At 69.8% G+C, this 114,049-nt stretch carries 103 protein-coding genes (1 of these 103 cut by a window edge); 29 read left to right on the forward strand and 74 right to left on the reverse strand.

The window, feature by feature from the left end; genetic code table 11:
• Positions 1–395 precede the first annotated feature (395 nt).
• The gene (tyrS, locus tag ABD164_RS03260) at positions 396–1,697 is read right to left on the reverse strand and encodes a tyrosine--tRNA ligase (RefSeq protein ID WP_344293404.1); all 1,302 of its coding nucleotides are present in this window, start codon (positions 1,695–1,697) and stop codon (positions 396–398) included.
• Positions 1,698–1,846: 149 nt separating this feature from the next.
• On the opposite strand from tyrS, the gene ABD164_RS03265 reads away from it, so the two are divergent.
• Both ABD164_RS03265 and ABD164_RS03270 read left to right on the forward strand, forming a co-directional pair.
• Positions 1,847–2,470, forward strand: coding sequence for a DNA-binding protein (locus ABD164_RS03265; protein ID WP_344293406.1), 624 nt, complete (start codon positions 1,847–1,849; stop codon positions 2,468–2,470).
• Between the two features lie 61 nt (positions 2,471–2,531).
• Complete coding sequence (locus ABD164_RS03270; protein ID WP_344293408.1) at positions 2,532–3,134, forward strand: hypothetical protein; 603 nt, start codon at positions 2,532–2,534, stop codon at positions 3,132–3,134.
• A gap of 52 nt (positions 3,135–3,186) precedes the next feature.
• On the opposite strand, the gene ABD164_RS03275 is transcribed toward ABD164_RS03270, so the two are convergent.
• The 9 genes from ABD164_RS03275 to ABD164_RS03315 all read right to left on the reverse strand — a co-directional run bounded on the left by ABD164_RS03275 (position 3,187) and on the right by ABD164_RS03315 (position 12,650).
• Entirely contained in the window at positions 3,187–3,756 is a 570-nt protein-coding gene (locus ABD164_RS03275) for a DNA-3-methyladenine glycosylase (protein WP_425545897.1), read from the reverse strand.
• Between the two features lie 44 nt (positions 3,757–3,800).
• On the reverse strand, positions 3,801–5,234 hold the full coding sequence (gene argH / locus ABD164_RS03280) for an argininosuccinate lyase (RefSeq protein WP_425545898.1): 1,434 nt from the start codon (positions 5,232–5,234) through the stop codon (positions 3,801–3,803).
• Entirely contained in the window at positions 5,231–6,160 is a 930-nt protein-coding gene (argF, locus tag ABD164_RS03285) for an ornithine carbamoyltransferase (protein WP_344293410.1), read from the reverse strand. Before argF ends, argH begins: the two co-directional genes overlap by 4 nt.
• A gap of 30 nt (positions 6,161–6,190) precedes the next feature.
• Positions 6,191–7,342, reverse strand: a complete 1,152-nt coding sequence (locus tag ABD164_RS03290) for an acetylornithine transaminase (RefSeq protein ID WP_344294086.1) — start codon at positions 7,340–7,342, stop codon at positions 6,191–6,193.
• Between the two features lie 32 nt (positions 7,343–7,374).
• Positions 7,375–8,322, reverse strand: coding sequence for an acetylglutamate kinase (argB, locus tag ABD164_RS03295; protein ID WP_344293411.1), 948 nt, complete (start codon positions 8,320–8,322; stop codon positions 7,375–7,377).
• Positions 8,323–8,324: 2 nt separating this feature from the next.
• Complete coding sequence (argJ, locus tag ABD164_RS03300; protein ID WP_344293413.1) at positions 8,325–9,482, reverse strand: bifunctional glutamate N-acetyltransferase/amino-acid acetyltransferase ArgJ; 1,158 nt, start codon at positions 9,480–9,482, stop codon at positions 8,325–8,327.
• Entirely contained in the window at positions 9,479–10,522 is a 1,044-nt protein-coding gene (gene argC, locus ABD164_RS03305) for an N-acetyl-gamma-glutamyl-phosphate reductase (protein WP_344293415.1), read from the reverse strand. Before argC ends, argJ begins: the two co-directional genes overlap by 4 nt.
• Before the next feature lie 236 nt (positions 10,523–10,758).
• Positions 10,759–11,424: a response regulator gene (locus ABD164_RS03310; protein WP_344293417.1), complete on the reverse strand. Its 666-nt coding sequence runs from the start codon at positions 11,422–11,424 to the stop codon at positions 10,759–10,761.
• The gene (locus tag ABD164_RS03315) at positions 11,421–12,650 is read right to left on the reverse strand and encodes a sensor histidine kinase (RefSeq protein WP_344293419.1); all 1,230 of its coding nucleotides are present in this window, start codon (positions 12,648–12,650) and stop codon (positions 11,421–11,423) included. The genes ABD164_RS03310 and ABD164_RS03315 overlap by 4 nt, the downstream gene beginning before the upstream one ends.
• Before the next feature lie 152 nt (positions 12,651–12,802).
• Between ABD164_RS03315 and ABD164_RS03320 the strand changes: the two genes are divergently transcribed.
• Positions 12,803–13,423: a hypothetical protein gene (locus ABD164_RS03320; protein ID WP_344293421.1), complete on the forward strand. Its 621-nt coding sequence runs from the start codon at positions 12,803–12,805 to the stop codon at positions 13,421–13,423.
• A 35-nt stretch (positions 13,424–13,458) separates the two neighbouring features.
• Here the strand turns inward: ABD164_RS03320 and pheT are convergent, their stop codons facing one another.
• From pheT to infC, 10 genes are all read right to left on the reverse strand, one after another.
• Positions 13,459–15,984, reverse strand: coding sequence for a phenylalanine--tRNA ligase subunit beta (gene pheT / locus ABD164_RS03325; protein WP_344293423.1), 2,526 nt, complete (start codon positions 15,982–15,984; stop codon positions 13,459–13,461).
• A gap of 3 nt (positions 15,985–15,987) precedes the next feature.
• Positions 15,988–17,028 (reverse strand): phenylalanine--tRNA ligase subunit alpha, encoded by a 1,041-nt coding sequence (pheS, locus tag ABD164_RS03330; RefSeq protein ID WP_344293425.1) that lies wholly within the window; start codon positions 17,026–17,028, stop codon positions 15,988–15,990.
• 59 nt (positions 17,029–17,087) lie between these two features.
• Positions 17,088–18,002, reverse strand: coding sequence for an amino acid ABC transporter permease (locus ABD164_RS03335; protein WP_344293427.1), 915 nt, complete (start codon positions 18,000–18,002; stop codon positions 17,088–17,090).
• Positions 17,999–18,646 (reverse strand): amino acid ABC transporter permease, encoded by a 648-nt coding sequence (locus ABD164_RS03340; RefSeq protein ID WP_344293429.1) that lies wholly within the window; start codon positions 18,644–18,646, stop codon positions 17,999–18,001. The genes ABD164_RS03335 and ABD164_RS03340 overlap by 4 nt, the downstream gene beginning before the upstream one ends.
• Positions 18,647–18,719: 73 nt before the next feature.
• Entirely contained in the window at positions 18,720–19,586 is an 867-nt protein-coding gene (locus tag ABD164_RS03345) for a glutamate ABC transporter substrate-binding protein (RefSeq protein ID WP_344293431.1), read from the reverse strand.
• 53 nt (positions 19,587–19,639) lie between these two features.
• Positions 19,640–20,428, reverse strand: a complete 789-nt coding sequence (locus ABD164_RS03350; protein ID WP_344293433.1) for an amino acid ABC transporter ATP-binding protein — start codon at positions 20,426–20,428, stop codon at positions 19,640–19,642.
• A gap of 56 nt (positions 20,429–20,484) precedes the next feature.
• Positions 20,485–21,297, reverse strand: a complete 813-nt coding sequence (locus ABD164_RS03355) for a TrmH family RNA methyltransferase (protein ID WP_344293435.1) — start codon at positions 21,295–21,297, stop codon at positions 20,485–20,487.
• Positions 21,298–21,536: 239 nt separating this feature from the next.
• Positions 21,537–21,923, reverse strand: a complete 387-nt coding sequence (gene rplT, locus ABD164_RS03360) for a 50S ribosomal protein L20 (RefSeq protein ID WP_344293437.1) — start codon at positions 21,921–21,923, stop codon at positions 21,537–21,539.
• A gap of 29 nt (positions 21,924–21,952) precedes the next feature.
• Positions 21,953–22,147 carry a 50S ribosomal protein L35 gene (gene rpmI / locus ABD164_RS03365; protein ID WP_231048220.1) on the reverse strand — a complete coding sequence of 65 codons (195 nt, stop codon included), beginning with the start codon at positions 22,145–22,147 and terminating at the stop codon, positions 21,953–21,955.
• A gap of 55 nt (positions 22,148–22,202) precedes the next feature.
• Positions 22,203–22,823, reverse strand: coding sequence for a translation initiation factor IF-3 (gene infC, locus ABD164_RS03370; protein ID WP_344294088.1), 621 nt, complete (start codon positions 22,821–22,823; stop codon positions 22,203–22,205).
• Between the two features lie 346 nt (positions 22,824–23,169).
• On the opposite strand from infC, the gene ABD164_RS03375 reads away from it, so the two are divergent.
• From ABD164_RS03375 to ABD164_RS03390, 4 genes are all read left to right on the forward strand, one after another.
• Positions 23,170–23,472 (forward strand): DUF1844 domain-containing protein, encoded by a 303-nt coding sequence (locus tag ABD164_RS03375; protein ID WP_344294090.1) that lies wholly within the window; start codon positions 23,170–23,172, stop codon positions 23,470–23,472.
• A 118-nt stretch (positions 23,473–23,590) separates the two neighbouring features.
• Complete coding sequence (locus ABD164_RS03380; protein ID WP_344293440.1) at positions 23,591–27,169, forward strand: ATP-binding protein; 3,579 nt, start codon at positions 23,591–23,593, stop codon at positions 27,167–27,169.
• Positions 27,159–28,550: an FAD-binding oxidoreductase gene (locus tag ABD164_RS03385; protein ID WP_344293441.1), complete on the forward strand. Its 1,392-nt coding sequence runs from the start codon at positions 27,159–27,161 to the stop codon at positions 28,548–28,550. The genes ABD164_RS03380 and ABD164_RS03385 overlap by 11 nt, the downstream gene beginning before the upstream one ends.
• A 105-nt stretch (positions 28,551–28,655) precedes the next feature.
• A complete protein-coding gene (locus ABD164_RS03390; protein ID WP_344293443.1) occupies positions 28,656–30,035 on the forward strand; it encodes an FAD-binding oxidoreductase in 1,380 nt (459 codons plus the stop codon).
• Between the two features lie 74 nt (positions 30,036–30,109).
• Here the strand turns inward: ABD164_RS03390 and ABD164_RS03395 are convergent, their stop codons facing one another.
• The 3 genes from ABD164_RS03395 to ABD164_RS03405 are packed head-to-tail and all read right to left on the reverse strand — an operon-like array spanning position 30,110 to position 36,882.
• On the reverse strand, positions 30,110–30,886 hold the full coding sequence (locus ABD164_RS03395) for a DNA-formamidopyrimidine glycosylase family protein (protein WP_344293445.1): 777 nt from the start codon (positions 30,884–30,886) through the stop codon (positions 30,110–30,112).
• The gene (locus ABD164_RS03400) at positions 30,873–35,444 is read right to left on the reverse strand and encodes an ATP-dependent helicase (protein WP_344293448.1); all 4,572 of its coding nucleotides are present in this window, start codon (positions 35,442–35,444) and stop codon (positions 30,873–30,875) included. Before ABD164_RS03400 ends, ABD164_RS03395 begins: the two co-directional genes overlap by 14 nt.
• A gap of 28 nt (positions 35,445–35,472) precedes the next feature.
• Positions 35,473–36,882 (reverse strand): pyridoxal phosphate-dependent decarboxylase family protein, encoded by a 1,410-nt coding sequence (locus tag ABD164_RS03405; RefSeq protein WP_344293450.1) that lies wholly within the window; start codon positions 36,880–36,882, stop codon positions 35,473–35,475.
• Between the two features lie 221 nt (positions 36,883–37,103).
• On the opposite strand from ABD164_RS03405, the gene ABD164_RS03410 reads away from it, so the two are divergent.
• The 4 genes from ABD164_RS03410 (at position 37,104) to ABD164_RS03425 (ending at position 43,033) form a co-directional block, all read left to right on the forward strand.
• On the forward strand, positions 37,104–38,960 hold the full coding sequence (locus tag ABD164_RS03410; RefSeq protein WP_344293451.1) for an Hsp70 family protein: 1,857 nt from the start codon (positions 37,104–37,106) through the stop codon (positions 38,958–38,960).
• Between the two features lie 75 nt (positions 38,961–39,035).
• Positions 39,036–41,558 (forward strand): LuxR C-terminal-related transcriptional regulator, encoded by a 2,523-nt coding sequence (locus ABD164_RS03415; protein WP_344293453.1) that lies wholly within the window; start codon positions 39,036–39,038, stop codon positions 41,556–41,558.
• Between the two features lie 118 nt (positions 41,559–41,676).
• Positions 41,677–42,441 carry an IniB N-terminal domain-containing protein gene (locus ABD164_RS03420; RefSeq protein WP_344293455.1) on the forward strand — a complete coding sequence of 255 codons (765 nt, stop codon included), beginning with the start codon at positions 41,677–41,679 and terminating at the stop codon, positions 42,439–42,441.
• Between the two features lie 10 nt (positions 42,442–42,451).
• Positions 42,452–43,033, forward strand: a complete 582-nt coding sequence (locus ABD164_RS03425; protein ID WP_344293457.1) for a hypothetical protein — start codon at positions 42,452–42,454, stop codon at positions 43,031–43,033.
• On the opposite strand, the gene ABD164_RS03430 is transcribed toward ABD164_RS03425, so the two are convergent.
• From ABD164_RS03430 to ABD164_RS03485, 12 genes are all read right to left on the reverse strand, one after another.
• Entirely contained in the window at positions 42,920–44,485 is a 1,566-nt protein-coding gene (locus tag ABD164_RS03430; RefSeq protein WP_344293458.1) for a dynamin family protein, read from the reverse strand. The two genes, ABD164_RS03425 and ABD164_RS03430, sit on opposite strands and share 114 nt — an antisense overlap.
• Positions 44,482–46,293 (reverse strand): dynamin family protein, encoded by a 1,812-nt coding sequence (locus ABD164_RS03435; RefSeq protein WP_344293460.1) that lies wholly within the window; start codon positions 46,291–46,293, stop codon positions 44,482–44,484. The genes ABD164_RS03430 and ABD164_RS03435 overlap by 4 nt, the downstream gene beginning before the upstream one ends.
• Before the next feature lie 177 nt (positions 46,294–46,470).
• Entirely contained in the window at positions 46,471–46,773 is a 303-nt protein-coding gene (locus ABD164_RS03440; RefSeq protein ID WP_344293463.1) for a hypothetical protein, read from the reverse strand.
• 113 nt (positions 46,774–46,886) lie between these two features.
• Complete coding sequence (locus ABD164_RS03445; protein ID WP_344293465.1) at positions 46,887–48,110, reverse strand: hypothetical protein; 1,224 nt, start codon at positions 48,108–48,110, stop codon at positions 46,887–46,889.
• Between the two features lie 100 nt (positions 48,111–48,210).
• Positions 48,211–49,461: a hypothetical protein gene (locus ABD164_RS03450; protein WP_344293467.1), complete on the reverse strand. Its 1,251-nt coding sequence runs from the start codon at positions 49,459–49,461 to the stop codon at positions 48,211–48,213.
• A 267-nt stretch (positions 49,462–49,728) separates the two neighbouring features.
• On the reverse strand, positions 49,729–50,724 hold the full coding sequence (locus ABD164_RS03455) for a winged helix DNA-binding domain-containing protein (protein ID WP_344293469.1): 996 nt from the start codon (positions 50,722–50,724) through the stop codon (positions 49,729–49,731).
• 111 nt (positions 50,725–50,835) lie between these two features.
• Positions 50,836–51,666: an SseB family protein gene (locus ABD164_RS03460; RefSeq protein ID WP_344293471.1), complete on the reverse strand. Its 831-nt coding sequence runs from the start codon at positions 51,664–51,666 to the stop codon at positions 50,836–50,838.
• On the reverse strand, positions 51,650–52,396 hold the full coding sequence (gene priA, locus ABD164_RS03465) for a bifunctional 1-(5-phosphoribosyl)-5-((5-phosphoribosylamino)methylideneamino)imidazole-4-carboxamide isomerase/phosphoribosylanthranilate isomerase PriA (protein ID WP_344293473.1): 747 nt from the start codon (positions 52,394–52,396) through the stop codon (positions 51,650–51,652). Before priA ends, ABD164_RS03460 begins: the two co-directional genes overlap by 17 nt.
• A 108-nt stretch (positions 52,397–52,504) precedes the next feature.
• Positions 52,505–53,143 carry an imidazole glycerol phosphate synthase subunit HisH gene (hisH, locus tag ABD164_RS03470; protein ID WP_344293475.1) on the reverse strand — a complete coding sequence of 213 codons (639 nt, stop codon included), beginning with the start codon at positions 53,141–53,143 and terminating at the stop codon, positions 52,505–52,507.
• Positions 53,140–53,754 (reverse strand): imidazoleglycerol-phosphate dehydratase HisB, encoded by a 615-nt coding sequence (gene hisB, locus ABD164_RS03475; protein ID WP_344293477.1) that lies wholly within the window; start codon positions 53,752–53,754, stop codon positions 53,140–53,142. The genes hisH and hisB overlap by 4 nt, the downstream gene beginning before the upstream one ends.
• Positions 53,751–54,851 carry a histidinol-phosphate transaminase gene (locus ABD164_RS03480; RefSeq protein WP_344293479.1) on the reverse strand — a complete coding sequence of 367 codons (1,101 nt, stop codon included), beginning with the start codon at positions 54,849–54,851 and terminating at the stop codon, positions 53,751–53,753. The genes hisB and ABD164_RS03480 overlap by 4 nt, the downstream gene beginning before the upstream one ends.
• Positions 54,852–54,897: 46 nt before the next feature.
• A complete protein-coding gene (locus ABD164_RS03485) occupies positions 54,898–55,293 on the reverse strand; it encodes a LysM peptidoglycan-binding domain-containing protein (RefSeq protein ID WP_344293481.1) in 396 nt (131 codons plus the stop codon).
• Positions 55,294–55,525: 232 nt separating this feature from the next.
• Between ABD164_RS03485 and lexA the strand changes: the two genes are divergently transcribed.
• The gene (gene lexA / locus ABD164_RS03490; protein ID WP_344293483.1) at positions 55,526–56,239 is read left to right on the forward strand and encodes a transcriptional repressor LexA; all 714 of its coding nucleotides are present in this window, start codon (positions 55,526–55,528) and stop codon (positions 56,237–56,239) included.
• Positions 56,240–56,287: 48 nt separating this feature from the next.
• Here lexA and ABD164_RS03495 read toward each other — a convergent pair whose 3' ends face one another.
• From ABD164_RS03495 to hflX, 5 genes are all read right to left on the reverse strand, one after another.
• Positions 56,288–57,139: an alpha/beta fold hydrolase gene (locus ABD164_RS03495; protein WP_344293485.1), complete on the reverse strand. Its 852-nt coding sequence runs from the start codon at positions 57,137–57,139 to the stop codon at positions 56,288–56,290.
• On the reverse strand, positions 57,136–58,257 hold the full coding sequence (locus ABD164_RS03500; protein ID WP_344293487.1) for a Kelch repeat-containing protein: 1,122 nt from the start codon (positions 58,255–58,257) through the stop codon (positions 57,136–57,138). The genes ABD164_RS03495 and ABD164_RS03500 overlap by 4 nt, the downstream gene beginning before the upstream one ends.
• A gap of 124 nt (positions 58,258–58,381) precedes the next feature.
• Positions 58,382–60,727, reverse strand: coding sequence for a 5-methyltetrahydropteroyltriglutamate--homocysteine S-methyltransferase (gene metE, locus ABD164_RS03505; RefSeq protein WP_344293489.1), 2,346 nt, complete (start codon positions 60,725–60,727; stop codon positions 58,382–58,384).
• Complete coding sequence (locus ABD164_RS03510) at positions 60,724–61,716, reverse strand: methylenetetrahydrofolate reductase (RefSeq protein ID WP_344293491.1); 993 nt, start codon at positions 61,714–61,716, stop codon at positions 60,724–60,726. Before ABD164_RS03510 ends, metE begins: the two co-directional genes overlap by 4 nt.
• Before the next feature lie 280 nt (positions 61,717–61,996).
• Positions 61,997–63,520: a GTPase HflX gene (gene hflX / locus ABD164_RS03515; RefSeq protein ID WP_344293493.1), complete on the reverse strand. Its 1,524-nt coding sequence runs from the start codon at positions 63,518–63,520 to the stop codon at positions 61,997–61,999.
• A gap of 43 nt (positions 63,521–63,563) precedes the next feature.
• Here hflX and ABD164_RS03520 point away from each other — a divergent pair, with 43 nt between their 5' ends.
• On the forward strand, positions 63,564–64,163 hold the full coding sequence (locus ABD164_RS03520) for a class I SAM-dependent methyltransferase (protein ID WP_344293495.1): 600 nt from the start codon (positions 63,564–63,566) through the stop codon (positions 64,161–64,163).
• A gap of 48 nt (positions 64,164–64,211) precedes the next feature.
• Here the strand turns inward: ABD164_RS03520 and dapF are convergent, their stop codons facing one another.
• The 10 genes from dapF to ABD164_RS03570 all read right to left on the reverse strand — a co-directional run bounded on the left by dapF (position 64,212) and on the right by ABD164_RS03570 (position 73,728).
• Complete coding sequence (dapF, locus tag ABD164_RS03525) at positions 64,212–65,093, reverse strand: diaminopimelate epimerase (protein WP_344293497.1); 882 nt, start codon at positions 65,091–65,093, stop codon at positions 64,212–64,214.
• 4 nt (positions 65,094–65,097) lie between these two features.
• On the reverse strand, positions 65,098–66,018 hold the full coding sequence (gene miaA, locus ABD164_RS03530; protein WP_344293499.1) for a tRNA (adenosine(37)-N6)-dimethylallyltransferase MiaA: 921 nt from the start codon (positions 66,016–66,018) through the stop codon (positions 65,098–65,100).
• A 1-nt stretch (position 66,019) separates the two neighbouring features.
• Positions 66,020–67,615, reverse strand: a complete 1,596-nt coding sequence (gene miaB, locus ABD164_RS03535; RefSeq protein WP_344293501.1) for a tRNA (N6-isopentenyl adenosine(37)-C2)-methylthiotransferase MiaB — start codon at positions 67,613–67,615, stop codon at positions 66,020–66,022.
• 12 nt (positions 67,616–67,627) lie between these two features.
• On the reverse strand, positions 67,628–68,377 hold the full coding sequence (locus ABD164_RS03540; protein ID WP_344293503.1) for a regulatory protein RecX: 750 nt from the start codon (positions 68,375–68,377) through the stop codon (positions 67,628–67,630).
• A gap of 34 nt (positions 68,378–68,411) precedes the next feature.
• A complete protein-coding gene (gene recA, locus ABD164_RS03545; protein WP_344293506.1) occupies positions 68,412–69,476 on the reverse strand; it encodes a recombinase RecA in 1,065 nt (354 codons plus the stop codon).
• A 287-nt stretch (positions 69,477–69,763) separates the two neighbouring features.
• On the reverse strand, positions 69,764–70,006 hold the full coding sequence (locus ABD164_RS03550; protein ID WP_344293508.1) for a DUF3046 domain-containing protein: 243 nt from the start codon (positions 70,004–70,006) through the stop codon (positions 69,764–69,766).
• Between the two features lie 79 nt (positions 70,007–70,085).
• Positions 70,086–70,394: a helix-turn-helix domain-containing protein gene (locus tag ABD164_RS03555; protein ID WP_344293510.1), complete on the reverse strand. Its 309-nt coding sequence runs from the start codon at positions 70,392–70,394 to the stop codon at positions 70,086–70,088.
• Between the two features lie 154 nt (positions 70,395–70,548).
• Complete coding sequence (locus tag ABD164_RS03560; protein ID WP_344293512.1) at positions 70,549–72,108, reverse strand: tripartite tricarboxylate transporter permease; 1,560 nt, start codon at positions 72,106–72,108, stop codon at positions 70,549–70,551.
• A complete protein-coding gene (locus ABD164_RS03565) occupies positions 72,101–72,667 on the reverse strand; it encodes a tripartite tricarboxylate transporter TctB family protein (protein ID WP_344293514.1) in 567 nt (188 codons plus the stop codon). Before ABD164_RS03565 ends, ABD164_RS03560 begins: the two co-directional genes overlap by 8 nt.
• Entirely contained in the window at positions 72,664–73,728 is a 1,065-nt protein-coding gene (locus ABD164_RS03570) for a Bug family tripartite tricarboxylate transporter substrate binding protein (RefSeq protein ID WP_344293516.1), read from the reverse strand. The genes ABD164_RS03565 and ABD164_RS03570 overlap by 4 nt, the downstream gene beginning before the upstream one ends.
• A gap of 186 nt (positions 73,729–73,914) precedes the next feature.
• Between ABD164_RS03570 and ABD164_RS03575 the strand changes: the two genes are divergently transcribed.
• Genes ABD164_RS03575 through ABD164_RS03585 form a run of 3 tightly spaced genes read left to right on the forward strand, consistent with a single transcriptional unit; the run spans position 73,915 to position 76,240 of the window.
• Positions 73,915–75,177 (forward strand): Spo0B domain-containing protein, encoded by a 1,263-nt coding sequence (locus tag ABD164_RS03575; protein ID WP_344293518.1) that lies wholly within the window; start codon positions 73,915–73,917, stop codon positions 75,175–75,177.
• Positions 75,174–75,551 (forward strand): ATP-binding protein, encoded by a 378-nt coding sequence (locus ABD164_RS03580; protein ID WP_344293520.1) that lies wholly within the window; start codon positions 75,174–75,176, stop codon positions 75,549–75,551. The genes ABD164_RS03575 and ABD164_RS03580 overlap by 4 nt, the downstream gene beginning before the upstream one ends.
• Positions 75,548–76,240: a response regulator gene (locus ABD164_RS03585; RefSeq protein WP_344293522.1), complete on the forward strand. Its 693-nt coding sequence runs from the start codon at positions 75,548–75,550 to the stop codon at positions 76,238–76,240. The genes ABD164_RS03580 and ABD164_RS03585 overlap by 4 nt, the downstream gene beginning before the upstream one ends.
• Before the next feature lie 43 nt (positions 76,241–76,283).
• Here ABD164_RS03585 and ABD164_RS03590 read toward each other — a convergent pair whose 3' ends face one another.
• The 7 genes from ABD164_RS03590 to ABD164_RS03620 all read right to left on the reverse strand — a co-directional run bounded on the left by ABD164_RS03590 (position 76,284) and on the right by ABD164_RS03620 (position 85,601).
• Entirely contained in the window at positions 76,284–76,859 is a 576-nt protein-coding gene (locus ABD164_RS03590; RefSeq protein ID WP_344293524.1) for a CinA family protein, read from the reverse strand.
• Positions 76,860–76,872: 13 nt separating this feature from the next.
• Entirely contained in the window at positions 76,873–77,475 is a 603-nt protein-coding gene (gene pgsA / locus ABD164_RS03595; protein WP_344293526.1) for a CDP-diacylglycerol--glycerol-3-phosphate 3-phosphatidyltransferase, read from the reverse strand.
• A 55-nt stretch (positions 77,476–77,530) separates the two neighbouring features.
• Positions 77,531–80,470 (reverse strand): FtsK/SpoIIIE family DNA translocase, encoded by a 2,940-nt coding sequence (locus ABD164_RS03600; RefSeq protein WP_344293528.1) that lies wholly within the window; start codon positions 80,468–80,470, stop codon positions 77,531–77,533.
• A 115-nt stretch (positions 80,471–80,585) separates the two neighbouring features.
• Entirely contained in the window at positions 80,586–82,262 is a 1,677-nt protein-coding gene (locus tag ABD164_RS03605; protein ID WP_344293530.1) for a ribonuclease J, read from the reverse strand.
• Between the two features lie 98 nt (positions 82,263–82,360).
• Positions 82,361–83,335 carry a 4-hydroxy-tetrahydrodipicolinate synthase gene (gene dapA / locus ABD164_RS03610; RefSeq protein ID WP_344293532.1) on the reverse strand — a complete coding sequence of 325 codons (975 nt, stop codon included), beginning with the start codon at positions 83,333–83,335 and terminating at the stop codon, positions 82,361–82,363.
• Between the two features lie 944 nt (positions 83,336–84,279).
• Positions 84,280–84,795 (reverse strand): dihydrofolate reductase, encoded by a 516-nt coding sequence (locus ABD164_RS03615; RefSeq protein WP_344293534.1) that lies wholly within the window; start codon positions 84,793–84,795, stop codon positions 84,280–84,282.
• Entirely contained in the window at positions 84,792–85,601 is an 810-nt protein-coding gene (locus ABD164_RS03620; RefSeq protein ID WP_344293536.1) for a thymidylate synthase, read from the reverse strand. The genes ABD164_RS03615 and ABD164_RS03620 overlap by 4 nt, the downstream gene beginning before the upstream one ends.
• A gap of 103 nt (positions 85,602–85,704) precedes the next feature.
• Here ABD164_RS03620 and ABD164_RS03625 point away from each other — a divergent pair, with 103 nt between their 5' ends.
• The 4 genes from ABD164_RS03625 to ABD164_RS03640 are packed head-to-tail and all read left to right on the forward strand — an operon-like array spanning position 85,705 to position 88,006.
• A complete protein-coding gene (locus ABD164_RS03625) occupies positions 85,705–86,148 on the forward strand; it encodes a TlpA family protein disulfide reductase (RefSeq protein WP_344293538.1) in 444 nt (147 codons plus the stop codon).
• A complete protein-coding gene (locus ABD164_RS03630; RefSeq protein WP_344293540.1) occupies positions 86,129–86,617 on the forward strand; it encodes a DUF4395 domain-containing protein in 489 nt (162 codons plus the stop codon). Before ABD164_RS03625 ends, ABD164_RS03630 begins: the two co-directional genes overlap by 20 nt.
• A 55-nt stretch (positions 86,618–86,672) precedes the next feature.
• Complete coding sequence (locus tag ABD164_RS03635; protein WP_344293542.1) at positions 86,673–87,095, forward strand: OsmC family peroxiredoxin; 423 nt, start codon at positions 86,673–86,675, stop codon at positions 87,093–87,095.
• A gap of 2 nt (positions 87,096–87,097) precedes the next feature.
• The gene (locus tag ABD164_RS03640) at positions 87,098–88,006 is read left to right on the forward strand and encodes a TIGR01777 family oxidoreductase (protein WP_344293544.1); all 909 of its coding nucleotides are present in this window, start codon (positions 87,098–87,100) and stop codon (positions 88,004–88,006) included.
• A 98-nt stretch (positions 88,007–88,104) separates the two neighbouring features.
• Here ABD164_RS03640 and ABD164_RS03645 read toward each other — a convergent pair whose 3' ends face one another.
• Together ABD164_RS03645 and dapB are read right to left on the reverse strand one after the other, a co-directional pair.
• A complete protein-coding gene (locus ABD164_RS03645) occupies positions 88,105–88,545 on the reverse strand; it encodes a hypothetical protein (protein WP_344293546.1) in 441 nt (146 codons plus the stop codon).
• A complete protein-coding gene (gene dapB / locus ABD164_RS03650) occupies positions 88,542–89,294 on the reverse strand; it encodes a 4-hydroxy-tetrahydrodipicolinate reductase (protein ID WP_344293548.1) in 753 nt (250 codons plus the stop codon). Before dapB ends, ABD164_RS03645 begins: the two co-directional genes overlap by 4 nt.
• Positions 89,295–89,370: 76 nt before the next feature.
• Here dapB and ABD164_RS03655 point away from each other — a divergent pair, with 76 nt between their 5' ends.
• Positions 89,371–89,868, forward strand: coding sequence for a GNAT family N-acetyltransferase (locus tag ABD164_RS03655; protein ID WP_344293550.1), 498 nt, complete (start codon positions 89,371–89,373; stop codon positions 89,866–89,868).
• Here ABD164_RS03655 and ABD164_RS03660 read toward each other — a convergent pair.
• From ABD164_RS03660 to ABD164_RS03695, 8 genes are all read right to left on the reverse strand, one after another.
• Entirely contained in the window at positions 89,856–90,458 is a 603-nt protein-coding gene (locus ABD164_RS03660; RefSeq protein WP_344293552.1) for a histidine phosphatase family protein, read from the reverse strand. The genes ABD164_RS03655 and ABD164_RS03660 overlap by 13 nt on opposite strands.
• A 36-nt stretch (positions 90,459–90,494) precedes the next feature.
• On the reverse strand, positions 90,495–91,880 hold the full coding sequence (locus tag ABD164_RS03665; RefSeq protein WP_344293554.1) for a M16 family metallopeptidase: 1,386 nt from the start codon (positions 91,878–91,880) through the stop codon (positions 90,495–90,497).
• Positions 91,881–91,974: 94 nt separating this feature from the next.
• On the reverse strand, positions 91,975–93,072 hold the full coding sequence (locus tag ABD164_RS03670) for an aldo/keto reductase (RefSeq protein ID WP_344293556.1): 1,098 nt from the start codon (positions 93,070–93,072) through the stop codon (positions 91,975–91,977).
• A 162-nt stretch (positions 93,073–93,234) separates the two neighbouring features.
• Positions 93,235–94,050, reverse strand: coding sequence for an HpcH/HpaI aldolase/citrate lyase family protein (locus tag ABD164_RS03675; RefSeq protein WP_344293557.1), 816 nt, complete (start codon positions 94,048–94,050; stop codon positions 93,235–93,237).
• A complete protein-coding gene (locus ABD164_RS03680) occupies positions 94,047–94,601 on the reverse strand; it encodes a MaoC family dehydratase (RefSeq protein WP_344293559.1) in 555 nt (184 codons plus the stop codon). Before ABD164_RS03680 ends, ABD164_RS03675 begins: the two co-directional genes overlap by 4 nt.
• Positions 94,602–94,614: 13 nt before the next feature.
• On the reverse strand, positions 94,615–95,775 hold the full coding sequence (locus ABD164_RS03685) for an acyl-CoA dehydrogenase family protein (protein ID WP_344293561.1): 1,161 nt from the start codon (positions 95,773–95,775) through the stop codon (positions 94,615–94,617).
• 9 nt (positions 95,776–95,784) lie between these two features.
• On the reverse strand, positions 95,785–97,860 hold the full coding sequence (locus tag ABD164_RS03690) for an ATP-binding protein (RefSeq protein WP_344293563.1): 2,076 nt from the start codon (positions 97,858–97,860) through the stop codon (positions 95,785–95,787).
• Positions 97,861–98,056: 196 nt separating this feature from the next.
• Positions 98,057–98,632, reverse strand: coding sequence for a TetR/AcrR family transcriptional regulator (locus ABD164_RS03695; protein WP_344293565.1), 576 nt, complete (start codon positions 98,630–98,632; stop codon positions 98,057–98,059).
• A 100-nt stretch (positions 98,633–98,732) separates the two neighbouring features.
• Between ABD164_RS03695 and ABD164_RS03700 the strand changes: the two genes are divergently transcribed.
• Positions 98,733–99,458 carry an MBL fold metallo-hydrolase gene (locus tag ABD164_RS03700; protein WP_344293566.1) on the forward strand — a complete coding sequence of 242 codons (726 nt, stop codon included), beginning with the start codon at positions 98,733–98,735 and terminating at the stop codon, positions 99,456–99,458.
• Positions 99,459–99,607: 149 nt separating this feature from the next.
• Here the strand turns inward: ABD164_RS03700 and ABD164_RS03705 are convergent, their stop codons facing one another.
• A complete protein-coding gene (locus ABD164_RS03705) occupies positions 99,608–101,215 on the reverse strand; it encodes a carboxyl transferase domain-containing protein (RefSeq protein WP_344293568.1) in 1,608 nt (535 codons plus the stop codon).
• Positions 101,216–101,320: 105 nt separating this feature from the next.
• On the opposite strand from ABD164_RS03705, the gene ABD164_RS03710 reads away from it, so the two are divergent.
• Positions 101,321–101,950, forward strand: a complete 630-nt coding sequence (locus tag ABD164_RS03710) for a TetR/AcrR family transcriptional regulator (RefSeq protein WP_344293569.1) — start codon at positions 101,321–101,323, stop codon at positions 101,948–101,950.
• Complete coding sequence (locus ABD164_RS03715) at positions 101,929–102,411, forward strand: GNAT family N-acetyltransferase (RefSeq protein ID WP_344293571.1); 483 nt, start codon at positions 101,929–101,931, stop codon at positions 102,409–102,411. The genes ABD164_RS03710 and ABD164_RS03715 overlap by 22 nt, the downstream gene beginning before the upstream one ends.
• Positions 102,412–102,431: 20 nt before the next feature.
• On the opposite strand, the gene ABD164_RS03720 is transcribed toward ABD164_RS03715, so the two are convergent.
• The 4 genes from ABD164_RS03720 to pdhA all read right to left on the reverse strand — a co-directional run bounded on the left by ABD164_RS03720 (position 102,432) and on the right by pdhA (position 106,623).
• Positions 102,432–102,746 (reverse strand): 4a-hydroxytetrahydrobiopterin dehydratase, encoded by a 315-nt coding sequence (locus ABD164_RS03720; protein WP_344293573.1) that lies wholly within the window; start codon positions 102,744–102,746, stop codon positions 102,432–102,434.
• 246 nt (positions 102,747–102,992) lie between these two features.
• Positions 102,993–104,459, reverse strand: a complete 1,467-nt coding sequence (locus ABD164_RS03725) for a dihydrolipoamide acetyltransferase family protein (protein WP_425545906.1) — start codon at positions 104,457–104,459, stop codon at positions 102,993–102,995.
• A 5-nt stretch (positions 104,460–104,464) separates the two neighbouring features.
• Positions 104,465–105,475, reverse strand: coding sequence for an alpha-ketoacid dehydrogenase subunit beta (locus ABD164_RS03730; protein ID WP_344293577.1), 1,011 nt, complete (start codon positions 105,473–105,475; stop codon positions 104,465–104,467).
• Positions 105,472–106,623, reverse strand: a complete 1,152-nt coding sequence (gene pdhA, locus ABD164_RS03735; RefSeq protein ID WP_344293579.1) for a pyruvate dehydrogenase (acetyl-transferring) E1 component subunit alpha — start codon at positions 106,621–106,623, stop codon at positions 105,472–105,474. The genes ABD164_RS03730 and pdhA overlap by 4 nt, the downstream gene beginning before the upstream one ends.
• Positions 106,624–106,788: 165 nt before the next feature.
• On the opposite strand from pdhA, the gene ABD164_RS03740 reads away from it, so the two are divergent.
• Together ABD164_RS03740 and ABD164_RS03745 are read left to right on the forward strand one after the other, a co-directional pair.
• Positions 106,789–107,253, forward strand: a complete 465-nt coding sequence (locus ABD164_RS03740; RefSeq protein ID WP_344293581.1) for an Lrp/AsnC family transcriptional regulator — start codon at positions 106,789–106,791, stop codon at positions 107,251–107,253.
• Positions 107,254–107,338: 85 nt separating this feature from the next.
• The gene (locus ABD164_RS03745) at positions 107,339–109,936 is read left to right on the forward strand and encodes an ATP-binding protein (protein ID WP_344293583.1); all 2,598 of its coding nucleotides are present in this window, start codon (positions 107,339–107,341) and stop codon (positions 109,934–109,936) included.
• Between the two features lie 25 nt (positions 109,937–109,961).
• Here ABD164_RS03745 and ABD164_RS03750 read toward each other — a convergent pair whose 3' ends face one another.
• On the reverse strand, positions 109,962–110,795 hold the full coding sequence (locus ABD164_RS03750) for a methyltransferase domain-containing protein (protein WP_344293585.1): 834 nt from the start codon (positions 110,793–110,795) through the stop codon (positions 109,962–109,964).
• A gap of 266 nt (positions 110,796–111,061) precedes the next feature.
• On the opposite strand from ABD164_RS03750, the gene ABD164_RS03755 reads away from it, so the two are divergent.
• The 3 genes from ABD164_RS03755 (at position 111,062) to ABD164_RS03765 (ending at position 112,588) form a co-directional block, all read left to right on the forward strand.
• Positions 111,062–111,625, forward strand: coding sequence for an OsmC family protein (locus tag ABD164_RS03755; protein ID WP_344293587.1), 564 nt, complete (start codon positions 111,062–111,064; stop codon positions 111,623–111,625).
• 91 nt (positions 111,626–111,716) lie between these two features.
• The gene (locus tag ABD164_RS03760; RefSeq protein WP_344293590.1) at positions 111,717–112,379 is read left to right on the forward strand and encodes an ArsR/SmtB family transcription factor; all 663 of its coding nucleotides are present in this window, start codon (positions 111,717–111,719) and stop codon (positions 112,377–112,379) included.
• On the forward strand, positions 112,376–112,588 hold the full coding sequence (locus ABD164_RS03765; RefSeq protein WP_344293592.1) for a hypothetical protein: 213 nt from the start codon (positions 112,376–112,378) through the stop codon (positions 112,586–112,588). The genes ABD164_RS03760 and ABD164_RS03765 overlap by 4 nt, the downstream gene beginning before the upstream one ends.
• Before the next feature lie 98 nt (positions 112,589–112,686).
• Here ABD164_RS03765 and ABD164_RS03770 read toward each other — a convergent pair whose 3' ends face one another.
• Positions 112,687–114,049, reverse strand: the 3' portion of a protein-coding gene (locus ABD164_RS03770) for a polyribonucleotide nucleotidyltransferase (protein ID WP_344293594.1). Its footprint extends 926 nt past the window's final position; the window shows 1,363 of its 2,289 coding nt (coding positions 927–2,289); its start codon lies off the right edge, out of view — the gene reads right to left on this strand; its stop codon occupies positions 112,687–112,689.

Raw genomic sequence — 114,049 nt, forward strand, 5'->3', positions numbered from 1 at the left:
CAGGGTTCAAAAAATTGGCATTGAACATAGTGCACGCTGTTGAGTTCTCAAGGAACGGACGCACCCGGCTCACGATCTGCGAAGACCGATCAACCGGAGCTGTTTCGTTCTCACCCGGGCATCCCATGAGGACGGGTCCGAATGCTTCAAGCGCAGCGAAAGACGAATCTCTTCGAGGCTTGGGATATTCGTGCCGCTTGAGGGCGAGAGCTGGGTTCAGATGAACTCTCTGCTCTTTCGCTCCTGTGGGGCAACGAGTGATTACATTACGTTGATTGCGGCGGCCGTGCAACTCAGCGCTGCATCCCGGGCGTGTCGCGCAGAGACGCCCGGAAACACACGGGCCCCGGCCGCCCACGAGCGCGGGTGACCGGGGCCGATGACGGGATCGCCGACTACTGCACGAAGACTCCGGCGAGTGTCTTCTTGCCGCGACGCAGCACGGCCATGCTCCCCGGCGGGACGAAGCCGGCGAGGGTCGCCGCCTCGTCGTCGATGCGCACGTTATTGAGCGCGACACCGCCCTGCTTGATGGCACGGCGCCCCTCACTCTGGCTCGCGACGAGCCCGGTGTCGACGAGCAACTGCGCGATCGGGGCATCCGGTGACGTCGTCGTGTTCGGCAGTTCGCGCAATGCCGACTCGAGGGTGTCGTCGTCGAGCGCGGCCAGGTCGCCTTGCCCGAACAGGGCCTGCGATGCCGCGATCACGGCGGCAGTGGCATCGGCACCGTGCACGAGAGTCGTGACCTCGTAGGCGAGCACCCGCTGCGCCTCGCGCCGGAACGGCTCGCTCTCGACGAGCGCCTCGAGCTCTTCGATGCGTTCGCGGCTGAGGAAGGTGAAGACCTTCAGTCGCGACACGACATCGGCGTCGTCGGTGTTGAGCCAGAACTGGTAGAAGCGGTAGGGGCTGCACATCGCGGGATCGAGCCAGATGGCGTTGCCCTCGCTCTTTCCGAACTTCGTGCCGTCGGAGTTCGTGATGAGCGGCGTGCCGATCGCGTGCACGTGCCTGCCCTCGACCTTGTGGATGAGGTCGGTGCCGCTCGTGAGGTTGCCCCACTGGTCGCTGCCGCCGGTCTGCAGCACGCAGCCATACTGGCGGTAGAGCTCGAGGAAGTCGAAGCCCTGCAGGATCTGGTAGCTGAACTCGGTGTAGCTGATGCCCGCGTCGGAGTTCAGCCGCGAGGCGACCGCGTCTTTCTTGAGCATCGTGCCCACGCGGTAGTGCTTGCCGACATCGCGCAAGAAGTCGATCGCGCTGAGCCCGGCAGTCCAGTCGAGGTTGTTGACGAGACGAACGGCGTTCGCACCCTCACCCGAGAGGAACCGCGACATCTGCATCGCGAGGTAGCCCACCCACTCGACGACGGTCTCCTTCGTGTTGAGCGTGCGCTCGGCAGTCGGCCTGGGGTCGCCGATCAGCCCGGTCGATCCGCCGACGAGGGCGAGCGGATGGTGGCCGGCCAGCTGGATGCGACGCAGGGTGAGCAACTGCACGAGGTTGCCGAGGTGCAGGCTCGGTGCCGTCGGGTCGAATCCGCAGTAATACGTGATGGGCTCGCCCGCGAGCAGCTCTTTCAACGCAGCCTGGTCGGTCGACACGTGTACGAGGCCACGCCACACGAGCTCCTCCCAGACATCGTCGAATGAGGCGTCGTTGTGCTGGGTCGAGAGGATCACTGGGTCTGACACCCCGTCAGAGTATCAAGCACGATACTTGCGAGCGGCTCAAGCCTTGAGGGTTGATTCGAAGGAATCAATTCTGTACACTTGATTTGATCGGATGTCGCAGCTGCAGCATTCATCTCGAGCAATCAATGATCCAGCATTCAAGGGGACTCATGTTCGTGATCACCGCCGATCAGGTCGCGAGCCGGCGCGAGGCCGACCGGGCAGGTGCGCTCATCGCGCGCCTGTCAGAGCGACATGGCGATCAGCTGTTGCTGCCCATCGACCAGACGGCCGGCGATGAGGTGCAGCTCGTCACGGCCTCGGCCGACGCGGCGCTGGCCATCGTGCTCGATGCCACGCGCACAGGGCGCTGGAGTGTCGGGATGGGCGTCGGCGACATCCGCTCTCCCCTCCCCGACGCGACACGCAAGGCGACAGGCACGGCGTTCATCGCGGCACGCGAGGCCGTCGGCGCGGCGAAGCGTGCCGACGGTCGCTTCGCCCTGCGCGCCGCGCCCATCGCGAGTGGTGTCACGGTCGCCGACGTCGAGCCGCTCGTGCGCCTGCTCGTGCTGTTGCGCGAGCGACGCACCGATCCCGGCTGGGAGGTCGTCGACCTCATGCACGACGGGCGCCTGCAGAAAGAGGCGGCAGCGATCCTCGACGTCAGCGCAGCCGCCGTCAGCGCACGCCTCGGCACCGCCCTCTGGCGAGCCGAAGAAGAGGCGCGGCCCGCCCTCGTTCGGCTGCTGCGCGAACTCGACGCCGAAGCCACCCACGCTGCTGCCGAGTGACGCCCGTGGTCGCTATGCTGCTCCAAGACCAGGCCCCGAACGCCCGGTCGAAAGGAATCCGGTGAGCCTCTTCTTCATCGCCGATGCCATCACCTGGTCGGCCCTCGTGCTCTCGCTCGTCTCCGCGGCAGTGCTCTCGGTGCTCGCCTACGTGCGACCACGACGCGCCTATGTCTGGTTCGCCGCAGGCACACTCGCCATCGCGATCCTCGCCGCCGCCTCGGCGAGCTCACCCGCCCAATTCGGTCTCGCCCCACTCGTGGTGCTCCTCGGCCTCACCACAGCCGTGTTCGGCGGCAGCGCCGCAGCGGCGACGGCGCTCAACCTCGCGATGGGCGGCACGGTCGCCCCCGGCCTGCACGGCGGCATCATCGTGACCGAGCGGCTGTCGGCCGAGGAGAAGCGGCAGGGCATCGTGGCCGGCGCTCGGCGCGAGGTGCTGCGCGGGGGCCTGACGATCGGCGTGCTCGAACGGGTCGCGACCGCGGGCACGATCATCGCCGGGTTCCCCGAGGGCCTTGCCATCATCGTGGCCGTGAAGGGTGTCGGCCGGTTCACCGAGCTCGAGGCGCCCGAGGCCCGCGAGCGCTTCATCATCGGCACCTTCGCGAGCCTCATCTGGGCCTGCGCCGCCGCGCTCGTCGTGCACCTCGCCATCCGCTGACGCCGGCCACCGGCACCAGGCGGCGAGGCGCGCACTGCGCGGCGTGGTCGTTTCACTCGGCGGCGAGCTTGTGGCGCCGGTACGGCGAGACGCCCTCGTCGCCCGGAAGCCAGAACCGCCACGGATATGCGCCGCCGCCTCCCTCGCCGCTGACACCCGTGCGAGGACCGCTCGCCGAATGCAGTGGTGACTCGGGCACGCGCAACTCGAACGGCGCCTCGAGCAGGTCGCTGCCGCCCGCCTCGAGCGGCACGCCGAGCGCACGCGAGAGCCGCCCCGGGCCACGGGCGAGATCGCGGTCGCTGACATCGGGCCGTCGCCGCCGTGCGACTTCGATGCCCTCGACCACCGTCGCGCCGCGCATGAGCACGCCCGACGAGACGCCGGCGGGCCGAGCGACGATGTTCAGGCACACGTGCATGCCGTAGCTGAAGTACGCGTACAGGTGCGCAGGCGCTCCGAACATGACGGCATTGCGGGCGGTGCGCCCGCGGAACGCGTGAGACCCGGGATCCTCGCCGACGCCGCGATATGCCTCGAGTTCGGAGAGCCGGATCGACACCCGCCCGTCGGGGGCGTCGTGGCTGAGCACCGCGCCGAGCAGGAGCGGTGCGAGTCGCACCGGATCCTGCTCGAAGAATGCGCGTTCAGGCGCGATGAGTCCGCTCAGTGCGGCGCCTCGGGGAGCCCTGCGACGAGGTGGCGAACACGATCGGCGAGACGGGCGAACTGCTCGTCGACGCGTGCGGGCGCCGTGCCGCCGATGCCGTCACGGCTCGCGACCGAGCCCTCGACCGTGAGCACTTCGCGCACCTCGGGGGTGAGGTGCGGCGAGATCGCCACGAGTGCGGCATCGTCGACGGCGTCGAGTTCGAGCCCGTGCCGTTCTGCGTACCGCACGAGCGCACCCGTGACCTCGTGCGCGTCGCGGAACGGAACGTGGCGCTTCACGAGCCACTCGGCGACATCGGTTGCGAGCGAGAAACCGGCCGGCGCGAGTTCGGCCATGCGCTCGGTGTGGAAGGTGAGCGTGGCGATCATACCGGTGAAGGCCGGCAGCAGCACCTCGAGGGTTTCGGTGGAGTCGAAGACCGGCTCTTTGTCTTCCTGCAGGTCGCGGTTGTACGCGAGCGGCAGCGCCTTCAGGGTGGCGAGCAGCCCGCTGAGATTGCCGATGAGCCGCCCGGACTTGCCACGGGCGAGCTCGGCGATGTCGGGGTTCTTCTTCTGCGGCATGATCGACGACCCCGTGGAATAGCCGTCGTCGAGGGTGACGAACCCGAACTCGCGCGTGTTCCAGAGGATGACATCTTCGGCAAGGCGCGACAGGTCGATGCCGATCATCGCGGCGATGAACGCGAACTCCGCAACGACATCGCGGCTCGCGGTGCCGTCGAGCGAGTTTTCGGCCGGGCCGGCGAGTCCGAGATCTCGGGCGACGGATGCCGCGTCGAGCCCGAGCGTCGACCCGGCGAGGGCGCCGCCGCCGTACGGCGAGACATCCGCTCGCTTCGTCCAGTCGACGATGCGCTCGAGGTCGCGCGAGAATGCCCAGCCGTAAGCGAGCAGGTGGTGCGCGAGCAGCACCGGCTGGGCGTGCTGCAGGTGCGTGCGGCCCGGCATGATCGCCCCGCGGTGGGCGTCGGCCTGGGCGGCGAGCGCATCGATGAGGTGCACCAGCTGCTGGCCGATGGTCGCAGCGTGGTGCTTGAGGTAGAGGCGCACGAGCGTCGCGATCTGGTCATTGCGGCTGCGGCCCGCGCGCAGCTTGCCGCCGAGCTCTGCACCGACGATGCCGATGAGCGCGGCCTCGAGGGCGCCGTGGACGTCTTCATCGCGGTCGGCGGCGACGATCTCGCCCGCCACGACCCGCGCTTCGAGGGTTTCGAGGCCCGCGAGCATCGCCGCGAGCTCGTCGGCATCGAGGTACCCGGCGGCCCCGAGCGCACGGGCGTGCGCTCGCGAGCCGGCGAGGTCGTAGCTCGCGAGCTGCCAGTCGAAGTGCGTCGACTTCGACAGCCGCGCCAGCTCGGGTGACGGGCCCGTCGCGAACCTCGCGCCCCACAGCGATCCTTCGTTGGTGCCGTGCTCGGCCATCATGCGTCCTTCCGCTCGAGCAGCCACACGAGCAATGCCTTCTGGGCGTGCAGGCGGTTCTCGGCCTCGTCCCAGATGATCGACTGCTCGCCGTCGATGACGTCGGCGGTTACCTCGTACCCGCGGTCGGCCGGCAGGCAGTGCATGAAGACCGCGTCGGATGCCGCGAGCGACATGAGCTCGCGATCCACCCGGTAGCCGCCGAAGGTGGCGACACGGTGGGCCTTCTCAGCCTCCTTGCCCATCGAGACCCAGGTGTCGGTCACGACGACGTCGGCGCCGGCGACGGCCTCGGCCGCGTCGGTGTAGAGCGTGATCGAGCCGCCGGTCGCGGCGGCGATTCGGTCGCCGTCGGCCACCACGGCGGCCGAGGGGGCGTACTCGTCGGGCGACGCGACGCGCACGTGCATGCCCGCCGTCGCGCCGGCCAGCAGGTACGACTGGGCCATGTTCGATGCTCCGTCGCCCAGGAAGGTGACGGTCAGCCCCGCGAGATCGCCCTTGTGCTCGCGGATCGTGAGCAGGTCGGCCAGCAGCTGGCACGGGTGGAAGTCGTCGGAGAGGGCGTTGACGACAGGCACGGTCGTGTCGGCGGCCATCTCTTCGAGGCCGGCCTGGCCGTACGTGCGCCAGACGATGGCCGAGACCATGCGCTCGAGCACCCGCGCCGTGTCTGACGGGGTCTCCTTTCCGCCGAGCTGGCTGCTCGCGGTCGAGATGATCAGCGGCGACCCGCCGAGGTCGGCGATGCCGACCGCGAACGAGACGCGCGTGCGCGTCGAGGACTTGTCGAAGATGACGGCGACCGTCTGCGGCCCCTCGAGCGGGGTTCGGCTCCAGCGATCGGCCTTCAGCGCCGCGGCGAGGTCGAGGATCTCGGTCTGCTCAGCGGGAGTGATGTCGTCGTCGCGAAGGAAATGGCGGGTCATGAGACTCCGTTCGATGGGTCGGTCGTGCGGTCAGTGGGCGGCCGCGGCGTCGAGTGCGCTCGCGAACCTGGTGATGAACTCTTCGACCTCGTCGTCACCGATGATGAGCGGCGGCGCGAGGCGGATGGTGGAGTCGTTGGCGGCGTTCACGATCAGGCCGCCGCGCATGGCCTCGGCGACCACGCGACCTGCGATCGGCTCGGAGAGGCCGACGCCGATGAGCAGGCCCTTGCCGCGCACGGCATGCACCAGCGGGGATCCGATGCCGAGGATGCGCTCCCGCAGCTGATCGCCGCGAAGTGCCGCGTTGTCGACGAGACCGGCTCGCTCGATCTCGCCGAGCACCGCGTTCGCCACGGCTGTGGCGAGCGGATTTCCGCCGAAGGTCGAGCCGTGCTGGCCCTTCGTGAACAGCGACGAGGTCTGGCCGTAGGTGATCAGCCCGCCGATGGGAAACCCGCCGCCAATGCCTTTGGCCACCGTGATCGCATCGGGCGTGATGCCCGCGTGCTGGAAGCCGAACCACGCTCCCGTGCGTCCGGCGCCGGTCTGGATCTCGTCGACGATGAGCAGCGCGCCGTGTCGTCGCGTGAGTTCGCGGGCAGCCTCGAGGAATCCATCGGGCAGTTCGACGACCCCGGCCTCACCCTGGATCGGCTCGACGATGAGCGCAGCGACCGCATCATCGATCGACGCCTCGAGCGCCTCGGTGGTCGCGGGAATATGCTCGACACCGCCGGGCAGCGGCTCGAATGGGTCGCGCATGTGCGGCTTGCCTGTGAGTGCGAGCGAGCCCATGGTGCGACCGTGGAACGCGTCGACCAGGGCGAGCACGCGGGTGCGCGCCCCGCCCGAGTTGTTGAGGCGCGCGAGCTTGAACGCCGCCTCGTTGGCCTCGGCGCCCGAGTTGCCGAACCACGCGCGCCCGTGATCGCCCGCTGCCGCGAGCCGCGTGAGCCGCTCGGCGAGCTCGAGCGCCGGCTCGGTCGCGAAGTAATTCGACACATGCGCGAGCGTCGCGGCCTGCGACGCAACCGTGTCGACGAACACGGGGTGCGCATGACCCAGCGAGTTCACCGCGATGCCCGCGAGGAAGTCGAGGTACTCGTTGCCCGCGTCATCCCACACGCGAACGCCCTCGCCGCGCACGAGCTTGGCGAGCGGCATGCCGATCGATCGCATGATGCGCTCGTCGAAGCGCTGCTGCCACGCGGTCACGCGACGCTCCCCTCGATGGCGATGCCGGCGCCGCCCGGCACCACCTCGGTGCCGATGCCCGACTGCGTGAACACCTCGAGCAGTATGGAGTGCGGAACCCGGCCGTCGATGATCGCCGCCTTCGCGACCCCGCCCTCGACCGCCTCGAGGCACGCTCGCATCTTCGGGACCATGCCCGACTCGAGCGACGGCAGCAGCGAGATGAGGTCGGGCACGTCGATGACCGACACGAGTGAGTCGCGGTTCGGCCAGTCGCGATACAGGCCCGCGACGTCGGTGAGGATCACGAGCTTCGCGGCGCCGAGCGCGACCGCGAGCGATGCGGCCGCCGAGTCGGCGTTGACATTCAACGACTGGCCGGGGGTGTCGCCGTCGGGGGCGATCGACGAGACCACCGGGATGCGACCGGCGTCGAGCTGCGCGTGCACCGCGGCCGGGTCGACCGCGACGACATCGCCGACGAGTCCGAGGTCGACCTCGACACCGTCGACGACCGCACCGCGCCGCCGGCCCCTGAACAACCCCGCGTCTTCACCCGACAGCCCCGCGGCGAGCGGCCCGTGCCCATTGATGAGCGATACGAGTTCGCGGTTGACCTGCCCCGACAGCACCATGCGCACGACATCCATGGCCTCGGGCGTGGTGACACGGTAGCCGCCGCGGAACTCGCTCTCGATTCCGAGGCGATCGAGCATCGACGAGATCTGGGGGCCACCGCCGTGCACAATGACCGGCTTGATGCCCGCATAGCGCAGGTACACCATGTCTTCAGCGAAGGCGCGCTGCAGATCGGGGCTCACCATGGCGTTGCCGCCGTACTTCACGACGATGGTCTCGCCGTGGAATCGCTTGAGCCACGGCAGCGAGTCGATGAGCACCTGAGCCTTGTCGGCCGCGGTCGCCGATTGCATGCCGGTCGGGGAATCTGTTTCGAAATCACCCATGTTCAGCTCGCGTACGCGCTGTTCTCGTGCACGTAATCGTGGGTGAGATCGTTCGTGAAGATCGAAGCGGATGCCTCGCCCGCATGCAGTTCGATGAGCACGTGCGTTGCCCGGGGCGTGAGATCGACATCGTCGCGCGGGGCGTCTGGCCGACCCGCATGACAGACGCGCACGCCGTTCATCGAGACGTCGACGAGATACGGGTCGAACGGGGCCTGCGTCGTGCCGATCGCGGCGAGCACCCGTCCCCAGTTGGGGTCATTGCCGAAGATCGCGGCTTTGAACAGGTTGTTGCGGGCGACCGACCGGCCGACCTCGACCGCGTCGTCTTCGCTGGCCGCACCTCGGACCTCGATCGTGATGTCGTGGCTGGCCCCCTCGGCGTCGCCCTGCAGCTGCAGCGCGAGATTGCGGCAGGCCTCGGTGAGCGCCTCGGTGAACACGTCGACTGCCGGGACAGCCCCTGACGCACCGCTCGCGAGCAGCGTGACCTGGTCGTTCGTGGACATGCAGCCGTCGGAGTCGAGCCGGTCGAACGTGACGCGGGTCGCGGCCCGCAGCGCGGTGTCGAGGTCGGCGGCGGGCAGGTCTGCGTCGGTGGTGAGCACGACGAGCATCGTGGCCAGCCCGGGGGCGAGCATGCCAGCCCCCTTGGCCATGCCGCCGATGCGCCAGCCGCCGCCCTCGATCACCACGGTCTTGGGCTTCGTGTCGGTCGTCATGATCGCACGAGCCGCGTCGTCACCGGCGACAGCGTCTGATGCGAGCCGGTTGACCGCCGAGAGCACGCCCTCTTCGAGCACCTCGCCGTCGAGCTGGTCGCCGATGAGCCCGGTCGAACACACGAGTACGTCACCGGCCGAGACCGACAGTGCCGATGCCGTCGCCTCGGCGGTGCGGTGCGTGACCTGGAACCCCTCTGGGCCCGTGAAGCAGTTGGCTCCGCCCGAGTTCAGCACGATGGCCGAGACCGTGCCATCGACGATGACCTGTTCGGACCAGAGGATCGGATTGGCCTTCGCGCGATTGGATGTGAACACCGCGGCCGCGGCCTGCGACGGCCCACGGTTGACCACGACCGCGAGATCGAGTGCCCCGCTGCGCTTGATGCCCGCCGCGATGCCCGCGGCCTCGAATCCGGCGGCGGCGGTGACGGTCACGGTGCGACTCCGTTCACGGGAAGGCCTGTCGACTCGGTGAGACCGAGTGCGAGGTTGGCCGACTGGATGGCGGCACCCGCGGTGCCCTTGACGAGGTTGTCGACGGCCGTGACCACGACCACGCGCCCGGACCGCTCGTCGACCGTGAGGCCCATGAGCGCGGTGTTCGCGCCGAGCACGTCGGCGGTGCGCGGGAACTGGCCCTCGGGCAGCAACTGCACGAACCGTTCACCGGCGTAGGCGTCCTCCCACGCCGCGCGCACGGTCGCGGGATCGGTGCCTGGCATGATTCGCGCCGTCGACGTCGCGAGGATGCCGCGCGACATGGGCACGATCACCGGCGTGAACGACAGGGTCGGCGTCGCCGCACCCGCCCACCGCAGCGCCTGCAGCACCTCAGGAATGTGGCGGTGCACACCGCCCACCGAGTACGGGTTCGCCGAGCCGAGGATCTCGGAGCCGAGCAGGTGCGCCTTGAGGCTCTTACCTGCGCCCGACGGGCCGACGGCCAGCACCGACACGAGGTCGCGATCCTCGATGACACCTGCGCGGATGCCCGGAGCGAGCGAGAGCGCAACCGTGGAGGCATTGCAGCCGGGAGCCGCGATCCGCTTGGTCTTCGCGAGCCGGTCGCGCTGCGTGCCCGTCAGGCGCGGCAGCTCGGGAACGCCGTACGTCCACGCGGGGTGGAAGTCTCCGCCATAGAACTCCGCCCAGTCGTCTGTACTCTCGAGCCGGTGGTCGGCGCCGCAGTCGACCACGAGGGTGTCGTCGGGCAGTTGCGCCGCGATGGCACCCGACGCGCCGTGGGGCAAGGCGAGGAAGACGACGTCGTGACCGGCGAGGGTCTGGGCGGTCGTCTCTTTCAGGGTGAGGTGCGTGTAGGTGCGCAGGTGCGGCTGCACGGCGACGAGCGGCTGCCCGGCGTTGGCGTGCGCCGTGACGGTGCGCACCTCGAATTCAGGATGATCGGCCAGCAGGCGCAGGATCTCTCCCCCGGCATAGCCGGACGCGCCGGAAACGGCGACGGAGTACGTCATGGAATCCACCTTAGGGTCTGTGCGGTCGGGGCGCTGATGCGGCGACGCCCCGCGACAGCCCGTTCAGGCCGCGGCAGAGGTCGCCGAGATTCGGCGCGCACCACGACGTCGGTTGCGCAGCTCGACGACACGCGGGTGGCGTGCGGAGGCGGCGAACCGATCGGCGGACATGGGATCGACCCTATCTGCGCCACCGGCACCGTCGCAAACCGGAGCCGCAATGACCACGCCATGTTTCACGAGCGCTCGGCCTCGTACCGGGCGAGCAGCGCGCCCTGCACCCTCGACGCGAGTCCGAGCTTGCCGAGTACGCGAGAAACATGCGTCTTGGCGGTCGACTCGGAGATCACCAGTCGATCGGCGATCTCGGCGTTCGAGAGGCCGAGCCCGAGTGAATCGAGCACCTCCCGCTCGCGGTCGGTCAGGGCGGCGAGCCGACCGGATGCCGCGGGGTACGGGCTCTGGGGCACCGCCCGTGAGTCGAGCGCCCGCAAGCGGTCCACGACCGTGCGGGTGACCTCGGGTGCGAGCACGGCGTCGCCCGCGGCCACCCGGCGGATCGCGTCGACGAGTTCGTGGGCCGACGCCGTCTTCAGCATGAATCCGGCTGCGCCGGCCGCGAGCGCGGCCGTGACGATGTCGTCGACACCGAACGTCGTGAGCATGAGCACACGCGGGCCGTCGGCCTGTTCCACGATTCGACGGGTGGCCTCGACGCCGTCGAGGACAGGCATCTGCACGTCCATGAGTACGACGTCTACGGGCGTCTCGCCGATGAGACGGAGCGCCTCGCGTCCGTCCCCGGCTTCGCCGACGATCGCGAGGTCGTCGATGCCGTCGAGGAGCATCGCGAGCCCCGCACGCACCGCCTGGTGGTCGTCGACGATCAGCACGCGGATCACGACGCCGCCCCAGCCGTCGCCTCGCTCGGTTCGCGGAGTATCGGGACCCGCGCCTCGAGGACCCACTGTGCATCGCCCGGTCCACGGTCGATGCGGGTATGCGCGTATCCGCCGAGGATGCGAGCCCGTTCGGCGATGCCGACGAGGCCATGCCCACCGCTCAGGCTGTCGGAAAGGTCGACCCCGTCGCCGGCTGGGTTGCGGGTCGTGATCAGGATGCCGCGGTCGTCGCGCACGATCCGCAACTCGACGGGCCGACCCGGGGCGTGCTTCGCCGCGTTCGAGAGCGCCTCCTGGGCGATGCGGTAGGCCGCGACTGACACTCCGGCCGGGACATCCCGCTCGATCCCGGCGCCGATCTCTGCCTGCACCTGTGCGCCGGCGTCTCGCTGCGAGTCGATGAGCGTCTCGAGATCGGCCAGAGTCGGCGGAGCCGAGAGCGCGTCGCCGTCACCGCGGAGCACGTCGATCATCGAGCGCATCTCCCCGAGTGCGGCGACGCTCGAGGCACGGATCGACTCGAGTCCTGAGGTCGTCGCCGATCGCTCGGCACGTGCCGCGCGCAGCGCCGCCTCGGCCTGCATGGCGATGCCGACCACGTGGCCGGCGAGTGCGTCGTGCAGGTCGCGTCCGATCGCCATCCGCTCAGATGCGAGCGCGCTCTGCCGCTCGGATGCCGCGGCCCGGCGAACGGCTTCGACGCGGGCACGCTCGGCGGCCGCTTCCTGCTGCGGAACCCGCACCGCGCGTCCCCACCAGAGCGAGAGAACCACGGTGACCGGGATCCAGAGGAAGCGGACGACGAACTCGGTGGGGCCCTCGGGCATCGCGAGACTCAGCACGCCCGCAACAGCCACCGCGCCTGCCAGGTATTGCGCGACGTCCACGGCCCGCGACGGACTCCGCACCGCGACGAGATAAAGCAGGTCGGCGAAGATGAGGATCGCGCCGAGCGGTGCGGCGCCGGTGAGGACGGCGAAGACCGCGATGGCGGCACCCGAGACGAACATCGCCCCAACCGGCCACCGGTCGCGGAACATGTGCACGACCCCGAGCAAGAAGATCAGGGCGACGTCAGCCCACCACGTGACGAGGCGCGGCTGGTCGACCCAGTACACCCCTACGCCCGCAGAAGCAAGAAGGACCCCGAGGACAACGTACCCGAGCGTCCCGAGGAGTCGGGCGTGACGCCGCGCGCCCCGGCGGAGGTCGTCGAGCAAGGCCATTGCTCTATGCAAGCAGTTCGGCGCGCGGCGCGCGACCGACATCCGCGCCGTGTAGCCGCCGAACGCGTCATCCGAAATGTGTACTCACAAAGCGCAAGGACACCGCGTTCGGCCGACGCCACGCACGGTCGATGGGCCGCAGGCTGTTCACCATGCACCGAGTGACCGAGTTCAACCCGATCCTCTGGGCGATCCTCGCCGTCGAGGTCGCCTTCTGGGTGGCCCTCGCGGTCGGGCTCACCACCCGATACGTACTCCGGATGCCTCGGGCAAGCCGGATCATCCTGCTCTGCGTGCCGCTGCTCGACCTCGTGCTCATTGCGCTGACCGCCGTCGACCTCGCGGGCGGCGCGGAACCCGACTTCGTGCACGCCCTGGCCGTCATCTACCTCGGATTCACGATCGGATTCGGCCATGCGACGATCGCGTGGGCCGACCGGTGGTTCGCGTACCGCTTCGCCGGCGCACCGCGCCCGCCGAAGCCGCCCAAGTCGGGCCCGGAGTACGTGCGCAGAATGTGGGCGGAATGGCGGCGCGTGCTCGTCGCCTGGGCGATCGCACTCCCCGGTCTCTTCGGCCTCGGGTGGGTGGCCGGTGCCGGTCTTCCGGCCGACTGGGACGCGATGTGGGCCGACCCGCTGTGGGCGATGGCGGCGCGGCTCACCGCCATCGCCGCGATCTGGTTCGCCGCGGGGCCGGTCTACGCGATGCTCTTCCGCTGGGAGGACGAGGGCGAGCCGGCCGGCGCTTCCCCTCAGCGACAGGAAGCCTAGCTCGGCGGATTTTGCAGGGAGGACGGCAGACGCGGCTACGCGCGGATCACCGCACCGAAGCGCTCACCGGCGAGCGCTGCGCCTGCGTTCTTGGCCTCGCTCGCCTCGGCCGCCGTGAGCGTACGGTCTGGCGCGCGGAACCGCAGGGCGAACGTGAGGCTCTTCGACGCTTCGGGAACCCCCGAGCCGCGGTAGTCGTCGACGAGGTGCACGTGCTCGAGCAGATCGCCTGCCCCCTCGCGCACGGCCGCGGCAACGTCAGCCGCCGAGACCTCGGCGCCGACGACGAGCGACAGGTCTTGCGTCGCCGCCGGAAGGGTTCCGATCGGCTGCGCCTCGACCGCCGGTTCGGTCGCCGCGATCACCGCGTCGAGGTCGAGTTCGGCGACCGCCACCACACGCGGCAGGTCGAGTTCGAGGGCGATCGCCGGTAACAGTTCGCCCGCGTACCCGATCGTCTGCCCGCCGACGCGGAGCTCGGCGGTACGACCCGGGTGCAGCGCCTGGTGCGCGCCCTGCACGACCTCGAGCTCGGCACCCGTCGCGAGCACGACACGTCGCACGGCGTCGAGCGCGTCGACGATGCCGACCGGCACGGCGACCTGACCGGGCTGCTTGGTGACGGCGTCGCCGACGAGCAGCACAGCGAGGTGACGCGGCTGCCGCGGGATGCCGGAATTCAGCGCTGCAAGGGTCTCGTCGCTCGGCTTCGCATCGCCGACGGGGAGCTCGGCGGAGCCATAGGCGCGTCCGGCCTCGGGCAGGAACACGAGCCCCATCTCGAACAGGTCGAGGTCGTTGAGGCCGCGCGAGCGGTTGCGTCGCGCAGCGCCGATGAGGCCTGGCAACAGCGAGCGACGCAGGAACGGGGTCGACTGGTCGAGTGCGTTCGCGAGGCGCACGGATGCCACGACAGAACCGTCGGCGCTGCCGTAGAGCGCATTCTCGTCGGCGGTTGCGAACGGGAAGCTGAGCACCTCAGCGGCCCCGGCACCGGCGAGCACGTCGGCCGTCTGACGGCGCAGCCGCTGCGAGCGGGTGAGCCCGCGCCCGGGCGGGGCCACCGGAAGCACCGAGGGGATGCGGTGGTAGCCGACGAGTCGCGCCACCTCTTCGGCGAGCTCCTCGCGCCCCGTGAGATCGGGGCGCCACGACGGCGGCAGCACAGAGAACCCGCCGTCGACGGCGGTGACCGCGCCACCGATCTCGGCGAGCGCGTCGTGCACCTCTGTCTCGGTGTACTCGACGCCGATGAGGCTCGACACGAACCCGTGCGGCAGCACGATGGCCGCCCGTGCCGGTGCCTCGTCGATGAGCGACCCGCCCTGCTCGGCGACCCCACCGGCGAGATCGACCATGAGCTGGGCCACACGCGACGCAGCGGCCCCGGCGATCTCGGGGTCGACCCCGCGTTCGAAACGGCGCGACGCCTCGCTCGGCAGCTTGTGCCGACGCGCGGAACGCGCGATCGACACCGGGTCGAAGTTGGCGGCTTCGATGAGCACGTTGCGGGTCGCCTCACCCATCTCGGTGTCGGCGCCGCCCATGACGCCCGCGATACCGATCGCACCTCGGTCATCGGTGATGAGCAGGTCTTCGGGGTGGAGCGTGCGTTCCTTGCCGTCGAGCGTGACGATCGTCTCGCCCGGCGCGGCCCGCCGCACGACGATGCCGCCCCGCAGCGCGTCGAGATCGTATCCGTGGATCGGCTGGCCGAGCTCGAGCATGACGTAGTTCGTGATGTCGACGAGCACCGAGATCGAGCGGATGCCGGCGAGTTTCAGCCGTGCGATCATCCACGCGGGTGTCAGACGCGTCGGGTCGACCCCGCGCACGATGCGGGTCGCGAAGACCGCCGAGCCGATGCGACCGCGGATGGGCGCCTCGTCGCGGACCTCTACGGGGAACGCCGACGAAGAGACATCCGCCGGCGCCACCTGCTCGACCGGATCGCGGAACCGGGCACCAGTGGCATGCGCGTACTCGCGGGCGACACCGCGGATCGAGAAGGCGTAGCCACGGTCGGGCGTGACGTTGATCTCGATGGCGGCGTCGTCGAGCCCGAGCAGGGCGATCGCGTCGGTGCCGACTGGCGCGTCGATGCCGAGGGTCGACAGCCGCAGGATGCCCTCGTGGTCGTCGCCGAGGCCGAGCTCGCGTGCCGAGGCGATCATTCCGTCGCTGACGTGGCCGTAGGTCTTGCGCGCGGCGATCGGGAACGGCCCGGGCAGCACGGCGCCGGGCAGGGTCACGACGACCTTGTCGCCGACGAAGAAGTTGCGGGCGCCGCAGACGATGCCATGCACGGCATCTCCCCCGTCGGCCGCCGTCTCACCATCGGGCGCGACCCGCACCTGACACCAGCGGATGGTCTTGCCGTTGGTCTGCGGCTCCTCGACGAACTCGAGCACCTCGCCGACGACGATCGGGCCCTCGAGCTCGAAGGTGTGCACGTCTTCTTCTTCGAGACCGACCTTGACGAGGGCGGCGTGCACGTCTTCGGGCGTGGTGCCCGGGACGAGTTCGACGTACTCGGCGAGCCAGCTGAGCGGCACTCGCATGTCTTAGACCACCATTCCGAACTGCTGGGAGAAGCGAACGTCTCCCTCGACCATTTCACGCATGTCTTGTACGTCGTTGCGAAGCATGAGGCCGCGCTCGACGCCCATGCCGAAGGCGAACCCCGTGTAGACCGCGGGATCGATGCCCGCGGCCTTCAGCACGTTGGGGTGCATCATGCCGCAGCCGCCCCACTCGATCCAGCGGGCGCCGCCCTTGAAGGTCGGGTGCCAGAAGTCGAGCTCGGCGCTCGGCTCGGTGAACGGGAAGAAGCTCGGGCGCAGGCGGATCTTCGCCTCGTCACCGAAGATCGCCTTCACGAAGTGGTCGAGCGTGCCCTTGAGGTGCGCCATCGTGAGGCCCTTGTCGACGGCGACGCCCTCGAACTGCATGAAGACCGGCAGGTGCGTGGCGTCGAACTCGTCGGTGCGGTATACCCGACCCGGCGCGAGCACGTAGAGCGGCAGCTCGCGATCGAGCATCGAGCGGATCTGCACCGGGCTCGTGTGCGTGCGCATCACGAGGTGCGCCTCGGGCGGGTCGACGAAGAAGGTGTCTTGCATGGCACGCGCCGGGTGGTCGGCGTCGAAGTTCAGCGCGTCGAAGTTGAACCACTCGCTCTCGACCTCGGGGCCCTCTGCGATCTCCCAGCCCATTCCGGTGAACACGTCGCACACCCGGTCTTGCAGAAGCGAGAGCGGATGCCTCGCGCCGGGCGTGAACCGCGACGGCAGGGCAGTGACATCAACGGCTTCGGCGGCGAGTTGCGCGGCGGCCTCGGCCTCGACGATCTCGGCCTCGCGCGCCGCGAACGCCTGGTTGACGCGGCCGCGGGCGCCGCCGACGAGTTTGCCGAGCGCGGCCTTCTGCTCGTTGGGCACGTTGCGCAACTGGGCGTTCAGGAGCGCCAGCGCCGACTTGTCGCCGGTGTGCTCGGTGCGGACCTGCTTCAGCGCGGCGGAGTCGCCGGCCGACGCGATGGCCGCGAGGGCTGCATCGACCGCCGATTGCACGGCGCTCTCGGTGATTTCACGGGGCTCGGACACGAAGTACGAGTCTACCGGCGTGCGGCACCGCCTCGCGTCGCGTTCGCCCGGCGTGCCAGTCAGCCTTGGCGGCCCTCTTGGGCCGCAGCAGAGGCCTGGACGACGAGCAGCCCCTGAGTCGGATCGATCGGCTTGCCCTTCGCCTTGCGACCACCGCTCGCGGTGCGACGCGAGAGCCATCTCGCGAACCACGACAGCGTGAGGTTGATGATGAGGTAGATGACGAGCGTGACGAAGAAGAGCGAGAACAGGTAACGATTGCCGACGAACGCCGCGAGGTTGTACATCGTCGTGCGGATGAGCTCGTTGTACCCGACGATGAATCCGAGGGCAGTGTCCTTGAGCAGCACCACGAGCTGCGCGACGATGATCGGCAGCATCTGCCGGAAGGCCTGCGGGAACTCGATGAGGAACTTCGACTGCATTTCGCGCATGCCCACGCTGAGCGCCGCTTCGCGTTGCCCACGAGGCAGCGACGCGAGGCCGGCGCGAAGGGCTTCGCCGATGATCGCGCCGTTGTACAGCGCGAGCGCGCTGACGACGGCCCAGTACTGGCCGGTCGATGCGACGAGCAGGATGAAGAGCATCATGAGCAGCACCGGCATGCCGCGAATGAACTCGAGCACCACTGCCGTCGGAATGCGGATCCAGGCGATGTGCGAACTGCGAAGCAGCGAGAAGACCACGCCGAGCAGAATGGCAAGGACGGCTGCAACGAGTGCCGCCTGCAGGGTGCGCACCACGCCGCCGCCGATGGCCGCCCAGATGGCCGGGTTGGCATAGATGTCCCACCGCGTCGGGTCGAACTGGCCCGGAAGTACGAGACCGCCCGAACTCTCGCGTGGCGCGGCGAGGATCAGGAGCACCCAGACGATGCCGGCGAGAATCAGGGTGCCGGCGATGATCGAGACGATCAGTGAGCGGCGACGGGCGCGTGGGCCCGGTGCGTCGAACAGGACGTTGGCGCCGGTCATCGCGCGACCACCCATTTCTTCTCGAGCTGTACGGCGAGCAGGCCGAGCGGAACCGTGATGATGAGGTAGAACGTCGCGACGCCGAGCAGCACCGCGATGACGGCCTGGCCGTTCGCGTTCGCGAGCTCCTTGCCGATCGTGAACAGTTCAGCGACGAAGAATCCACCGGCGACCGATGTGTTCTTCGTGAGCGCGATGAACACGTTGATGAGCGGAGGCACCGTCATGCGGAATGCCTGCGGCAGGATGATGAGGCTCACCGACTGGGAGAACCCGAAGCCGAGGCTGCGAGCGGCCTCTGCCTGTCCGACGGGCACGCCGTTGACTCCCGATCGAAGTGCCTCTGCGACGAACGGCGACGTGTAGTACGAGAGGCCGATGATCGCGAGGATCATGTAGTCGAACCGAACACCCAGGTAAGGAAGGATGAACGCGCAGAAGAACAGCACGAGCGTGAGCGGCGTGTTGCGGGCGAGTTCGGTGTAGACGGTCGCGAACCAGCGCAGAGACGGAATCGGCGAGATGCGCATGGCCGCGATGAGCGTGCCGAGGATGAGCGCGATGACCCCAGACGCCGCGAGCAGAATCAGCGTCTTGCTGAACCCGTCGAGGTATCTCGGGAGGTTGTCGATGACGACGTCCACACGCGTCCCTTCAGTCGTTCACTTCGAGCCGGACGTGGTCCGGGCGGAACGCCCGGACCACGCACCGATCGGATCAGTAGCGGTCGGGTGCCGGCGGCTCCACGAACGGCAGCACCGTGCCGGCCGTCGAGTTCCAGGCCTCCTCGTATGAGCCGTCCTCGTACGAAGCCTCGAGCACATCGTTGATCCACATGCGGAACTCGGTGTCGTCGAGCGCGAGGCCGATGCCATATGGCTCTTCGGTGAACGGCTCACCGACGACCTTGAACTCGCCCTCGTTCTGGGCTGCAAGGCCCGCGAGGATGACGTTGTCGGTCGACACCGCGACGACCTCGCCACTGCGCAGCGGCTCGAGGCAGTTCGTGTAGGTGTCGGTGAGCAGCGGCACCGCGCCGATCTCGGTGAGCTTCTGGGCCGGCGTCGAACCGGTCACCGAGCACACCGGCTGACCGACGAGGTCTTCTTCGCTCGTGATGTCCTCGTTGTCGGCGAGCACGAGGATCGACTGACCTGCCATGTAGTACGGGCCGGCGAACGAGACGACCTCTTTGCGCTTGTCGTTGATCGTGTAGGTCGCTACGACGATGTCGACTTCGCCGTTCTCGATGAATGGCTCACGGTTCGCCGACACCGACTCGACCCAGTTGATGTTGTCTTCACTGATGCCGAGTTCACCCGCGATGATCTTCGCGATCTCGACATCGAAGCCGACCGGGGTGTTCGTGTTCGGGTCGAGCAGGCCGAAGAGCGGCTGGTCGAACTTCGTGCCGACCGTGATCTCGCCGGCCTCGGCGAGCTCGGCCATCGTCGTGCCCGCCTCGAACGTGGGCGCGGCTTCCTCTTCGGTCGGCTCGGCCTCGCCGCCGCCGGTGGCGCAGCCTGCGAGCGCGAGTGCCGAAGCCGCCGCTGCCGCGACGAGTGCGATTCTCATGCGTTTCATGTCTCTGCCTCTTCTCCTGTGTGGTGTTCCCCGCCGCTTGTGACGGCGAAGGCCTAGTGCTCGAGGATCTTCGAGAGGAAGTCCTTCGCGCGATCGGACTGGGGGTTGTCGAAGAACTCGGCGGGCGTCGCCTCTTCGACGATCTTGCCGTCGGCCATGAAGAGCACGCGGTCGGCCGCCTTGCGGGCGAAGCCCATCTCGTGCGTGACGACGATCATCGTCATGCCGTCTTTCGCGAGGCCGATCATGACGTCGAGCACCTCGTTGATCATCTCGGGGTCGAGCGCACTCGTGGGCTCGTCGAGCAGAATGAGCTTCGGATTCATCGCCAGTGATCGGGCGATCGCGACGCGCTGCTGCTGGCCCCCCGAGAGTTGAGCGGGCATCTTGCTCGCCTGGTTGGCGACACCGACGCGCTCGAGCAGCTTCATCGCCAGCTCATCGGCGGCCTTGCGCGCCATCTTCTTGACCCTGATCGGGGCGATCGTCACGTTCTCGAGCACCGTCTTGTGGGCGAAGAGATTGAAGGACTGGAAGACCATGCCGACGTCTGCGCGAAGCTTTGCGAGGGCGGCGCCCTCTTCGGGAAGGTGGGCACCGTCGATCGAGATGGTGCCCGAGTCGATCGTCTCGAGCCGGTTGATGGCGCGGCAGAGGGTCGACTTTCCCGAACCCGACGGCCCGATGACGACGACGACCTCACCCCGGTTGACCACGGTATTGATGTCGTTGAGCACGTGCAGGTCGCCGAAGTGCTTCTCGACCTGTTCGATCACGACGAGGGGTTCGCCTCGGCGCACACTGATGTTCGACGTCGCGGGTGCGGGCTGGGCAGGCTCCATAACCCTCAAACTAGGGCCAATCGGAACCGTCGGACAACCCGAGGCGCGGTGGTTACCTAACCGTGATGCACGCTTCGCTGGGCGAAGGCGCTTTCGTAGAGGCAGACGGATGCCGCGGTGGCGAGGTTCATCGATTCGGCATGCCCGTAGATGGGCACGGTGACGGCCCGATCGGCGAGCTCGAGCTGCTCGTCGGGCAGTCCCCGAGCCTCGTTGCCGAAGAGCCAGGCAGTCGGCTGTGCGAGCACGCCATCGGCGCGCACGGTGAGCAGGTCGTCGCCCTTGACGTCGGCCGCCAGCACCGTCATGCCGGCACCACGAGCGCGCTCGAGCACGTCGGCGAGTTCGGCACCGACCGCGATCGGCAGGTGGAAGATCGACCCCGTCGACGCCCGCACGACCTTGGGGTTGTAGAGGTCGACCGCGCGCCCGGTGAAGATCACGGCATCGGCGCCCGCGGCATCGGCGGCGCGCACTATCGTGCCCGCGTTGCCAGGGTCGCGCACCTCTTCGAGAATTGCGACGAGCTTCGGGGATGCCGCGAACACCTCTTTCACCGCGGTCGGAAACTGGCGGCACACCGCGACGAACCCCTGCGGGGTGACCGTGTCAGCCATCGCGTCGAGCACCGCCTCGGTGACGAACTCGATGTGCACGTCGGCATCGTCGGCAGCCCGGGCGATCTCGTTGTGGCGCTCGAGGGCGCTCGGCGTGGCGTAGAGTTCGACGACGAGTTCCGAGCGGAAGGTGAGCGCCTCCGAGACGGCCTGCGGACCTTCGAGCAGGAACTGCCCGGTGTCGACCCGCTCGGACTTCTTGGCGAGCTTGGCGACCGCGCGAACGCGCGGCGAGCGGGGGTTCTCGAGCATGTTGCAAGTCTACGGCTGCGCGGAAATAGCCCTCGATGCGTCATCCGGCGTTCCGAAACAGGAGAACGCCCCGCATGACGGGGCGTGGCGCCTGTTCTCGCAGCGCGTTCGGCGCGTCTTCCTGTCCTTGGTGCATGGAGGGATGGCGAGTGCGAGCTGGAACAGGTGGTGAGTGCCGGGCGTACAGGCGAACGGCCCGGCACCACGAGGGTGCCGGGCCGTTCGATGCGAAGTGCTGCCTACGCGGCGGTCTTCGGAGCCGACGTGTCGGCCGGCAGTGCCTTCTTGGCGGTCTCGACGAGCGCCGCGAACGTGGCGGGCTCGTTGACCGCGAGCTCGGCGAGGATGCGACGGTCGACCTCGACGCCGGCAAGGCCGAGGCCCTGGATGAGGCGGTTGTAGGTGAGACCGTTGGCACGCGAGGCCGCGTTGATGCGCTGGATCCAGAGACGACGGAAGTCGCCCTTCTTCTTGCGACGGTCGTTGTACGAGTAGACGAGCGAGTGGGTGACCTGCTCCTTCGCCTTGCGGTAGAGGCGCGAACGCTGGCCGCGGTATCCCTCGGCGCGCTCGAGGATGACCCGGCGCTTCTTGTGGGCGTTGACCGCCCGCTTCACTCTTGCCATGACTCTGTTTCTTCCTTACGTGTCGCGGCTCAGCGGCCGAGAAGCTTCTTGATGACCTTGGCGTCGGGGGCCGACACGACCTTGTCTTGATTCAGACGGGCCTTGCGCTTCGAGGCCTTGACCTCGAGGTTGTGGCGCATACCGGCCTGCTGCTTCTTGATCTTGCCGCTGCCGGTGACCTTGAAGCGCTTCTTCGACCCGGAGTGGGTCTTCTGCTTCGGCATCTCGTGTTTCTCCTTGGTTCTGCCGTCACGCGGGTGACGGACGTGGGTGGCTGGTCTAGCCCTCGGTGGGTTCGACCGTCTGCGACTCGGGCGCTGCCGGGGCATCGGCCGCCGGTCGCGCCTTCGCCGCAGCACGCTGTGCGTTCGCCTCGGCCTTGGCCTCGGACTTGTTCTTCAGGGGCGCGATGACCATGACCATGTTGCGGCCGTCGATCGTGGGGTTGTGCTCGACCGTGCCGAACTCCGCCACGTCTTCGGCGAAGCGCTGCAGAAGGCGAACGCCCATCTCGGGGCGCGACTGCTCGCGCCCGCGGAAGAGGATCATCGCCTTGACCTTGTCGCCGGCCTTCAGGAAGCCGACGGCGCGCTTCATCTTGGTCTCGTAGTCGTGCTTGTCGATCTTGAGACGGAACCGCACCTCTTTGAGGATCGTGTTCGCCTGGTTGCGCCGGGCCTCTTTCGCCTTCTGCGCAGCCTCGTACTTGTACTTGCCGTAGTCCATGATCTTGGCGACCGGCGGCTTGGAGTTCGGTGCGACCTCGACGAGATCGAGATCGGCCTCCTGCGCGAGCCGCAGGGCCACCTCGATCTTCACGACGCCGACCTGCTCTCCGCCAGGCCCCACGAGGCGGACCTCGGGAACGCGGATACGGTCGTTGGTACGGGGATCGCTGATGCGTGTTCTCCTCTACTCAGCTGTTTCGCTCTGCCGGGAGGCGGTCGCCGCCCAGCGACGAAAGGAGAAATTCACGCATCCGCGCACGGAATCCCACCGTGCATCTCATGCGGCACCCTGTCTACTCCCGCGTCGTGCGACGTGAGAGCGGAGTGCAATCGACCCGGTAACCTTGATGAAGCGGTATGCGCGGGTGGGAGAATCTCCACTTTCGTACCGGGGTGAAGCCCCGGAGCCCGAAGCAGTCTAACAGAGGAATTCCGTGAGCCATAGTTCAGTCGAGTCCACCGTCGAGGGCGCTCCCGAGGCACAGGCCGGCGATACGGTCGGCGACGCCACCCGCGACATCGCCGAGGTTCCCGCGGTCGAGATCATCACGACCGCGGCCGTGCACCTGATGAGCGCTGCGGCGGTCAAGGTCGGGCTCGCCGACGATCCCGATGAGCAGGTCGACCTCGACGAGGCCCGAAAGCTCATCCACGCCCTCGCGGGTCTCATCACCGCTGGCGCACCCGAGATCAGCGACATGCACGCGCGGTCGCTGCGCGACGGACTGCGATCGCTGCAGCTCGCCTTCCGCGAGGCCTCGGTCATCCCCGACGCGATCGGGCAGGGCCCCGGTGAGAAGTGGACCGGCCCCGTCACCTAGCGAGAACCCGGTCGCCCATGCCCTATCGCAGGCCTCTGGGCGTCGCTATCCTCGACCTAGCAGGACGGGGAGAGAGGTGGACAGGGACGGGAGTCTGCGCCTTCGTGTGTTCGGCGAGTTGACTGCCACCCGTGACGGCGCAGCCTTCGACCTCGGCGGACGGCGCCAGCGCGCCGTGCTCGCAGCCCTCATCGTCATGCGGAACCAACTCGTTCCGCTCGATCGCCTCGCCGCCTGCGTGTGGGGCGATTCCGCACCGGCCAACCCCGCAGGTGCCATCCAAGCGTACGTCAGCCATCTGCGCCGCCGACTCGAGCCCGAGGCGGGCGCACGTCATCGCGACGGGGTGATCGCGAGCACCGGTGCCGGCTACATCCTGCGAATGGAACCTGACGGTGTCGACGCCTGGATGCTGGAGCGGGCCGTGGACGAGGCCGCCGACCTGCCGCCCGCCGACGCCGCGCGCACCCTCGAGGGCGCACTCCAGCTGTGGCGGGGACCACCGTACGCGGAGTACACGAGCGAGCCCTGGGTCGAGGCCGAGATCGTCCGCCTGACCGAACTGCACGCAGTCGCCAGAGAGCGGCTGCTGGCAGCCAGGCTGGCGTTGAAGGACGCCGCGCCGCTGGTCGGCGAACTCGAGGCACTTGTCGCAGAGGATCCGCTTCGCGAGGAACGATGGCGCCTCCTCGTGCTCGCGCTCTACCGCGCCCAGCGACAGGCCGATGCGTTCGACGCCCTTCGCCGTGCACGCGCGACACTCGCCGACGAACTCGGCGTCGACCCTGGACCGGCCCTCCGCCGGCTCGAGGCGGAGGTGCTGGCGCAATCGCCGACCCTGGACCGGCCCACCACGGCCACGACGCCGGAGTGGCCCGACCGCTCGCCGTCACCGGACCACTCGACACCCCCGGTCGACCTCGTCGATCGCGCCACCGAGATGGCCGTGTTGCGCCTGGCGGTCCGCGCGGTTGCCGCCGGCGACTCGGCGTGCGTGCTCATCGAAGGCCCGGCGGGCATCGGCAAGACACGGCTGTTGGCCGAGGCATCGCGCACCGCAGCGACAGAGGGGCTGCGGGTGCTGTCGGCCCGAGGGAGCGCGCTGGAGCAAGCCTTCGGGTTCGGCGTGGTACGGCAGCTCTTCGAGCGAAGTGTGAACGGGGCCGGGCAACGCGATCCGCTGCTGAGTGGCGCAGCGTCCGGGGCGGCGGCGGTCTTCGACGACGTCGGCGACGAGCCCCCGGTTCAGCACGGCAGCTTCGCCGTCCTGCACGCCCTGTACTGGCTGGCTGTCAATACCTCGTCACAGGGCCCAACGGTCATCTGCGTCGACGATGTCCAGTGGTGCGACACGGCCTCGCTCCGGTTCCTCGCGTACCTCGTCAAGCGGCTCGAGGGACTCCCTCTGCTCGTCCTGCTCGCCCGCCGCAGCGACGAGCGGCATCCCGACGACGCCCCCCTCGCCGAGATCGCGGTCGACCCGTCGGTCACCATCCTGCGACCGGCACCGCTGTCCATGGAGGCGGCCGGGCTGCTCGTGCGGGAGCGGCTCGGCGAGGGCGCGGAGGCCTTCGTAGCGGCCTGCCACCGCATGACGTCGGGCAATCCGCTGCTGCTGCGCCAGTTGCTGCGCGCTCTGGAGGACGAGGACGTCCGGCCCGATGTGTCGCACGTGGACACCGTGCGGGCGGTGGGCTCGCGGGCCACGTCGGCATTGGTGACCATGCGGTTGCGCCGGATGCCCGAGGCGGCGACGGCGGCGGCACGCGCGGTGGCCGTGCTCGGCGAGGCGGCCGACCTGCCGACCGTGGCTGCCCTCGCGCAGCTACCAGAGGAACAGGCCGCCGGCGCCCTGGATACCCTGAGCCGGAGTGAGATCCTCACCCACGAACTCCGCCCGGCGTTCGTGCACCCCCTCATCCGCGAGGCCGTTCATGATGCGCTGCCGGCCGCGGAGCGAGCGCTCTTCCACGAGCGCGCCGCGAGCCTTCTCCGCGAGCATGGCGCAACCGATGAGCACGTGGCCGCGCACCTCATGGTCGCGCCGCGACGCGGTGACGGCAGCACCGTGGAGGTGCTTCGCGCCGCCGCACGGACGGCGATGGGGCGCGGTGCGCCGGAGGCGGCGGCGATCATTCTGCAGCGGGCGCTGGAGGAACCGCCGCCGCGCGCGCAACGAGCCGCTGTGCTGGTTGAACTCGGGATGGCCGAGATCCTGGTCGACGGCCGCGCCGGCGTGGCGCACCTCTCCGAGGCGTATGAGCTGCTCGCGGACGAGTGGGAGCGCGCGCGGATCGCCCTGGTGATCGCGCGCACGCATGTCTTCGTCTCGCCCCCCGGGATCGCGACCGAGTTCGCCGCAGCGGCCGCAGCCGCCCTTCCGCCAGGGCTCGACGATGAGAGACAGGGTCTGCTCGCCCTTCGCCGCATCACCGGATTCATGCACGGTCTCCCGGAAGCGGGATACCGCGCGGGCCCGGAGCCGGAGGTGTCCGGGGACGGCGACGGAGCGCGGATGCTCGCGGCCGTACTCGGCTACGAGCGCCTGCGGGACGGCGTGGACCGCGACCGGGCCGTCGAGCTGTGCCGCTTCGCCCTGGTGGGCGATCGGCTGCTCGCCGTTGACTACGGGTTGCTCTGGATCGTGGCGGCTGCCGTGCTGCTGCTGGCCGATGAGGACCTCGGCGACTTCTGGGACCGAGCGATGGCCCGCGCGCATGCGAACGGCGGACTGTTCACCGCACTGTCGGTCAACCTGTGGCGGGGGTACATGCAGTGGCGTTACGGCCGGCTCGACGATGCGCTCCAGTCGCTCGAAGATGCCACCGAGCAGCAGAACATGTGGGGCATCTCCGATGCCACGGCAACGTACGCGGCCGCCTTCACCTTGGGCGTGATGGTCGACCGAGGTGACCTGCGGGCAGCGGAGGAGGGTCTGGAAGCCGCTCGCGGGCTGCCGTGGGTCGGCGAGGGCGGCCGGCTGCTGCACGATGCCGCGGCGCGGCTGTTCCTCGAGCAGAATCGACCGACGGCAGCCCTCGACGAACTCGCCTCCGCGGGGATTCCCGAGGTCGTCAACCCCGCGTGGGCTCCCTGGCGGGGCCTGAAGGCCCGCGCACTCGCCGCCCTCGGCCGAGTCGATGAAGCCGCCCTGCTCCTCGACGAGGAGGTGGCCATCCTGCGTCGATGGGGAGCACCGTCGGCGCTCGGGTCGTCCCTTCGACTGCGCGGCGAACTCCGCGGCCCCGACGGAACGGCGGACCTGCGTGAGGCGGTCGAGTTGCTCGCCGGGTCGCGATCCGTGTTGGAAGCGGCGCGCGCGCGGCTGGAGCTCGTTCGGTCGCCGCACGTCGGCGACGCCGAGGCCGTTCGACTGCTCGAGTCAGCGTTGGACGGAGCCCGCGCCTGTGGAGCTCGCTCCCTGGTTCGGGACGTGGTCGCGGCATTGTCACGCCTCGGCCGGGAGGTCGACGCGGCCGACGCGCCCGAGGGACTCACGAGCCGTCAGCGACGGGTGGCGGCCCTCTTCGCGGCCGGGCTGGATGTGGACGAGATCGCACAGCGACTGTTCCTCGCCCGCGGAAGCGTGCTCGCCGTGCTCGAGTCCACCACCGGCGTCGCAACTGATTCAAGTCGGACTCAAGTGGGCGATGCAAGCCTCGAACGCACCGATCGTAGGAATCCGCATGAACACTGAACGCGCACCGATCACCGATTCGAGAGCCGATGTTCTGCGTGGACTGTGCGGCGGGGCCGTGCACCTGCCCGGAGACGCCGCATTCGACGAGGCCAGGATGCCGTGGAACCTGCAGGTCGACGCGAGGCCGACCGCGGTGGCCTACCCGGCCTTTCCGTCCGAGGTGGCGGACGTGATCCGTGCGGCGGCCTCGGTCGGCCTCAGGATCGCTCCGCAGGGGACGGGTCACGGCGCACCCCCGCTGGCCGGGCGGCTCGAGGACGCCGTGCTGCTGCGAACCTCGGCCATGACGGACCTGAACATCGATGCCGGTCGTCGCACTGCACGCGTCGGCGCGGGCATTCGCTGGGGCGACGTTGTCGAGCGAGCCGGCCGGGCGAACCTCGCCGCCCGGCACACCACGAGCCCGGGCGTGGGCGTCGTCGGCTCCTCGCTCGGTGGCGGCCTGAGCTGGTACGCGCGAATCGGCGGCCTGCAGTGCAGCGCGCTCACGGCCGTGGAGATCGTCTTGGCCGACGGCACGTTCGTGCGCGCAACCGACCATCAGGACTCCGATCTCCTGTGGGCCGCACGCGGCGGAGGCGGCGGCTTCGGCGTCGTCACCGCGCTCGAGTTCGACCTCTTGCCGGTGCGCCGGGTCACCGCGGGAATGCTCGCCTGGGACTGGAAGCACTCGCATCGCGTGCTCGCAGCCTGGGCCGAGTTCGCCGAGAGCGCGCCGGAGTCCGTCACGACCATCGCACGGCTCCTCCAAGCACCCGACGCGTCGTGGCTGCCCACCGACGTGCGCAACCGGCGTCTCGTGGTCGTTGACGCGGTCATCTCCGGCGATCCCACCGGGGCCGAGCGCACCCTCGCGCTGCTACGAGCGCTGCGACCCGAGCTGGACACGTTCGCAGAGGTTCCGGCCGCGACCGCTGCACGCCTGCACCTCGACCCCGAGGCGCCCACCGCCGTGTATGCCAACAGCGTCATCGTCGACGCGTTTCCCGTCGATGCGGTGGATGCGCTCATCGCAGCTGCCGGCCCGGGATCGGGCTCCGAGCTGATGTTCGTCGAGCTTCGTCAGCTCGGTGGCGCATTGTCCCGGCCCGCCCCTCGGCCAGGAGCCCTCGATCGCATGGACGGCTCGGTGCTGGTTCTCTGCGTCGGGAACGACACGGGCGAGGGTTGGTCGGCGGTGCGTGCGCAGGTCGCCCGAGTGACAGCCGCCCTTCAGCCGTGGGCGCGTGGTTCGACCTACCTGTTGATGGCGGATGAACGGGCGGATGCCAGGAGCGGCTGGCCCGCAGCATCGCTGGAGCGCCTTGTCGACCTGCGGACAGCGGTCGACCCGAATGGGATGTTCGTGACGCCGCACCCGACGGCCGGTCAGGTCTGATCCGTCGGCTCAAGTCGAGCCCAAGGGCGTCTCAAGAGCCTCCTCCGATGATGGTCCCGATCATCACCCATGCGTGCTGCCGAGCACCACTTTCCCGGAGGAATCATGACCATCGTCGAAACCCGCACCGACCTCTCCACGCCGAAGGCGCCCTTCCACGAGCTCGACCGTCGCACGACAGGCAGGGTCGCCTGCCCCGGCGACGCCGACTACGACGCGCTCGTCTCGCCGTGGAACCTCGCCGTTCCGGTGCGACCGGCCGCCGTCGTGGCCGCTCACACGGCACAGGATGTGGTCGAGGCCGTTCGTTTCGCCTCCCGATACGGAATGCACATCACCCCGCAGGCAACGGGGCACGGCCCGATCGCCGACCTGGTCACCGAGCTGCTCGTCGTCACGAAGGGCCTCGACGAATGCGTCATCCACCCCGAGGGTTGGGCACGCGTCGGTGCCGGCGTGAAGTGGCTCCGTGTCGTGGAGGCGGCCGCACCCTACGGCCTCGCCCCCCTGTCGGGCTCGATCACCGATGTCGGCATCGTCGGATACACCACCGGCGGCGGCCTTGGTCCGATGGCCCGCACCTACGGCCTGGCGATCGATATGGTTCGAGCGATCGAAGTCGTCACCGGCGACGGCGTGCTGCGACGGGCGACTCCCACCGAGCACCCCGAGCTCTTCTTCGCCCTGCGTGGCGCGAAGGGAATGCTGGGCATCGTTACGGCCATCGAGTTCGACCTGGTACACCAACCCACCTTCTACGGCGGCTCGCTCTGGTTCGACGGCAGCGACGCGGCGACGGTCATCGAGCGGTGGCGCCACTGGTCCGATCAGCTGCCCGAGCTCGGTACGACCTCGATCGCCCTCTTCCAGCTCCCAGCGATGCCCGATGTTCCACCGGCACTCGCCGGCCGGCTCACGCTCTCGGTGCGTTACGTGTGGACCGGGGATGCCGCTGAAGGGGAACGCCGGTTCGCCGAGATCCGCGAGTCCGCGCCGGTCGTCCTCGACGACGTGGCGCAGAAGCCCTACACCGCCATCGACTCCGTGCACACCGACCCGCTGGACCCGATGCCGGTCTACGAGGCCGCCGAGGTGCTCTCCGAGTTTCCGGCGAAGGCCGTCGACGCCCTGCTCGCGATGACCGGGCCGGACTCAGGTTCGCCGCAGGTGCTGGTGGAGGTACGCCAGATGGGCGGCGCGTTCGCACGCGGAGGCCGACACGAGAGCGCATTCTGCTCGCGCGATGCGGCGTACTCCCTACTGGTCGTCGGCATCGCCGGCACCCCTGGAGGAGAGCCCCACGCCGCGGCGATCTTAGACGCCATGGCGCCATGGACGGGCGGTCAACGGCTGCCGAACTTCACGTTCACACCCGAGGAGTACGCCGACGCCTACGATGAGGCGACTCTGGCGCGACTGCGCAAGACGATCCGCACGTACGATCCGCTCGGTGTGATGGCCATCGGCCGGGTGCTGGCCCACTGATGCATCGGGGCCGCGAGCCGCCTCGGGCTGCACACGACTGCGTGTCGCGGTGCAGCCCGTCTGGTGCGGCCGGGTCACCGCTGGCAGCTCGGGCACCACCAGAACTCTCGCTGCTCGAGTTCATTGCGTCCGAGGCTGCCCTGCATGATGAGCGTGCCGCATCGCCGGCATGGCTCGCCGCCGCGCCGATAGACCCAGAGTTGGCGCCCGCGATGCGTGTCGCCGGTGGTGGTGCGCACGGCTCGATCTCGATTGGCACGGATGACCCGGGCCGCGAGCCGCACGAGCGGCTCGAGCTCGAGCTCGGCGACCGGCCTCGCCGGCAGGACGCCCCTGAGGAAGCACAGCTCGTTGACGTAGACGTTTCCGAGTCCGGCGAGGTTGCGCTGGTCGCCGAGTGCGACCGCGATCGAGACGTCTGGTGCCGTGGCGATGCGGCGCACCGCCTCGTCGGCGTCCCAGTCGGGGCCGAGGAGGTCTGGGCCGAGATGGTCGAGCCGAGCCTGCTCTTCAGCGGCCGGGAACGCCTCGAGGGTGCCGAGGTCGAAGCCGACCGCTGTGACGCCCGGCACCTCGATGATCGCGCGCGCCTGCCACTCGGGCCGCCGCCAGCGCTCGCCCGCGGGGTACAGCCGCCACTCCCCCTCTATCTTGAGATGCGAGTGCACCACCCGGTCGCCGATGCGCATGAGCAGGTGCTTGCCGCGGCTCGCGACCGAATCGAACCGTTCGCCGGCGAGTTCGACGGTGGCGATGGCGGGCACGCGGAAGTCGGTGCGCGTGACGACTCGCCCCGACAGCGCCGCGTCGAGCGCACGCGCCAGGCGGAAGACGGTGTCACCCTCGGGCATCGAAGCGGAGCCCCCTCGGCGTCTCGCGGAAACCGGCGTCGCGCAGCGGCCGGTCGAGCACGGAGCCGAAGACCGGTGCACCGTTGACCGACTCGACGCGCATGCGCTCGGAACGCCCCCGAGCGAGCGTGGCAGCGAGCGCGGCGGCTGCAGCGGTGAGCATTTCGGCATCGCCGGTGAAGACGAGCGCCGTGCGGCCACCGCGCTCGAGGTAGAGCGCCGCCTCGCCGTCGACGATCGCGACGAACGCCCCCGACTTGCGTGCCGGCCGGTGGGCGACGTCGGCGATGGGGTCGGGCCACTCGAGCGCGGCGCCGAACGGGTTCGCGGGGTCGGTCGCGGCGAGGGCGATCGTCTGGCCGTGCGGCGCGGCGCGAAGACGGTCGACGGCCGCGCTCGTCGCGAACTGCGCGCCGCCCTGGCCGTCGATGAAGTACCCGCGTCGTACCCGCCCTGAGTCCTCGAAGCCCGACAGCGTGCGGTAGGCCAGCGCGAACCCGCCGACCAGGCCCTCGGCGACGACCGATCCGCGCGTGACGACGCCGTAGCGCTCGAGCAGGGTCTCGCCGAGCGCGTGCGCACGCGGCGTCGCCGAGGTGCTCGCGAGTGGAAGCACCGACCACCTGCCGGCAGCACGTGGCGGGTTCGCACGTGCCCGAGCGGTGCGGTCGGCCTGCATGCTCGCGGCGATCGACCGGCGCGAGAGCGACCCCGCCCGGAGGCGCGCCCGCGGCGTCGGTGCGGACGTGCGATGCGCACCGCCGCCGGTGAGCAGTCCGCGCACCGGGGCGAATGTGTCGTTCGTCACGAGTCCGGCCCAGACGAGCCGCCAAAGGGCATCGACGAGTGCCCGGTCGTCGTCGGCCCCGACCGCATCGGCCAACTGCCGGAAGAAGAACCCGCCGCCGCTGCCGAGCACCGCGATGAGCTCGGACTCGAGGGCAGCGAGCGGTGTCTCAGACGGCGGTGGCAACGTCAACTCGGCGCTCTCGGCCAAGTGCAGGCTGATCCAGCCGTCGTCGCCGGCGAGCGAACCGGAGCCCGACCACAGCACCTCGCCCGATGCGGTGAGCTCGTCGAGCATCGCCGGCCGGTAGTCGGCGACGCGCGCCGGCAGCACATAGGCCTCCCACGCGGACGCGGGAATGCGCGCGCCCTCGAGTTGCTCGATGACCGCAGCAACCCCGTCGACCCCGCCCAGCCGCCCGCCGACCTGCTGCCAGCCGGGCAGGAAACGCGCGAACTCGCGCGGCTCGACGGGCTCGATCTCGTCGCGGAGCGCCGCGAGCGAACGACGGCGGATGCGTCGGAGCACTCCGCTGTCGCACCACTCGAGCCCGGAGCCGTGCGGCAGGAACTCTCCTTCGACCACGCGGCGTTCTGCCCCGAGCCGGCCGAGCGCGACGGATGCCACGACCTGGCCGATGCCGAACCGCCGGGCGACATCGTGCACGGTGAACGGCCCGTGCGTGCGGGCGAAGCGCGCGACGAGGTCGCCGAGCGGGTCGCGCACGGGCTCGCCGAAGACCTCGGGCAGCCCCGGGGGTATCGGCACGCCGAGCGCGTCGCGCAGCCGGCTGAGGTCTTCGACCGACGCGAACCACTGCTCGCCGGCGAATCGCACCTCGGCTGCGCGGCGCGCACGTACGAGTTCGGCGAGCGCGGCTCGCGCGTCGGTCTCGGGGTCGACGCGCGCCGCCACCTCGTCGCTCGTGAGCGGGCCGAGATCGCTGAGCAGGTCGGCGACGCCCTCGACGCCGCGGGCGGCTCGTTCGGGATCGATGCGCTGGAGCATCCGTTCGATCTCGACGACGACGTCGGGATCGAGCAGTTCACGCAGCTCGACCGTGCCGAGCAGCTCGGCGAGCAACGCCGGGTCGAGCGACAGGGCTGCGGCCCGGCGCTCGGCGAGTGGCGCGTCGCCTTCGTACATGAACGCACCGACGTACCCGAAGAGCAGGCTCGACGCGAACGGGCTCGGGGACTCGGTGGTCACCTCGACGAAGCGCAGCTCGCGCCGCTCGATGCGCTCGGCGAGCTGAGTGAGCGCGGGCAGGTCGTAGACGTCTTGCAGGCACTCGCGCACCGCCTCGAGCACGATCGGGAATTCGGGGAAGTCGCGCGCGACCTCGAGCAGCTGCGACGCACGCTGGCGCTGCTGCCAGAGCGGCGATCGCTTTCCCGGATTCGTGCGCGGCAGGATCAGCGCGCGAGCGGCGCACTCACGGAATCGCGCAGCGAAAAGCGCGGAGCCCCCGACGTGCTCGGTGACGAGTTGCGCGAGCTCGGCCGGCTCGAACGCGAAGAGTTCGGCACCGGGTGGATCGTCGCCGGTGTCGGGCATGCGCAGCACGATGCCGTCATCGCTCGCGACGGCGTTCGCGTCGACCCCCGACTGCTCGCGCACGCGGGCGCCCGCGGCGAGCGCCCACGGTGCGTGGACGCGCATGCCGTAGGGCGAGTGCAGCACGATGCGCCAGTCGCCGAGTTCGTCGCGGAAGCGCTCGACGACGAGGTTCGTCGCGTCGGGGACGACCCGGGTCGCGGTGCGCTGGTCGTCGATGAAGGCGACGAGGTTGGCGGCGGCCTTCTCGTCGAGTCCCGACGCCTGGCTGCGGGCCAGGGCGTCGACCCGGGTCGCGCTCGCGAGCTCGGCGATGAACCCCCCGATCGCGGCGCCGAGCTCGGCGGGGCGGCCGATGCCGTCGCCCTTCCAGAACGGCAGCCGACCCGGCTCGCCGAACGCGGGGGCGACGAGCACCCGGTCGTGGGTGATCTCTTGGATGCGCCAGCTGGTCGCCCCGAGCGCGAACACGTCGCCGACCCGCGACTCGTATACCATCTCTTCATCGAGCTCGCCGACGCGGCGGCCGGGACCCGCCTCGCCCACCATGAACACGCCGAACAGTCCGCGATCGGGAATCGTTCCGCCGCTGGTCACCGCGAGCCGTTGCGCGCCGCGCCGGCCGACGATCGTGCCGGCGTCGCGATCCCACACGAGGCGAGCCCGCAACTCGCCGAATCGATCGGACGGGTAGCGGCCCGCGAGCAGGTCGAGGGTCGCATCGAACGCCGAACGCGGCAACGTCGCGAACGGCGCCGCCCGGCGCACGAGCTCGAACCACGCCTCGACGTCCCATTCGTCGAGCGCTGCGGCGGCGATGGTCTGCTGGGCGAGCACGTCGAGCGGGTTCGCGGGGATGCGCAACGACTCGATCGCGCCCCCGAGCATGCGCTCGACGACGACGGCGGAATGCAGCACGTCGGCCCGGTGCTTGGGGAAGATCACGCCCTTCGACACCTCGCCCACCTGGTGCCCCGCGCGGCCGATGCGCTGCAGCCCGCTCGCGACCGACGGTGGCGCCTCGACCTGCATGACGAGGTCGACCGCACCCATGTCGATGCCGAGCTCGAGGCTCGACGTCGCGACGACGCAGCGCAGCCGGCCCGACTTCAGGTCGGCCTCGACGAGCGCACGCTCTTCTTTGCTGACCGAACCGTGGTGCGAGCGTGCCAGCACCGGCAGGGCGCCCGCGGTGATGCCCGACGCGCCGGGCAGCTCGGCCGGTGAACGCCGCGCGGGCAGCGGGCTCTCGGCCGGGCCGTCGGGCGGCAGGAACCCGTCGCCGGCCGGCACCGCGACGGGCTCGGGCTCGGGCTCGGCCTGCCGCTCGGCCCAGAGCTCGTTGAGGCGCGCCGTGAGACGCTCGGCGAGCCGGCGGGAGTTCGCGAACACGATCGTCGACCGGTGCTCGAGCACCTCGTCGAGGATCGCCTCTTCGACGTGCGGCCACACCGAACCCGCCCCGGTCTCGCCGGCGAGGTCGGACAGGTCGTCGACCGGCACGGTGACCCGCAGGTCGAACCTCTTGCCCGACGGCGGCGCGACGATCGACACCGGGCGAACGCCGCACAGGAACCGGGCGACCTCGTCGTGCGGGCGCACGGTCGCCGACAACCCGATGCGCTGCGCCGGCCGCACGGTGAGCTCGTCGAGCCGCTCGAGCGAAAGTGCGAGGTGCGAGCCGCGCTTCGTGCCCGCGAGCGCGTGGATCTCGTCGACGATGACCGTCTCGACGCCGCGCAGGGTCTCGCGCGCCGCCGAGGTGAGCATGAGGAACAGCGACTCAGGAGTCGTGATGAGGATCTCGGGCGGGTGAGTGACCAGCCTGCGCCGTTCGGCCGGCAACGTGTCGCCCGACCGAACCCCGACCGACACCTCGGGCACCTCGATGCCGAGCGCGACCGCGGTTCGTGCGATGCCCACGAGCGGCGCGCGCAGGTTTCGCTCGACGTCGACACCGAGTGCCTTCAGCGGCGACAGGTAGACCACCTTCGTTCCGGCGGTCGCCGCATCGGCACCTGCATGGTGCAACCGGTCGATCGCCCAGAGGAACGCCGAAAGCGTCTTGCCCGAGCCCGTGGGAGCGACGACGAGCGAGTGATCGCCACGCGCGATCGCCTGCCACGCGCCCTGTTGCACCACCGTGGGCGCTGAGAACGACTCGGTGAACCACGCCCTGGTCGCGGGCGAGAACTCGGCGAGTGCGTCGGTCATGCGCTGGCTTCACGCGTCATGTGCCCATTCAAGCGGATGCCACCGACGCCCGGGCGCGGGTCACCGCCTCGATCGTGCGGCGCACCTGTGCGGCATCCGTGCCCCAGTTGCTGACCGAGAACCGCACCACCGTGCGGTCGTGCCAGCGCGACGTCATCGCGAGCACTTCGCCGTCGCTCCACAGGCGTTCGCTGAGCGCCTGGGTCTGCGCGTCGTCGGCCAGGGCGATGCACACCTGCGTGAACGCGATGTCGTTGAGCACCTCGACGCCGGGCAGCGCGCCGACGCCGTCGGCGATGCCTCGCGCAGCGTCGGCGAGCCCGTCGACCAGGCGCGCGACGCCGTTGCGCCCCAGCGATCGCAGCACCGCCCAGGTTGGGATACCGCGCGCCCGACGCGAGAGCTCCGGCACCCTGTCTTGCGGATCGGAACCGACATCGGTCACCTGCAGGTAGCTCGCCTGCAGGCTGAGCGCCCGGTGCATCGCCGCAGCGTCGCGCGCGATCGCGATGCCGCAGTCGTAGGGAACGTTGAGCGTCTTGTGGGCGTCGGTCGACCACGAGTCGGCGTCTGCCATGCCCGCCGTCAGGTGGCGCAGCGACGGCGACGCTGCGGCCCACAGGCCGAACGCCCCGTCGACGTGCACCCATGCCCCCGCATCGTGGGCGACCGCGATCGCGGCGGCGAAATCGTCGAACGCGCCCGAGTGGATGTTGCCGGCCTGCAACAGCACGATCGCGGGCCCCTCACCTGCCGCGAGGGTCGTGCGCAGGTCGTCGACGCGGATTCGCCCCTGCTCGTCCGAGGGCACGATCGTCGGCGAGCCGAGACCGAGGTACCGGCCGGCGAGGTCTACGGTGCCATGGCGCTCTTCACCGACGATGAAGCGGATGCGTGGTGCGGCGGCCATCCCCGCCGTCTCGACGTCCCAGCCGAGACGTTGCAGCACCTCGTCACGTGCCGCGGCCAGGCACGTGAACTGGGCCATCGTGGCTCCGGTGGTGAATCCGACCTCGCTGCCGGCGGGAAGGCCGAGCAGGTCGAGCAGCCACTCCCCCGCGATGTCCTCGGCGGCGACGGCACCGGGCGTGATCGTGCGCAGCCCGGTGTTCTGGTCCCATGCCGAGGCGAGCCAGTCGGCTGCGAGCGCGACGGGCTGCGTGCCGCCGATGACCCAGCCGTAGAAGCGCGGCGAGCCGATGGCGCTCAGCGCGGGCTCGGCCGCCGTCGCGAGGTGCTCGATCACCTCGACGGGCGACTCGCCGTCGTCGGAGAGGATGCCGCCGAGCCGATCCGCCACCTCGCGCGGACCGATGCGCGGCGGGATCGGGCGTTCGTTCACCCCTGACAGCCACGCGCGAGCGTGCTCGCTCGCACGCTCGAGCACCTCGTCGTAGCGGGCTCCCCAGCCCGGCTGGCCATCGGATCGGTCGACCATGACGCACCTGATTCCGCGCATCGAGCACGCGCCTCCGATTCTTCTCCGGCGGCCGCATCCGGTCAATCTTCGCCGCAGGTGCTCGCCCTGTACGCCCGTGCTCGGCGCCGGCGTACCCCCCTTACGGGGCTCTACTGATCCCCCTCGCAACGGTCTAGCGTGGGCGATGTCCATACCTATTGGGGGCGATAGTGTTGGCACCCTTCGGCAATCCTGCGTACGTGCTTGCCATCGACATCGGAACAAGCCGAATCGCGGCGGCGACGGCTCGAGTCGAACAGAACGGAAGCATCACCACCGCGCCGTTCACGCTCGGGCGCAAGGCCGACGCCATCGCGACCGTCGTCTTCGTCACCGACGACGGTGAACTGTTGTTCGGCGATGCCGCTGAGCGGCGCGGCCTCGTGCGACCCGAGCGGCTCGTGCGTGAGTTCAAGCGCAACATCGGCGACGACGTCCCCCTCGTGGTCGGCGGCCGCTCGCTTGCTGCCGAAGAGCTGTACGCGCAAACCTTCGCGTGGATCGTCGATACCGTCACCGAGCGCGAGGGATCCCGCCCCGAGGCGATCTCGCTCACGCATCCCACGGCATGGGGTCCGCATCGCCTCGGCCTGATCCAGGCCGCGCTTCGCCGTCTCGGCATCGACGACGTGCGCATGGTCGCCGAACCCGAGGCCGCCGCGCGCCAGTACGAGGCCGCGCACCCGATCGACGTGGGTGCGTCGCTCGCGGTGTACGACCTGGGCGGCGGCACGTTCGACGCCGTCGTGCTGCGAAAAGATGCGGACTCGGGCTCCGGCTCGCCCTCGGATTTCACGGTTGTCGGCGATCCGATGGGGTTGGGAGATCTGGGTGGGGCCGATTTCGACGATGCCGTCTTCCGGCACGTCATCGCGACGTCCGGCCTGGAGGTGTCGTCACTGTCGGTCGACGATCCCGATACCCGCCTGGCACTCTCGCAACTGCGCCGAGAGTGCATCGATGCGAAGGAAGCGCTTTCGTTCGACTCGGATGCCACGATTCCTGTCGTGATGCCGTCGAGCCGGTCGAGTGTGCGCCTCACGCGCTCCGAGTTCGAGCACATGATCGACCGAGAGCTCGACAAGACGCTGGACGCACTCGAGAACGCGATCGACTCCGCCGGACTCACCCCCGATCGGCTCGAAGCGATCCTGCTCATCGGCGGATCGTCGCGGATCCCACTCGTTGCGCAGCGACTCTCGGATCGCTTCGACCGCCCTCTGGCGATCGACGCCGACCCCAAGGCCGCGATCGCCCTGGGTGCGGCGCGGTTCGCACTTGTGCAGCTGGTCGAACGCAGGCTCGCCGAGGCGCCGGCCGCACTGGCGCCGTTCGACCCCGCGGTCGCGGGCGCCGCGGTCGCGACGGAAGCACTGGGCACCCCGGGCGACCTCGTTCTCGCGAAAGGCCTCAGTGGCCTCGCCGCGGTGGGTCGCACGCGGACCCGCGCCAAGCACGGATCTCCGTTCGTGCTGGCGGGCGCTGTCGCCGTGATCGCCGGAGCCATCATCTTCACCGGCACGATTGCCGCCGGTTCACGGCTGAGCGACGAGGACTCCGACCCCAGCAGCGTGCCACGTGCGTGGGACTCGCCCGGAACAGGGCTGTCCCGCCCGGCCGACCGGCTGGCGAATGCGCTGGGCGCGGGCGCGGGCGCGGGCGCGCCACCGCGGGCCGCGCCTGTCGTCGATTCGAAGCAGATCGATCGGACCGACGACGCGAGCGAAGCCCCGCTTCAGAGCTCTCTGTTCCATGACACGGCCGAGGAGTCGTCTGCTGCGCCGCGCCCGGTGTCGCCGCGCAACTCCTCGCCGGTCGCATCGAACCCTTCGCCGCAGCAGGCCGACCAGCCCGTCGACCCGTCGACCCCACCGACCACAGACCCGAGCCCCGAGCCCACGACCCCGCCCTCCTCAGAACCCACGACAGAACCCACCACCGAACCCACCACAGAACCCACCACCGAACCCACCACAGAACCCACCACCGAACCCAGCCCACCACCCCCCGACCCCACCACCCCACCGCCCGACCCCGCACCGACGACGCAGCCCTGATCCGCCATGACTGTGATGCAGGTGTCGCGCACCCCTCCACGTGGAACCGTGCAGTCGTTCGTCTGGGAGCGCCAGATGCGGCCAGCCGTGGACGCCATCACCGCGCCGGGCGTGGGGCCGACTCGGGCGATGGTCGTGGGCAATGCCGGCTCCGGCAAGTCGACCGTACTGCGGCATCTGCACTGGAGGCTCGTCGAAGACGACCGCGAGGCGAGCCTGCTGGCCGGCGGCGAGATGGACGTCGCGAGCGTCCCCCGTTCGCATGTGCTGCTCGTCGACGACCTGCACCTGTTGGACGCCCGGCAGCTGGAGGACGTCCGCATCCGATCGGATGATCCTGACAGTGCGCTCGTCGTGACCAGTCGCCCGTGGCCGTTGTCGGATGCCCTGACCACGATTGCGCGACAGCTCGAACGGACACGGCCGGCGATCGTCCTCGGCCACATCTCACGGTCGGACATCCTCACGTACCTGAAGAGTCGCGAGCAGCTGATCCCGAGCACCTGCGTCGACCACATCCTCTCGGCGACCGGCGGCGTGTCCTGGCTGGTTTCCGAGGCCTTGATGGCGCACGACGAACGCGACTGCCTCGACGATGACGCGCACGGCGAGCTCGCCCGCGTGCTCGAGGAGCGCATCGCACACCGGCTCGACACCCTCGACTCCGACCTCCGCCGCACGATCGAGGTGCTCTGCGTGGCAGGCGGCGACGCTCGGCGTCTGCTCGGAACGCCCGAACACAGCGACGACGGCATCATGCAGGGCTATGCCGAGGGACTCCTGATGCGCAATGGCCAGCCGGTGCCGCTCGTTCGCTCCACCGTCCGGGCGACGATCCCCGTGCACCGCCTGATCGATGTGAGCAGCGGACTGGCGGAGGTCATCGCGCGCGCCGCCGAGACCGGGGATCCCGGCGATCACGCGTGGGCGCGAGTGGTCCGCGATCCCGAGGTCGGTGCCGCGCTCGTGCGGCACGGCGACGGGTTGTTGGCGTCGCACCCCCGGCGCGCGACCGAACTGTATCGCGCTGCGATCGACTCCGGCGTCGACCCGGCGACGGTCACCGCTCGCCGGGCACAGGCAGCGTGGGCCGTGAACGACCTCGACACCGCCGGCGCACTCATCGATGCGGCGCCGCACGCTGCGCGCGAGATCGACGGCGATCGGCTGGCGGATGTCGCGGCCGCCACCTGGGCGTCCCGGGGAATGCAGGAACAGAGCGCCGCGGTGTACCGGGCCGCTCCCCCCGACAGCCCCGAATCGACAGTACGTGCGATGATCGCCGAGTTCGGCGTGGGCGCGCTCGGCGACGCCGAGACTGGCGCCCGGGAGGTCGTCACGGAACACGCCGGAGCGCCGTCCGCACTCGGTGTGTCGATGCAGCTGCTGCGCCGCGGGCTCGCCGCATCGGTCGCCGCCGAGGGCTCACCGACCATGCTCGCCGACCTGGTGCGCGCCTCGGAGATGTATACGTCGTCACACACCTCGTCGGCGATTCCCGAGTTGCCGGCCGTGATCGCGGCAACGGTTGCCGTCAACCTCGGCGACCTCGCCACCGCGGATTCGGTGATCGACGATGCGATCTCCGGCGGGCACGGCGGCGATTGGGCGCGGGCGCGCCTGCTGCTCTGGCGCGCCTGGATCGCAGTGCAACGGGCCTGGCCCGCCGAAGCGCGCGAGTCGCTGACCCGTGCGCAGGAGTGCGCACCGACGCCGTGCCCACGCGACGCCCTGCTCGCCTGCGCGGTCCAGGTCGCCATCGCACGCCGATACGAGGATGCAGCTGGACTGCAGGCCGCGTGGCGTCAGGCGCGACCGAGCGTCCTGCGAACCGAGATCGACCTGTACCTTCTGCTCCCGCTGGCGGAACTGGTGTGCTCGGCGGCCAAGGTGGGCGACACCGACCATATCGCGCCCCACTTCGCCCGCGGACTCGAGATCGTCGATACGCTCGGATCTCCCGCGCTCTGGTCGGCGCAGTTGCGCTGGGCGGGCATCCAGCAGGGCATCCTGCTGAGCCGGCCCGAAGACCTCGCGCCGCATGCACACGCGCTCGTCTCGGCGGCCCCGACGAGCCGCGTCGCCGCGATCATGGCCAGGGCCGGCCGAGTGTGGACGTCGGTGCTCGCCGGTTCGGTGGACGCCGACGCCGTCGAGGCCGCCGCACGGGGCTTGGCCACTGTGGGGCTCGCGTGGGATGCGGCCCGACTCGCCGGCCACGGCGCCGGTCGCACGTCCGATCGCAAGGTCGCCGCTCGACTGCTGGCCTGCGCCCGCGAGCTGCATCCCAACGACGCCACACGCCGGCCCGCGGCATCCGGAACCGAGACCTCGCCGGCTCCGGCGACCGAGGTGCTGAGCGAACGCGAGCTCGAGGTCGCCAAGCTCGTGCTGCAGGGCAAGACGTACGCCGAGATCGGCGAGATCATCTTCATCTCGCCGCGCACGGCGGAGCACCACATCGCTCACATCCGTCGTCGGCTGGGCGCATCGTCCCGTTCCGAAGTGATCGCCAAGCTGCGCCTGCTGATCGAGGAGTCCGCGTCAGTGGAGGACGTCGTGCCCACTCGTGGCGGGCACACCGCCGGACCCCCGTAGGGACCCCGTGCGGTATCGGGCTTACCCCCGATGCCGCCCGACGTGCATCTTCATAGCCTTGAACCGAGAACTTGTGCGCGCGTAGACCGTGCGCGTCAACCGTTGAGGGAGCCGATCCATGAACACACCGGTGGCGACGATCGCCGACGCACTGATCGCGTTCATCCTGAGCCTTCTTCGCGACCCCGACGCGGTCGAGGAGTTCAACGCGACTCCACAGGCCATGTTGGCGAGCAACGGCTTGGAAGGAGCCTGCGCAGCAGACGTGAGGGCGGTCGCCCCGGTGATCATCGACCACCCGGATGTGGCCCCGAAACCCGACCAGCCCGTCTACCCGCCTGAGCCGCCGGACGAGGTGGTCAAGGAGATCAGCCGCATCATCAACCAGTTCACGACGATCGACAACCGGGCCACGGTCATCGATCAGTCGACCAACCAGAACATCTGGGCCGAGGGCGACGTGACGCAGATCTTCGATCAGGAGGCCGTCGTTGCCGTGGGCGACGACTCTGTCGCTGCGGGCGACGACGCAGCCGTCGACAATTCCGAGAACGAGGTCACCATGGGCGATGTCGCGGTGGGCAACACCACCGGCTCGCACAACACGACCACGACCGGCACGCCGCCAGACGAGACTGCGGCCGTTGCGCCGGCCGACCCTGCCGTCAGCGCAGACGCACCTGCAGCGGACGAGACCGCCGGGGCGGTCACCACCGCGACCGACGCGGCCACCACGGCAGCGGATGACGCGGCCACCGTATCGGCGGAGGAGCCTGACGCCCTGATGACCGACCTCACGGCGACGGATTCGTATGACGCGGGCGAAACCCTCACCGCGCCCGAGCCGGAACCGTATCCGGAAGAGCCGGCCGAGGAGCAATAGACTGGCCGAGGTGACCGAGCACACGAATCCGGCCGCGGGCCGCAAGCGGGAGGCACCCGAACGTCCTTCGGTGGCGAATCCGAATGCCGCGCCGGTGCTCGTGAGGCTGCCGCCGCCGTTCTCGGTGCGGATGAGCCAGTTCTTCTGGGTCCTCAGCTTCGCGGTCGGCGGGTTCACGACGGTGTACTTCTTCATCATCCGTCAGACCCAGCTGCCGTTGATCGCGGATGTCGTCCGCGGAGTCAGCGAGGGGCGCGACGACCAGACCTATGAGACCGCGGCCGACATCGTGTTCTGGACGATCTTCGGATTGCTCGTGGCCACCCTGCTGGCGCAGATCACCCTTCTGGTCTCGTTCATGAGCCGACGTCCGCACATGCGTTGGTGGCAGCTGGGCACGCTCGCGGTGCAAGTCGCGATATTGCTGTTGTCGGTCGAACTGGTCGCGATCGGCGACCAGGGCCGGCAGTTGCGGCTCCTACTCGCCGCCGAATGCGGGCTCGTGCTCATCGCCCTGCTGTGGAGCGTGCTCCCGGGTGCCATCGCGTGGTCCGCCCGCCAGCATGACATCCGCCGCGGGCCTGAGCTGTGACGCGATCTCGTCGAGGCTGCGGATCACCACACGGCACGCACCCACGGCGGCGCGGTCGGTCAGCGGAGACTCGCTGAGCCGGCGCCAGTATTCCCGGAGCGCATCGACGCGTTCGCTGCGCGTGCCGGTGTCGGCGCTTTCGGGAATCCCGAGGCGTAGATGAGTGGGCGTGCCTTGCGCGCCGATGATGGTCTGAGCGGCGGCTGCGTCCTGCGCCGAGAGCGGCAGCCCGTCGGATCGCACGCTCGCCAAGAGCGACAGTTCGCGCAACGCGTGCGCGCCGGCGGTGATTCGCTCGATACCCCCGCGGATCTCCTCGGTACCGCTGCGCGGCCGCTCGCGCAAGAGCCGCTCGAGCCCGAGCAGCACCCCGCGCACCTTGAGCGTCGACGCCCGCGTGTGGAATTGGTTTCGCACGAACTGCTGAAGCTCGATGAGCCCGCTCTGCTGCACCAACTGCTCCGACAATTCAGTCGAACTCTCGATCCCGCCGCGGATGAGGGCGGTGGCCAGTCGAACGCCGAAGAGCCCGAACCGCGCGAGCAGGTGCCGACGTTCGGCCGCGCTCAGCGTCGTGGCGGCGGAATCCCTCGTGAAGCGATCGGCCGACATGAGAAGGCCCTCACGGTCTGCGCGTTCGAGCGCTGCCAGCTCACGGAAGGCCGTGTACTCATCCTCGCGGAGTGTGCGGGCGCCCTCAGCCACGAGCCCCGCCACCGGGATGACGCCCAGCACCAGCGACGCCAGGTCGCCGTCGAGCTCGTATCGTCGCGCCACCTTTCGCGCGGAAAGGAGCGAGTCGATGCGGCCCGACCCGATCTCGTCCGAGCGCGACAGCACCGCGACCGCGCAGATGGTCTGGGCGGCGCCCGCCGCGGTGTCGCGGAAGGCCTCGAGGAACTTGACATCCGACGCGTGCAGGTGCCGCATGAGATAGACGACGGCATCGGCCGAGGACGGGGCGTCCTCGGGAGTGAGGAACAGCCTCGTTCGTTCAGATGTGCTCTCCGACAGCGAGGCGATGCCCGGCGTGTCGATGAGGATCATCGACCTCAGGCCGGAAAGCGGCCAGCCGACGTCGATCCACTCGACCTCCTCGGCGGGTGTGCCATCGAGGTTGAGCACGAGTCGTCCCCGATCGCGTCGGATCGGCATCCGCCGTGGGTCGCCCTGCTTCGGATGAAGCGTGACGGTCGGGGTCGTCGAGTATCGGTACCACGTGACGACCCGGGTGCACTCGCCGGCATCGGTGGGCGCTATCTGCTCGCCGAGCAGCGCGTTCATCAGGGTCGACTTACCCGCTTTCACCATTCCGGCGATGGCCAGCCGCAGAGGCTCTCGAAGACGCCGCTCGAGTTCGTCGATGGATGTCTGCGCGGCGGCATCGTCGTCGTACACAGCGCGGGCGATGCGCAGCAGGTCTTCCGCGGCGACCCGCGCCTGAGCCGTCACCGCTGCCCAACCTCGACGCGCAGCGGCGGCGGTTCGGGGATCTCTGCACGGAGCCGCTCGAGCTGGCCGATCTGCGCCTTCAGTTGAGCCGCTCGCTGATCTCGTCTTGCCGTGTACGTGGTGGCCGTCTGCTTCGACGTGGTGAGCGCCTCCGACAACGAGCGGTGCATCTCTTCGGCCATTGCGCCGAAGTGGTCGCGGGCGGCGCGCTGCACCAGGCGGAGCCGGTCCTTGAGCTGCTTGCCGACCTGGAAGTTGACCTCGTCGATGTACCGGCGCACATGGCCTTTCGCTTCGTGTTGCCGGCGGGCCAGTCGTGCGCTCATGTCTTCGCGGAACGCCCGTCGGCCGACCAGAACGCCCGCGAGCAGCGACAGCGGATTGATGAGCGTCATTCCGATCAGCCCTGTGGCGAGACCCACCATCAGCACGCCGCCATATGATCCGCGGACGCCGATGTAGATCTTCTCGGCCGCGCCGAGTCGGCCCGAGTCGAGCCACGAGATCTCGTCGACCGGGTCGAGCACACCGTGGGTGTCGCCGACATCGATCGCAGGGATGTCGGACTCCCCTTTGCTGAACAGCTCGGCGACCTCTTCAGACAGCCAGCGCGAGCGCTCGTCGGTCCACACGAACGTCTCCGACACGGCGCTGGCCACTCGCTGGTCGAGCCATTCGGTGATCTGATCCCAGATGGGTCCCGGGTCGCCCTCGTCGATGGCGATCTCGGCCTCGCGCTGCACCTTGCGCAGCCGGTCGCGCAGGTCGTGCTCCATGTCGGCGATGAGGTCGGCGACACCGTCGGTGAGGGTGACCTGCCAACGCGCTGAGCGCCCGCGGAACTCGTCGGCACGCGCCTTGGCCGCCTCCAATTCGGCGATCATGCGCGGTGTGTCCTCGGGGTGCAGGATCGCGTTCAGCTCGGAGCGCAGCGACATCGTGAGCTGCTCCACCACCGACACGAGGTCGTGAACGGCGCTGCGCTCGTGAATGACCTCGGCGCGGCCGAGCACCTCACGACGCAGGTGCGCGACCAGCGCGGGAAAGCCCGACTCGTCGTTGACGGCTCGGTCCTGAAGTTCGGCGGCGAGCAGGCGAAGGTCGCTGGAGACCGAGAAGATCGGCACGTCGCCGACTCCCTGCAGGTGTCCTCGGTTGATCTGCTCGATCTCGCGCCATGCCGGGTAGAGGTCGGTCTTTGCGAGGACGGCAGCCACGTTCGGCGATATGCGCATGGCGTGCTTGAGGAACTGCACCTCTGGGTCGGTGTACTCCTGCGAGGCATCCGATACCAGCAATACGGCGTGCGCCGTCGACAGTGCCGACAGGGTCGCCAGCGCATTGGACGATTCCAGCCCCCCGACGCCGGGTGAATCGACGAGCTTCAATCCTCCCTTGAGGATCTCCCTGGGCAGCAGCACCTCGGCCGACACGACGCGACGTTCGTTGCCCGGGTTGCCGTGCTCCGACACGAAGTCCGAAATCTCCTCGAGGGCGATCGGGCGGCGCTCGAGCGTCGCCGCCGAGTCGGCAGCATCTTGGTCGTGCACCAGCACCCAGGCCTGGGGCTCCTCTGCGTAGCCCACCGACGTCGGCACGCTCGTCGCGATGTCGTCATCGACCGGGCAGGCGGGGGCGTTCACCAGGGCGTTGATGAGCTTGCTCTTGCCCTGCTTGAACTCGCCGACCACGATCACCCGGATATCAGGGTCGATCAACCTCGCCTGCGTCTGCTCGAGCCGCCTGGCCAGGTCTGCACGGCCCGAAGTGGCGGCGAGCCGCCCGACGTCGCGGATGACTTGCACCATGGCCGATGGCTCGGCGCCGATCTGCGGCGCGCGAAGATCATCGCCGTGCCTCAGCGCACGCAGTTCTGTTGCTTCTGACCCATCGGCGTCGGCTGCTTCCGGCACGAATCCCCCCGGTTCTCGTTCCATGGTGACAGAGCACGGGGCCGAGTGCACCCGCCCCGTGACGTTCCGACCTCAAAGGGGGAAGTCGAGCCCCGTGCTCCCCCCGTCGATGACGGTGTCATCGCCCGCATCGCCCCAGATCAGCGCGGCATCGACATCCCAATCGGACGCGTTGACGTTCTCGATCTCCGCGCTGAACATGTTCGCAACGGTCGGGTCTCCTGCAGCCGGGTCGGAGAGCGCATCTGCGATCGCGGCGCCCCAGCCACCGTCGTCGAACACCTCGTCGGCGCCGTCGGGTTGGTCAGCGGACCGATCGAGTGCGTCGCCGTCGGGAAGCGAGCCCTGCTCGCTCGGCGCTTGGTCACTGGACATTTCTGAGGCTTTCACGGGTTGGGGGAACGCATTCTCACGCCACCGCGGCCGGCGCCTGATGGCGGTGTGCCCGGTCGCCCCACGCGGGGCGACCGGGCAGGACGCGCAACGCCCTACAGCGTCACGTCGTCGACCTGTACGGCAACGGCGTCAGGACTGAGGATGTTCGCGTTATCGACGTCGATGTCGACGTCGGTGGAGTAGTCGTCGTTGAACGAGTCGTCGACGTCCACATCCCAGTCGGTCTCGGTGTTGTTCGAGTCCCACGTGTTGTACATGGAGACGTCGCCGACCGAGATGTCGGTGCTGGAGTTGTCGACCCAGGCGCTGTTGCCCGCAGCGACCGAGCCGTCGCCCGAGGCGACGTTCGCCTCGTTCTCGAACGACTGCGCGACGTTGCCGCCTCCACCGTCGCCGCCGATGGCGCCCACGTTGCCGCCGTCGCCGCCGGCGCCACCGCCACCGTCGCCGCCGGCGCCTCGGCCACCATCGCCCCAACCCGCGTCGCCGCCGGCACCGCCGTCGCCGTCTGCGCTGGCGGAGCCACCAGTGCCGGCTCCACCGACACCGCCGCTGCCGCCAGAGCCACCGGCACCGAGTGCACCCGAGCCGCCGGCGCCTCCGGCGCCGCCGTTGCCACCTGTGCCGTCACCCCCGGCCCCGAAGCCAAGGTTGTCAGCACCGTCGCCGCCTGGGCCACCGATGCCGAGACCGCCGATGCCTGCGCCGGCGACACCGCCGGATCCGTCGCCACCTGACGCGTCTGCGGCCGCCAATCCGGCTCCACCGGCGCCGCCGCCGGCCGCGATGTTCTGGTTGACCGACTGGTCGACCACCGTCGAGCGGTTGTCGATGTACACCTCGGTGTCGCCACTCCCGTAGCCATGGCCGCCACCGCCGCCGACGATGTTGAGGTCGTCGAAGCCGACGTTGTACTGCCGGATGCCGGCGTTGACCGAGTTGTCGACCGGGTTGAACGAGTCGCTGATGTGCACCGAGTTGTCGGAGTTGTCGTTGTGCGAATCGTTGGTCGAGTTGTCGGAGTCGTCGGAGTTGTCGGAGTTGTCGTTGTATGAGTCTTCGGTCGAGTTGTCGGTGTTGTGCGACAGGATGTCGTCGTTGTTCGAGTCGACGTCGTTGTAGTTGAGCGAGTCGACGTTGTTGTCGTTCAGCGAGTCCAGGTTGTTGTCGTTGAGCGAGTCGACGTTGTTGTCGTTGAGCGAGTCGACGTTGTTGTCGTTGAGCGAGTCGACGTTGTTGTCACTGATCGGCACCGCCACGTTGACGTTGAAGGAGTCGCGAACGCGATTCCACACGTTGTTGTCGTCGAAAGCCATGAGCGTGTTCCTTCACTCTCGCAGACGCTGTTGCGCCCTGCTGTCGGTTGTCTCGTGTGCCCGGCCGCCCCGAGGGACGGCCGGGCCGTCCAGCAACGTCCTACAGCGTGATGTCGTCGACCTGTACGGCGACGGCGTCAGGGCTGAGGATGTTGGCGTTGTCGACGTCGACGTCGACGTCGGTGGAGTAGTCGTCGTTGAATGAGTCGTCGACGTCAACCTCCCAGTCGGTCTCCTCGTTGTACGAGTCCCACGTGTTGCCGATGGAGACGTCGCCGACCGAGATGTCGGTGCTGGAGTTGTCGACCCAGGCGCTGTTGCCCGCTGCCACCGAGCCGTCACCCGAGGCGACGTTCGCCTCGTTCTCGAACGACTGCAAGACGTTGCCGCCTCCGCCGTCGCCGCCGATGGCGCCCACGTTGCCGCCCTCGCCGCCGTCGCCCCAGCCGCCGTCGCCACCGGCGCCGTTGCCACCGGTGCCGCTGCCGCCTGTGCCGCCGGCGCCACCGTCACCGTCCGCGCTGCCGGAACCACCCGTGCCGGCTCCGCCTGCACCGCCGTTGCCGCCGTCACCGCCGGCACCGAGTCCGCCGAGTCCGCCGGCGCCACCGCTGCCACCTGCGCCGCCGGTACCGCTGCCGCCGGTGCCGAGTCCCAGGTTTGCGCCGCCGGTACCGCCGGCGCCGCCAGTGCCTGTGGCACCCGTACCGGTACCGCCGGTGCCGCCGTCACCATCGCCGCCGGACGCGTCTGCAAGCACTCCCGCGTGGCCGCCGGCGCCGCCGCTGGCCGAGATGTTCTGGTTGACCGACTGGTCGACCACCGTCGAGCGGTTGTCGATGTTCACCTCGGTGTCGCTGCCGCCGTGACCATGTCCGCCGCCGTACCCGGCGGCTGCCGCACCGCCCGCGCCGCCGACGATGTTGAGGTCGTCGAAGCCGACGTTGTACTGCCGGATGCCGGCGTTGACCGAGTTGTCGACCGGGTTGAACGAGTCGCTGATGTGCACCGAGTTGTCGGAGTTGTCGTTGTGCGAATCGTTGGTCGAGTTGTCGGAGTTGTCGGAGTTGTCGGAGTTGTCGTTGTACGAGTCTTCGGTCGAGTTGTCGGTGTTGTGCGACAGGATGTCGTCGTTGTTCGAGTTGACGTCGTTGTAGTTGAGCGAGTCGACGTTGTTGTCGTTCAGCGAGTCCAGGTTGTTGTCGTTGAGCGAGTCGACGTTGTTGTCGTTGAGCGAGTCGACGTTGTTGTCGTTGAGCGAGTCGACGTTGTTGTCACTGATCGGCACCGCCACGTTGACGTTGAACGAGTCACGGACGCGATTCCACACGTTGTTGTCGTCGAAAGCCATGAGAGTGTTCCTTCACTTCCCGGACGCCATCACGCCCTGCTGTCGTGTACGGATCTCACGCTACGAGTGCACGCAGCCGCCGGCATCGGGGGCTATCCCGACACCCGTTCGGGGTCGGTAGGGGGCTCTGACGCTCAATCCGGGTTCGGTAGGGGACGCCGCGGGCCTCACGATCGTCGTCACGGGCAGCACCCTGCGCCCGTGGGGTCCTTCGACCGTCACGATCGACAGCTCCTGGCTCGTGCCGACCGCGATTCCGAGCGCCGTTCAGGCCACCTCGAGCACCGCCTCGAGCCCGAGCACCTCGCCGTAGCGGGTGGCTGCGCGCTGCAGCTCGTCGAGCGCTCGACGGTGAAGCGTGCGGTACGGCCCGAGCGAGAAGATCACCCGATCGGACGTGATCCGGCGGCGCATCGTCGCCACGAGCTGCGAGTCGACGAGGGCCATGCCCGCGGCCGTCTCACGCCGCCGGGGCACAGCGCCCGCCACGTCGAGCACCCAGCGGGTCTCCTGGTAGCCGCGGTAGAGCTCATCGAGGATCTGCAGCAGGTGGGCGCCGGGTTCGCCGGCGCCTTCGGGCGGATGACCCGGCGTATGCCAGAACGTGCGGCCTTCATGCTCGAACGACTCGAGCCGATCGCGTGCCGCATCGAGCCCGCGACGCACGTCGCCGAGCGTCAGGGTCGCCCAGTACGCGAGGTCACGTTCGGTCGCAGGGCCGTGACCGGTGAAGTAGCGCAGCGCTATCTCGCGCAGCGCATCGTCGCGGTCGAGCCGGCGAGGCTTCGGCACCCGCTCGTCGAACGAGGCGTAGGTGTGCTCGCCATCGCGCGGCGCACCGCTGCAGACGACCTGGTCGAGCTCGAGCTGCGCGAGCAGCACCATGAGCTGCTGCCCGCTCGGCTCGAATCCGTGTCGGGCCAGGTCGTCAGCGAGCTCGGGTCGCGTGCGGCTGCGCCCGTTCAACACCGCGGCGACCACGAGTTCGGTGGCGGAGTCGATCGCCGACGCATCCATGCCGAAGAGCTCGCGCAACTGCTGCTCGGTCACCCGACGCACGCGGGCGGCCGTCAGCTCGAGCAGCCATGCGGCGTCATCTGCGCGCACGTAGTGCCACGTCGGCCGAAGCACATGGGTGCGCAGCACCGCCCCCGATTCGAGCTGCGCGGCGAGTTCCGCGAGGTCTGGCGACGTCGTGCGAGACGCGACCGCCCACGCCGACTGCTGCGGATTCTCGGCCTGCACGGCGAGCAGCGAAGCCACGACCGCGTCGGCGCCCGAGGCGAACGGCGCGATGGCGCGCTGACTCGCCAGGCGCCAACGTGCGATGTCGAGGTCGGTGATCAGGGCGGCACTCCCTTCGTGGGTGGCGTGTCAGGCTACGGATGTCCCGCCGACGAGCTTCACCGTGAGCGAGTCGACGAGCGTCGCGATCGCCTCGTCGGCAGCCCACCGGCGCGCGAGGCGGGCGGTCGTGGCGTCGAGCTCTTCACGGGTGAGGCCCTGCACGAGCTCGAGCCGCACGACGAGCTCGGGCCCCGCCAGCCGAGCATCGGGGTCACCGGCCCGCAGGGTGACCCCGAGCACGGCGAGCTCCGACTGGATCGAGCGTTCGAACGCGGCCTTCACGGCATCGGACTCGAACGGCGGAGTCCACTCGTGCGATTGCGCGACCGCCCAGACCGCGGGGCGGCGCAGCACGAACTCGGTCGGCGAGCCGGGGTCGAGCACGACGAGCTCGGTGCCGTCGTCGGCGGCGGCGAGTGCGACGCGCACGCCGTCGGCGGGAACGGGCCTCGCGATCGGGTTCCATTTCGACATCGCGTCGACTGATGCGAACACCGGCAGCACCTGGCGACCGTCAGGGCCTGCGACCGTCACGATCGACAGCTCCTGGCTCTTGTCGACGGCGAGGCCGTGTGCACCGATCTCGGACCCTGGGTCGCCGAGCTGCGCGAGCAGGGGAATCAGCAAGCGCGACCGGGCGAACGCGGCGACGACTTCGGCCTGCCCCGCCGTGCCGTCGCGGAACCCCGCGATCGCAGCGGCGAGTTTCGGCGGTGCGAGGCCGTCGTCGGCGGCGTGCGGGTTCGGCCCGAACGAGCGCCCCTGCCACGGCACACCCGCAGAGTCGGTCGTCTTCGGATCAGCCGCAGCCGCGGCATCCGTCGACGATTCGTGCGGTTCGTCAGCGCGACGCGACATCCAGTGCCTCGGCCAGCGTGAACGCGCCCGCGTAGAGAGCCTTTCCGACGATTGCGCCCTCGAGACCGAGCGGAACGAGTTCGCGAAGTGCCACCAGGTCGTCGAGGCTCGAGACGCCGCCCGACGCGACCACGGGGCGCTCGGTACGGTCGAGGATCTGGCGCAGCAGGTCGAGGTTCGGGCCCTGCAGGGTGCCGTCTTTCGTGACGTCGGTGACGACGTAACGTGCGGTTCCCGCCTCTTCGAGGCGGTCGAGCACCTGCCAGAGGTCGCCGCCCTCCTTCGTCCACCCGCGCGCTGCGAGCGTCGTGCCGCGCACATCGAGCCCCACTGCGATCGCCTCGCCGTACTGCGCGATGACCGACGCCGCCCACTCGGGATTCTCGAGAGCCGCGGTGCCGAGGTTGATGCGCTTCGCTCCGATCTCGAGCGCGTGCTCGAGGGACTCGTCGTCGCGGATGCCGCCCGAGAGTTCGACACTGACCCCACGCACCTGGCGGATCACCTTCTTCAACACCCCCGCGTTGGAACCGCGGCCGAACGCCGCATCGAGGTCGACGAGGTGGATCCACTCTGCGCCCTGGTCGGCCCAGTCCATCGCCGCGTCGACCGGATCGCCGTAGTTCGTCTCGGTGCCCGCCTCGCCCTGCGTCAGGCGCACGGCCTTACCGCCGGCCACGTCGACGGCCGGAAGCAGCACCAGGCCGGGGGTCTTGCTGAACTCGCTCATCATTGTCCTCAGGAATCTTCGTCGGGAATCGACGGGGGCACAATCACAGGATCTTACGCCCTCACCGAAGTCGACGCGTCGGCATGACCGGCCCAGACGTCGGCGCGCTCAGTGGAGCGTGCCGATCCAATTCGCGAGCAGTCGGATGCCTGCCGCTGCGGACTTCTCGGGGTGGAACTGGGTGGCCGACAGCGGGCCGTTCTCAACGGCGGCGAGGAACCGCCCGCCGTGCTCGGCCCACGTGAGCTTGGGCGCCGGGAACGGCGGCATCACATCGAGATGCCACTGCTGCGCGGCGAACGAGTGCACGAAGTAGAACCGCTCGTCTTCAATGCCGTCGAACAGCACCGAGCCCTCGTCGGGCGTCACCGTGTTCCAGCCCATGTGCGGCAGCACCGGTGCCGCCAGTTCGGTGACGGCGCCGGGCCACTCGCCGAGCCCCTCGGTGTCGACACCGCGCTCGACGCCATGCTCGAACATGACCTGCATACCGACGCAGATTCCGAGCACGGGGCGACCGCCGGCGAGGCGACGGTCGATGACCTCGTCGCCGCGTACCGCGTGCAACTGGTCGACCACGGCCTTGAACGCACCGACGCCGGGCACGACAAGCCCGTCGGCCTCGAGTGCCGTGGTGCGGTCGGCCGTGACCTCGACCTCGGCGCCGGCCGCCTCGAGCGCCTTGGCTGCGGAGTGCACGTTGCCCGAGCCGTAGTCGAGCAGCGCGACGCGGGGCCTGCGGTTCACAGGGCGCCCTTCGTGGACGGGATGCCCGAGACGAGCGGGTCGAGCGCCTTCGCCTGGCGGAACGCGCGCGCGAACGCCTTGAACTCGGCCTCGGCGATGTGGTGCGGGTCGCGGCCGCCCAGCACGGTGACGTGCACGGTGAGGCCGGCGTTGAACGTGATGGCCTCGAAGACGTGGCGCACCATCGACCCGGTGAAGTGGCCGCCGATGAGGTGGTATTCGAACCCGGCCGGCTCGCCGGAGTGCACGAGGAACGGCCGGCCCGAGATGTCGACGACCGCCTGGGCGAGTGCCTCATCGAGTGGAACGAGTGCGTCGCCGTAGCGCGAGATGCCGCGCTTGTCGCCGAGCGCCTGCCTGATGGCCTGCCCGAGCACGATGCCGGTGTCTTCGACGGTGTGGTGCACGTCGATGTCGACGTCGCCGTTCGCCCGCACGGTGAGATCGGTGAGCGAGTGCTTCGCGAACGCCGTGAGCATGTGGTCGTAGAACGGAACCCCGGTTTCGATGTCGCTCGTTCCGGTGCCGTCGAGATCGATCGAGAGATCGATGCTCGACTCGCTCGTCTCGCGCTGCACTTGTGCGGTGCGCGCAGGCGTCTGGGGGCTCATACGTCGATCTTATTGCGGCCCGCCGGCGCGAAGACGGCGATCGCCTCGAGGAATGCGGTCGTCTCGGCCTCGGTTCCGGCCGTCACGCGAAGGTGGCCGGGAATGCCGATGTCGCGAATCAGGATGCCCCGTGCGAGCAGTTGCTCGAAGACCGCGTGCGGATCGTCGACACCGCCGAAGAGCACGAAGTTCGATCCGCTGCGGGCCGGCGCGAACCCGAGTTCGGCGAGCGTCTCGGAGATGCGTCGACGCTGGCCGCGGATCTCGTCGACCATCGCGAGCATCTCGTCGGCGTGTGCGAGCGCGCCGAGCGCGGCCGCCTGGGTGAGTGCCGACAGGTGGTAGGGCAATCGCACGAGTCGCAGGGCGTCGATCGCGGCCGGGTCGCCGGCGAGGTAGCCCACCCGCGCTCCGGCGAAGGCGAACGCCTTGCTCATGGTGCGCGAGATGAGCAGCCGCGGGCGCCCGTCGAGCAAGGTCAGCGCACTCGGCGTGCCCGGATCGGCGAACTCGAAATACGCTTCATCGACGACGACCACGCCACGCGCGGCGTCGGCGACGGCCCGGATCGTCTCGATCGAGAGCGGGGTACCCGTGGGATTGTTCGGGGCGCAGAGCAGCACGATGTCGGGGTCGTGCTCGCGCACCGCGGCGAGGGCGGTCTCGGGGCTGAGTTCGAACCCCGCGTCGCGGGAGGCGGCGATCCATTCGGTGCCGGAGCCCGCCGCGAGCAGGCTGTACATGGAGTAGGTCGGCGCGAAGCCGAGCGCCGAACGACCCGGCCCCCCGTAGGCCTGCATGACGTGCTGCAGCACCTCATTCGACCCGTTGGCGGCCCAGAGCTGCTCGGAGGTGAGGCCGTGACCGAGGTAGGCGGCAAGTGCCGAGCGGAGCTCGCTGAACTCGCGGTCGGGGTACCGGTTGAGCCGCAGGATGGCCGCGGCGATGCGAGCGACGATGTCGTGCGCCACGTCTTCGGGGATGGGGTGCGTGTTCTCGTTGACGTTGAGCGCGACCGGCACGTGCGCTTGCGGAGCGCCGTACGGCGTGCGCCCACGGAGGTCATCGCGGATGGGGAGGTCGTCGAGACTCGTCACCGATCCATGCTACCGACGAGCACTCGGGCCGATGCCCTGTATGACGTCAGCCGGCGTTCGGCACCGCGAGGCGCTGCCCGGGCTCGATGACCACATCGTCGAGACCGTTGAGCCGCACGATCTCGTCGATCACGACGCGCGGATCGGCGGAGGAATCGAGCGCCACGGCGATCTCCCAGAGGGAGTCGCCCGCGCCGACGGTGACGTACTCGAGCCCCGCGCCGACGGCGGCGCCCTCGACATCGGCGGCAGCCCCACCCGCGGAGAGCACCGCGACGATCGCCCACAGCACGAGAGGGATCGACGCGAGGGTGGTGAACACGACCCGGCCGCGCCGGGTGAGTCGCAGGCGCCCGGGGCGCGTCTCACGGTCTGCCCCTGCTCGGGTGGCCCGCAGGCTTGCCTGAGGGCGGAAGCCGGGATTCACGATCGCTGCGCTCATGTCACACCTCCTGAGTCGAGTCGCATCCGGCCCTCGGCCGGGAGGGCCGGATGCGAATCTCTGTTCCGAACATACATTCGAACGCTCGAAGCCGCAACCCCTCACCGCCGAATGTCTTCGCCACTGGATATGGCGACACACTCGAACGAATGTTTGCCGCTGCCGCCCGGGGCGGATACAGTTTCGAATGTCCGGAAGACAGTCGACCAGACACCACTGACATTGGGTCGCGATGGCGACCTCGACGAAGGGCGAGACCGTGAGCACCGACAACGACGTGCGTGAGACCGGCCGGGCACGACGCCGAAAGACCCTGAGTGCGAAGCAGATCGCCATCCTCGAGGTCGTGCAGCGTTCGGTCGCGAGCCGGGGTTATCCGCCGAGCATGCGCGAGATCGGCGACGCCGTCGGGCTCTCATCACTCTCGAGCGTCACGCACCAGCTCAATCAGCTCGAACTCGCCGGTTACCTCCGGCGCGACCCCAACCGGCCGCGCGCGCTCGAGGTGCTGATCGAACTCCCGGGGCTCGACGATCGTCCCCAAGCCGCCGGCGACCCGGTGCCGGTCGGCGACGCGGCGATGGTCCCCCTCGTCGGCCGTATCGCCGCAGGCGTGCCGATCACCGCCGAACAGCAGATCGACGAGGTCTTCCCGCTCCCCCGGCAGCTCGTCGGCAAGGGCGAGCTGTTCATCTTGAAGGTCGTCGGCGACTCGATGATCGACGCCGCGATCTGCGACGGCGACTGGGTCGTGGTGCGTTCGCAGCGCACGGCCGAGAACGGCGAGATCGTCGCCGCGATGCTCGACGGCGAAGCCACCGTCAAGGTGTTCCGCCAGCGCGACGGCCACACCTGGCTGCTCCCCCGCAACACCGCGTTCGAACCGATCGTGGGCGATCACGCCGAAGTGCTCGGCAAGGTCGTGGCGGTGCTGCGCGCCGTCTGACGCCACCCAGCACGCGGCAGTGGGCTCAGGCCGGTCGGCTCGGTCGGCTCAGGCGGTCACCCGTGCCGGCACGAGGGCACGTGCCACACCCACGGTCGCGGGTGCGACTCCGCGAAGCCACTCCGTGACCGCGCGCATGAACCCCGCGTGATCGTCGCGGAACACGGTGTGACCGGTGCCGGGCACCGTCGTCACCGTCATGCCCTGGCGTCGCATCTGCGCAGCCACCCGATCGGTGATGAGCAGGCTCCTCTCGGCGAGCAGCACAAGGCTCGGCGCGACGAGCCTCGCCGGCGGAACGAGCGGTCGAGTGTCGCTGAAGCCCAGGATCGTACGCTTGTCCCAGTCGCGCAGCGTCGCGAGCTCGATGTCGACGTCGACCGCGCTCCACTTCGGGTTCATGCGCACGAGCGCCGATCGCTTCGGCCGCGGCGCCATCGCGAAGAACGCCTTGTACGCCAAGCCCTTCACGCCCTTCGGGAACGCGAAGGCCGGATCGATGTAGATCGCAGCGCGCGGCGCGAGTCGATCGGCGACCAGGCTCGCGACGAGCCCGCCGAGTGAGTGCCCCATGACCACGTCGGGTGCACCGTCGAGCAGCGGTGCGACCGTTTCGACGACGTCGTCGGCCCATGCTGCCGGTGAGTAGCGCAGTGCGCGGGGGCTACGGCCGTGTCCGCTGAGGTCGACCGCGAGCACACGGAACCCCCCGTGGCCTCGAGTTCGGCGGTCACGCGGTGCCAAGCCCGAGAATCCGACATGATGCCGTGGATGAGGATGGCGGTCCTGGAGCCACTGCCGGATTCGTGAAGTGCGAGGCGCATGACGCGAACCTAGCCTCCCCTGCTGGGCATCGCCCCCGACCGAACTGGATGGACGCTGCGAGCCAGCCGATCTCATCGGCGATCCGGGATCGCCACTTCGCGCATGAGGCCCGTCAGAGCGATCCGGTCGTCGTAGCCTCCGAGCAGGAGCACCGACTGGTCCTCGAGCAGGCTGACCGTCGCGAACGAGGCCGTCGTATCGAGTTCCGCGACCACCCTCGAGGTGCCCGCCGCGACGTCGATGAGCTCGACAGTGTCGCCGCCGGCGCCGACGACCACCCGACCATCGGCGAGCGCGAGCGCGCCGCCCGAGAGCTTGTACCGCGGCTGCGTGAGGTCGGGGCCGGACGAGAAGCCGCCTGCGGCGGGGTCGAAGACCTCGGTCGAGGCATGGAGCCCGCGATCGTCGGCTGTGCCCCCGCCGACGAGCACCCGGCCGTCTGAGAGCGTCACCTGGAAGTGCTTGAACCGGGGAACCGCGAGCGATCCCACCGCAACCCATTCGTCGCGATCAGGTTCGTACACGGCGGCCGCGTCGGTGCCGGTACCGCGATCGACACGGCCACCCGTGACGAGTACGCGACCGTCGGCGAGCGAGGTCGCCTCGAGGGCGTCCGCCGCCCACGGCAAGGGGCGCGCCGCCGCGACCGCACCGGTCTCGGGGTCGAAGACCTCCGCACTCGCGGTGAAGCCACCTGGCTCGGCGTCGCCCCCGACGACGAGCACGCGGCCGTCGGGCAGGACGGCCGCCGCGTGGCCGCCGCGCGGCACGACCGTCTCTGCCGGAGCCGTCGTCGCCCCGACGGGATCGAGGACATCGATCGAGCCGGTGACCCCCTCGCCCTCGCCGAGGAATCCGCCGACGACGACCACCCGTCCGTCGGGCACCAGGTTCGCCGTGTGGTTCGTGCGTGGCAGGCTCAGAGGTGCGACCGGCACCACGGTTCGCCCGTCGGCGCCGATGATCATCGCATCGGCGCTCGCCGTGCCGCAGCCGTCGACGACACATCCGCCCGCGACCAGGATCCGACCGTCGGCGAGCGAGGTCGCCGTGTGGGCGGCGCGGTTCCCGGCCCGCATCGCGTCTGCTCCGTCGACGGTGGCACCAGGCACCGGCGCATGCTGCTCGCCCGCCGTGCACCCGGTCAGCGACAGCGCGACGACCACCAGCGCCGCCATCCCGAACGTGCGCATGACGAATGTTACGTCCGCGTGCCACCGCCTGACAATGCAGCCAAGGTGTTCGTTCCGTGCCTGAACCCGATCCGATCGGAGGCCGCGGGTACGCGACATCCGACCGGATCGTCCGAATCCCCGGCTACTCGGCGAGCACGGACTCCCTGAGCTCGGCGCGCACCGCGCGCGCGGCCTCGAGGATGTGCTCGAGCGATGCGACGGTCTCGTCGTAACCACGGGTCTTGAGCCCGCAGTCGGGATTCACCCAGAGTCGCGATGCCGGGATCTCGGCGACCGCGCGCTCGAGCAACGCCTGCACCTCGACAGCACTCGGCACGCGCGGCGAATGGATGTCGTACACGCCCGGGCCGATCCCGTGGGCGAAGCCACTCGCGGCGATGTCGTCGACGACCTCCATGCGGCTACGCGCCGCCTCGATCGAGGTCACGTCGGCGTCGAGGTTCTTGATGGCGTCGATGACGACGCCGAACTCCGAATAGCAGAGATGTGTGTGCACCTGCGTTGCCGACGCGGCGCCGCCCGTGGCGAGCCTGAATGCGCCGACCGACCAGTCGAGGTAGGCGGGCTGCTCGGCGAGCTTCAGCGGCAGCAGCTCGCGAAGGGCAGGCTCATCGACCTGGATGACCCGGATGCCGGCGCGCTCGAGGTCGGCGATCTCGTCGCGCAGGGCGAGGGCCACCTGGCGGGCCGTGTCGCCGAGCGGCTGGTCGTCACGCACGAACGACCAGGCGAGGATCGTCACCGGGCCCGTGAGCATGCCCTTGACGGGCTTCTCGGTCAGAGACTGCGCGTACGACGACCACTCGACCGTCATGGGCGCCGGCCGCGACACGTCGCCCCACAGGATCGACGGGCGGGTGCAGCGCGAGCCGTACGACTGCACCCAGCCGTGCTCAGTGACCGAGAACCCATCGAGCAACTCGGCGAAGTACTGCACCATGTCATTGCGCTCGGGCTCGCCGTGCACGAGCACGTCGAGGCCGATCTCCTCCTGCAGCCGCACGACCCGTTCGATCTCGGCGCGCATGAGCTGCCGGTAGCCGTCGGCATCGAGTTCGCCCTTCACAAGACGCGCCCGAGCCCGCCGGATGTCGCCGGTCTGCGGGAACGAGCCGATCGTCGTGGTCGGCAGTTCGGGCAGATCGAGGCTCTGCTGCGCGGCGACCCGCTCGTCGTATACGGCGCGCGCGAAGTCACGATCGGCGAGCGCCGTCACGCGGTCGCGCACCGCGGGAACGCGCACGCCGGGCGCACTGGTGCGGTCGGCCAGGGCGGCGGATGCCTCGTCGAGAGCGGTCTCGATCGTCTCGCGGCCCTCACCGAGTCCACGGGCGAGCGTCGCCACCTGAGCGACCTTCTGGTCGGCGAACGCGAGCCACGAACCGAGGCGCGCGTCGAGGGAGGTCTCGGCGTCGACATCGTGCGGCACGTGCAGCAGCGACGTCGAGGTCGACACCGCGACGGCGCCCGACAAGTGCTGCACGGCCTCCACGCGCGCGAACGCGGCCGCGAGGTCGCCCCGCCAGACGTTGTGACCGTCGATGACGCCCGCGACGAGGGTCTTCGCCGCGAGCGACTCCTCGGTCACCGGGTCGAGTTGCGCCGCAAGCGTGCCGCGCACGAGGTCGAGTCCGATCGCCTCGACGGGGGTCGCCGCGAGCACCGGCAGGGCGTCATCGAGCGCACCGTACGGTGCGGCGACGAAGATCGACGGCCGAGCGTCGGCCGCGCCGAGCGCGTCGTAGGCGGTGGCCGCCGATTCGAGCACTCGATCGCGAGGTTCGTCGATGCTCTCGCTCACGAGCGCGGGCTCGTCGAGCTGCACCCACTCGGCGCCCGCCGCGGCCAACCGGTCGAGCAGCTGCCCGTAGACGGGCACGAGGTCGCCGAGGCGGTCGAGCGGGCCGAAGCCGGCGGGAGCGTCGTCGGCCGGCTTCGCCAGGAGGAGGAAGGTCACCGGCCCGACGACGACGGGCCTCGTGAGGAATCCCTGCGCCTTCGCCTCGGCGAACTCGGCGAGGATGCGATCGGCGTGCAGCGTGAACACGGTGTCGGGTCCGATCTCGGGCACGAGGTAGTGGTAGTTCGAGTCGAACCACTTCGTCATCTCGAGCGGCGCGCTGTCGCCGACGCCGCGGGCGATCGTGAAGTACCCGGCGAGATCGACGCCGCCCCCGGCATCGCGCAGGCCGGCGAACCGCGGCGGAACGGCGCCGACCGTGATCGCGGCGTCGAGCACCTGGTCGTAGAACGAGAATGACTCGGGGATCGCCGAGGTCGCGCGATCGAGGCCCAGGTCGGCGAGGCGCTCGCGGGTCGCGGCGCGCAGGGCGGCGGCGCGCGCCTCGAGCTCGTCGGCGTCGATCGTGCCGGCCCAGAACGCCTCGACGGCGCGCTTGAGCTCACGTCGTCGGCCGATGCGGGGGTACCCGAGGATGGTTCCGGTGGGGAAGGCGTGTGCGGTCATCGTGGTGTGGTGTTCCTTTCATTGACGAGCTGCGCAGTGGTGTGCAGGTCGAGGCGGCCGAGCACGTCGAGCACGGCCTCATGGCGGTTAAAGGTGTACAAGTGAAGGCCCGGGGCGCCGCCATCGAGCACCGCCTGCGCCAGTCGGGCGGCGTAGGAGATGCCGAGTTCGGCGCAGGCCTCGGCGTCGGGTTCGATCTCGAGGTCGATCGCGAGCTCGGGCGGCGGCTCGACACCCGTGAGCTCGGTGAGCCTCGCGAGCCTCGCCGGCGTGGTCACCGGCATGATCCCGGGCAGGATCGGAATGGTGACGCCACCGGCGCGGGCGCGATCGACGAATCCGAGGTAGTCGTCGGCCCGCCAGAACAGTTGCGTGATCGCCAGGTTGGCACCGGCGACCTCTTTCGCGAGCAGCGCATCGACATCTTGATTCACGCCCCGAGAGCGCGGATGCCCCGTGGGAAACGCCGCGACCGCAACACGCTCGGGCCTGGTCCGCTCGCCGATGCGCGATACCCCGGGGATCCCGGGGATACCCTCCTGTGCGAACGGCTCGCGCTCCTCTTGAACCCGGTGGATGAGCTGCACGAGTTCAGCCGAACTGCCGAGATCCCCGATGCCGGCGTCTGGGTCGGCACCCACGGGCGGGTCGCCGCGCAGTGCCAGGAAGCTCGTGATGCCCGCGTCGAGGAACTCACGTACGAGGCGGTTCGCCTCGGCGTGCGACGAGCCGACACAGGTGAGGTGCGCCATCGGCTCGACCTCGGTGTTCTCGAGCATGTACCGCAGCACCGTGAGCGAGCGGTCTCGAGACGAGCCGCCCGCACCGAACGTCACCGAGATGAAGGCAGGATTCGCCTCGGCCAGCCGGTCGATCGTGCGACCGAGGGCGAGTGCTGCGGCGTCGGTGCGCGGCGGGAAGAGCTCGAACGAGATCGGAGGGCGCGGGCGACAGTGCGCGTCCGATCCGCCTGAACCGGTTGCAGCCATGAGTCGTCTCCTGCGGGACGAGCCGGTCGGCGGAGGCACGGCAGGCCGCGTCCCCCTGCCGGAACGGCGGGTGGGTGTCGCGGGCGGGTGCCGGGCTCGGCGGTCGCTCCAGGTGGGCGGCATCCGGCCGCACACCGACGATCAGGAGCGACGATACGCCTGCGGCTCGGCCGTCGGAAAAGTTATGACGCACGGTGACGCTCGCCGGACGCGACGCGCGGGGGCGCGGCGCGACATTCCGTCGTTCACTGCCGGCGTGCGGCGCACACCGCCGATGCCCTCAGGCCTCGACGGCCGCCGCGAAGCGCGCCAATTGGGCTGCCAGCTCGGGCGACGCGAGCGCGCGAATGCGCGTGCCGTCTTCGACGTAGTCGATCGAGAGCACCCTGCCCGTCTCGTGCAGGGTCGACACGACCTCGCCGCGATCATAGGGAACGAGCAGGTCGACCTCGACCGCCGGGTCGGGCAGCATGCGCGAGATACCGGCGAGCACGTCGGCGATGCCCTCGCCGGTGCGGGCTGACGCGAAGAGCGCGTTCGGCTCGAGCCCGCGCAGCACGAGGCGATCTTCGGGCGTCACGAGGTCGGCTTTGTTGAAGACGATCAGCTCGGGGATGTCGCGGGCGCCGACCTCGCCGATGACATCGCGGACGGTGGCGATCTGCCCGGCGGGATCGGGGTGTGCCGCGTCGACGACGTGCACGATGAGATCGGAGTCGCCGACCTCTTCGAGCGTCGACCGGAACGCCTCGACGAGTTGGTGCGGCAGGTTGCGCACGAAACCGACCGTGTCAGCGATCGTGTAGACGCGCCCGTCGGCCGTGGTGTTGCGTCGGACCGTTGCGTCGAGGGTCGCGAACAGGGCGTTCTCGACGAGCACGCCGGCACCCGTGATGCGGTTGAGCAGGCTCGACTTGCCCGCGTTCGTGTAGCCCGCGATCGCGACCGACGGCACCGCATTGCGCTTGCGATTGGCGCGCTTGGCCTCACGGGCGGGCTTCATGCCGGTGATCTGCCGTCGCAGCTTCGCCATGCGCGAGTGGATGCGGCGGCGGTCGAGCTCGATCTTCGTCTCACCGGGTCCGCGTGAGCCCATGCCGGCGCCTGCGCCGCCGACTTGGCCACCGGCTTGACGCGACATCGACTCGCCCCAGCCGCGCAGACGGGGCAGCAGGTACTCGAGCTGCGCGAGTTCGACTTGCGCCTTGCCCTCACGGCTCTTCGCGTGCTGGCTGAAGATATCGAGGATCACCGCGGTGCGGTCGATGACTTTGACCTTGACCGCGTCTTCGAGCGCACGGCGCTGGCTCGGGGCGAGCTCGGTGTCGGCGACGACCGTGTCGGCGCCGAGCGACGCCACGATATGACGCAGCTCTTCGACCTTTCCGCGGCCGAGGTACGTGCTGGGGTCGGGATGCGGCCGGCGTTGCAGCACGCCGTCGAGCACACGCGCCCCGGCGGTCTCTGAGAGTGCCGAGAGTTCGCGCATGGAGTTCTCGGCCTCGTCGAGTGAGCCCTGCGAGTAGACGCCGATGAGCACGACGTTCTCGAGCCGCAGCTGCCGGTACTCGACCTCGGTGACGTCTTCGAGCTCGGTCGAGAGCCCCGCGACCCGGCGAAGGGCCGCCCGCTCTTCACGGTCGAACTGCTCGCCGTCGGTCTCGCCCGCCACGTCGTGCGAGCCGTGACTCATGAGGGCATCAGCCGCACCCGAACCGAATCGGGTGACACCGGCCTTGGTCTCTGCGCCGCGCAGCACCCGCTCGACGGCGTCGTCTGCGGCGGACTGTTCGGCATCGTTCATCGTGTCAACACTACTTCGGTTCGCGTGCGATAGGTTCCCCTACATGGCTTCGGACCACTACTTCACCGCCCAGCCCGCCGGTGAGGCCGCGTTCCGCACGATCACCGTCGCACTCGCCGGGCGCAAGCTCACCGTGACGACCGCCGGTGGTGTGTTCAGCCCCGAACACCTCGACACCGGCACCCGGGTGTTGCTCGAGGTCGTGCCCGCACCACCCGCAAGCGGCGACCTGCTCGACCTCGGCTGCGGCTGGGGGCCGATCGCGATCAGCCTCGCGCTGCAGTCGCCGGATGCCACGGTCTGGGCCGTCGACGTCAACGAACGCGCCCTCGACCTCGTGCGGCGCAACATCGCCCGGCTCGGGCTCACCAATGTGAGGGCCGTGCTGCCCGACGAAGTGCCCGACGAGGTGCGATTCGCGACCATCTGGTCGAACCCGCCGATCCGCGTCGGCAAGGCCGAGCTGCACGCACTGCTCGAGAAATGGCTCCCCCGGCTCGGCGACGATGCGACCGCGTGGCTCGTCGTCGCGAAGCAGCTCGGCGCCGACTCGCTGCAACGCTGGATCACCGACGAACTCGACCTCGAGGTCGAGCGCGCCGAGACCTCGAAGGGGTTCCGCGTGCTCGAAGCGCGACGCTGACCGTCGCCCTGACTCCGGCACTGATGCCACACGGCATCAGTGTCGGAGTCAGGCGAGCGTCAGCACCCCGTCGAAGACCAGTTCGGCCGGACCCGAGAGCGCGACGTGCTCGCCGTCGTCTGCCGGGAACATGCGCACCCCGAGCACACCGCCCGGCACCTGTACGCGCCAGTCGTTGGGTGCGCCTGCGCCCGCCCAATGCCTCACGGCGAGGGCGGAGGCGACCGCTCCCGTGCCGCACGAGAGCGTCTCTCCCGACCCGCGCTCGTGCACGCGCATGCGGATGCGGCCGACGCCGTCTTCGACGAGCGGCTCGGCCGGAACCACGAACTCGATGTTGGCGCCGTGCACAGGCTCGGGATCGACGATCGGCTGGTAACCCAGGTCGAGGCTCTCGAGTTCGTCGTCGTCGGCCAGGGCGACGACGATATGCGGATTGCCGACATCGATGCCGAGGCCCGGCCGGGCGACGGGAAGCTGCTTGGCCCGCACGAGCGGTTCGCCGCCATCGAGCCGCCAGAGGCCGAGATCGGCCTGGAACCCGTTCGCGGTGCGGCTCACGGTGCGCACCCCGGCGCGCGTGCCGATGGCGATCTCGTCGCCGGCGTGCAGGTCGGCGAGGCCCTGGTCGAGCAGGTACTTCGTGTAGACGCGGATGCCGTTGCCGCACATCTCGGAGACCGAGCCGTCGGCGTTGGAGTAGTCCATGAACCATGCGGCATGCGGGTTCTCGGCGAGCGCTGCGGCGCCCGCGTCGAGATTCACCGACCGCACGGCGCGAATGACGCCGTCGGCGCCCACGCCGAACTGACGGTCGCAGATGGCGGCGATCTGCGCGGGAGTCAACTCGGATTCACCCTCGGGATCGCTGAAGAGCACGAAATCATTGCCGGTGCCCTGGCCCTTGGTGAATCGCAGATCGAACGACATCACCTCAGTCTAGGGTCGCCTGACGGTTGAGCTCCGCGGCGCGAGCCGACGGGTCGTCGGCGTCGATCGTGGCCGCGTCACGGTAGCGCTTGAACCAGCCCACCTGGCGACGTGCATAGGTTCGGGTGAGCTGCTGGGTCTCGGCGATCGCGTCGGCACGGGGCATGCGGCCGTGCAGTTCTGCGAGCGCCTGCGCGTAGCCGATCGCCTTGCGGGCGGTCACCCCGCGCTCGATGCCCTGAGGCAGCAGGGCGCGCACCTCGTCGACGAGGCCACGCTGCCACATGTCGAGCACGCGGGCGTCGAGCCGCTCGACGAGGAGCGAGCGCTCGCTGCGCAGGTGCACGATGCGGTGGTCGCGCCACGCCACGGGTTCATCGGGAAGTCGTGCGGCCTTGGGTTCACCGGTCAGTTCGATGACCTCGAGGGCGCGAACGATGCGGCGCCCGTTCTGCGGGTCGACGCTCGCCGCGGTCTCGGCGTCGATGGCACGGAGTCGTGCATGCAGCAGGCCCGGGCCGCGCTCGGCGAGCTCGGCCTCGAGCCTCGCCCGAAGCTGCGCGTCGGTGCCCGGAAACCGGAAATCGTGGATCACCGACGACACGTACAACCCCGACCCGCCGACGAGCAGCGCGACGGCACCCCTCGTCGAGATCTCGTCGATCGCCTCACGCGCAGCCTGCTGATAGGCCGCCACCGAGGCTTCCTCGGTGACCTCGAGCACGTCGAGCAGGTGATGCGGCACACCGCGGCGCTCGTCGGGCGTGAGCTTCGCCGTGCCGATGTTCATGCCTCGGTAGAGCTGCATGGCATCGGCGTTGACGACTTCGGCGGGTCGCCCCGCGCGTCGGAGTGCCGCCGCGAGGTCGAGCGCGAAGTCGGACTTGCCGGTGCCCGTCGCCCCGACGATCGCGATGAGCGACACGTCAGCGCTGCGCGTCGGTGGGGTCGTAGATGGGCATGGTGCCGACCCCGGGCGCGACGAGCGGCTCGGCGCTGCGGGCGCGAACCGTGGGCAATCCGAGCGAAACCGGGCCGGCGGCCGAGGACCCGCCCGCGGCCGGCACCGCACAGCTCTCTGCCTCAGCACGATCCCACGCGTCGCCCGCGCGAGTGCGACGGATGACCAGGGGCACGTCGTCGACCGCGTCGGCCAGGAGGTGGAACGGGGCCGCGTGCGTGATCGTCACCGAGACCACGTCGCCCGGCCGGGGCAGCTCAGACCCTGCGGGCACCTCGAAGTGCACGAGGCGGCTGTCTTCGGCGCGACCGCTGAGCCGGTGGGTCTCGGCGTCTTTCTTGCCCTCACCCGAAGAGACGAGCACCTCGACGGCCCTGCCGACGAGCTTCTCGTTCTCCTCCCACGAGATGCGCTCCTGCAGCGCGGTGAGCCGCTCGTAGCGCTCTTGCACGACGTCTTTCGGCACCTGGTCGTCCATGGTGGCGGCGGGCGTGCCCGGACGGATCGAGTACTGGAACGTGAACGCCGACGCGAACCTGGCGGCTTCGACGACGCGCAGCGTCTCTTGGAAGTCCGCTTCGGTCTCGCCGGGGAAGCCGACGATGATGTCGGTCGAGATCGCCGCGTTCGGGATCTTCGCGCGCACGCGGTCGAGAATGCCGAGGAATTTCTCGGACCGGTACGACCGGCGCATCGCCTTGAGCACGCGGTCGGAGCCCGACTGCAGCGGCATGTGCAACTGCGGCATGACATTGGGAGTCTCGGCCATCGCGTCGATGACGTCGTCGGTGAACGCCGCGGGGTGCGGGCTCGTGAACCGGATGCGCTCGAGGCCGTCGATCTGGCCGGCGGCCCGCAGTAACTTGCCGAAGGCCTGCCGATCGCCGAACTCGACGCCGTAGGAGTTCACGTTCTGCCCGAGCAGGGTGACCTCGACGGCGCCGTCGTCGACGAGCGTGCCGATCTCGGCGAGGATCTCGCCGGGCCGACGGTCTTTCTCTTTTCCGCGCAACGCGGGCACGATGCAGAACGTGCACGTGTTGTTGCAGCCGACCGAGATCGAGACCCACCCGCTGTAGGTCGAGTCGCGCTTGGTCGGCAGGGTCGACGGGAACACCTCGAGCGAGTCGAGAATCTCGAGCTGCGCCTCGTCGTTGTGCCGTGCGCGCTCGAGCAGGCTCGGCAGCGAGCCCATATTGTGCGTGCCGAACACGACGTCGACCCAGGGGGCCTTCTCGAGGATGACGTTCTTGTCTTTCTGCGCGAGACAGCCGCCGACCGCGATCTGCATGCCCGCGTGGCGGCGCTTGACGCTGGCGAGGTGCCCCAGGTTTCCGTAGAGCTTGTTGTCGGCGTTCTCGCGTACCGCGCACGTGTTGATGACGACGATGTCGGGCTCTGAGCCGTCGGCGGGAACGTACCCGGCCGCCTCGAGCGAACCGCTCAGCCGCTCGGAGTCGTGGACGTTCATCTGGCACCCGAAAGTGCGAACCTCGTACGTGCGCGGCGCGGGCGGTGACAGCGTCGCCCCGACCGATGCGACCTCGTGAATGGTGCTCATGATCGCACCAGTTTACGAGCCCGCCGCCGCGATCGCCGCCGTCACCGCCTCACGCACGACGTCACTGGGATAGCCCCGCCGCTGCAGGAACGCCGAGAGCCGGCGCTCGGCCGTCTGCCGGTCGAGGCCGGTGAGCTGCCGCGCCCGCCGCTCGGCCACTGCCAGCGCGTTCTCTCGCTCGGCCTCAGGGTCGAGGCGGTCGATCGCTGCTCGCGCGATGCCCGAGTCGATGCCGCGACGGCTCAACTCATTGAGGATCGCTGCGCTGCCCCTGCCCCGACGCACGCCGTGGCTGTGCACGAGCTGCTCGGCGAGCCGCGCGTCGTCGAGATAGCCGAATCGGTCGTAGCGCTCGATCCACTGCTCGATCTCATGCTCGTCGAGCCCGTGTTCGGCGAGCACCGAGCGCACCTCACTCACCGAGAGCGCCGATCGCCGCAGGCGCGACACGACCAGGCGGTCGATGCGCTCGTCACGCTCGAGGCCGGTCTCGTCGGGTTCGCCGGTCTCGTCAACGGTCGTCGCGCTCGCCGGCCGCCGCGATTCGGCTTCGTGCGGCGCCCGCGGGTGTGCCTCGACGGTCGGTCGAGCCGTCGGGGACGCCGCGGCCCGCGGCTGCCGCTCGACGGCGGCACCCACTCGCTTCTCGGCTGCGGGGGCTGCCTGACGCGAGGCGGCAGGTCGAGCCGTCGCCCCGGCACCGGGGCGAACCCACGGCAGGTACGTGACCGGGGCGAGACGTTCGGATGCAGCGTCGCTCATCGTGTGTTCCTCCCGGTCACGTGCCTCGAACTCGTCAGGCGCCCTTGCGCTTCGACGTGATCGACTCGACGTTCGACGGCACCGCCGCGGCGGCGACCGCCGGCTGGCCGATGCCGAGCTTCACGAGGATCTTCTGCTCGATGTCGGCCGCGATGTCGGGGTTCTGCAGCAGGAAGTTGCGGGCGTTCTCTTTGCCCTGCCCGAGCTGATCGCCGTCGTAGGTGTACCAGGCACCCGACTTCTTGACGATGCCCTGGTCGACGCCGTAGTCGATGAGGCTGCCCTCGCGCGAGATGCCGACCCCGTAGAGGATGTCGAACTCGGCCTGCTTGAAGGGCGGGGCCATCTTGTTCTTGACGATCTTCACCCGGGTGCGGTTGCCCACCGCGTCGGTACCGTCTTTCAGGGTCTCGATGCGACGGATGTCGAGTCGCACCGAGGCGTAGAACTTGAGTGCCTTGCCGCCCGCGGTGGTCTCGGGGCTGCCGAAGAACACACCGATCTTCTCGCGGAGCTGGTTGATGAAGATCATGGTGGTGTTGGTCTGGTTGAGACCACCGGTGAGCTTGCGCAGCGCCTGCGACATGAGGCGTGCCTGCAGGCCGACGTGCGAGTCACCCATCTCGCCCTCGATCTCGGCGCGAGGCACGAGGGCCGCGACCGAGTCGATGACGATGAGGTCGATCGAGCCCGAACGCACCAGCATGTCGGCGATCTCGAGCGCCTGCTCACCCGTGTCGGGCTGCGAGACGAGCAGCGCGTCGATGTCGACGCCGAGCTTCTTGGCGTACTCGGGGTCGAGCGCGTGCTCGGCGTCGATGAAGGCGGCGATGCCGCCGGCGCGCTGGGCGTTGGCGATGGCGTGCAGCGTGAGCGTGGTCTTGCCCGAGGACTCGGGACCGTAGATCTCGACGATGCGGCCGCGCGGAATGCCGCCGATGCCGAGGGCGACGTCGAGGGCGATCGAACCGGTGGGGATGACCTCGACGGGCGCGCGTTCTTCGCTGCCGAGTCGCATGACCGAGCCCTTGCCGAACTGACGGTCGATCTGCGCGAGGGCGGTTTCGAGTGCTTTCTCGCGGTCTGCTGGTGATGCCATGGTGTGGGGCTCCTTGGATGCTCGGTTGCTGCTGCCTCTAGGCTGTCGTTCCACGTTGCGGGCCGTGACCGATCGGCGCTGACCCGCGGCGTCTCGCGACAAGGCGGTTGCGGTGTGTTCCGACGCATCGACCGTATGGCCGACCACCGACATCAGCTGCCGTCACCGGCGGAGATGTGGACGGATGCGCTGGAACTCCTGCTGTTGAGGAGACTACTCCAACGACCGAACAGATGTTCGAAGACGCGCCGCGTGTCGAACCGGCCTTCGGCATGGAGCAAGCCGGATCAGCGGATGCCGCGTCCGTGCTCCCCCGGCACCGGCCGACCGGCTCCGTGACGGCGCTCCTCTGGGACATCCGTCGCATCGCAGAGGGCCAGCCACACCTCGCGCGGCCGCACGCCGGCGGCGAGGGCCTCGCGAGCCGTGCGCCCACCGAGCGTCGCGAGCACGAGGTCGTTCACGATGACACCGCCGTAGCCCCCGCCGAACTCGGTGTCGACGGCGATCTGGAATTCGCTGAGCTTCATCGGGTTCTCCCGGACATGACTTCGGCCGGTCCGAGGACCGGCCGAAGCGTTCGAATGTACGTGGTGATGGACGCGGTGGTCAGCGAACCATCATGTCGGCGTCGAACTCGGCGACGAGCTCGTCGGGAAGGCTGTCGGGCACCACGCTGAGGCCCTCGATGACCGCGATGCGGTCGCCGACCTCGTGCATGATCACCGAGATGGGCGTGTCGAGCGCATCGGCGACCGACGCGAGGATCTCGCTCGAGGCCTCTTTCTGACCCCGCTCGACCTCGCTCAGGTACCCGAGCGCGACGCTCGCCTTGGACGCCACCTGCCGGAGCGTGCGCCCCTTCTGCAGTCGGAAGTCCCTCAGCACATCGCCGATCTCCTGTCGAACCAGAACCATCGGGGAACCTCCTCTACTGTGCCTGCGGCCTCGCCGAGACCGGAAACGGGAGCGCCAGTCTACCTGACCCTCGTGGCTTCCAATCTAGCGTGGCACACTGGAGCTTTCGTGTGAACTCCACACATGTAACAGGCTGTTCACGAAGACTATTCCGCTATCTGTCCACCTCCTCCCAAGCCGGCAGCGATGCGGTGATCGGATCCGGCGCAGTCGCCTCGAGACGGGCCTTTCGCCGCTTCAGCCAGACGCCGAGCACGACGATCACCGCGAGCGTCGAGTAGGCGATGATCGCGAACGGGCTGTGCACGAGGTACGAGAGATCTCCCTGGCTGATCGCCATCGCCTTGCGAAGCTGCTCCTCAGCCATCGGGCCGAGAATGCCGCCGACCACCATCGGAGCCACCGGGTAGCCGTACCGGCGCATCAGGAACCCGACAAGACCGATGACCAGCAGCACCAGCGTGTCGAACACGTTGAAGTGCAGGGCGTACGCACCGAGCCCCGCGAACGCCAGGATGCCCGCGTACAGGTACGGGCGCGGAATGCGGAGCACTTTCACCCACATGCCCACGAGCGGCAGGTTGAGCACGAGCAGCATGACGTTTCCGATGTAGAGGCTCGCGATGAGCGCCCACACGAGCCCCGACTGGTTCTCGAACAGCATCGGGCCGGGCCTGATGCCGTACGACTGGAAGGCCGAGATGATGATCGCGGCGGTTGCCGTGGTCGGCAGGCCGAGCGTGAGCAGCGGAACGAGCACGCCCGCCGCAGCGGCGTTGTTGGCGGCCTCAGGACCGGCGACCCCCTCGATCGCGCCGCGGCCGAACTCTGCTCGCGCGTTGCCTCGCGCGAGCTTTCGCTCGGTGGCGTATGAGAGGAAGGTCGCGACATCGGCACCGCCGGCCGGGATCGTGCCGATCGGGAACCCGATCGCGGTGCCGCGCAGCCACGGCCGCCAGGAGCGGCGCCAGTCGCGACGGGTCATCCAGTTGCGCCACCCGCGGGTGACCGGGATCACCCGCACCGACCCGTGCCGCAGCCGCGACGCGACATAGAGCGTCTCGCCGAGGGCGAAGAGGCCGACGGCGATGAGCACGACGTCGATGCCGTCGGCGAGGCTTGCGATGCCGAACGTGTAGCGCTGCTGACCCGAGAGCACCTCGGTGCCGACGAGGCCGAGCAGCAGTCCGAGACCGAGCGAGACGAGCCCGCGCGGGACGCTCGAGCCGAGCAGCGCTCCCACGGTGAGGAACGCGACCACGATGAGGGCGAAGTAGTCGGCAGGACCGAGTTGCACGGCGAGCTTCGCGATCCCCGGTGCGAGGAACGTGAGCGCCAACGTCGCGGCCGTGCCCGCGACGAACGAGCCGATCGCCGCGGTCGCGAGCGCTGCGGCGCCCCGGCCTGCCTTCGCCATCCGGTTGCCCTCGAGGGCCGTCACGATCGACGACGACTCCCCCGGCGTGTTGAGCAGGATCGACGTCGTCGAGCCGCCGTACATGCCGCCGTAGTAGATGCCGGCGAACACGATGAGCGCCCCGGTCGGGTCGAGCGAGTACGTGAGCGGCAGCAGCAGCGCGACGGTCATCGCGGGGCCGATGCCCGGCAGCACGCCGACGGCGGTGCCGATGAACACGCCGAAGAGCGCGTAGAGCAGGTACTGGGGGGCAAGCGCAGTGGCGAACCCCTCGAGGAGTGCGTTGAGACTATCCATTGAAGATCGGGATCCACTCGAGGAGCGGGCCGGCGGGCAGTGACAGCCCGAGCCACACGCCGAAGACGAGTTGCGTCGCGAGGCCGAGGCCGAGGCCGATGAGCAGCGCCACCCACCAGCGCTTCGCGCCGAGCGACCACGCGGCGCCGCCGAACAGCACCATCACGGCGACGGGCCACCCTGCCCATTCGATGAGCACGAGCTGGGTGAGGAAGCACCCGATGAGCTTCGCGACGGTGAGCCAGTCGGTGGGGGCATCCGGGTCGATGTCCTCGCCGTCGTCGGGGACACCGCGATGCCCGCGCGCGACCTGCACGATGACGGCGACGGATGCCGCGACGAGCAGTACCCCGACGGCATACGGGAACACGCGGGGCCCGAGCACGCTGGCCGAGCCGGGAGGCACCCGGATGAAGCCGGCGCCGACGATCGCATACACGCCGAGCGCCGCGCACACCGCGGCGAACGCGAACTCCCCGATCGCCGGACGAGCGGCGCGGGCCGATGGGGCTCCCCCCGGCGCGGATGCGCCGAGGGGAGCCTGGGTGGCGTCGGTCACTGGGAGACCAGGCCTATCGTCTGCAGCGTCGTCGTCACCTCGGCGATGTTGCCGTCGAGGAAGGACTGGAAGTCGTCGCCGACGAGGAACGCATCGGCCCAGCCCTTGTCTTCGAGCGTCGTGCCCCAACCGGTGGTGGCGTGCAGGTCGGAGACGAGCGTGCGCAGCGCCTCGGCGTCGGCCTCGGAGATGCCGCCGGGAGCCAGGATGCCGCGCCAGTTCGTGAGCTCGACGTCGTAGCCCTCCTCGATCAGGGTCGGCGTGTCGGGCAGCAGAGCGACGGGCTCGGGCGACGAGACGGCCAGGGCCCGCAGCTCGCCGGCCTCGATCTGCTCGACGAACTCGCCCACGCCCGAGATGCCAGCCTGCACGGTGTTGCCGAGCAGCATCGTGACCGCTTCGCCACCGCCCGAGTTCGGGATGTAGTTGAGCGTCGACGGGATGTCGGCCGGGTCGACGCCGGCCTCGGTGAGCAGCATGCCCGCGAGGATGTGGTCGGCGCCGCCGGCCGACCCGCCCGTGACCGAGATCGCGGCGCCCTGCTCGACGATCGCGTCGACGAGGTCCTCGGCGGTCTTGTGGGGCGACGAGGCGGGGACGACGAGCACGAGCGCTTCCTCGGTGAGCTTCGCGATCGGGGTCATGTCCTCGATGCGCACCGCCGAGGCGTTCGTCTCGACCGCGCCTGCCATCACAAGGCCGGTGACCATGAGGGTCGCCGGATTCTTCTCGTTGGCCAGCGCGGCGAGGCCGACGGTGCCGCCCGCGCCGCCGATGTTCTCGACCGGGGCGGAGCCGACGAGCTGCTCATCGGTCAGCACCTGCGACATGGCCCGGGCGGTCTGGTCCCAGCCGCCGCCGGGATCGGCGGGCGCGATCAGGTTCACGGTCTCGAGCGAGACCGCCTCGTCGGCCCCGGAGCCGCCGGCTCCTGCCGCCGGCGCGCTGCAGGCGGCGAGCCCGAGCGCTGAGACGATGCCGAGACCCGCGATCGCGATTCGCGCCGCCCCTCGTGAGCGGTGGATGGTGGCCGACGTGCGCGGCCTGCTGTGAGATCGCAATTCTCCTCCTTGAGTGCCCGGGTTCGTCCGCGGGCGACGATCGATGTGGACACGACGCTAGGTCGGGGCATCCGCGGGGGGAATGCTGCGGTCGTAAGGGTCGTACTGTTCATTTCGGACGATTCGGTCGTATTGGTCACGGCTGCGGGTGCCGTCGACGGGCCATGGATGCCGCACACTGGACTGGTGAGCCGGTCGATGACGCTTGGCATGCAGCTGTTGCTGCTGCAGGTCGCCATCGTGCTCACGACCGTCGTCGGCACCGGCGTCACCGCGACGTGGCTGCAGGAGCAGCAACTGCGGGACGCCTACCAGGACCGCATGATCGCGGTCGCGCAATCGGTCGCCGGGCTGCCGGTGATCATCGATGCCTTCGACGATGCCGACCCTTCGGCGACGATCCAGGCCGTGGCCGAGGTCGTGCGGGAATCCTCTGACGTGACCTACGTCGTCGTCGCGAACGACGCGGGCATCCGCTACTCGCACCCGAACCCCGACCGAATCGGCGAAAAGGTGTCCACCGACCCCGCCATCCCGCTCTCCGGCCAGATCTACGTCGGAACCCAAACCGGCACGCTGGGCGAGTCCTGGCGGGTCAAGGTTCCGATCTTCGACGCCGCCGGCGGGGTCATGGGGCAGGTCTCGGTCGGAATCCTCGAATCCGAACTCCGGGCGGACTTCCTCGACGGACTCGCGGTGCTGTTGATCGCGCTCGTGGCCGCGGCCGTGATCGGCGTGGTCGGCTCGGCATGGATCGGCCGGGTCATCCGCCGCCGCATCTACGGGCTCGAGCCCGACGAGATCCGTGCCATGCTCGAGACCCGCGAGGCGATGCTCCACGGTATCCGCGAGGGGCTCGTCGCCGTCGACGACGACGGACGGATCCTGCTCATGAACGACGCCGCAGCCCGCCTGCTCGACGTGCCCGACGCCGAAGCCGTCCTCGGCGAGCGCGTCGACGAAGTGCTCGACGCGGAACTCGCCCGGTTCATCGCCTCCGGCGAAGAGCGCGAGACCCCCGTGCTCTCGGGTGAGCGCATCCTGCTCGTGCACGGCGACCGGGTGCGCGTCGACAGCCGTGACATCGGCGCGATCGCGATCCTGCGCGATCGCACCGAACTCGAGGCCATGCTGCGTGAGCTGCAGGGCGCGCAGGGGCTCGCCGAGGGACTGCGGGCGCAGTCGCACGAGTTCTCGAACAAGCTGCACGTCGTCAGCGGGTTGCTCGAACTCGGTCACGTCGACGCCGCCATCGCGTTCATCGAGCGCGTCGGCAGCGGCGGTGCGCTCTCGGCGGTCGACGAACACGACGGCATCTCCGACGTCGAGATCGCCGCGCTCGTGCTCGCGAAGCGCTCCCGCGCGCAGAACTCGGCATCGAGCTCGAGGTCGACGCCGAGTCGCACCTCGACGCCGCATCCGGTCAGGGGGCTCGCACCGACCTCGTGACCGTCGTCGCGAACCTGCTCGACAACGCGATCGAGGCTTGCGCCCTGGGCGGTCGCATCCAGCTCTCAGTGCGCGACGACCTCGAGCCGCAGGCCGTGATCGTGCGCGTCGACGATGACGGCCCCGGCGTTCCCGAGGAGCTTCGCGATGTCATCTTCGATCCCGACGTCAGCGGCAAGGCACCGTCCCCGGGCAAGGCGCGCCGTGGCATCGGGCTCACGATCGTCAAGCGCGTCTCGGCGCGTCTCGGCGGCGACGCGACCGTCGGCACGGCCCCCGGCGGCGGCGCCCGCTTCACGGTGCGCCTGCCCTGGGTCGTCGCCGCGACGCCAGTCTCCCCGGTGAGTACACCACGAGCGGGAGCGACCGTGTGAGCGCCGACATCCGCGTCGTCATCGTCGACGACGACTTCGCCGTCGCCCACGTCAACCGAGCGTTCGTCGACGCCCGGCCCGGGTACGCCGTCGTGGCGGAGGCGCACACCGGAAGCGACGCCCTTGCGGCGATCGCCGCCCATCGGCCCGGCCTCGTGCTGCTCGACGTCTACCTGCCCGATCTCGGCGGGTTGGACGTGCTGCGACAGCTGCGGGCCGCAGGAGACGACGTCGAGGTGATCGCCGTCACAGCGGCCCGAGACCTCGATACGGTGCGGCAGGCGCGCCTGCTCGGCGTGCGCCACTACCTCGTCAAGCCGTTCTCGGGCGCGAGCCTCGGAGAACGACTCGACGAGGTGCGCCGCGGCATCGTCGCCGACCGCGCCGCGCCACGCGCGACGCTCGACCAGCGCGCGATCGACCAGGTGATCGGCATGGCGCCGCTGCGCAGGGCGAGCCTGCCGAAGGGACTCTCGGCGGTCAGCCTGCAACGCGTCTCGGCGCGGCTCTCGGAGTGCGCGACCGACGCCTCGGCGGCCGAGATCGCGCAATCGCTCGGGATGTCCCGGGTCAGCGCGAGGCGCTACCTCGAACACCTCGTCGCGACCGGCGCCGCTGAAGTCGCACCGCGTTACGGGTCGGCCGGCCGGCCCGAGCACCGCTATCGACGCCCGGCAGCCACGGGGTGAGCCGCGCTCGCGACGTGCTTGTGAGTGCAGGCCCACCCGCGGGTCACGACGGTGACGGCGACGGCGACGGCGACGGCGACGGCGACGGCGAAGGTTCGATCCGTGCAAGGAGGGCCGTGAGCGCCGCGTCGACGGTGGCGGTCCGGATCGCCGCACGTTCGCCGTGGAGTTCGAGCGGGATCGCGATGGTGCCCGACACCGAGGCGAGCCCGAGGTAGACCGTTCCCGGTGCACGCCCGTCCTGCCAGTCGGGGCCGGCGACACCGGTCGTCGCCACGCCGAGGTCTGCGGGCCGCCCGTCGACGGCGAGGGCCGTGCGAGCGCCGGCGGCCATCTGCCGGGCGACGTCGGGATGCACCGCCCCCTCGCGCTCGAGCAGCCCGGCATCGACGCCGAGGAGTGAACGCTTCACCGCCGTGTCGTACGCGACGATGCCGCCGTTCACGACGGCCGAAGCTCCCGGGATGCGGATGAGCTCAGCGACGAGCAGCCCCCCGGTGAGCGATTCGGCGACGCCGATGCGAAGCCCGCGCTGTGCGAGGGCAGCGACGAGCCGCGCGGCCGGGTCTGCCGCTGCGCTCGCTGCCTCACCGTCACGAGCATCGCCGGGTCGGGGCATCCGCTCGCCCATCTCAGGCGCCGACGTCGCCTGAACGGGCCAGGCGCACCGCGTCGCGCACGTACAACAGGCCCGACCACAGGGTGAGTACCACCGCCGCGGTCATGAGGATCGCGTTCAGCCAGTGGATCCAGTCGCCGAAGACCGTCCACAACGGCACGAGGGCGAACGAGATCGCGACCGACTGCACCAGGGTCTTGAGCTTGCCGCCCGACGACGCGGGAACGACATTGCCGCGACCGAGTTCGACGAGCCGCCACACGGTGATGCCGACCTCGCGCACCACGATGATCGCGGTGACCCACCAGGGCAGTTCGCCGAGGATCGAAAGGCACACCAGCGCGCCGCTGGTGAGCAGCTTGTCGGCGATCGGATCGAGGATCTTGCCGAGGTCGGTGACGAGCCCGCGCGAGCGAGCGATGTGGCCGTCGACCCAATCGGTGGAGATCCCGATGATGAACACCGCCGCCGCGGCCCAGCGCAGCCATCCGTCGTCGCCGTTGTCGGCGAGCAGCATCCAGAAGAAGACCGGCGCGAGCACGATGCGCACGACCGTGATGGCGTTGGGGAGGTTCCAGTTCGCCGATCGCGCGGGGCTGCCGGCGGGATTGGTCATACGGCCAACTGTACCCGGCGACGGATGCCGCGGCACGGCGTCGCGCGAGCCACGATCAGTCGCGCCCGGTGAGCCCCCACGCGTCTTCGTCGGGCTCGGCGTCGACCTCGGGCAGGCCCTGCGTGCGTCGAGCTACGGGGTCGTCGTCGTAGCGGTCGTCGGGCTCGCCCCAGGCGGCGGGAGCGGACGGGCCGGCAGCTGAGGCGCCGGCGGTGGACGGGCCGGCAGCTGAGGCGCCGGCGGTGGACGCGCCGGCGGGAGCCGCCGGTGCAGCGGGCCCCGACGTCTCGCCGCGCAGTCGTGCGAGCACCTCGGGCAGCTGCTCGGCCGTGGCCAGCACATCGCGCGCCTTCGAGCCCTCGCTCGGCCCGACGATCTCACGCGACTCGAGCAGGTCCATGAGGCGGCCGGCCTTGGCGAACCCGACCCGCAGCTTGCGCTGCAGCATCGACGTCGACCCGAACTGCGTCGACACCACGAGCTCGGCCGCGGCGAGCAGCAACTCGAGGTCGTCGCCGATGTCGGCGTCGATCTCTTTGCGCTCGACGGCGGCCGCGACGTCTTGCCGGTACTCGGGCCTGGCCTGCCGCGTGACGTGCTTCACGACACGCTCGATCTCGGCCTCGGTGACCCAGGCGCCCTGCACGCGGATCGGCTTCGAGGCGCCCATGGGCAGGAACAGCGCGTCGCCCTGACCGATGAGCTTGTCGGCGCCCGGCTGGTCGAGGATGACGCGCGAGTCGGTGACGCTCGTCACTGCGAACGCGAGGCGAGACGGCACGTTGGCCTTGATGAGGCCCGTGACGACGTCGACCGACGGCCGCTGCGTGGCGAGCACGAGATGGATGCCCGAGGCACGGGCGAGCTGCGTGATGCGCACGATCGAGTCCTCGACGTCGCGCGGTGCCACCATCATGAGGTCGGCCAGTTCGTCGACCACGACGAGCAGGTAGGGGTACGGCTTGAGCTTGCGCTCGGAACCGGCCGGCAGCACGATCTCGTTGCCCACGACGGCTTTGTTGAAGTCGTCGATGTGACGGAAGCCGAACGACGCCAGGTCGTCGTAGCGCATGTCCATCTCTTTCACGACCCACTGCAGCGCCTCGGCCGCCTTCTTGGGGTTCGTGATGATCGGCGTGATGAGGTGCGGCACGCCGGCGTAGGGCGCGAGCTCGACGCGCTTCGGGTCGATGAGCACCATGCGCACATCGGTCGGCTTGGCCCGCATGAGCAGCGACGTGATCATCGAGTTGACGAAGCTCGACTTGCCCGAGCCTGTTGACCCGGCGACGAGCAGGTGGGGCATCTTGGCGAGGTTCGCCACGACGTGGCCGCCGCCGACGTCTTTGCCGACGCCGATCGTCATCGGGTGGGAGGCGTTGACCGCCGCCCCCGAGCGCAGCACGTCGCCGAGGGTGACGGTCTCGCGATCGGCGTTGGGGATCTCGATGCCGATGGCGCTCTTGCCCGGGATCGGCGAGAGGATGCGCACCTCGTTCGACGCGACCGCATACGCGAGGTTCTTCGAGAGCGCCGTGACCCGCTCGACCTTGACACCTGGCCCGAGTTCGATCTCGTACTGCGTGACCGTGGGCCCGCGCGAGAACCCCGTGACCTTCGCGTCGACGCCGAACTGGTCGAGCACTCCCGTGATCTGGCGCACGACGTCGTCGTTCGCCTGTGACCGCGACTTCGCAGGCGCGCCGGCCGCGAGCGTCGACGCCGCCGGAAGCGAGTAGGGGCGTTCGGGTTCGGCCGGCTCGTCGCCGCCGATGCCGCTGAGCGCGCCGTCACCCGTGGTCGGCGGGGGCGACGCGCCGTCGTCGAGACCGTCGAACATCGGCAGCGCGGTGGTCGGGCCGCCCTCGTCGCCGCGCAGGCCCGTGCCGCCGCGCGGCACGTCGCCGGTGAAATGCGCGAGCGCCGACTCGGCGTGCTCGAGGTCGCCGAGCACCTCGGTGCCATAGGTGGCAGGACCACCGACGCCTTCGAGCGGGGTGTCGAAGCTGCCGGCCGCCGAGCCCGGGCCGAACACCTCGGTGATGCCGTCGACACCAGGGGCCTCGAATGCCGGATCTTCTTCGCGGTTGGAATCGTTGCGTCGCCACCACGGCAGCAGACCGGTGTGCTCTGGCTCGTCTGCGAGATCGTCGATGCCGTCGAGCTCAGCCTGCCGGGACTTCTCGGCCCTCTCGGCCGCCCTGCGCTCGCGACGCGAGGGCTTGGCCTCGGCAGTGGCGGGGGCTTCGGGCTCGTCGGGAGCCCCGAACAGCCACGCGTACAGCTCGCGGAACCGGGCCGGAATGCGGTTGGGCGGCGTCTTCGTCATGATGAGCAGCGAGAGCACCACGAGCAGGGCGACGACGATCGTCGCACCGACCGGCGTGATGAGCAGAATGAGGGGCTGCGCGAGCATCCACCCGAGAATGCCACCGGCCCGGGCGAGCACCGCCATGCCCTCGCTCGGCTCGGGCTGGCCGCCGAAGATGTGGCAGAGCGCCGAGACCGAGAGCAGCAGCACCCCGAGCCCGATGCCGATGCGGGTGTTGTCGTGCACCGAGCTCGGGTGCCGGAACAGCCAGATGGCGAACAGCAGCATGACCACCGGAAGCGCGAATGCCACACGTCCGAACAGGCCGCCGAAGGTCCACGAGTCGAGGGCCTGCGCGATGGGCTCGTTGATGAAGAACCACTCGATCACCGCACCGGCGATCGCGAGGACGACGATGAAGAACGGCAACCCGTCGCGACGTTCTTCCTTCTGCAGCGTCTCAGGGCCGAGGGCGCGAGCCGCACCGCCGGCCACGTGGGCGAGCCCCATCCACGCGCGAACGAACAGGTTCGGTCGGGCCGGCGCGGCCGCCGCGGCCCTCTTCGACGCGGCCGACGTCTTGGCGGTGGTCGCAGGCAGCTTCTTCGTGGGCGCGGTGCGCGAGCCCGAGCCGCGCGCCGGGGTGCCCGAGGCGCGCCCGTTCGACCTGGTGCTCGTAGCCATGCCCCCCACGTTACGGCTGACCGCCCACGCAGCCCCGCAGCAACGGGCGAGTGTCTGCGATCGGCAGAGCGGGATTCCCGCCGTCTCCGCCCCGCGAATCGCGCGCTGCGACGGCCTACGCCTCGATGACGAGCGGCACGAGCATCGGGCGCCGGCGCAGGCGCCGGCTCACCCACGTGCCGAGCGTTCGACGCACGATCTGCTGCAGGCCGTGCGAGTCGCGAACGCCGTTCTGCGCGGCATCGGCGAGCGCCGCGATGATCTTCGGCTTCACGTCTTCGAACACCGCGTCGTCTTCGGCGAATCCGCGAGCGTGGATCTCGGGGCCGGTGATCACCCGGCCGGTCGTCGCATCGACGACCACGATGACCGAGATGAAGCCCTCCTCGGCGAGGATGCGGCGATCCTTCAGGTCGGCGTCGTTGATCTCACCGACCGTCGAGCCGTCGACGTAGACGAAACCGAGGTCGAGCTGGCCCACCACGCGCATCTCGCCATCGCGCAGGTCGTAGACCGACCCGTTCTCACCGATGAAGGTGTTCTTCTCGGGGATTCCGGTGTCTTGTGCGAGCTTGGCGTTCGCGAAGAGGTGGCGGTACTCGCCGTGGATCGGCAGCACGTTCTTCGGCTTCAAGATGTTGTAGCAGTACAGCAGCTCGCCGGCAGCCGCGTGGCCCGAGACATGCACCTTCGCGTTCGCCTTGTGCACGACGTTCGCACCGAGCTTCGTGAGTCCGTCGATCACCCGGTAGACCGCGTTCTCGTTGCCCGGGATCAGGCTCGACGCGAGGATGACCGTGTCGCCCTCGCCGATCTCGATCTGGTGGTCGCGGTTGGCCATGCGCGAGAGCACCGCCATGGGTTCGCCCTGCGAGCCCGTCGACATGTACACGATCTCGTGGTCGGGGATGTCGCCGGCCTTCTTGTAGTCGATCAGCACCCCCTCGGGCACCTTCAGGTAGCCGAGGTCGGCGGCGATCGTCATGTTGCGCACCATGCTGCGGCCGAGCAGCGCGACACGGCGGTGGTTCTCCCACGCCGCATCGAGCACCTGCTGCACGCGGTGCACGTGGCTCGAGAAGCTCGCGACGATGACGCGGCGGGGCGCGCGGTTGATGACCTCGTCGAGCACGGGACCGATCGAGCGTTCGAGCGGGGTGAAGCCCGGGACATCCGCATTCGTGGAGTCGACCATGAAGACGTCGACGCCCTCTTCGCCGAGCCGCGCGAACTCGCGCAGATCGGTGAGCCGGCCGTCGAGCGGCAACTGGTCCATCTTGAAGTCGCCGGTGGCGAGCACCGTGCCGGCGTCGGTCTTGATCGCCACGGCGAGGGCGTCGGGGATCGAGTGGTTCACGGCGATGAACTCGAGCCGGAACGGGCCGATCTGCTCGCGCTGGCCCTCTTTCACCGTGAGGCTGTAGGGCTGGATGCGGTGCTCCTTGAGCTTCGCCTCGACGAGCGCGAGCGTGAGCTGCGAGCCGATCAGCGGGATGTCGCCGCGCAGCTTCAGCAGGTAGGGCACCGAACCGATGTGGTCTTCGTGCCCGTGCGTCAGCACCACGCCGACGATGTCGTCGAGCCGGTCGCGCAGAAAGCCGAAGTCGGGCAGGATCAGGTCGACGCCCGGCTGATGCTCTTCGGGGAACAGCACACCGCAGTCGACGATGAGGATCTTGCCGTCGATCTCGTAGCTCGTCATGTTGCGGCCCACCTCGCCCAGACCCCCGATGGGGATGATGCGCAGCGTTCCGGCTTCGAGCGGGGCAGGGTCGATGACGATGTCGGGCATGGGGCCCTCCTTCTGTTGCGGTGTTCAGTTCGGTGCGACGATCAGCGTCGCGGATGTCTCGTGGTGGCGGTTCGCCCGCCGGCCGCGCTTCGCGCGGCTCAGCGTGTGGTGCCGGCGACCTTCGGCAAGGCGCCGCCGGCGGCGGCGTTGCGGTCGGGCCGGAAGTTGCGGAAGTCGACGCCCGGGATGCCCCGCACGTGATCGATCTCGTCTTCGATGAGTGCCGCCTCCCACTCCTCGGGGCCGACGAGGGGAAGCCGCACGCGCGGACTCGAGATGCGGCCGAGGCCGTGCAGGATGTACTTCGCCGCGACGGTACCCGGCACATGGGTCATGGTCGCGCGCACGAGCGGTTCGAGCTGCTGGTGCGCGGCGGTGGCCGTGGCGAGGTCGCCGCGGTTCACGGCGTCGACGATGGTGCGGTAGGGCGCCGGGGCGATGTTCGCGGTGACGCCGATGAGGCCCGAGGCGCCGATCGACAGGTGCGGGAGCACGTTGGCGTCGTCGACCGAGAAATAGAGCAGGTCGGTCTGGTTCAGCACACGGCTGACCTCGGAGAAGTCGCCCTTGGCGTCTTTGATCGCCACGATGTTCGGGTGCTTCGCGAGGCGCAGGATCGTCTCGTACTTGATCGGCACACCAGTGCGACCGGGGATGTCGTAGAGGATGACCGGCAGGTCGGTGGCGTCGGCCACCATGCGGAAATGCGTGAGGATTCCCGCCTGCGTCGGCTTGTTGTAGTACGGCGTCACGATCATGATGCCGTCGGCGCCGGCCTGCTCGCTGTGCTTGTAGAGCTCGATCGCGTGCGCCGTCTCATTCGAGCCGCCACCCGTGATGATCTTCGCCCGGCCGGCCGCGACGTCTTTGCCGACCTCGACGAGGCGGATCTTCTCGGGGTCGGTCAGGGTCGAGGTCTCACCTGTGGTGCCGGTGACCACGATGCCGTCGGCACCCGCCGAGATCACGTCGTCGATGTGCTTCTCGACCCCGGCCCAGTCGACTTCGCCGTCCGCCGTCATCGGCGTGACGAGCGCGACGAGCACTTGTCCGAAGGGGTTCTCTGCAGTCACGTGCTCAAGGCTATCGCCCCGCCCGCCCGCACCGCTCCCACTGCCGCCACGCAGCCGCCGCGTCGACCACGGCCCGATTCCCGGCCGATGGATGCCGCGACCAATGCACGTTTACACTCCCGCACGCGCTCTGCGGCACCCGCGCCATCGAGTTCGCGGGAATCTCGATGTGCAGAACACCATCGTCCTCGCCGAGTTGGCCGTGGAAACGAAGGGCGCTTGCACAAGCGAGCCGCCCGCCGAACTCGCATGCTCGCACGGCGGCTGCATGCGTGTCGGGCAGCGCATACCACGCTTGACGTACCCGAATCAGTCCGCCGTTTGCGGTGAAGATGCGAACGGCCTGGTCGTCGAGCCCCATGTGTCGCAGGTCGGATCTCCTCGCGATCCCTCCGAGGGCGGTCGTCTCACGTTGGTACTTCATCTCGACACCTCGTGCTTCATCGCGACCTCGTGCTCCGAGCATGATCTGCTGAGATCGGCTTCGTGGCACCTTGAGCCATCCTGTGAGAATTGGCGTGGGTGCCCTCGCTGTGGAGGGCGACTGGCCCAGGTCGCGAGTCGTACCCGAGGGTCTGACGATCGCGCGGTGCTCCCCAAGCCGAACCCGCGCGGACGCCCTTCCCTCCAGCTGAGCCGAGACATCTGTGCGACTCCTGAAAACAAGGACAGCCATTCCACGCAAACGCGATTCCACGCTCCGGATCAGGACGCGCGCGGTGTCCTTGTTTTCAGGAGTCCCGCAGGCCGAGACCTCGCACGTCCGTCACGCGTGCCTGATGCGTCCCTCACGCGTCCCTTCGCACGAGGGTCACGACGTTCTGGCTGGGCGCGATGAGCACACCGCCACCGCGAGTGGGGGCGCGGTGGGTGCCGCCACCGCGAGTGGGGGCGCGGTCGCGGCACGCGAGCCCGCGGCGGGAACTTCCCGACCGCGTCGGTGCTCAGGGGCGCTCGTAGCGGCGGAAGCGGTAGCCGATGCCTGCGCGCGAGACGTACGCTCCGACCTCGGGGTCGGCATCGGCGAGTCGCCAGCTCAGGTCGATCGAGGGGGCGTAGGTGTCGCCCGGCATGTCGAGGTCGAGCTCGGTGACCTCGAGGCGATCGGCGCGGTCGATGAGCCGGCCGAAGAGCTCGGCTCCGCCGATCACCCAGATCCGGTCGGGTTCGGATGCCCCAGCCAGCGCCAGGCCGTCGTCGATCGAGCCGGCGCGCACGGCGCCCTCGGCCGTCCACTCGGAATTGCGTGTGACGACGATGTTGTCGCGGCCGGGCAGCGGCCGGAACCGCTCGGGCAGCGAATCCCATGTCTTGCGACCCATCACCACGGGGCTGCCCAGCGTGACCTGCTTGAAGTGCGCGAGGTCTTCGGGCACGTGCCACGGCATGACCCCGCCGGCGCCGATGACGCCGTGGTGCGCCTCGGCCCAGATGAGACCGAGCTTCGGAGCCGCGCTCATACGGCGACGGCGGCGCGGATCGCCGGGTGGTGCTGGTAACCCTCGACGACGAAGTCGTCGTACTCGTAGTCGAAGATCGACTCGGGTGTGCGCGCGAACCGCAGGGTCGGTGCAGGGTAGGGGTCGCGCGAGAGCTGCTCGCGCACCTGCTCGACGTGGTTGTCGTAGATGTGGCAGTCACCGCCCGTCCACACGAAGTCGCCGACCTCGAGGCCGGTCTGGTGCGCCACCATGTGGGTGAGCAGAGCATACGAGGCGATGTTGAACGGCACCCCGAGGAACAGGTCGGCGCTGCGCTGGTAGAGCTGGCACGACAGCCGGCCGTCGGCGACGTAGAACTGGAAGAGCGCGTGACACGGCGCCAGCGCCATGTCGGGGATGTCGGCGGGGTTCCACGCCGACACGATGAGCCGACGCGAGTCGGGGTTCACGCGGATCTGCTCGACGACGTCGGCGATCTGGTCGATGACCTCGCCCGCCGGGGTCGGCCACGACCGCCACTGCACGCCGTACACGGGGCCGAGTTCGCCCGCGGCGTCGGCCCACTCGTCCCAGATGGTGACGCCGTTGCGCTGCAGCCAGCCGACATTCGACGAGCCCTGCAGGAACCACAGCAGCTCGTAGGCGATCGACCTGAAGTGCACGCGCTTCGTGGTGATGAGCGGGAACCCCTCGGACAGGTCGAACCGCAACTGCCGCCCGAACACGCTGCGCGTGCCCGTGCCGGTGCGATCGCCCTTGACGGCGCCGTGGTCGAGCACGTCGCGCAGCAGGTCTTCGTACGGTGTGTGAATCGTCTCGGACATCGCCACAAGGCTAACCCCGTCGGGGCGCGCCGCGGATGTCCCGCGCCCGTCATCGTCCGTCATACTCGCCACGTCAGCCCGCCCGCGTGCCTACGCTCTGACCATGGACTGGCTGGCAGCGCTCGTGGTCGGCGCCGTGCTCGTCGCGGCGGCGACGGCGACGGGGCTGATCTGGCGGTCGCGGCAGGGTCGCGCGCATGCCGGCTCGGGTGAACGGGTGCGCCCTGCCGAGCTCGGCCCCGTCGCCTTCGGCGACGCGGCGACTCTCGTTCAGTTCTCGACCGAGTTCTGCGCCAAATGCCCTGCGACGGCACGGTTGCTCCACTCGATCGCCCACGACGCGCAGGGAACCCGGCACGTCGAGATCGACTTGACCCGGCGCGCCGACCTCGCGCGCAGGTTCGACGTCACGCAGACGCCGACCACCCTGCTCCTCGACGCCGACGGCCTCGTGCGCGCCCGGTTCAGCGGAGCCCCGCACGCGCACGCGGTGCGCGCCGAACTCGATGAGATCCTCGGGAGGCATCATGTCGGAATCCAGCGCTGAGCAGCAGGTCGGCGCCGGTACGGGGACGCCCGGGATCGACCCGCGCGGTCCCCGCTTCGGCGCGGGCATCACCGCCGCGCTCCTGCTCGCCACCGTCGTGCTCGGGGTCGGCGGCGCGTCGGCCGCGGCGTTCTGGCTGCTCGTGATATTGACCGCGCTCTTCGCGTGGGGCGCATTCGCCGGCATCCGGCGGCACCCCTATGGCCTCCTCTTCGCGAGGCTCGTGCGCCCGCGGCTCGCCCCGCCGGCCGAACTCGAGGACCCGCGACCGCCGACCTTCGCCCAGGGTGTCGGCTTCGCGGTCGGTCTCGCCGGGGTCCTGCTCGGCGCGTTCGGCGTTGCGTCGGCGGTGCCGATCGCCGCGGGCATAGCGTTCTTCGCGGCGTTCCTCAACGCCGCCTTCGGCTTCTGCCTCGGCTGCCAGATGTATCTGCTGCTCGTGCGTGCGCGAGTCATCGCCGGCACCTGACGCACGCGACATCCGCCCCGCTAGGCTGAGAGCCCGTCTCGAAGTGGAGGATCCCATGGCGCTCACGAGTGAATCGACCACCATCTGGAAGGGCACGCTCTTCGAAGGGTCGGGCGACGTCAACCTCGATTCGTCGGGGCTCGCCAACTTCCAGGTGACCTGGGAAGGACGCTCCGAGGGCGTGTCGAACATGACCAACCCCGAAGAGCTGCTCGCTGCGGCGCACTCGTCGTGCTTCTCGATGGCCCTCTCACTCGCACTCGCGCAGGCCGGCAACCCGCCCGAGAGCATCCAGACCACGGCGGCCGTCACGTTCGAGGCCGGCAAGGGCGTGCTCGGCAGCCACCTGCTCGTGAGCGCGCGCGTGCCGGGCATCACTGAAGCCGAGTTCGAGGCGTTCGCCGCAGACGCGAAGGACAACTGCCCCATCTCGAAGGCGCTCGCGATCCCGATCACGATCGAAGCCGAACTCGCCTGAAAATGAGAGTGCTCGTCGCCGGAGCATCCGGATTCATCGGCGCCGAGCTGGTCGACCGTCTGACAGCTGCGGGGCATGATGTCGTGCGCCTCGTGCGACGACGCGCTCAGATGCCCGACGAGGTGTCGTGGTCACCGACCGCGGGCATCATCGACTTCACGGTGATGGATCGCGTCGACGCCGTCGTGAACCTCGCCGGTGCGTCGTTCGCCCGAGTTCCGTGGACCAGGGCCTACCGCGGCGAGATCCTCGACTCGCGAATCACCGCGACGCGCACCCTCGCCGACGCCATGCGCAAGGCACGTAGGCCGCCGGCGACGTTCGTCAACGCGTCGGCGGTCGGCTACTACGGCGACCGTCCGGGAGAGCTGCTCACCGAGTACTCGAGTGCAGGCACGGGGTTCCTCGCGGGAGTCGTCGAGAAGTGGGAGGCCGCCGCGCGACTGGCACCCGAAGCGACCCGCACCCTGACCGTGCGCAGCGGCCTCGTCATCGGCCATTCTCATCTGCACGGCCACGGCGGTGCCCTGAAGCGGGTCAGCACGCTCACGAAGCTCGGTGTCTCGGGCCGCCTCGGCACGGGCGGGCAGCATTGGCCGTGGATCGCCTTGGCAGACGAGGTCGGCGCCATCGTGCACCTGCTCGATTCCCACGTCGCAGGCGCCGTCAACCTCACCGGCCCCACGCCCGCCACCGCCGACCGGGTGATGACCGCCATGGCCGCGCGCATGCACCGCCCCTACGCATTCAGCCTTCCTGAGAAGTTGCTCGAACTCACCCTCGGCCAGGCCGCCGACGAACTGCTGCTCTCGAGCCAGAAGGTGCGGCCGCAGCGGCTGATCGACGACGGCTATCGCTTCGAGCACGCGACCGTCGAGACGGCCCTCGACGTGATGCTGGGCGTGCAGTAGCGCTGAGTGCGGCCGACGGTCCCCCGCATTGAGCGGGCCGCCGGTCGCGGCGTTCACCCGCAGTGGTCAGTGCTGCGCGCGGTCAGTGCTGCGCGCGGTCAGTGCTGCGCTCGGTCGAGCTCGATGGCGCGTCGCACCGCCTGCCGTGCACGTCGACGGTCTCCGGCCGCGTCGTACGCCAGCCCCAGCCGCAGCCACGCCCGCCACGAGTCGGGCGCGGCCTCGGCCGCGGCACGGAATCCGTCGAATGCGGCATCGGCCGCGGACCGCTCGGGTCGGCCGCTCGGCCTGACCGGCAACCCGAGGTCGAGGCCGCCCTCGGCCTCGAGCCGCTTCACAAGCGCCTGCGAGCGCATGCCGAACGCGAGTTCGCGCCACAGGGCCCAGCCCGCGATGATCGGCAGCACGATGAGCGCGATGCCGATCGCGATCGCGATGGGCTCGCCGGTGCCGATGAACTGCACCGCACGCCAGCCCACGAGCACGACGTAGACGACGAGCAGCGCCGCCATGATGAGCGCGCCGGTCTTCGTGCTCATCGAGCGGGGCCCGACAATCCGAGGTCGAGCAGTGCGTCGAGGCCGACGGTCACACCCGACACCTCGGTCGCGCGGCGCAGGGCGAGCAGGATGCCGGCCTCGTACGAGCTCGGCGACAGCGTCGAGTGGGTGAAGGTGAGGGTCTCGCCGTCGCCGCCGAGGATGACGCGCTGTTCGGCGAGCACGCCTGCCATGCGCAGGCTGTGCACGGGGATCCCCGACACGAGCTGCCCGCGGGCGCGCTGGTCGGTATGGGGGGCGGCGACCGGCCCGATGACGGCGCGGCCCTCGCCGATGAGCTCTGCGGTGCGCACGGCCGTGCCCGACGGCGAGTCGACCTTGCCGGCGTGATGGGCCTCGACGATCTCGATCGAGTCGAAGTAGGGGGCGGCGAGCGCGGCGAACGACGATGCCAGCACACTGCCGATCGAGAAGTTCGGCACGAACACGACCGCGCCGGCGTCGTCGTGACCGCGCACGAACTGCGTGATCTCGGCGATGCGATCGCTCGACCAGCCCGACGTGCCGACCACGATCGGAATGCCCGCGCCCGCGGCGAACTCGACGATCGCGGCGCTCGCGCCGGGGTGCGTCACATCGAAGGCCACATCGGCGCCGAGCATCTCGTCGAGGCTCGATCGCGAGTCGAGCGCGGCGTGCAGTTCGAGGTCGTCGGCCTCGTCGATGAGTCGAACCGCCAGTTGCCCCATCTTGCCGGTGGCCCCGGCCACGGCGACCCGTTTCGTCACGCCATCACCCTACCAAGCGGCATCCGGCGGTCGGATGCCGCGAAGCGGGCCGGTGGCGCCGTCGTAGGCTGATCGCATGCTGCGTTTCCGCCCTGCCGACGTGACCTCTCCCGACGCGCACGGCATGCTCGACGCGTACTTCGCCGAGCGCGCGGCGGGCTTTCCGGTCGAGCAGGGCGTCTACCGCCCGACCTGGCCGAAGGCCGAGCAGTTCACGCCTCCCATGGGTGTGTTCGTCGTCGTCGAAGGCGACGATGCCGGGCCGGTCGGGTGCGGCGGTGTGCGGCGCATCGATGCGCACCCCGAGACGCACGCGGTGCGGTTCGAGGTCAAGCACCTGTGGCTCGCCCCAGCGGCCCGAGGGCAGGGCGGTGGGCGTCGCCTGCTCGACGAGCTCGAGCGTCGGGCGATCGGGTTCGGTGCGCAAGAGCTCGTGCTCGACACGAATGCCAGCCTCGAAGCGGCCGGCGGGTTGTACCAGTCGGCCGGCTATGCGCCGATCGAGCCCTACAACGACAACCCGAACGCGACGAACTGGTACGGCAAGACCGTGTCGCCGCCTCAGATCGTGTAGGGCTCGGGCAGCCCGGTGCGCAGTTCGGGCGGCAGGTGCGCGAGGTCGTTGTGCACGACGAGGCTCCACGGGCGCCCCGGCTTCTGCGTGAGCACCGTGAGGCCGCAGTTGGCCTGGTTGATCGACACCCACCGCCAGTCGGGCGCCCCGAGCACCTCACGTACGAACCAGGCGATCACGAAGTTGTGCGTGATCAGCAGCTCGTGGTGGTCGTCGCGATGCGAGCGCAGGAACTCGTCGACCGCGTCGACCATCTGGGCGCTGCCTGCCTCGATCTCTTCTTCGGTGACCGAGCCGAAGAACGGTTGGTACACCTTCGGCATCTCGGGCACCGGCCCCGACGGAATGCAGTCGAACAGCAGCGGCGAGGGCTCGGGGTTCAGCGCCGGCATCTTCGCGGCGATGATCTCAGCGGTCTCGGTTGCGCGCTGCAGGGGCGAGTGCCAGGCGTGGTCGAACGGAATACCCCCGAGTCGCTCGGCGAGCAGCTCGGCCTGCCGCCGCCCTCGAGGCGAGAGCGGCCCGTCGGGCAGGCCGTGCTCGGCGTCGAGTTGCTCGCCGTGTCGAACGAGGTAGAGGTGGTGGCCCACTGGAAATCGACTCCTGTACTTGGTGTCGGGTCGCGGTCAGGCGACGTCGATGCTCGGTGCGATGCGGTCGACCACACCGGAGAAGGCCGCCTCGTCGGTCGCCCCGACGGCGACGAGAGAGAACGGCCGGGCGACGAGATCGGCTGCGAGCGCCTGCACGTCGTCGACCGTGACGAGTGCGATGCGACGCAGTGCCTCATCGAGATCTGCGAATTCTGCAAGAGTCAGTTCGGCGCGGCCGAGTCTCGACATGCGAGTGTCGGAGTCTTCGAGGGCGAGTGCCGACGCGCCCGCGAGCTGCCCGGCGGCGCGGCGCAACTCGTCGGCGGTCACGCCGTCGTTCGCGACGCGTTCGAGTTCTTCGCGCATGAGCCCGGCCACCGTGCCCGCCTTCGCGGGCGCGCAGCCGGCGTACATACCGAAGAGCCCGGCGTCGGAATAGGCCGGCGCGAACGAGTAGACGGCGTACGCGAGCCCTCGGCGCTCGCGGATCTGCTGGAACAGCCGCGACGACATGCCCGAACCGAAGATCGCGTTGAGCACGCTCATCGTCGAGCGGCGCTCGTCGGTCGCCACGAGGCCAGGCACGCCAAGCAGCAGGTTCACCTGCTCGGTGGGCCGTTCGACGACGGTGAGCGGATGCCCCGCCGCGAGGTTCGCCGCGAGCGTGGGCCGGCGCTCGACGGGGGCTGCGGCGATCGAGAGGTTCCACCCGGCCGCGGCGAGCGCGCGCTCGAGTTCGGCGATGAGCACGTCGTGATCGACCGCGCCTGCCACGCTCACGACGAGGTCTTGCGGGCGGTAGTTCGCGCGGTAGTGCTCGGCGACGGCCGGGCGGGTGGCCGAGCGGATGGTGTCGGGATCGCCCCCGATGGGGCGCCCGAGCGGATGATGCCCGAGCACCGCCTCGAAGAACCGCTCGTTCGCCACGTCGGCGGGGTCGTCGCCCGCCATCGACAGTTCTTCGAGGATGACCCCGCGCTCGTTCTCGAACTCGGCGGGGTCGAGGAGCGACGACGTGAACATGTCGGCGAGCACGGCCACGGCCATGGGCAGGTCGCGGTCTTGCACCTTGGCGTAGTAGCAGGTGTACTCCTTGGCGGTGAGCGCGTTGTGCTCGCCGCCGACCGAGTCGAACGAGATCGCGATGTCGAGCGCCGTTCGGCTCGTGGTGCCCTTGAACAGCAGATGCTCGAGGAAGTGCGTGGACCCGTAGCTCGCGGGGTGGGCGGCGTCGGCGCCCTGCTCGTCGCGCGACCCGACGGCGACCCAGAACCCGATGGTGACGCTGCGGCTGCCGGGCACCTGCTCACTCAGCACGCGGACGCCCGACGGGAGGATGCTTCGCCGGACCCGGGAACCGCCGGTGGCCTCGAACGAGAGCTCGGACAGGCCAAGTGGGAGGTCGACGGCGCCGTTCATCCCGCCCAGCCTATGCCACCGGTCGGACACAGGCGAGGTTCATCGCCGCACGGCGGGCCGCTCGCGCTCCGCACTGCCGTGAGTGCGCCGCCGGTCAGGCCGAGGCGCGGTCGAGTTCGACGAGTTCGGAGCGCGCCAGCTCGACGCACGCGGCGCTCATCAGCGCCTCGACGTGCTCGGGCCGGGTCGCGCTCACGACCGGTGCCGCGACCGTCGGTTTGGCGAGCAGCCAGGCGAGGGCGATGGTGGCGGGCGCCACCCCGTGCGCGAATGCGACCGCGTCGATCGCCTCGAGCACCCGATGGCCCCGCCGACTGAGGTGCGCGGCCTGCCGCGCACCGCGAGCGTCGTGCCGTGCGTCGGAGCGCCGCCGCACGCCGCCCCCGAGAAATCCGTTCGCGAGCGCGAAGTACGGCAGCACCGAGAGCCCCTGGGCGTGCGCCACGAGTTCGGGCGCACCCTCGAAGGGTTGCCGCTCGAGCAGGCTGTACCTCGTCGTGAGCGCCTCGAAGCGGGGCAGCCCGTTCGCGGCGAGTACGCGGGCCTCGATGAGCCGCTCGGGCGAGAAGTCGGAGGCTCCGATGGCACGCACCTTGCCCGCGGTGATGAGCGCGTCGACCGCTCCGAGGCGCTCTTCGAGGGGGATGTCGAGATGTTCGTCCTGGAGGTAGAGCAGGTCGATTCGGTCGGTGCCCAGGCGGCCCAGCGAGTCGTCGACGGCGGCGACGAGGTCGGCCACGTTGCGCGCGCGACGGTCGGGGTGGCGCCCGACCCGGGTCGTGACGATCATGCGGTCGCGAGTGCCCCGCGAGCTCATCCACCGGCCGATGATGCGTTCACTACGCCCCGCGCTGAAGCTGTCGGAGGTGTCGATGATCGATCCGCCGGTGCCGGCGTAGCGGTCGAGCACGTCGGACGCTGCCGCGTCGTCGACGGTCCATCCGAACGTCGAGGAGCCGAGTGCGATCGGATGCGCCGACAGGCCGGTCTCGCCGATCTCGGCTCGCCGCGGCACCGTGATCGGGCCAGAGAGCGGGTTCGAGGTGATCGTCTCGACGCGCTGTTCGACGGTGACGGATGTGGTGGTCGCGAGGTCTTCGGCCGGCTGGTGCAGCGCCGCGGCACGCGCACGCTCGGCGTACGTCGCCTCGGCAACGCTCGCCCCATGCGCCATGCTGTGCCGTCGAGCCACGATGCTCCCCTCCTCCCCAGGATTGAACATCGAGAATATGCGCAGAACGGCACCCGGCCCCGCCGAAAGCCCGAAGTCGGGCGAACTGTTACCGAATCGTTTCGACAGCGGGGGTCACGGTCGCGCATCATGCGACCCGGCGAACGGATGTCGCGACTCGCGTCACCCCGCGCGGCGGATGATCGCCTCTGCCTGGCGCAGCACCGGGGCATCGACCATCACGCCCCGGAAGGCGAACACACCGGCCTCGCTCGCGGCCGCCGCATCGAGCACCGCTCTCGCCCACTCCAGTCGCTCAGGTTCGGGGCGGTAGCCCTCGCGCACGATCGCGACCTGCGACGGGTGGATGCACGCGGTCGCGGCGAACCCCAGCGCCGCGGCATCGTCGACCTCGGCCCGCAGTCCGTCGACATCGCCGATGTCGAGGTGCACGGCGTCGATCGCGGCGATGCCGTTGGCGGCCGTCGCAAGCCGTACCTGCGACCTGGCGTGGCGCGCGACGTCGCGATATCTCCCGTCGTCGAAACGGCTCGACGAGCCTCCGAGCGACGCGACGAGGTCTTCAGCGCCCCACATGAGCGCCGAGACATTGGGGAGGTCGGCGATCTCGCCCGCCGCGAGCACTCCGCGGGCGGTCTCGCAGAGCGCGATCACCTCGTAGTCGGCGAGCCCGACGAGGTCGGCCGTGCCCTCGCATTTCGCGAGCATCACGGTGCGATAGGGCGTCTGCGCGAGCATCGCGAGGTCGTCGTCGAGATGCGGGCTGCTCGCCGGGTTGACGCGCACGATCACGCGTTCGGGGTCGATCGTGGTGGTGAGCAGCGCGACTCGCGCCGAGTGCTTCGCGTCGTCGGCGACGGCGTCCTCGAGGTCGAGTATCACGGCGTCGGCGCGTTCGGCGGCCTTCGCGAACCGGTCGGGGCGGTCGGCCGGGCAGAAGAGCAGCGCCGGGCCGAAGCGGAACGCCGGGTGGGTCATCCGCTCGCCTGCTCACCGTCGGCCACGGCCGCACCGGCGGCGACCGCCTGCCGCTCGCCCTCGGCGCGCAACCAGACCAGCATCGTGCGCGACGCGGTCGCGACGACGACACCGTCTTGGTTGCGGGCCGTGTGGGCGAGGGTCACGACGCCCTGCCCGGGGCGCGACGCCGACTCGCGCTTGGACTCGACGATGCTCTCACCGTAGAGGGTGTCGCCGACGAAGACCGGATGCGGGAACGCGACCGCGCCGAACCCGAGATTGGCGACGAGCGTGCCCTGCGTGAGCTGGCCGACCGACTGCCCGACCAGCGTCGACAGGGTGAACAGCGAGTTCACGAGCCGCTGCCCGAACGGCTGCTCGGCCGACCAGGCCGCGTCGAGGTGCAGCGGCTGCGGATTCATGGTGAGCGTCGTGAACAGCACGTTGTCGGCCTCGGTGACCGTGCGACCCGGGCGGTGCAGGTAGCGCACGCCCTCTTCGAACTCCTCGAACCAGAGTCCGCGCTGCACGACCTCGCGCAGCGGCGCCGCTTCCGAAGCATCCGTCATGGTGAACCCCTCCTCAGCCGATGCCCAGCTCGCGGGCGATGACCATGAGCTGCACCTCGTTCGTGCCCTCGCCGATCTCGAGGATCTTCGAGTCACGGTAGTGCCTCGCCACCAGGCTCTCGTTCATGAAGCCCATGCCGCCGAAGACCTGGGTGGCGTCGCGCGAGTTGAGCATCGCCGCGTCGCTCGAGACGAGCTTCGCCATCGCGGCCTCCTTCTTGAACGGAAGGCCCGCGTCGACCCGGCGCGCCGCGTCGCGCCATGCGAGGCGCGCGGTGTAGACCCTTGCCTGCATCTGCGCGATCGTGAAGGCGACGTATTGGTGCGATGCGATCGGCACGCCGAAGACATTGCGGGTCTTCGCGTATGCGAGCGCCTCGTCGAGGCAGCCCTGGGCGACGCCCGTGGCGAGCGCCGCGATCGCGACGCGGCCCTCGTCGAGCGTGCGCAGGAAGTTGGCGAAGCCGCGGCCGCGTTCGCCGAGCAGGTTGGCGGCCGGTACGCGCACGTCGTCGAAGGTCAGCGCGTGCGTGTCGGAGGCCCGCCAGCCCGACTTGTCGTAGCCCGCCGCCACGGTGAACCCGGGTGTGCCGTTCGGCACGATGATCGTCGAGAGCTCCTTCGAGACCGAGCCGTCGGGGCGCTCGCGCTCACCGGTCACGGCCGTGACCGTGACGAACTTCGTGATCGGCGTGCCCGAGTTGGTGATGAATTGCTTCGAGCCGTTGATGACCCACTCGTCACCGTCGAGCACGGCGGTCGTGCGGGTCGCGCCGGCATCGGACCCGGCCTCGGACTCGGTGAGGCCGAACCCGGCGAGTGCACGCCCGGCGACGAGGTCGGGCAGGTGCTCGGCCTTCTGCTCGTCGGTGCCGTGACGGTAGATGGGCATGGCGCCGAGGCCGACTGCCGCCTCGAGGGTGATCGCGATCGACTGGTCGACGCGGGCGAGCGCCTCGATCGCGAGGCACAGCGCCATGTAGTCGCCGCCCTGGCCGCCGACCTCTTCGGGGAACGGCAGGCCGAACAGCCCGAGTTCGCCCATCTGCGCGACGACGTCCATCGAGAGCGTGTGGGTGCGGTCGGCCTCGTACGACTGCGGGGCGACGACGGTGTCGGCGAACTCGCACACCATGTCGTACAGCTGCTGTTCCTCGGTGCTCAGGTCGTGCATGGTGCTCCTCTATTCCTGGTCGGGTGCGTTCGCGACGGCACCCGCGTAAGGGCCGTCGGAGGGGTCGGGTTCGGATGCCGCGGGGTGCGGCTCGATGCGCGCGACCGCCTGGTCACGACCGACGAGGTCGCCCACGGCGACGGCGAGCCGAACCGTGCCGTCGAGCGCCGCGACGACGCGATGCTCCATCTTCATCGCCTCGATGGCGACGATGGCGTCGCCCGCCTCGACGGTGTCGCCGTTCTCGGCGAACACCGCCGTGACGGTTCCGGGCATGGGTGCGCGCAGGTCGGGGTCGGCGGCGTCGGCGCCGCGCTCGGTCGCCGCGCGACGGCGCTCGGCGTGGGTTCGACGGTCGATGCGCACGAAAGCGGCCGATGCCCCGCGGTGATGCACCCACACGGCGCCGTCGTCGTCGACGCGGATCACCGCATCGGCGAGTGCGTCGGGCATTGCGGCGTCGGGCACTGCGGCGACCGTGCGCATCTCGTGCGGGTGGTCGCGCGGGGCGAGCAGCACCTCGGTCGCATGCACGGCGCCGGGGCGCCAGCCCGTGGCCGAATGCCAGGCCGTTGGCCCGCCGTCACCAGCCGCGAGTCGCTCGACGGCGTCATCGCGCGCGAACCGGCGTGCCGCCGCATCGATGAGCTCGGGCACGGGCTCGGCGGCGTGACTCTCGGGCATGCGGTCGATGAGCCCGGTGTCGAGATGACCCGCCTGCACCCCCGGCTCGGCGAGCAGCCGGCGCAGGAAGGCGATGTTGGTGTCGACCCCGAGCACGACGGTGTCGGCGAGCGCACGGTCGAGCCGCTCGAGCGCCTGCGCCCGATCGGAGCCGTACGAGATCACCTTGGCGATCATCGGGTCGTAGTAGGCGGTGATCTGCTGGCCCTCGCGGATGCCGGCGTCGACCCGCACGCCCTCGCCCTCGGGGGCCCGCCAGGCGAGCACCGGCCCCGTCGACGGAAGGAAGCCGCGATGCGGCGTCTCGGCATAGAGCCGAGCCTCGACGGCGTGACCCTCGAGCCGCACCTGCTGCTGCGCGAACGCGAGCGGCTCGCCCGCGGCGATGCGGAGCTGCTGCTCGACGAGGTCGACGCCCGTCACGAGCTCGGTCACGGGATGCTCGACCTGCAGCCGGGTGTTCATCTCGATGAAGAAGAACTCATCGGGTGCGGCATCGGACACGAGGAACTCGACCGTGCCCGCACCGAGGTAGCCGACGCTGCGAGCCGCATCGCAGGCCGCTGCGCCGATGCGCGCCCTCGTCGGCGCGTCGAGCAGCGGCGAGGGCGCCTCTTCGATGACCTTCTGGTGGCGCCGCTGCAGCGAGCACTCGCGTTCGCCGAGGTGCACGACGGTGCCCGCCGCATCGGCGAGCACCTGCACCTCGATGTGGCGGGGCCGCTCGATGAGGCGTTCGAGCAGCAGCGTGTCGTCGCCGAACGCCGCGCTGGCCACCCGACGCGCGGTGGCGAGCGCCGCGGCGAGCTCGCCGGCAGCGTGCACGACCTGCATGCCCTTGCCGCCGCCGCCGGCCGAGGGCTTGACGAGCAGCGGGAACCCCACCGAGCCCGCGGCCTCGATGAGCGCGGCGTCGTCGAGCGACGGGTCGGCGATACCGGGCACGATCGGCACGCCGGATGCCGCGACGTGCAGCTTCGCCCGGATCTTGTCGCCCATCACGTCGAGGGCCTCGTCGCCGGGGCCGACGAAGACGATGCCCGCTTCGCGGCAGGCGCGGGCGAAGCCCGCGTGCTCGGAGAGGAACCCGTAGCCCGGATGCACTGCCTGCGCACCCGTGGCGAGGGCGGCATCGACGATGCGCGCCGGATCGAGGTAGCTCTCGGTTGCGGGCGCCGGGCCGATGCGCACGGCCTCGTCGGCGAGGAGCACGTGCGGGGCGTCGGCGTCGGCGTCGGAGTAGACGGCGATCGAGTGGATGCCGAGGCGTCGCAGGGTGCGGATGACCCGTACCGCGATCTCGCCGCGGTTGGCGACGAGCACTCGCGAGAAGGGGCGCTCGGGGCGGTCGCGACCGGCGGTCGTGCGCTCGGGACCGGGTGTGCTCGTGAGCGTGACCATTCGCGCCTCTCTGCCGCTCGCGCGCCACACAGTTAGCGCGCACTAACTGGAATCATGTTAGTGGCCACTAACTGAAACCACAAGCGGCCACTGCCCCTTCAGGCCGCTGAGCCCCACCTTGGGACATCCGCCCCGCTCGCAACTCAGGAGGATGGTCGCGATCCCGCACTCACACCGGGGATGGCGCCCATTCTCCTCAGTTGCCGAAGTCGGGTTTGGCGGCGAGGGCGTCGGCGAGTCGGTGCGCGCCGAACTCGAAGGCGCGCTCGATGTCACCGCCGAGGCGGAATGCCCCCGAGAGTTCCATGCTGACGAACCCATTCGCCCACGCGGCCAGCGTGCGGGCGGCGTCGAGTGCGTGATCTGGGCCGGAGAGCTCGACCGCGACCGCGAGCATCGACGCGCTCGCCCGCCTGAGCACGTCGGGGTCGAGGGCGAGCTCGCTGCCCGGCGTGAACAACAGGCTGAACGCCGCCGGACGCTCGTGCGCGTAGCCGCGGAACGTGCGCGCAAGCACCAGGAGGCGCGCGTGCGCGTCGGGCGTGCCGGTCGCCGCGGCGTCGAGGCGCTGCCCGAGTTCGCCGGCGGTCGCCTCGGCAACCAGCGAGACGAGCTCGGCTCGGTTGCGCACACGCTTGTAGAGCGAAGGCGCACGCACGCCGACGCGCGCGGCGACAGCCTGCATCGTGAGGCCGCCGAGCCCCTCGGTCTCGAGGAGTTCGCGACCCGCGGCGACGATCTCGCCGAGTGAGGTGCGGTCAGGTGTCGGCATGGGTCCCCCTGGTTCGATCCGCGTTGGCTATTGACCGTAGCCATGATGGCTATGTATATTAGCCATCATCCCACACCACTCGACGAAGGCGAAGACCCAGATGCGACTCGGCCCATCACTCCACCGAATCGGCAACGACATCGTGGCCGTGTACCTGATCGACACACCCGACGGCATCACCCTGATCGACGCCGGTCTCGCGGGCCAGTGGCGCGACCTCACCGCCGAGCTCACGGCGATGGGCCGCTCGATCAGCGACATCCGAGGCGTCGTGCTCACCCACGGCGACACCGACCACATCGGGTTCGCCGAGCGCCTGCGCCGTGACCACGGCGTTCCCGTGTACGTGCACGAGGCCGACGCGGCCCGAGCTCGCGGCGAGCAGTCGACCAAGCCCGATTGGGGCCACATGAAGCTCGGCGCGACCACGAGGTTCCTCTGGTACGCGCTCACCCACGGCGGCGTTCGCACCACGCACCTCTCCGAGGTCGTCACCGTGCGCGACGGCGACGTGCTCGATCTCCCCGGGGCGCCGCGAGTCATCGGCATGCCCGGCCACTCCCCCGGCAGCATCGCGATCCACGTGCCCGTCGCCGACGCCGTGTTCGTCGGCGACGCGCTCACCACGCGGCACGTGCTCACGGGCGCAGCGGGCCCGCAACCGGCCCCGTTCACCGACGATCCGGCCGAAGCGCTGGTGTCGCTCCACCGGCTCGAAGGACTCGAGGTCACCTGGGTGCTGCCCGGTCACGGCACCCCATGGAACCGCGGTGTCGCCGAGGCTGTGCGCGAGGTCGCACGCGCTGGCGCGACATCCGATTCGTGAGGTCGCCCACCGCGTTCGCCACCGAGCGTGCAGTCATGGCCCTCGCGACGGCGCGAACGGCACGGCCGCCGAGACAGCCCTTCGGTCGACACCGTCGAGCGCGGGCGCGAACTGCACGCTCGCCGCAACGGATGTCGCGACTCAGGCCACTACATGCGGAACAGGCCGAACGCCGGTTCGGGCAGCGGCGTGCGGCTCGCGAGCTCGAGCGCCAGCGCGAGCACGGTGCGCGTGTCGGCAGGGTCGATGATGCCGTCGTCCCAGAGCCGCGCGGTCGAGTGGTACGGGCTGCCCTGATCGTCGTACTGGGCACGGATCGGCTGCTTGAACGCCTGCTCGGCCTCGTCCGACCACTGCTCCCCCTTGATCGCGAGCTGGTCGCGCTTGACGGTCGCGAGCACCGATGCCGCCTGTTCGCCGCCCATGACCGAGATGCGGGCGTTGGGCCACATCCACAGGAACCGTGGCGAGTACGCCCGCCCGCACATCGAGTAGTTGCCGGCGCCGAACGACCCGCCGATGACGACGGTGAACTTCGGCACCCGCGTCGTGGCGACCGCGGTGACCATCTTGGCGCCGTGCTTGGCGATGCCGCCCGCTTCGGCATCGCGGCCGACCATGAAGCCCGAGATGTTCTGCAGGAACACGAGTGGGATGCCGCGCTGGTCGCACAACTCGATGAAGTGCGCGCCCTTCATCGCCGATTCGCTGAACAGCACGCCGTTGTTCGCGACGATGCCGACGGGGTGCCCGTCGATGTGGGCGAAGCCCGTGACGAGCGTGTCGCCGTAGTCGGGCTTGAACTCGGAGAACTCACTGCCGTCGACGAGCCGCGCGATGACCTCGTGCACGTCGTAGGGCTGCTGCACGTCGACGGGCACGACGGCCGTGAGGTCGGCGGGGTCGACGGCCGGCGGGCGCGGCTCGCGCACGGCCCACGCGCGGGGCGCGGGCTCGGGCAGGGTCGCGACCATGTCGCGCACGAGCTCGAGGGCGTGCTCGTCGTCGTCGGCGAGATGGTCGGTGACGCCCGAAACCCGCGAGTGCAGCTCGCCGCCGCCGAGCTCTTCGGGGGTGACGACCTCGCCGATCGCCGCCTTCACGAGGGGCGGGCCGCCGAGGAAGATCGTGCCCTGATTGCGCACGATCACGGATTCATCGCTCATCGCGGGCACGTAGGCGCCGCCCGCCGTGCACGAGCCGAGCACCGCCGCGAGCTGCGGGATGCGCATCGACGAGAGCTGGGCCTGGTTGAAGAAGATGCGGCCGAAGTGCTCGCGGTCGGGGAACACCTCGTCTTGCAGCGGCAGGAACGCGCCACCCGAGTCGACGAGGTAGACGCACGGCAACCGCTGCTCCTTCGCGACCTCCTGCGCGCGCAGGTGCTTCTTGACGGTCATCGGGTAGTAGGTGCCGCCCTTGACGGTGGCGTCGTTGCAGACGACCATGACCGCGCGCCCGTGCACGAGGCCGACGCCCGTGATGATGCCGGCGCCCGGTGAGTCGCCGCCATAGAGTCCTTCGGCGGCGAGCGGGGCGATCTCGAGGAACGGGCTGCCCTCGTCGAGCAGGCGCGCGACCCGGTCGCGGGGCAGCAGCTTGCCGCGTGCGACGTGGCGGTCGCGGGATGCCTCGGGCCCGCCGAGCGCTACGGCGGCGAGCCTGGCGCGCAGTTCGGCGACGAGTTCGGCGTGGCCGGCCTGATTCGCCTGTGCCACCCCGCTCGTGGGATCGAGGTTCGAGTGGAGGATGGACATCTGCCCCGCCTGTCTGCGTCGACGGCGCGCCCCACTTGTGGTCGGCGCGTCATTTCGGTTAGTGTTCACTAACTCGATTCCCGATGTTAGCGAGCAATAACCGACATGGCAAGCGCACTCAACGCCGACGACGCCGGCGGCGTCCCGACGCTCACCGAGCGCGGGCGCCAGAAGGCCGACCGTCGCGCGGCGATCCTCGAGTCCGCTGCGACGCTGTTCGCCGAGCGGGGCTACGCGGGCGTCACGATCGAAGACCTCGGCGCAGCGGCCGGCGTGTCGGGGCCTGCGGTCTACCGGCACTTCCCCGGCAAGTCGGCGGTGCTCGCCGCGATCCTCTCCGACGCCAGCTCCACCCTGCTCGGCGGCGCAGAGCGCGTCATCGGCACGGCCCCCGACGCGGCATCCGCGCTTCGCTCGCTCATCTCATTCCACGTCGACTTCGCCCTCGCCGAAGCCGACGTCATCCTCGTGCAGGATCGCGAGCTCGAACAGCTCGACGCCGGCACGAGGCACGACGTGCGGCTCATGCAGCGCCAGTACGTCGAGCACTGGGTCGACACCCTCTCGCGACTGCGGCCCGATCGGGCCGAAGAGGAGCTCAGGGTCCGGGCACACGCCGCCTTCGGACTGCTGAACTCCACTCCGCACAGCGCCCGCATCCCAGGGCGCAGACCCGCCGACGGCACCGTCCGCGGCATCCTGGAGGAGATGGCATGGGCAAGCCTCATGTCGTGACCCTGCGCGCGACCCGCGCGGGCGATCTCGACGCACTGTTCCTGATCGAACAAGACGACGTGGCGGTGCACATGGCCGCGTTCACGCCGCCCGATCCCACGGATCGCGCCATGTTCGACGCCCACTGGCACCGGCTGCTGTCCGACGCGGGCGTCGACGCCCGCACCATCAGGGCCGACGGCGACATCGTGGGCAGCGTGGCCCGCTGGGTCGACGAGGGAGCCGCCGAGATCACCTACTGGGTCGACCGCGCGCACTGGGGCGAGGGCATCGCGACCCGCGCCATGCAGCTCTTCCTCGAAGCGCATGCCGAGCGGCCCGTGCGGGCACGGGTAGCGGCCGACAACGTCGCATCGATCGCCGTGCTCGAGAAGCTCGGCTTCACGCAGGTCGGCACCGAGGTGAGCTTCGCCAACGCGCGCGGCACCGACATCGAGGAGCGCATCTACACGCTCGCGTGATGGGGTCGGTCGACGCGCGGTCAGTTGCCGGGCGTGGCGCCCTGCGCGGCGGCGAGCGCGTCGATGCGGCGAGCGAGGTCGACGTCGCGCGACGTCACGCCGCCGACGTCGTGCGAGCTCAGCTCGAACGCGATGCGGCCCCAGCCGAGCTGCACGTCGGGGTGGTGATTCATTGCGTCGGCGACGGCGGCGACCTCGTCGAGCAGTTCGACCGCGCTCGCGAAGTCGTCGGTGCGATAGGCGCCGTCGAGTCGGCCGCCGGTGTGCACGAACACGGTGCCCGCCAGTTCGTCGGCGGTCTCGGCCGGGGTGAGGATGCGCCGGGGGTCGTTCATACCGCCATCATCCTCCCGACCGCGCCGCGCCGAAAGGGCGCCGGTGCCGGTTCGCCGCGCGCGCCGGATCGCGTGGGCCCACGTCGGGTCGCCATCGCGTGGGCCCGCGTCGGTCGCAATCGCGTGGGCCCACGTCGGGTCGCCATCGCGTGGGCCGAAGTCGGTCGCAATCGAGTGGGCACTCGTCGGTCGAAGACCAGTCGATTCCGGCCGACGGGTGCCCACTCGATGTGCGGCGCGCCCGCGTCAGGCCATTGTCAGGGCGATGCCCGGCTCACGCAGGATCGCGCCGATGTCGGCGAGGAACCGCGAGCCCTGCGCACCGTCGACCAGGCGATGGTCGAACGACAGGCTCAGGGTCATCAGCTCGCGCAGCGCGATCTCGCCGTCGTGTTCCCACGGCTGGCGTCGCACCGCACCCATGGCGAGGATCGCCGCCTCACCGGGATTGAGGATCGGAGTGCCCGCGTCGATGCCGAACACGCCGATGTTCGTGATCGAGATCGTGCCCCCCGCGAGGTCGACCGGTTGCGTGCGGCCGGCACGAGCCGTGTCGGCGAGCGCGGTGATCGCGTCGGCGAGCTCGACGAGGGTCATCGACTCGGCGCCCTTGATGTTCGGCACGACGAGCCCGCGCTCGGTCGCCGCGGCGATGCCGAGGTTCACGCCGCTGAACTGTACGATCTCCTGCGACTCCTCCTCCCATCGGGCGTTCACCTCGGGAGTGCGGCGCGCGGCGATGCACAGCGCCTTCGCGACGACGGCGAGGGGCGTGACCTTGTGCCCGGCGAAGGCACGGTCGTCGCGGATGCCGCGCAGCAACTGCATGGTTGCCGTGACGTCGACCGTGAGGAACTCGGTGACGTGCGGCGCGGTGAACGCGCTGCGCACCATGGCGGCGGCCGTGTGCTTGCGCACGCCGCGGATCGGGATTCGCGTCTCTGCTGGCAGCTGCGGGCCGGCGAGGTGCGCCAGAGGCGTCATGTCGGCCGGACGGGATGACGCGGATGCGCCGGAATCGACCAGGTCGGCGGGCGATGAAACGGATGCCGCTGCCTCGACATCTTCGCGGGTGATGAGCCCGCGCTCGCCCGTGCCGGTCACGGTCTCGAGCTCGACGCCGAGATCGCGGGCCAGCTTGCGCACCGGCGGAGTCGAGCGGGGTCGCTCGACGAGAGGTTCGACCTCGGTGACCGTGGCATCGTGGGCGGCGACGTCGGCCGGTGCGGGCGCCGCCGAGGCTGTGGCCACCGGCGTCGACGCCAGGCCGGCGCGGGCGCGACGCTTCGGCCCGGTCTCGGCTGCGGCGCCGTAGCCGACGAGGTTCGGCCCGGGCGCAGCGTCGGCCGCACGTGCCGAGGACTCGGCCGGTGCCGAGGACGCGGCCGGCGCCGGCACGGCATCGACTGCTGCTGATGCCGAGGGCTCGGCCTCCGCCGCGGGTGCGGCAGCGACATCCGACTCGCCGCCCGGCTCGCCGGTGTCGCACGAGAACAGCGGCGCGCCGACGTCGATCGTCTCGCCTTCGGCGGCGTGCAGCGCGGTGATGACACCGGCGTACGGCGACGGCAGCTCGACGACGGCCTTGGCGGTCTCGACGTCGGCGATGATCTGGTTGAGCTCGACGCGGTCGCCGACGGCGACGCGCCAGGCGACGATCTCGCTCTCGGTGAGGCCTTCACCGAGGTCGGGCAGGGGGAAGTCGCGGATCATCGTGCTCATGCCTCCACCTCGCTCAGCGAGTTCGGGCGCCCCATCACGCGATCGACCCCGTCGAGGATTCGGTCGAGATCAGGCAGGTGATGGCGCTCGAGCTTCGCGGGCGGATAGGGAATGTCGTGGCCGGTGACGCGCACCGGCGCTGCCTCGAGGTACTCGAAGCAGCGCTCGGTGATCGACGCGGCGATCTCGGCGCCGACGCCGCCCTGCTGGCCGGCCTCGTGCGTGACGACGAGCCGCCCGGTGCGGCGCACGGATGCCGCGACCGTCGCGTAGTCGACCGGCGCGAGCGAGCGCAGGTCGATGACCTCGATCGAGATGCCGTCTTCGGCGGCGGCCACCGCCGCGTCGCGTGCGGTCTGCACGAGTCCGCCGTATGTGACCAGGGTCACGTCGCGGCCCGTGGTCACTGTCGTGGCCACGCCCATCGGCGGCGCGTCGGCAAGGCTCGCGGTCTCGTCGACCTCACCCTTGACGTGGTAACGGCGCTTGGGCTCGAAGAAGAGCACGGGATCGTCGCTCGCGATCGCCTGGCGCACCATCATGTACGCGTCGGCGGGGTTCGAGCACGCGACGACGCGCAGCCCTGCGGTGTGCGCGAAGTACGCCTCGGGCGACTCGGAGTGGTGCTCGGCCGCACCGATGCCGCCGCCGAAGGGCACGCGGATCGTGATGGGCATGCGCACGTTGCCGCGCGAGCGGTAGTGCAGCTTGGCCACCTGGGCGACGATCTGGTCGAAGCCCGGGTAGATGAAGCCGTCGAACTGGATCTCGATGACCGGGCGGAACCCCCGGTAGGCGAGCCCGACGGCCGAGCCGACGATGCCGGCCTCGGACAGCGGGGTGTCGACGACGCGGTTGGCACCGAACTCGGCCTTCAGCCCGTCGGTGACACGGAACACGCCGCCGAGCGTGCCGATGTCCTCTCCCATGAGCACGACCTTCTCGTCGTCGGCGAGGGCGCGCCGAAGGCCCGCGTTGAGTGCTTTCGCGAGGGTCAGGGTCGTCATCGGGCGGTTCCTTCGGTGCGGTCGGATGCCCCGGCACCCGGCTCGTCGAACATCGCGAGGTAGCGCGTGTAGTGGTCGCGCTGACGCGCGAGGTGCGTGTTCGGCTCGACGTACACGTTGTCGAAGACCGTCAGCGGCTCGGGATCGGCGAGCGTCGTGATGGCCGCGCGCAACTCGGCGGCCGCGCGGTCGGCGTCGGCGGCGACCTCGCGCTCGAGCCCGGCGGAGTCGACCCCCGATGCCTCGAGCAAAGCGAGCACGCGCGCGAGCGGGTCGCGCTCGCGCCATTCGGCGATCTCGTCGTCGGAGCGGTAGCGCTTGGGGTCGTCGGCGGTGGTGTGCGGGCCGATGCGGTAGGTCACCGCCTCGATGAACGTGGGGCCGTCGCCACGGCGGGCGCGGTCGAGCGCGATGCGCGTGGCGGCGAGCACCGCGAGGACGTCGTTGCCGTCGACGCGGATGCCCGGCATGCCGAAGCCGTCGGCGCGGCGCGCGAGCGGCTGCTTCGACTGCAGGCCGACCGGCTCGGAGATCGCCCACTGGTTGTTCTGGCAGAAGAACACGACGGGCGCGTCGAAGCTCGCAGCGAACACGAGCGCCTCGTTCACGTCGCCCTCGCTCGTGGCGCCGTCGCCGAAGTACGCGATCGATGCGGCGTCGCTGCCCTCCCAGGCCAGCCCCATGGCGTAGCCGGTGGCGTGCAGCGCCTGCGCGCCGATGATGATCTGCGGCACGGCCATGTTGTGCTCGAACGGGTTCCACCCGGACGCAGCGGTGCCGCGCCAGACGCTGAGCATCTCGGCGGGCTGCACCCCCCGGCACCATGCGACCGCGTGCTCGCGATAGCTCGAGAACACGAAGTCGTCGTCGCGCAACGCGCGCGCCGACCCGATCTGCGCGGCCTCTTGACCGGCGAGCGGCGGCCACAGGCCGAGCTCGCCCTGACGCTGCAGTGCGGTGGCCTCGGAGTCGACCCGACGCACGATGGTCATGTCGTGGTAGAGACGCCCGATGGCCGCCAGGTCGATATCGGCGATCCACGGGTCGAACTCGGCGTTCGCGCGGCGCTCGCCAGTGGGCGTCACGAGCTGCACGAAGGGCTCGGGCCGGGTCAGGAGCCCGGTCGCGTCTCGGTCGGATGGGGTCATCGTCGATCCTCGCTTTCGGCGGTGTGCCTTCTGGGCTGCCCGCGCCCGGCGGCTCTGCCGGATACTTCAAGGGTACGTGGATGTGTCACACAGCTCAAGTAGCCTCGAGTGCGTTGAGCATGTTGCCCAATATCGATGGCCATTGCCGTGCTATCGTGTGGCGTTATGAGCGGTTACGACGCCGTCGATCGGGCCCTGCTCGCGGCCTTGGCCCACGACCCACGTGCGACCGTGGTCGCACTCGCCGAGCGTCTCGGGCTGTCGCGCAACACCGTGCAGGCGCGACTGGCCCGGCTCGAGACATCCGGCGCGTTCCTCTCGTTCGAACGCAGCATCGACCCTGCGCCGCTCGGCTACCCGCTGGAGGCCTACGTGTCGGTGCATGTGCGACAACGCGTGCTCTCCGAGGTGGTCGACGAGATCGCCCGAATCCCCGAAGTCATCCAGGCGCACGGCATCACGGGTTCGATCGACCTGCTGGTGCGGCTCGTGTGTCGCGATGCGCACGACCTGTTCCGCATCGACCGCGAGATCCTCGCGATCGACGGCGTCGAGCGCACCGAGACCTCGCTCGCCATGGGCGAGCTCATCCCCTACCGACTGCTGCCGCTGCTCGAGCGCAAGGCGTGAGCGGCGGCGCGCGTCGCGCTGCCGCGCCGGCTGCGGCCGGGCTGCGGCCGCTGCGTTTCGCGCCCGCCGCGAGTAGCGTGGTGACATGGGGGCTGTGGCGAGCCGACCGATGCTGGAGCGCGAATACGAGGTGGCCGCACTCCTCGCGGCCGCCCGCGACGGCGCGGCCGGCGCCGGGAGCGTCGTCGCCGTCTCGGGTGAGGCCGGCATCGGCAAGTCGAGGCTGATCGAGGAGCTTCGCGCGAAGTTGCCGCCCACGCATCGCCTGCTGGTCGGGTACTGCGACGATCTCGCGACCCGACGCACGCTCGGGCCGTTCCGAGATCTCGTCGGGCACGTCGGGCGGGAGCTGAGCGAGGCCATGCAGCCGGGTGTCGATCGTGGCACCGTGTTGGCTGCGCTTCAGAGCGAGCTCGCGTGGGCGCAGCGACCCACCGTGCTCGTCGTGGAGGATGTGCACTGGGCGGACGACGCGACATTGGATGCGCTGCAGTTCCTGGTTCGGAGGGTGGCCCGCCTTCCGGCGGTGCTCGTACTCACCTACCGCGACGATGAGCTCACGCGTGATCACCCGCTGCACGAGGTGCTCGCGCAGGCGTCGACCGCCGAGCGGGGGCACCATCTCGCGCTCAGGCGGCTTTCCCGCGATGCGGTTCGAGAACTCAGCCGTGACCGCCCGGTCGACGCCGACCATGTCTTCGCGGTGACCGCTGGAAACCCGTTCTTCGTGAGCGAGGTCCTTGCCGCCGAGGGCGACCGCACGGTGCCGCAGACGATCGTCGACGCGGTGCTGACCCGGCTGCGGCGGCTCGACCCGTCGGTGCGTGCCGATGTCGAACAGCTCAGCGTGGTGCCCTCGGCCCTCGAGCGATGGCTGATCGACGGGCTCGTACCGGGCGGGATCTCATCGCTGGCACCGGCCGAGGAATGCGGCGTGCTGACGGTGTCGCCCGATGCGGTCGGATTCCGGCACGAGCTGACCCGCCGCGCGATCGCCGACTCGCTGGCAGCCGCCCGGAGGATCGAGCTGAACGGGGCGGTGCTCGCAGCCCTCGTCGACCACGGCGGGGTGGATCTCGCCCGCCTCACCCACCACGCGAGTGAGGCCGGCGACGTCGATGCCATCGTCCGGTTCGGCCCCGAAGCCGCTCGAGAGGCCGCCGGAGCGGGCGCGCACCGAGAGGCCGCGGCACAATACCGGCTCGTGCTCGCGCACAACGACCGGTTCCCGCCGGGCGAACAGGTCGAACTGCTCGAGTCGTACGCGGTCGAATGCTACGTCCTCGGGGACTCGCAGATCGCCGTCGACATCGAGGAGTCCGCCGTGTCGCTGCGGCGCGCACTGGGCGATCAGGGCTCGCTCGGCTCGAGCCTGCGCTGGCTGTCGAGGATGCATTGGTGGAACGGCGACGGCCGGCACGCGGAGTCGGCCGCCCTCGAAGCCATCGAGGTCTCCGAACGCTCCGGAGATCGCCGGATGCTCGCGATGGCGCTCAGCAACCAGTCGCAGCTGTTCTCGGTGGCGTACGACTCGGTTCGCAGCATCGAGGTCGGACGGCGTGCCGCCGAGATCGCACGCGAGGCGGGCGACCACGCCGTGCTGGCCCATGCCTTGACGAACATCGGGATGTCGGAGTTGACGCTCGGCGATGCCGGCGGCCAGGCCACGCTCGATGCGGCGCTCGACGTCGCACTCTCCGCAGGCGAGACCGAGCACGCACTGCGCGCCTACATCGGGATCGCCTCTGCCCTGCTCGACGACTTCCGTCTTCCCGAGGCTCGAGAGCGGCTGGCCGCGGGGATCGAACTCGCCGACCGATCCGAGCAGGTTGCCTACCTGCGATTCCTCACCCTCGAGCGAGCCAGGCTGAACTTGCACCTGGGCGACTGGGAGGGCGTCGGACGCGACTCGGCGGTCGCGATCCAGTCGGCGCAGGCGCCGGTGCGCTGGGGCGCGCTGATGCCGCTCGGCCGGATGGGTGTTCGCCGGGGCGACCCAGGTGCGGGTCGGCTGCTCGAGGAGGCGTGGGAGCTCGCCGTCCAAATGGACGAAGTGCAGCGCCTAGGGCCGATCGCCGCCGGACGGGCCGAGGCGGCATGGCTGCGTGGAGACCTGGCAGGGATCCCCGAGTTGACGGAGCGAACGTACGCCGAAGCGCGCGAACTCGGTTCGGTCGCATATGAGGGCGAGCTCGCCTCTTGGCTGGTCAAGGCCGGCCGACCGGTGACCCCGACCCCGGGTGACCATCCATACGCGCTCCTCGCCGGCGGCCGGTGGCGCGACGCCGCCGCGGTCTGGGACGCGAGCGGCGCACGGTACGAACACGCGCTCGCGTTGATCGAGGGTGACGATCGAGAAGACCTGAGCACGGCGCTCGAGGAGTTGTACGGTATGGATGCGCGTCCGCTCGCTCGTCTCGTGAGACACCGGCTCCGAGAGCTCGGCGTCACCCGACTGCCGCGCGGGCCGTCGAAATCGACGCGCGACAACGTCGCGGGCCTCACCGAGCGGCAGTCCGAGGTGCTTCGCCTGCTCGGTCGCGGATTGACGAATGCGGAGATCGCCGACGAGCTCGTGGTCTCGAGGCGTACGGTCGAGACGCATGTCGCCGCGATCCTGACCAAGCTCGGAGTGCATACCCGCCGGGAGGCGGTGGCGCGAGCCGCCGGCCGGATTCGGTGAACCATGATCGGCGCCCGGGTCGGACTCAGCTCCTCACACTCGTCGCATGCGGATTCCGCACCGCGAGCAGGGAGATGCTCGTGACGCCCCACCTTTCGGCAGCGTCGATGGCTCTGCCGGAAAGGAAGCGGTACTGCTGGTTCTCCCGGAGCGTCTCGATCGTGAAGCCGGCGTCGACGATCGTTGCCATGTAGTCGTCCCGCTTGGCGGCGCCGCCGATGCAGCTCGCCCACAGCGAGGCATCGCAGACGACCCGCTCCGGCAGCCGGCGCTCCGACACGATGTCCGCCAATGCCAGCCGTCCACCGGGGCGCAGCACGCGCGCTGCCTCTGCGAACACCGCCAGTTTGTCGACCGCCAAGTTGATCGCGCCATTGGAGACGACGACGTCGATGCACTGATCGTCGATCTCCAGGTGCTCGATGCTCCCGAAGCGGAACTCGACCTGAGGTAGCCCGGCGTCCGCGGCGAGGCGGGCCGCCTTCGCGAACTGCTCGCGTGTCAGGTCCACGCCGAGCACCCGCCCTGCCGGCCCGACCTGTCGGCCGGCGAGCATGCTGTCCATGCCCGAGCCGCTCCCGAGGTCGAGCACGCTCTCACCCGCCCGGATGCCGGCGAGGTTGAGAGGATAGCCCACGCCGGCGAAGGATTCGATCGCGCCCGCTGGGATTGCGTCCAGCTCCTCGGGTGGGTAACCGAGCCGCTCTGCAAGCGCTCGCCCGGTCTCGAAGTGGAAGCCCTGCTCGGGGTGAATCGCCACATCCCGATACACCTGCCGGACCCGTCGTCGGAGGTCCTCGACGTCGAGGATTCCGACCCCGACGGTCAGCCCATCGGTCTGAACGTTCGTCTCACGCATGCGCGCTCCCCCTGTCGCTTCGGAACTGTCGCTTCGGTGGTATGAGGACGTTGTACGTCGATCGCGGTCCACGCGGCATCCGGAGCGACTACTGGCATTGCGATCGCTGCTACGCAGTTTCTGCGCCCATCGTGTGGTCTCCGCACGCGAACCTGAGATCTCCGCATGGAACCGCACGATCCCGGTATCGCCCACCGATGTCCGCGGCTCTGACGCCGAGGAGGCTTGCAGGCGACCGCAACCACCGCGACCGCGAGGAGGTCGAGATGTCCACCACTGAGATGTCCGCCATGAACGGGGTCGACGTCGAAGCGCTGACCCAGACCATTTCGGCAGTGCAGGATGACCCGAAGCTGGCCCAGTTCAGTTTCCGCGCCCGCAACAGGTGGCTCGGCGGCGGCCACTCGCGCACCACGATCCAGAGCTTCTGGGGTGCGGGCCAGGAGGACGCATCGCGCTCCGAGCCGTTCGTCATCGAAGGTGACGAGCCACCGGTGCTGCTCGGCGCGAACCACGCCCCGAATGCCGTCGAAGCCGTGCTGCACGCGATCGCATCGTGCCTCGCCGTCGGCGTCGCCTACAACGCGGCCGCGCTCGGCATCGAGGTGCGCAGCCTCGAGTTCGACCTCGACGGCGAGCTCGACCTGCATGGGTTCCTGGGCCTGGATCCCGACGTGCGCCCCGGCTACCAGAACGTGCGTGTGACGTACCGCATCGACACCGACGCCTCCGACGAGAACATCGCGGAACTCCTCGCACACGTCCAACGCACTTCTCCGGTGCTCGACATCGTGCGGAACCCCGTGCACGTCAGCCTCGCGAGGGCGTGATGCGAACGTCGCCGAACTGATCGAGACAGTGCAAACAACATGTTGCAAACAATTCATTGCAAATATTGCTTTGCAGCGGTATCTTTGCAACATGGATGACACGGATGCGAACGACCTCGATGCCCAGCCGAGCAGCACGCGCCACCCCGGTATCGACCACGTGCTCACGAGTGCAAGCCTGAAGAGCCTCGCGCACCCCCTGCGAGTGCGAATCTACGACGAGCTGTCGGCATACGGCCCACTCACCGCGAGCGGGCTCGCCGAGCGGCTCGGCGAGTCGAGCGGCGCCACGAGCTATCACCTGCGCCAGCTCGAGCGCGCGGGGCTCGTGCGCGAAGACGAGACCCGTGGCAAGGGTCGCGAGCGTTGGTGGGAGCGGCGCCCCGGTTCGATCGCGATCCCCGACGCCCGCAACCTGCCGCCGGGCAGTGCCGAACGTCTCGCCGTCAAGCTCGTCGAAGACGAGTGGTACCGCACGCGCGAGCAGAACTTCCGCGAGTACGTGACCGAGGGCGAGAGCGTGTTCGATGCCGCCTGGCTCGACGTAGCGACATCCGACACCATCAACCTGCGCCTCACGCCCGAGCAGTTGCACGGCCTCGTCACCGACATGGACGTCGTGCTCAAGCGGTACATCGACACCTACAAGAAATCGCCGTCGCCGGGCTCGCGCCCGGTGCAGATCCACGTCAACGCGTTCCCGCTCGTGCGCGGAGAACCCACCGACGACACCTCACTGAAGGAGCAACGATGAACACCGCACTCCTCTCACCCGGCGCCGGAATCCTCTCGGGCTGGGCGGTACGCGGCGGCCTGACCCTGGCGAGCTGGGGCCTGGCGCGCGCCGCACGCCGAACCGACCGTGACCGGCTCATGCGACACATCGAGGCACGCGCCGCCGCAGAGGCCGCCCTCGCCGAGCGCGCCGCGCTCATGAAGACCGCCGGCTACACCATGCCCTGAGCGCGACCTCGAGCCGAGACGACGAATGCCCCGCCCGAACCCGACCTTCGAAAGGCTCTGGGACCAGGACGGGGCATCCGTCGTTTCGCTACTTCGGATCAGACCTCGACGTCAGCGCCTTCGGCCGGGGCCTCGGCGTGCGTGTGCGACGTCTCGCGGCCGTTGGTGTCGGCCTCTTCGGCCAGCACCGGGGCGAGCGAGAGCTTGCCGCGGTCATCGATCTTCGTGATCTCGACGAGGATCTTCTGACCGACGCCGAGCACGTCTTCGACGTTCTCGACGCGCTTGCCGCCGGCGAGCTTGCGCACCTCACTGATGTGCAGCAGGCCGTCTTTGCCCGGAAGCAACGAGATGAACGCGCCGAAGGCGGCGATCTTCACGACGGTGCCGAGGAACTGCTCGCCGACCTCGGGGTTGGTCGGGTTGGCGATCGCGTTGACCTGCGCACGAGCGGCCTCGGCCGAGGGGCCGTCGGTCGCGCCGATGTAGACGGTGCCGTCCTCTTCGATCGAGATGTCGGCGCCGGTCTCGTCTTGGATCGCGTTGATCGTCTTGCCCTTCGGGCCGATCAGCTCGCCGATCTTGTCGACGGGGATCTGCACGCTGATCACGCGGGGCGCGGTCGGGGCCATCTCGTCGGGGCCGTCGATGGCGGCGTTCAGCACGGCGAGGATCGTCGTGCGCGCCTCTTTCGCCTGCGTCAGCGCACCGGCGAGCACCGACGCGGGGATGCCGTCGAGCTTCGTGTCGAGCTGGATGGCCGTGACGAACTCGCTCGTGCCTGCGACCTTGAAGTCCATGTCGCCGAGCGCGTCTTCGGCACCGAGGATGTCGGTGAGCGCCGCGTAGCGGGTCTCACCGTTCACGGTGTCGGAGATGAGGCCCATCGCGATGCCCGCGACGGGTGCGCGCAGCGGCACACCCGCGTTGAGCAGCGACAGGGTCGACGCGCAGACGGAGCCCATCGACGTCGACCCGTTCGAGCCGAGCGCCTCGGACACCTGGCGGATCGCGTAGGGGAACTCGTCGCGCGTGGGCAGCACCGGCACGAGCGCGCGCTCGGCGAGTGCGCCGTGCCCGATCTCGCGACGCTTCGGCGACCCGACGCGACCAGTCTCTCCGGTCGAGTAGGGCGGGAAGTTGTAGTTGTGCATGTAGCGCTTCTTCGTCACCGGAGAGAGCGAGTCGATCTGCTGCTCGAGCTTGAGCATGTTCAGCGTCGTGACACCCAGGATCTGGGTCTCGCCGCGCTGGAAGATCGCCGAGCCGTGCACGCGGGGCACGACCTGCACCTCGGCGTCGAGCGGACGGATGTCGGCGAGGCCGCGGCCGTCGATGCGCACGCCCTCTTCGAGCACGCGCGAGCGCACGACGAGCTTCGTGACCGACTTGTAGGCGGCCGACACCTCGGCATTCGCCGACTCGGGCAGCTCGCCCGACTCGACCTTGGCAGCCACGTCG

Origin of the sequence: Agromyces neolithicus, from assembly GCF_039529735.1 — a bacterium.
Taxonomy (GTDB): Bacteria; Actinomycetota; Actinomycetes; order Actinomycetales; family Microbacteriaceae; genus Agromyces; species Agromyces neolithicus.

Excerpts from the sequence above, each read along its gene's own strand:
- ABD164_RS03435 (WP_344293460.1), bottom strand. The coding sequence starts at position 46,293 with ATGGTGCAAGTCATCCGCGACGTCGGGCGGCTCGCCGCCACTTCGGGC.
- ABD164_RS03510 (WP_344293491.1), bottom strand. The coding sequence starts at position 61,716 with ATGGCTGCAACCGGTTCAGGCGGATCGGACGCGCACTGTCGCCCGCGC.
- ABD164_RS03705 (WP_344293568.1), bottom strand. The coding sequence starts at position 101,215 with ATGTCCATCCTCCACTCGAACCTCGATCCCACGAGCGGGGTGGCACAG.
- ABD164_RS03495 (WP_344293485.1), bottom strand. The coding sequence starts at position 57,139 with ATGAGATCGGCTGGCTCGCAGCGTCCATCCAGTTCGGTCGGGGGCGAT.
- ABD164_RS03540 (WP_344293503.1), bottom strand. The coding sequence starts at position 68,377 with ATGAGCGACGCTGCATCCGAACGTCTCGCCCCGGTCACGTACCTGCCG.
- argH (WP_425545898.1), bottom strand. The coding sequence starts at position 5,234 with ATGATGGCCGAGCACGGCACCAACGAAGGATCGCTGTGGGGCGCGAGG.
- argB (WP_344293411.1), bottom strand. The coding sequence starts at position 8,322 with ATGGGTGATTTCGAAACAGATTCCCCGACCGGCATGCAATCGGCGACC.
- priA (WP_344293473.1), bottom strand. The coding sequence starts at position 52,396 with ATGAGCGAGTTCAGCAAGACCCCCGGCCTGGTGCTGCTTCCGGCCGTC.
- ABD164_RS03750 (WP_344293585.1), bottom strand. The coding sequence starts at position 110,795 with ATGCGTGAGACGAACGTTCAGACCGATGGGCTGACCGTCGGGGTCGGA.
- ABD164_RS03725 (WP_425545906.1), bottom strand. The coding sequence starts at position 104,459 with ATGATCCGCGACTTCCCCCTGCCCGACCTCGGTGAAGGCCTCACCGAG.
- miaB (WP_344293501.1), bottom strand. The coding sequence starts at position 67,615 with ATGAGCACCATTCACGAGGTCGCATCGGTCGGGGCGACGCTGTCACCG.
- ABD164_RS03730 (WP_344293577.1), bottom strand. The coding sequence starts at position 105,475 with ATGACGACCCTGACCCTCGCGAAAGCACTCAACGCGGGCCTTCGGCGC.
- ABD164_RS03390 (WP_344293443.1), top strand. The coding sequence starts at position 28,656 with ATGACCATCGTCGAAACCCGCACCGACCTCTCCACGCCGAAGGCGCCC.
- ABD164_RS03405 (WP_344293450.1), bottom strand. The coding sequence starts at position 36,882 with ATGGTCGACCGATCCGATGGCCAGCCGGGCTGGGGAGCCCGCTACGAC.
- ABD164_RS03745 (WP_344293583.1), top strand. The coding sequence starts at position 107,339 with ATGGGGGCTGTGGCGAGCCGACCGATGCTGGAGCGCGAATACGAGGTG.
- ABD164_RS03605 (WP_344293530.1), bottom strand. The coding sequence starts at position 82,262 with ATGCCCGACATCGTCATCGACCCTGCCCCGCTCGAAGCCGGAACGCTG.
- ABD164_RS03460 (WP_344293471.1), bottom strand. The coding sequence starts at position 51,666 with ATGTCGCGTCGCGCTGACGAACCGCACGAATCGTCGACGGATGCCGCG.
- ABD164_RS03625 (WP_344293538.1), top strand. The coding sequence starts at position 85,705 with ATGGACTGGCTGGCAGCGCTCGTGGTCGGCGCCGTGCTCGTCGCGGCG.
- ABD164_RS03415 (WP_344293453.1), top strand. The coding sequence starts at position 39,036 with ATGCGGCCAGCCGTGGACGCCATCACCGCGCCGGGCGTGGGGCCGACT.
- ABD164_RS03695 (WP_344293565.1), bottom strand. The coding sequence starts at position 98,632 with ATGCCGACACCTGACCGCACCTCACTCGGCGAGATCGTCGCCGCGGGT.
- ABD164_RS03755 (WP_344293587.1), top strand. The coding sequence starts at position 111,062 with ATGTCCACCACTGAGATGTCCGCCATGAACGGGGTCGACGTCGAAGCG.
- ABD164_RS03290 (WP_344294086.1), bottom strand. The coding sequence starts at position 7,342 with ATGCGATCGATCGGCATGCCGCTCGCCAAGCTCGTGCGCGGCGAGGGC.
- ABD164_RS03630 (WP_344293540.1), top strand. The coding sequence starts at position 86,129 with ATGTCGGAATCCAGCGCTGAGCAGCAGGTCGGCGCCGGTACGGGGACG.
- ABD164_RS03550 (WP_344293508.1), bottom strand. The coding sequence starts at position 70,006 with ATGAAGCTCAGCGAATTCCAGATCGCCGTCGACACCGAGTTCGGCGGG.
- ABD164_RS03555 (WP_344293510.1), bottom strand. The coding sequence starts at position 70,394 with ATGGTTCTGGTTCGACAGGAGATCGGCGATGTGCTGAGGGACTTCCGA.
- ABD164_RS03765 (WP_344293592.1), top strand. The coding sequence starts at position 112,376 with ATGAACACCGCACTCCTCTCACCCGGCGCCGGAATCCTCTCGGGCTGG.
- argF (WP_344293410.1), bottom strand. The coding sequence starts at position 6,160 with ATGACCCGCCATTTCCTTCGCGACGACGACATCACTCCCGCTGAGCAG.
- ABD164_RS03635 (WP_344293542.1), top strand. The coding sequence starts at position 86,673 with ATGGCGCTCACGAGTGAATCGACCACCATCTGGAAGGGCACGCTCTTC.
- ABD164_RS03740 (WP_344293581.1), top strand. The coding sequence starts at position 106,789 with ATGAGCGGTTACGACGCCGTCGATCGGGCCCTGCTCGCGGCCTTGGCC.
- ABD164_RS03485 (WP_344293481.1), bottom strand. The coding sequence starts at position 55,293 with ATGAGCGCAGCGATCGTGAATCCCGGCTTCCGCCCTCAGGCAAGCCTG.
- ABD164_RS03265 (WP_344293406.1), top strand. The coding sequence starts at position 1,847 with ATGTTCGTGATCACCGCCGATCAGGTCGCGAGCCGGCGCGAGGCCGAC.
- ABD164_RS03615 (WP_344293534.1), bottom strand. The coding sequence starts at position 84,795 with ATGAGCGCGGCTCCGAAGCTCGGTCTCATCTGGGCCGAGGCGCACCAC.
- ABD164_RS03345 (WP_344293431.1), bottom strand. The coding sequence starts at position 19,586 with ATGAAACGCATGAGAATCGCACTCGTCGCGGCAGCGGCGGCTTCGGCA.
- ABD164_RS03315 (WP_344293419.1), bottom strand. The coding sequence starts at position 12,650 with ATGGCCTTGCTCGACGACCTCCGCCGGGGCGCGCGGCGTCACGCCCGA.
- argC (WP_344293415.1), bottom strand. The coding sequence starts at position 10,522 with ATGACGTACTCCGTCGCCGTTTCCGGCGCGTCCGGCTATGCCGGGGGA.
- pgsA (WP_344293526.1), bottom strand. The coding sequence starts at position 77,475 with ATGACCAATCCCGCCGGCAGCCCCGCGCGATCGGCGAACTGGAACCTC.
- recA (WP_344293506.1), bottom strand. The coding sequence starts at position 69,476 with ATGGCATCACCAGCAGACCGCGAGAAAGCACTCGAAACCGCCCTCGCG.
- metE (WP_344293489.1), bottom strand. The coding sequence starts at position 60,727 with ATGACCGCACACGCCTTCCCCACCGGAACCATCCTCGGGTACCCCCGC.
- ABD164_RS03675 (WP_344293557.1), bottom strand. The coding sequence starts at position 94,050 with ATGACCCACCCGGCGTTCCGCTTCGGCCCGGCGCTGCTCTTCTGCCCG.
- lexA (WP_344293483.1), top strand. The coding sequence starts at position 55,526 with ATGGCGACCTCGACGAAGGGCGAGACCGTGAGCACCGACAACGACGTG.
- ABD164_RS03445 (WP_344293465.1), bottom strand. The coding sequence starts at position 48,110 with ATGGCTTTCGACGACAACAACGTGTGGAATCGCGTTCGCGACTCCTTC.
- ABD164_RS03700 (WP_344293566.1), top strand. The coding sequence starts at position 98,733 with ATGCGACTCGGCCCATCACTCCACCGAATCGGCAACGACATCGTGGCC.
- ABD164_RS03320 (WP_344293421.1), top strand. The coding sequence starts at position 12,803 with ATGCACCGAGTGACCGAGTTCAACCCGATCCTCTGGGCGATCCTCGCC.
- ABD164_RS03760 (WP_344293590.1), top strand. The coding sequence starts at position 111,717 with ATGGATGACACGGATGCGAACGACCTCGATGCCCAGCCGAGCAGCACG.
- ABD164_RS03645 (WP_344293546.1), bottom strand. The coding sequence starts at position 88,545 with ATGAGCACGAAGACCGGCGCGCTCATCATGGCGGCGCTGCTCGTCGTC.
- ABD164_RS03710 (WP_344293569.1), top strand. The coding sequence starts at position 101,321 with ATGGCAAGCGCACTCAACGCCGACGACGCCGGCGGCGTCCCGACGCTC.
- pdhA (WP_344293579.1), bottom strand. The coding sequence starts at position 106,623 with ATGACCCCATCCGACCGAGACGCGACCGGGCTCCTGACCCGGCCCGAG.
- ABD164_RS03335 (WP_344293427.1), bottom strand. The coding sequence starts at position 18,002 with ATGACCGGCGCCAACGTCCTGTTCGACGCACCGGGCCCACGCGCCCGT.
- ABD164_RS03655 (WP_344293550.1), top strand. The coding sequence starts at position 89,371 with ATGCTGCGTTTCCGCCCTGCCGACGTGACCTCTCCCGACGCGCACGGC.
- ABD164_RS03720 (WP_344293573.1), bottom strand. The coding sequence starts at position 102,746 with ATGAACGACCCCCGGCGCATCCTCACCCCGGCCGAGACCGCCGACGAA.
- ABD164_RS03520 (WP_344293495.1), top strand. The coding sequence starts at position 63,564 with ATGGCTTCGGACCACTACTTCACCGCCCAGCCCGCCGGTGAGGCCGCG.
- ABD164_RS03560 (WP_344293512.1), bottom strand. The coding sequence starts at position 72,108 with ATGGATAGTCTCAACGCACTCCTCGAGGGGTTCGCCACTGCGCTTGCC.
- ABD164_RS03440 (WP_344293463.1), bottom strand. The coding sequence starts at position 46,773 with ATGTCCAGTGACCAAGCGCCGAGCGAGCAGGGCTCGCTTCCCGACGGC.
- pheT (WP_344293423.1), bottom strand. The coding sequence starts at position 15,984 with ATGCGAGTGCCGCTCAGCTGGCTCGCCGAGTACGTCGAACTCGTCCCG.
- ABD164_RS03690 (WP_344293563.1), bottom strand. The coding sequence starts at position 97,860 with ATGGTCACGCTCACGAGCACACCCGGTCCCGAGCGCACGACCGCCGGT.
- hisB (WP_344293477.1), bottom strand. The coding sequence starts at position 53,754 with ATGAGCCCCCAGACGCCTGCGCGCACCGCACAAGTGCAGCGCGAGACG.
- ABD164_RS03420 (WP_344293455.1), top strand. The coding sequence starts at position 41,677 with ATGAACACACCGGTGGCGACGATCGCCGACGCACTGATCGCGTTCATC.
- ABD164_RS03640 (WP_344293544.1), top strand. The coding sequence starts at position 87,098 with ATGAGAGTGCTCGTCGCCGGAGCATCCGGATTCATCGGCGCCGAGCTG.
- rpmI (WP_231048220.1), bottom strand. The coding sequence starts at position 22,147 with ATGCCGAAGCAGAAGACCCACTCCGGGTCGAAGAAGCGCTTCAAGGTC.
- ABD164_RS03450 (WP_344293467.1), bottom strand. The coding sequence starts at position 49,461 with ATGGCTTTCGACGACAACAACGTGTGGAATCGCGTCCGTGACTCGTTC.
- ABD164_RS03685 (WP_344293561.1), bottom strand. The coding sequence starts at position 95,775 with ATGCACGACCTGAGCACCGAGGAACAGCAGCTGTACGACATGGTGTGC.
- ABD164_RS03350 (WP_344293433.1), bottom strand. The coding sequence starts at position 20,428 with ATGGAGCCTGCCCAGCCCGCACCCGCGACGTCGAACATCAGTGTGCGC.
- ABD164_RS03385 (WP_344293441.1), top strand. The coding sequence starts at position 27,159 with ATGAACACTGAACGCGCACCGATCACCGATTCGAGAGCCGATGTTCTG.
- rplT (WP_344293437.1), bottom strand. The coding sequence starts at position 21,923 with ATGGCAAGAGTGAAGCGGGCGGTCAACGCCCACAAGAAGCGCCGGGTC.
- ABD164_RS03680 (WP_344293559.1), bottom strand. The coding sequence starts at position 94,601 with ATGACGGATGCTTCGGAAGCGGCGCCGCTGCGCGAGGTCGTGCAGCGC.
- dapF (WP_344293497.1), bottom strand. The coding sequence starts at position 65,093 with ATGTCGTTCGATCTGCGATTCACCAAGGGCCAGGGCACCGGCAATGAT.
- ABD164_RS03355 (WP_344293435.1), bottom strand. The coding sequence starts at position 21,297 with ATGCTCGAGAACCCCCGCTCGCCGCGCGTTCGCGCGGTCGCCAAGCTC.
- ABD164_RS03620 (WP_344293536.1), bottom strand. The coding sequence starts at position 85,601 with ATGTCCGAGACGATTCACACACCGTACGAAGACCTGCTGCGCGACGTG.
- ABD164_RS03590 (WP_344293524.1), bottom strand. The coding sequence starts at position 76,859 with ATGCCCCGACCCGGCGATGCTCGTGACGGTGAGGCAGCGAGCGCAGCG.
- hflX (WP_344293493.1), bottom strand. The coding sequence starts at position 63,520 with ATGAACGATGCCGAACAGTCCGCCGCAGACGACGCCGTCGAGCGGGTG.
- ABD164_RS03665 (WP_344293554.1), bottom strand. The coding sequence starts at position 91,880 with ATGAACGGCGCCGTCGACCTCCCACTTGGCCTGTCCGAGCTCTCGTTC.
- ABD164_RS03500 (WP_344293487.1), bottom strand. The coding sequence starts at position 58,257 with ATGCGCACGTTCGGGATGGCGGCGCTGGTGGTCGTCGCGCTGTCGCTG.
- ABD164_RS03395 (WP_344293445.1), bottom strand. The coding sequence starts at position 30,886 with ATGCCCGAGGGTGACACCGTCTTCCGCCTGGCGCGTGCGCTCGACGCG.
- ABD164_RS03600 (WP_344293528.1), bottom strand. The coding sequence starts at position 80,470 with ATGGCTACGAGCACCAGGTCGAACGGGCGCGCCTCGGGCACCCCGGCG.
- ABD164_RS03715 (WP_344293571.1), top strand. The coding sequence starts at position 101,929 with ATGGGCAAGCCTCATGTCGTGACCCTGCGCGCGACCCGCGCGGGCGAT.
- ABD164_RS03400 (WP_344293448.1), bottom strand. The coding sequence starts at position 35,444 with ATGACCGACGCACTCGCCGAGTTCTCGCCCGCGACCAGGGCGTGGTTC.